Origin of the sequence: Bacillus sp. ZY-1-1 (genome assembly GCF_003047165.1) — a bacterium.
GTDB lineage: Bacteria > Bacillota > Bacilli > Bacillales > Bacillaceae > Bacillus > Bacillus velezensis.
In genome coordinates this window covers 1,487,207-1,602,549 of the sequence record NZ_CP027061.1, presented here as the reverse complement: position 1 = coordinate 1,602,549, position 115,343 = coordinate 1,487,207, and the positions used below count along the sequence as shown (strand labels likewise).

Annotated in this window: 72 protein-coding genes (2 of these 72 running past the window's edge); 16 read left to right on the top strand and 56 right to left on the bottom strand. The window is 48.8% G+C overall.

The genetic code is table 11. The features are described from left to right. The 11 genes in view from C5I45_RS08220 to fabD are tightly spaced (at most 51 nt apart) and all read right to left on the bottom strand, a layout consistent with a single transcriptional unit that may run on beyond the window. On the bottom strand, positions 1-2,429 hold the 5' portion of the coding sequence (locus tag C5I45_RS08220) for a type I polyketide synthase (RefSeq protein ID WP_107994328.1). It extends 3,727 nt beyond the left edge of the window; only the first 2,429 of its 6,156 coding nucleotides appear in the window; its start codon is at positions 2,427-2,429; its stop codon lies off the left edge, out of view. Positions 2,430-2,451: 22 nt separating this feature from the next. Next, entirely contained in the window at positions 2,452-10,170 is a 7,719-nt protein-coding gene (locus tag C5I45_RS08215; protein ID WP_107994327.1) for a type I polyketide synthase, read from the bottom strand. Between the two features lie 4 nt (positions 10,171-10,174). Continuing rightward, positions 10,175-25,786 carry an SDR family NAD(P)-dependent oxidoreductase gene (locus C5I45_RS08210; RefSeq protein WP_107994326.1) on the bottom strand — a complete coding sequence of 5,204 codons (15,612 nt, stop codon included), beginning with the start codon at positions 25,784-25,786 and terminating at the stop codon, positions 10,175-10,177. Between the two features lie 51 nt (positions 25,787-25,837). Then, positions 25,838-31,564, bottom strand: coding sequence for a type I polyketide synthase (locus tag C5I45_RS08205; RefSeq protein WP_107994325.1), 5,727 nt, complete (start codon positions 31,562-31,564; stop codon positions 25,838-25,840). Between the two features lie 39 nt (positions 31,565-31,603). Next, a complete protein-coding gene (locus tag C5I45_RS08200) occupies positions 31,604-37,900 on the bottom strand; it encodes a type I polyketide synthase (protein WP_107994324.1) in 6,297 nt (2,098 codons plus the stop codon). An 18-nt stretch (positions 37,901-37,918) separates the two neighbouring features. Then, positions 37,919-50,500 (bottom strand): type I polyketide synthase, encoded by a 12,582-nt coding sequence (locus tag C5I45_RS08195; RefSeq protein WP_107994323.1) that lies wholly within the window; start codon positions 50,498-50,500, stop codon positions 37,919-37,921. A gap of 39 nt (positions 50,501-50,539) precedes the next feature. Beyond that, positions 50,540-51,277 (bottom strand): SDR family oxidoreductase, encoded by a 738-nt coding sequence (locus C5I45_RS08190; RefSeq protein ID WP_003153268.1) that lies wholly within the window; start codon positions 51,275-51,277, stop codon positions 50,540-50,542. Between the two features lie 14 nt (positions 51,278-51,291). Continuing rightward, positions 51,292-52,656, bottom strand: coding sequence for a long-chain fatty acid--CoA ligase (locus C5I45_RS08185; protein ID WP_041481878.1), 1,365 nt, complete (start codon positions 52,654-52,656; stop codon positions 51,292-51,294). Next, complete coding sequence (locus C5I45_RS08180; protein ID WP_003153264.1) at positions 52,653-52,925, bottom strand: acyl carrier protein; 273 nt, start codon at positions 52,923-52,925, stop codon at positions 52,653-52,655. The genes C5I45_RS08185 and C5I45_RS08180 overlap by 4 nt, the downstream gene beginning before the upstream one ends. A 24-nt stretch (positions 52,926-52,949) precedes the next feature. Then, complete coding sequence (locus C5I45_RS08175) at positions 52,950-53,930, bottom strand: LnmK family bifunctional acyltransferase/decarboxylase (RefSeq protein WP_107994322.1); 981 nt, start codon at positions 53,928-53,930, stop codon at positions 52,950-52,952. 39 nt (positions 53,931-53,969) lie between these two features. Beyond that, a complete protein-coding gene (fabD, locus tag C5I45_RS08170) occupies positions 53,970-56,228 on the bottom strand; it encodes an ACP S-malonyltransferase (RefSeq protein WP_079004979.1) in 2,259 nt (752 codons plus the stop codon). Between the two features lie 729 nt (positions 56,229-56,957). Here fabD and loaP point away from each other — a divergent pair. After that, positions 56,958-57,488 (top strand): antiterminator LoaP, encoded by a 531-nt coding sequence (gene loaP, locus C5I45_RS08160; RefSeq protein ID WP_003153257.1) that lies wholly within the window; start codon positions 56,958-56,960, stop codon positions 57,486-57,488. A 337-nt stretch (positions 57,489-57,825) separates the two neighbouring features. Here the strand turns inward: loaP and C5I45_RS08150 are convergent, their stop codons facing one another. Beyond that, positions 57,826-58,704: a LysR family transcriptional regulator gene (locus C5I45_RS08150; protein WP_014305368.1), complete on the bottom strand. Its 879-nt coding sequence runs from the start codon at positions 58,702-58,704 to the stop codon at positions 57,826-57,828. A gap of 138 nt (positions 58,705-58,842) precedes the next feature. Between C5I45_RS08150 and C5I45_RS08145 the strand changes: the two genes are divergently transcribed. The 3 genes from C5I45_RS08145 to C5I45_RS08135 all read left to right on the top strand — a co-directional run bounded on the left by C5I45_RS08145 (position 58,843) and on the right by C5I45_RS08135 (position 61,209). Next, the gene (locus C5I45_RS08145) at positions 58,843-59,166 is read left to right on the top strand and encodes a GlpM family protein (protein WP_003153252.1); all 324 of its coding nucleotides are present in this window, start codon (positions 58,843-58,845) and stop codon (positions 59,164-59,166) included. Between the two features lie 139 nt (positions 59,167-59,305). Then, entirely contained in the window at positions 59,306-60,322 is a 1,017-nt protein-coding gene (namA, locus tag C5I45_RS08140) for an NADPH dehydrogenase NamA (protein WP_107994321.1), read from the top strand. A 113-nt stretch (positions 60,323-60,435) separates the two neighbouring features. Then, the gene (locus C5I45_RS08135; RefSeq protein ID WP_014305369.1) at positions 60,436-61,209 is read left to right on the top strand and encodes an alpha/beta fold hydrolase; all 774 of its coding nucleotides are present in this window, start codon (positions 60,436-60,438) and stop codon (positions 61,207-61,209) included. Between the two features lie 50 nt (positions 61,210-61,259). On the opposite strand, the gene rpmG is transcribed toward C5I45_RS08135, so the two are convergent. Together rpmG and rnz are read right to left on the bottom strand one after the other, a co-directional pair. Beyond that, complete coding sequence (gene rpmG / locus C5I45_RS08130; protein WP_003153246.1) at positions 61,260-61,409, bottom strand: 50S ribosomal protein L33; 150 nt, start codon at positions 61,407-61,409, stop codon at positions 61,260-61,262. A gap of 78 nt (positions 61,410-61,487) precedes the next feature. Next, positions 61,488-62,414: a ribonuclease Z gene (rnz, locus tag C5I45_RS08125; RefSeq protein ID WP_003153244.1), complete on the bottom strand. Its 927-nt coding sequence runs from the start codon at positions 62,412-62,414 to the stop codon at positions 61,488-61,490. A 208-nt stretch (positions 62,415-62,622) separates the two neighbouring features. On the opposite strand from rnz, the gene zwf reads away from it, so the two are divergent. After that, entirely contained in the window at positions 62,623-64,092 is a 1,470-nt protein-coding gene (gene zwf / locus C5I45_RS08120) for a glucose-6-phosphate dehydrogenase (RefSeq protein WP_003153243.1), read from the top strand. A 90-nt stretch (positions 64,093-64,182) separates the two neighbouring features. Here the strand turns inward: zwf and gndA are convergent, their stop codons facing one another. Both gndA and C5I45_RS08110 read right to left on the bottom strand, forming a co-directional pair. Then, on the bottom strand, positions 64,183-65,592 hold the full coding sequence (gene gndA, locus C5I45_RS08115; RefSeq protein ID WP_003153241.1) for an NADP-dependent phosphogluconate dehydrogenase: 1,410 nt from the start codon (positions 65,590-65,592) through the stop codon (positions 64,183-64,185). Positions 65,593-65,700: 108 nt separating this feature from the next. Then, positions 65,701-66,945: a DNA polymerase IV gene (locus tag C5I45_RS08110; protein WP_003153240.1), complete on the bottom strand. Its 1,245-nt coding sequence runs from the start codon at positions 66,943-66,945 to the stop codon at positions 65,701-65,703. 75 nt (positions 66,946-67,020) lie between these two features. On the opposite strand from C5I45_RS08110, the gene C5I45_RS08105 reads away from it, so the two are divergent. Both C5I45_RS08105 and C5I45_RS08100 read left to right on the top strand, forming a co-directional pair. After that, positions 67,021-67,302 (top strand): hypothetical protein, encoded by a 282-nt coding sequence (locus C5I45_RS08105; protein WP_107994320.1) that lies wholly within the window; start codon positions 67,021-67,023, stop codon positions 67,300-67,302. Positions 67,303-67,334: 32 nt separating this feature from the next. Beyond that, positions 67,335-68,171: a membrane protein insertase YidC gene (locus C5I45_RS08100; protein ID WP_003153238.1), complete on the top strand. Its 837-nt coding sequence runs from the start codon at positions 67,335-67,337 to the stop codon at positions 68,169-68,171. Between the two features lie 113 nt (positions 68,172-68,284). On the opposite strand, the gene C5I45_RS08095 is transcribed toward C5I45_RS08100, so the two are convergent. From C5I45_RS08095 to mce, 3 genes are read right to left on the bottom strand one after another with little or no spacing between them, the layout of a single operon-like run. After that, positions 68,285-69,400: a tripeptidase T gene (locus C5I45_RS08095; RefSeq protein WP_025852824.1), complete on the bottom strand. Its 1,116-nt coding sequence runs from the start codon at positions 69,398-69,400 to the stop codon at positions 68,285-68,287. 16 nt (positions 69,401-69,416) lie between these two features. Beyond that, on the bottom strand, positions 69,417-70,940 hold the full coding sequence (locus C5I45_RS08090) for an acyl-CoA carboxylase subunit beta (RefSeq protein ID WP_052586248.1): 1,524 nt from the start codon (positions 70,938-70,940) through the stop codon (positions 69,417-69,419). Beyond that, positions 70,927-71,355: a methylmalonyl-CoA epimerase gene (mce, locus tag C5I45_RS08085; protein WP_003153235.1), complete on the bottom strand. Its 429-nt coding sequence runs from the start codon at positions 71,353-71,355 to the stop codon at positions 70,927-70,929. The genes C5I45_RS08090 and mce overlap by 14 nt, the downstream gene beginning before the upstream one ends. 93 nt (positions 71,356-71,448) lie before the next feature. Here mce and prli42 point away from each other — a divergent pair, with 93 nt between their 5' ends. Continuing rightward, positions 71,449-71,544: a stressosome-associated protein Prli42 gene (prli42, locus tag C5I45_RS19645; protein ID WP_021734205.1), complete on the top strand. Its 96-nt coding sequence runs from the start codon at positions 71,449-71,451 to the stop codon at positions 71,542-71,544. Positions 71,545-71,557: 13 nt separating this feature from the next. Here the strand turns inward: prli42 and C5I45_RS08080 are convergent, their stop codons facing one another. The 6 genes from C5I45_RS08080 to brxB all read right to left on the bottom strand — a co-directional run bounded on the left by C5I45_RS08080 (position 71,558) and on the right by brxB (position 76,073). Next, positions 71,558-72,088, bottom strand: coding sequence for a L,D-transpeptidase (locus tag C5I45_RS08080; protein ID WP_014305372.1), 531 nt, complete (start codon positions 72,086-72,088; stop codon positions 71,558-71,560). Between the two features lie 69 nt (positions 72,089-72,157). Next, positions 72,158-73,111, bottom strand: a complete 954-nt coding sequence (locus C5I45_RS08075; protein WP_003153231.1) for an aromatic acid exporter family protein — start codon at positions 73,109-73,111, stop codon at positions 72,158-72,160. A 76-nt stretch (positions 73,112-73,187) separates the two neighbouring features. Further along, complete coding sequence (locus C5I45_RS08070) at positions 73,188-73,910, bottom strand: arginine ABC transporter ATP-binding protein ArtM (protein WP_014305373.1); 723 nt, start codon at positions 73,908-73,910, stop codon at positions 73,188-73,190. After that, the gene (locus C5I45_RS08065; RefSeq protein WP_003153227.1) at positions 73,903-74,562 is read right to left on the bottom strand and encodes an arginine ABC transporter permease ArtQ; all 660 of its coding nucleotides are present in this window, start codon (positions 74,560-74,562) and stop codon (positions 73,903-73,905) included. Before C5I45_RS08065 ends, C5I45_RS08070 begins: the two co-directional genes overlap by 8 nt. 61 nt (positions 74,563-74,623) lie before the next feature. Beyond that, positions 74,624-75,391 (bottom strand): arginine ABC transporter substrate-binding protein ArtP, encoded by a 768-nt coding sequence (locus tag C5I45_RS08060; RefSeq protein WP_003153224.1) that lies wholly within the window; start codon positions 75,389-75,391, stop codon positions 74,624-74,626. 244 nt (positions 75,392-75,635) lie between these two features. Continuing rightward, positions 75,636-76,073 (bottom strand): bacilliredoxin BrxB, encoded by a 438-nt coding sequence (brxB, locus tag C5I45_RS08055; RefSeq protein ID WP_003153223.1) that lies wholly within the window; start codon positions 76,071-76,073, stop codon positions 75,636-75,638. Between the two features lie 179 nt (positions 76,074-76,252). Here brxB and C5I45_RS08050 point away from each other — a divergent pair, with 179 nt between their 5' ends. Further along, complete coding sequence (locus tag C5I45_RS08050; protein ID WP_025852833.1) at positions 76,253-77,149, top strand: YegS/Rv2252/BmrU family lipid kinase; 897 nt, start codon at positions 76,253-76,255, stop codon at positions 77,147-77,149. 44 nt (positions 77,150-77,193) lie between these two features. Here the strand turns inward: C5I45_RS08050 and C5I45_RS08045 are convergent, their stop codons facing one another. From C5I45_RS08045 to C5I45_RS08010, 8 genes are all read right to left on the bottom strand, one after another. After that, entirely contained in the window at positions 77,194-78,432 is a 1,239-nt protein-coding gene (locus tag C5I45_RS08045; protein WP_107994319.1) for a dihydrolipoamide acetyltransferase family protein, read from the bottom strand. Between the two features lie 21 nt (positions 78,433-78,453). After that, positions 78,454-79,437 (bottom strand): 3-methyl-2-oxobutanoate dehydrogenase subunit beta, encoded by a 984-nt coding sequence (gene bfmBAB / locus C5I45_RS08040; protein ID WP_003153216.1) that lies wholly within the window; start codon positions 79,435-79,437, stop codon positions 78,454-78,456. Positions 79,438-79,449: 12 nt separating this feature from the next. Beyond that, entirely contained in the window at positions 79,450-80,442 is a 993-nt protein-coding gene (locus tag C5I45_RS08035; RefSeq protein ID WP_107994318.1) for a thiamine pyrophosphate-dependent dehydrogenase E1 component subunit alpha, read from the bottom strand. Positions 80,443-80,464: 22 nt separating this feature from the next. After that, entirely contained in the window at positions 80,465-81,886 is a 1,422-nt protein-coding gene (lpdA, locus tag C5I45_RS08030) for a dihydrolipoyl dehydrogenase (protein WP_003153212.1), read from the bottom strand. Continuing rightward, positions 81,876-82,991 (bottom strand): butyrate kinase, encoded by a 1,116-nt coding sequence (gene buk, locus C5I45_RS08025; RefSeq protein WP_107994317.1) that lies wholly within the window; start codon positions 82,989-82,991, stop codon positions 81,876-81,878. Before buk ends, lpdA begins: the two co-directional genes overlap by 11 nt. 17 nt (positions 82,992-83,008) lie before the next feature. Next, positions 83,009-84,103 carry a branched-chain amino acid dehydrogenase gene (gene bcd, locus C5I45_RS08020; RefSeq protein ID WP_003153209.1) on the bottom strand — a complete coding sequence of 365 codons (1,095 nt, stop codon included), beginning with the start codon at positions 84,101-84,103 and terminating at the stop codon, positions 83,009-83,011. Between the two features lie 13 nt (positions 84,104-84,116). Further along, the gene (gene yqiS / locus C5I45_RS08015; protein WP_003153207.1) at positions 84,117-85,010 is read right to left on the bottom strand and encodes a phosphate butyryltransferase; all 894 of its coding nucleotides are present in this window, start codon (positions 85,008-85,010) and stop codon (positions 84,117-84,119) included. A 122-nt stretch (positions 85,011-85,132) separates the two neighbouring features. Beyond that, positions 85,133-87,202 carry a sigma-54 interaction domain-containing protein gene (locus C5I45_RS08010; protein ID WP_025852843.1) on the bottom strand — a complete coding sequence of 690 codons (2,070 nt, stop codon included), beginning with the start codon at positions 87,200-87,202 and terminating at the stop codon, positions 85,133-85,135. Between the two features lie 153 nt (positions 87,203-87,355). Between C5I45_RS08010 and C5I45_RS08005 the strand changes: the two genes are divergently transcribed. Next, positions 87,356-87,598, top strand: coding sequence for a DUF2627 domain-containing protein (locus C5I45_RS08005; protein ID WP_007408378.1), 243 nt, complete (start codon positions 87,356-87,358; stop codon positions 87,596-87,598). 27 nt (positions 87,599-87,625) lie between these two features. Here the strand turns inward: C5I45_RS08005 and prpB are convergent, their stop codons facing one another. The 10 genes from prpB to ytaF form a co-directional block, all read right to left on the bottom strand. Next, positions 87,626-88,531 (bottom strand): methylisocitrate lyase, encoded by a 906-nt coding sequence (prpB, locus tag C5I45_RS08000; RefSeq protein WP_107994316.1) that lies wholly within the window; start codon positions 88,529-88,531, stop codon positions 87,626-87,628. Between the two features lie 18 nt (positions 88,532-88,549). Further along, positions 88,550-89,977, bottom strand: a complete 1,428-nt coding sequence (locus C5I45_RS07995; RefSeq protein WP_014305382.1) for a bifunctional 2-methylcitrate dehydratase/aconitate hydratase — start codon at positions 89,975-89,977, stop codon at positions 88,550-88,552. A gap of 25 nt (positions 89,978-90,002) precedes the next feature. Then, entirely contained in the window at positions 90,003-91,100 is a 1,098-nt protein-coding gene (gene mmgD / locus C5I45_RS07990; protein WP_032857289.1) for a citrate synthase, read from the bottom strand. Positions 91,101-91,123: 23 nt separating this feature from the next. Continuing rightward, entirely contained in the window at positions 91,124-92,257 is a 1,134-nt protein-coding gene (locus tag C5I45_RS07985) for an acyl-CoA dehydrogenase (protein WP_044053450.1), read from the bottom strand. A gap of 29 nt (positions 92,258-92,286) precedes the next feature. Then, positions 92,287-93,138, bottom strand: a complete 852-nt coding sequence (locus C5I45_RS07980) for a 3-hydroxybutyryl-CoA dehydrogenase (RefSeq protein ID WP_003153196.1) — start codon at positions 93,136-93,138, stop codon at positions 92,287-92,289. Positions 93,139-93,157: 19 nt separating this feature from the next. Next, positions 93,158-94,339 (bottom strand): acetyl-CoA C-acetyltransferase, encoded by a 1,182-nt coding sequence (locus C5I45_RS07975; RefSeq protein WP_025852849.1) that lies wholly within the window; start codon positions 94,337-94,339, stop codon positions 93,158-93,160. A 140-nt stretch (positions 94,340-94,479) separates the two neighbouring features. Beyond that, entirely contained in the window at positions 94,480-95,217 is a 738-nt protein-coding gene (locus C5I45_RS07970; protein WP_003153194.1) for a glycerophosphodiester phosphodiesterase, read from the bottom strand. Positions 95,218-95,304: 87 nt separating this feature from the next. Next, positions 95,305-95,931: an N-acetylmuramoyl-L-alanine amidase family protein gene (locus C5I45_RS07965; protein ID WP_015388023.1), complete on the bottom strand. Its 627-nt coding sequence runs from the start codon at positions 95,929-95,931 to the stop codon at positions 95,305-95,307. A 19-nt stretch (positions 95,932-95,950) separates the two neighbouring features. Next, positions 95,951-96,268: a hypothetical protein gene (locus tag C5I45_RS07960; RefSeq protein ID WP_041481880.1), complete on the bottom strand. Its 318-nt coding sequence runs from the start codon at positions 96,266-96,268 to the stop codon at positions 95,951-95,953. A 308-nt stretch (positions 96,269-96,576) separates the two neighbouring features. Next, positions 96,577-97,200 (bottom strand): sporulation membrane protein YtaF, encoded by a 624-nt coding sequence (gene ytaF, locus C5I45_RS07955; protein WP_014305388.1) that lies wholly within the window; start codon positions 97,198-97,200, stop codon positions 96,577-96,579. A 146-nt stretch (positions 97,201-97,346) separates the two neighbouring features. On the opposite strand from ytaF, the gene C5I45_RS07950 reads away from it, so the two are divergent. The 6 genes from C5I45_RS07950 to alr all read left to right on the top strand — a co-directional run bounded on the left by C5I45_RS07950 (position 97,347) and on the right by alr (position 101,652). Continuing rightward, a complete protein-coding gene (locus C5I45_RS07950; protein WP_003153189.1) occupies positions 97,347-97,979 on the top strand; it encodes a helix-turn-helix domain-containing protein in 633 nt (210 codons plus the stop codon). Positions 97,980-98,269: 290 nt separating this feature from the next. Next, a complete protein-coding gene (locus tag C5I45_RS19755; RefSeq protein WP_162918042.1) occupies positions 98,270-98,407 on the top strand; it encodes a hypothetical protein in 138 nt (45 codons plus the stop codon). A 93-nt stretch (positions 98,408-98,500) separates the two neighbouring features. Then, on the top strand, positions 98,501-99,619 hold the full coding sequence (locus C5I45_RS07945; protein ID WP_107994589.1) for an NADH-dependent flavin oxidoreductase: 1,119 nt from the start codon (positions 98,501-98,503) through the stop codon (positions 99,617-99,619). 125 nt (positions 99,620-99,744) lie between these two features. Further along, positions 99,745-99,957, top strand: coding sequence for a spore germination protein (locus tag C5I45_RS07940; protein WP_024085590.1), 213 nt, complete (start codon positions 99,745-99,747; stop codon positions 99,955-99,957). Between the two features lie 125 nt (positions 99,958-100,082). Continuing rightward, positions 100,083-100,295 carry a spore germination protein gene (locus C5I45_RS07935; protein WP_014305392.1) on the top strand — a complete coding sequence of 71 codons (213 nt, stop codon included), beginning with the start codon at positions 100,083-100,085 and terminating at the stop codon, positions 100,293-100,295. Between the two features lie 175 nt (positions 100,296-100,470). Beyond that, positions 100,471-101,652 carry an alanine racemase gene (gene alr, locus C5I45_RS07930; RefSeq protein WP_025852858.1) on the top strand — a complete coding sequence of 394 codons (1,182 nt, stop codon included), beginning with the start codon at positions 100,471-100,473 and terminating at the stop codon, positions 101,650-101,652. 147 nt (positions 101,653-101,799) lie between these two features. Here alr and spo0A read toward each other — a convergent pair whose 3' ends face one another. The 13 genes from spo0A to accC all read right to left on the bottom strand — a co-directional run. Continuing rightward, positions 101,800-102,600: a sporulation transcription factor Spo0A gene (spo0A, locus tag C5I45_RS07920; protein WP_107994314.1), complete on the bottom strand. Its 801-nt coding sequence runs from the start codon at positions 102,598-102,600 to the stop codon at positions 101,800-101,802. 280 nt (positions 102,601-102,880) lie between these two features. Further along, the gene (spoIVB, locus tag C5I45_RS07915; protein ID WP_007408360.1) at positions 102,881-104,161 is read right to left on the bottom strand and encodes a SpoIVB peptidase; all 1,281 of its coding nucleotides are present in this window, start codon (positions 104,159-104,161) and stop codon (positions 102,881-102,883) included. Positions 104,162-104,324: 163 nt separating this feature from the next. Then, the gene (gene recN / locus C5I45_RS07910) at positions 104,325-106,055 is read right to left on the bottom strand and encodes a DNA repair protein RecN (protein WP_025852862.1); all 1,731 of its coding nucleotides are present in this window, start codon (positions 106,053-106,055) and stop codon (positions 104,325-104,327) included. Positions 106,056-106,086: 31 nt separating this feature from the next. Further along, positions 106,087-106,536, bottom strand: a complete 450-nt coding sequence (ahrC, locus tag C5I45_RS07905) for a transcriptional regulator AhrC/ArgR (RefSeq protein WP_003153173.1) — start codon at positions 106,534-106,536, stop codon at positions 106,087-106,089. A gap of 96 nt (positions 106,537-106,632) precedes the next feature. Then, positions 106,633-107,478 carry a TlyA family RNA methyltransferase gene (locus C5I45_RS07900; RefSeq protein WP_003153172.1) on the bottom strand — a complete coding sequence of 282 codons (846 nt, stop codon included), beginning with the start codon at positions 107,476-107,478 and terminating at the stop codon, positions 106,633-106,635. Beyond that, positions 107,475-109,376, bottom strand: coding sequence for a 1-deoxy-D-xylulose-5-phosphate synthase (dxs, locus tag C5I45_RS07895; protein WP_024085592.1), 1,902 nt, complete (start codon positions 109,374-109,376; stop codon positions 107,475-107,477). Before dxs ends, C5I45_RS07900 begins: the two co-directional genes overlap by 4 nt. Before the next feature lie 143 nt (positions 109,377-109,519). Continuing rightward, a complete protein-coding gene (locus C5I45_RS07890) occupies positions 109,520-110,410 on the bottom strand; it encodes a polyprenyl synthetase family protein (protein WP_014305396.1) in 891 nt (296 codons plus the stop codon). Then, positions 110,400-110,654 carry an exodeoxyribonuclease VII small subunit gene (locus C5I45_RS07885; RefSeq protein ID WP_007408352.1) on the bottom strand — a complete coding sequence of 85 codons (255 nt, stop codon included), beginning with the start codon at positions 110,652-110,654 and terminating at the stop codon, positions 110,400-110,402. Before C5I45_RS07885 ends, C5I45_RS07890 begins: the two co-directional genes overlap by 11 nt. After that, complete coding sequence (gene xseA, locus C5I45_RS07880; protein WP_025852868.1) at positions 110,651-111,997, bottom strand: exodeoxyribonuclease VII large subunit; 1,347 nt, start codon at positions 111,995-111,997, stop codon at positions 110,651-110,653. Before xseA ends, C5I45_RS07885 begins: the two co-directional genes overlap by 4 nt. A gap of 123 nt (positions 111,998-112,120) precedes the next feature. Beyond that, on the bottom strand, positions 112,121-112,972 hold the full coding sequence (gene folD, locus C5I45_RS07875; RefSeq protein ID WP_003153164.1) for a bifunctional methylenetetrahydrofolate dehydrogenase/methenyltetrahydrofolate cyclohydrolase FolD: 852 nt from the start codon (positions 112,970-112,972) through the stop codon (positions 112,121-112,123). 11 nt (positions 112,973-112,983) lie between these two features. Then, entirely contained in the window at positions 112,984-113,376 is a 393-nt protein-coding gene (nusB, locus tag C5I45_RS07870) for a transcription antitermination factor NusB (protein ID WP_003153163.1), read from the bottom strand. Between the two features lie 264 nt (positions 113,377-113,640). Further along, complete coding sequence (locus C5I45_RS07865; protein WP_003153156.1) at positions 113,641-114,048, bottom strand: Asp23/Gls24 family envelope stress response protein; 408 nt, start codon at positions 114,046-114,048, stop codon at positions 113,641-113,643. Positions 114,049-114,069: 21 nt separating this feature from the next. Next, positions 114,070-115,343, bottom strand: the 3' portion of a protein-coding gene (gene accC / locus C5I45_RS07860) for an acetyl-CoA carboxylase biotin carboxylase subunit (protein WP_003153154.1). Its footprint extends 79 nt past the window's final position; 1,274 of the gene's 1,353 nt are visible here — the last part of the coding sequence; its start codon lies beyond the right edge, outside the window; its stop codon occupies positions 114,070-114,072.

Sequence of the window (115,343 nt, the reverse complement as noted above, 5' to 3'; positions counted from 1 at the left end):
TAGGAGACACGGTTAGCAATGGATGAAATCCCGCCGGGGAGCCCGATATGCCGTCCTTTCACTCCCGCTTCAGCCGCGAATAGCGGGTATTCCTGATACATGACACCGACATACACGCCTACCTGACGCCCCAGTTCAGGTGATGTCCTCGTATATCCCGCATCCTCCATGGCCATCCAAGCATGCATTAAAAACAGCCGCTCCTGGGGATCAAGGTGTTCCGCTTCCCGGGGGGAAATCTTAAAAAACTCAGGATCAAAATCGGCGATCCCGTCAATGAACCCGCCCCATTTGCTGTAGATCGCTCCCGGCGCCGTACGGTCCTCGGAAAAGTAATGTTCCCATTTCCAGCGGTCTTTCGGAATTTCGGTAATACAATCCTTGCCTTGTTTGAGATTATCCCAAAACGCATCGATATCATCGGCCTGCGGATACTTGCCGGAAATCCCGACAACGGCAATATCCAGCGGTTTTCCTTTCGTTTCCTGACGGCTTTGATTCCCGGACGGGGCAAAAGACGCATTTTCAAGCCGATTTGGCTGAAGCACTTCTTTCACAGACGCATTTTTCAATTCCGCCAGCTGTTCCCCGGTATGACTGAGGATTGCGGCATCAAATGAGAGAAACCCGTCTTTTTTATGTTTGATTGTATTCACCACATAGACGGCATCAGACATGACAGGTCCGTAAAGCGTCAGCCTCTCAATCATGAGCGGGACGTGAATCCGCTTTTTCAGCTGCAATTCTTCTTCACCGAGCGACATATAACATGAATTCAATATAAGCGGGTCAAATGCAAAGTGATGCAGATCGCCTTTTTCTTTTTTTCCTGATAAGTCCAGCTGCAATAAAAAGGAGCTCTCACTCATTTTGTATCCCGCCGTTACCGTTTTCAGCATCGGGCCTATCGTGAAGTCGGCAACCGAATCGTACAGACGGGAAATGACATCCGGCGCCACCTTTTGTGCATGCGACTTCATTTGTTCAACGTCATATGATTTTTTTATGGGTGCCTCTGTATATCTGTTTATTTCTCCTTCGGCACATGTCTTCCGGCTTTCTTTACCGGAGACAGTGCAGCTTGCGGTAAAGCGTTCGGCACTCTTTTCTGCCGCAAATGAAATGTCAATCTGCGCGGCCTCTCCAGGCTCCAGCGTGACAGGCCCGCCCGTAAAGCGGATATCTTTCAGCTCGGCGGGATGCGTGCCGGAATGAGACGCTCCGGAGGCTTCAAGCACCAGACACGGATACACTACGCCCATCAGTGCCGGTTTGCCGAAAACCAGATGATCCTGAAGGAATGCTTCATGTTCATAGAAAGTAAATGTCTGACTGCCTGATTGTGTTTCAGAGACCGGTGCTGCATCCGCGACAAGGCCGGAAGATTCATCTGTTCCTTTTGTTTTTATGTCTTCGAGCAGTTCGGACATGCTGCTGCACTCAAATAAAAGAGTCGGATTCAGACGCAGATCAAACGCCCCTTCGATGTCTTTAATAATGGCCAGAAGCTGTGACGATTCAAGACCTAATTCAAAAAACACGGTGTGCGCATCATTTCTTGTGACTGGACGGCCTACGTATGTCGAGAAAATGCGGTATAAGGTTTCCTCCATCTGCTGAACGCCTGGTGTGAGCTGCCGGTCTGTCCGCACCTTTTTGGCTGTCAGGCCGAGCAGTGAAGCAATATGCGCACCGCTGAGGTTGTAAAAGTCAATATCCATTTTCACCATTTCAGAAGGCGTGCCGGACTTTTTCGAAATCACCGCGTAACAGCGCTCCGTAACAGTCTCAGCGGCAATAAACGACTCATAATAAATCGGTAAAAACAACTCGGCACCTGCAGCTGTCTGCAATACGCCGGAGGCCATGGCGGCACCGTCCATCAGCGCGGGATGAAAGAGAGCGCCGGGGAGATTTTCCCGGCATGAATCAGACTGCCGAATATCAAGGAAACATGCCTCTTCATAAGCATAGATCTCTCCCTCCGGCTTCATCAGCCCGTCATGCGACAGTCCGCGGCTTCTCGCGGCTTCGTAAACCGTATGCAAAGAGACTGATGGAAGTGCGGCTTGTTGTTTTTTCTCCCCTGCGTCAAGACGCCTGTGTGATGAGAAGACTTCTTCATGCACCTCCGCTGATAAGAAAACCGTCCCGGAAGCCGCCCCGCAAATCGAGGCAGTCCAGAACTCCTTTTCTTTACTGAATATGACACTCACATTAAGCCGCTCTGACCGCTTCACTGATAAAGGATGATAAATGGTCACCCGTTTCAGACAGATGGAACGGAATGAAAGATCAAGGCTTTGCTTTGCCAGCTGATACAGCATATCAATATAGGCCAGACCGGGCATGACAGATTCTCCGTGAACAAGATGGTTTTTCATAATGGGATGTTCTGCCGTCAGGCGCAGATTCACTGTTTTTTTCATGGTTAGTCCCCTTTTAAAAACGTCACGTTGTCACCTGCCAAAACGAGTCTGCAGGTGCAGTGCTTGTCTCTGCTTTTTTCTCATATTTCTTTAAAAGATCCGCAATGTCTGTTTTTGCATTACTTGTTTTTTCCGGTTCACTTTCCGTGCTGTTCCAGCCGCCCAAAAGCGGGTAGTGTTTTTTTCTGAATTCCGGCGGCTGAGGCGACCGGTGATGTTCCCGCTGTCTTTCACCTCTGTATTCTTCAACAAGGATATGAGCATTTGTCCCGCCGTCAGGAAATGAACTCTGAGCTGCGACGCGGGGTTGCTTCTCTGAATGCCAATCAACGGGTTCACGATTAAAATGAATACGCGACGCTTCAAAGTCATAATGTTCAAATGGGTCTCGCGCTGATAAGAAAGGCGGAATCCGCTTATGATAGACGCTCAGCACACATCGGATGAAGCCCGCAAGACCTGAAGACAGAAGCAAATGCCCTACATTCGGTTTCACCGATCCGATCCGGCAGGGCAGAAGCGTTTTCCGGTTCAGCTGATAGACATCTGAGAGCGCCTTTATTTCCACCGAATCAACGATTGGGGAACCGCCTCCGTTCACTTCTATATATCCAATGTCTTCAGGCGACTTTTCCGCCATATTAAGCGCAGTTTGAATGACGTCTCTCTGCGCTCTTATATTCGGTGAACCGGGCCCGAGCGTCCGGCCGTCATTGTTTACCGAGACGGCTTTTATGACGCCGTAAATGCGGTCTCCGTCCCGCACCGCATCGCTCAATCGCTTGATAAAAACCGCCCCCGCTCCTTCTCCGAGCACTTCTCCCGCTGATTCACGGTCGAATATATGAAACACGCCGTTCTCATTTAAAATATGGCGCGCTCCGAATAACCGGTGCGCGGACGGAGATAAGAGCAGACTCACCGAACCGACTAAGGCCGCGTCAATCCTTCCGGCCAAAAGGGCGTCTTTTGCAAAGGACAGCCCGATCAGCCCTGAGGAACATGCTGTATCCACGACAAGGCTCGGCCCTGTGACATTCAAAAATCGTGAAATGTTGGCCGCCAAATAGTTTTGCCCCGCCCCCAAAATCGGGTTAGGCGCCTGCAGGATATGTTCCATACCGGCTGAAGGCTGCGCCCTGCCGCCGATGTACACGCCGACTTTCCGGCCCGACAAATCCTTTTGGCCGTACCCGGCATCATAAACGGAATGAACCGCTTCTTCTAATATGATCCGCGCCTGCGGGTCCATAATTGCCGCGTCTTTTTCAGAGATGCCGAAAAAGCCCGCATCAAACATGTCGATATCATCAATCCACCCCGCATAATCCTTTGCATTTGCTGTTGCATACCAGCGCGATGCGGGGACAGGCCGGATGGCAGTATTCCCTTTCATCAGCAGCTCCCAAAAAGCATCCGTTCCGCCCGCCCCCGGAAAACGGCAGGAGATGCCGACGACGGCAATATCGTCTTCGGTATCCGCTTTCGGCTTCATGGATGTTCTCTCTTCAGCGGCGGCGGTTACATCAGGCTGAACGTCCCCGTCTTGAACGAAACCATTTTCTTTTGTCACAAAATCGGCTTCATGATGCGCTGCGAAATAGTCAACCATTTCTGTAATCGTTTGATATTGAAGCATTAAGGACGGTGTTAACTTGATGCTGATCCGTTTTTGCAATGATTGAACCAATTCCGCAAAGAGTATTGAGTCAATCCCGTATTCATCAAACGGCATATCATCTTTTATCTGCTCATCCGTCATTTTCAGTTCTTCGCTGAAAACGGTGCGCACCCATTGACGAATCATATCCTTCACCTTTTGGTCACCGGCACTGCTTTTTTTCATGGGAGCTTCAGTTTTCTTCACCTTCAGAAGATCACCAAAATCAGCCTTACTGTCTTCGGGAACACAAGGAATTCCGCAGCTTTGTCCGTTTAATATGATGTAATCTAAAAACTTCAGTCCGTCTTCGGCAGACAGCCTGGAAAGTCCTGATTTTTGATAAGCAGGTGTTTCCGGCAGGCCTTCAGCCATGCCGGTTTCTTTCCAGACGGGCCATTGAACGGCTTTAACAAACACGTTTCCTTTGCCTGCCTGATGATTTGCAAAAGAGTCCATAAATGAATTAGCCATCGCGTAGTCACTTTGCCCCGCAGCAAGCGAAGGGATCAGACCCGAAACGGATGAGAACAAAATAAAAAACGACAGCGGCTCATTCCGAACGGCTTCATAGAGACCGCCAAGCCCTGTTACTTTCGGCGTGCAAACGCTTTCGATCTCAGTTTCGGTTTTGTTATAAAAAGCGGGGTGTTCTCCCATTGCACCCGCGCAATGAAAAACACCGGTAATCGGTCCCATTGTGCCGCGGATGCTGTCCGTCATGTTCCGGAGCCCCTTTTGATCCGTAAGAGAAACGCTGTAATAACGGATCTCCGCGCCCCGCTCGGCTAACCTCTGCATCCGCTCGGCTTTTTCCGGGAGAATGCCGTCCTTTTTCATGTCTTCCCACTCCGAGGAATCGGGAAGCGGCTCCCGCCCCATGATGACCAGTTTTCTGCACCCGCGTGAAACGGCATGCTCCGCCGCAATTGCGCCGATCCCGCGCGATCCGCCCGTTATTAACAGCACATCATCAGACGAATAGGAAAGCTCAGGCACCGCAGACACATTCGTACCCGGCTTCAGAAACGGCACATAACGGCGATTCAGCCTGTAGCAGCATTCACTGCCGCTTTTGGCCCGCGGCTGTAAAAATTCAGTTTCAATCTGTCTGCTTAATTCTTCTGTATGCTCAATCGCACAATCGCTATCTATCGTAAAAGAATGAATGTTGGCATACTCAGCGCCCAGCATCCGGTACAGCCCCGCCGTTTTCGCCCCCTGCATCAGAGGTTTACTTTCCTTGAAAGGCTGGAGGCGGTGTGTCACTTGGCTGAGCACAGCGCCGCTATGACGGAATGATTCCAGAACCTGCTGTAAAAAGGCAAGCTTTCCGTATTCTATATCTTCCCGCCGTTCATATTCCGCATCATATGCGGTTATGTCGACGACCCCGAGTATCTGTTTGTTTTGAAGAGACTCCCGCACTCTGCCGTAAAGGTTTCGCCCCGATGCGGCAGCGTAATAATCGGCGCCGTCTTTTGCCTGATGGATGAAACAGATCGTTTCAATATGGCCGTTTCCTTTAAATAGAGCATCGGCCAATCGGCTCGTCTTATCAGTTGCAAGTATCATTACTGTTCCTGATAATGCTTCAGACTCCGCCGGATCTTGCTGCTTCCAGTCTTTTTGAAGAATGATCTTTTGGTTTTCCGCCGGTTCGTCTGTCTGTTTCCGGATATCCGCAGGCACAGGCACCCAATACCGCTCCTTCGCGAACGGATATACAGGAAGGCTGACCCGTTTCGGCTTCTCTCCTTCGTATAACTGGATCCAGTCAACGGCGGCTCCTTTTGCCCACTCAGTGAGCAATCTGGAATATTGCTTGTTTTTCAAAAGTTCGGCCATTCCACTTGTTGAAATATCATCTTGAGCACGTCCGCGGAAACACCCTTCAATTTCCGTTTTCCGTTCAAGCACATCCTTCAGTTTCGCTTGCAGGCCGCAAACGGATGTAACGATCAATGCCAGCCGTTCAGGCATCGCTTCTCTGCCCGCTTGAAGCGTGTAGGCCAGGTCATTAAGATTGACTTCTTTTTCCCGTAAAAAGCGGTCATACCGTTTGACATATTCCAATAGCCGTTCTTCATTTTTTGCCGAAAGCAGAAACAGAACCGGCTCGTCTTCCCGTATACTCAGCGATTTCTTTTCAGCCTGCGGCGGCAGATATTCTTCTATGACAAAATGGGCATTGCTCCCGCTGGCGCCAAAAGAACTTAAACCCGCTCTTCTCGGCTGGTCAGGATGTGACGGCCGTTCCCATTCTTCCAGCCGGTCCGCCACATAAAACGGCGTATCCGGAAATGGAATATGGGGATTCAGCGTGTCCGCGTGCAATGACGGAAAGATTTCTCCATGCTTCAGCTGCAAAAGCACCTTTGTTAATCCGGCGATTCCGGCGGCTCCTTCTAAATGGCCGATATTTGATTTGGCAGAGCCGATGGCGCAAAACCGCTTCTTGTTTGTCCAATTACGGAAAGCGCGGCTCAGCCCTTCAATTTCAATCGGATCACCCAGAGACGTACCCGTTCCGTGAGCTTCAATATAGCTCAATGTCTCCGGATCAATGCCGGCACTCTGAAAGGAATCTGTAATGACTTCCGCCTGTGATGCCGGATCAGGCACGGTCAAACCGGATGTTTTTCCGACATGGTTTAAAGCGGAGCCTTTTATGACGCCATATATCGGACAGCCCATCTTTTCCGCTTCTTGAACGGTTGTCAGCAACACCGCGCCGACGCCTTCTCCCGGCACATAGCCGTCACCGCCGTCGGCGAAGCTTTTGCAGACGCCTTCTGAAGACAGAAATCCGGCATTCGCCAAAAACGCATATTTATGCGGATGTGTGACCGCATTAACACCGCCGGCAATGGCGAATTCGCACTCCCCCCTTTTAATGCTTTCACATGCCAAATGTATGGATGTGAGCGAAGAAGAGCACATCGTATCAACAGCCATTGACGGCCCTGTAAAGTTCAGGCAGTGAGACACGATATTCGGAACGGAGGCAGGCGTCACGCCCATAGACAGCGGTGTGCCCCGCTGTGTGATTTCAGCGCCGAACAGCTCATAATGGCTCCAAAACACACCTGCGAATACCCCGACGCGTTTTCTTTTTTGTGAAGATGGCCCGCGCGCCGTTCTGTCCTGATAAAAACCGGCATCTTCACAAGCTTCCCAAGCCGTCTCTAAAAACAGCCGCGCCTGCGGGTCCATCATTTCAGCTTGGCGCGGAGTCAGATTGAAAAACAGCGGATCAAAGCTGTCTATGCGATCTAAAAATCCTCCGTAACGGTAGAACTGATCTGCTTCATATGAGAAAGGATAACCTTTCCATCTGTCTTTCGGCATTGTTGTGATACAGTCTTTACCTGAGCGCAGATTTTGGTAAAATTCATCGATGCTTCCCGCCTGCGGATATCTTCCCGCCAATCCGATTACGGCAATATCGTGCTCTTCTGTATGTCTCTCTTGTTTTCGGCTCCTTCTCTTGACAGCTGCATGGGATAATGAAGAGCGGTTCTTGTCTGCCATCGGAACCAATCGGGCCATGCTTTCAGTTACAGCAGGCTCCTTCCCGTATAAAATAACGGATTGCAGCTTGCCGAGACGCAGCATATATTCTAGTGAAGCCATCCCTTCCCCGGCCGGAAGCGGGCTGGTGCCGGTTGCATCATTCATGATCTCTTTCATCAAACTGTCAACCTGCATGCCGCCATCTTCCCAAAGCGGCCAGTTGATCGTCATAGAAGCCCCGGTCCGTTCGCCTTTTTCCGCTTTGCAATCGCGATATTTCATATATTCATCCATAAAAGCGTTCGCTGCGGCATAATCTGTCTGGCCCGCATTTCCGGTCAACGCCGAGAATGAGGAAAATGCGGCGAAAAATTCAAGCGGTTCATGCCGTGAAGCTTCGTCCGCATGAATCAGGCCGCTGATTTTCGGCAGGAACACCCTCTTCAAGTCAGAACTGTCTTTTTGGATGATAAATTGATCTTTTAAAACACCGGCGCAATGAAAAATGCCCGTCAGACGGCCGAAAGTTTCTGTAATCTGAGCAAATGCCCGCTCTGTTTCGGCTTTGCTGCCGATGTCCGCTTGAACGTAAAGAACTTCCGCTCCCAATGCTTTCAGTCTGCTGATCTTCTCAGACTGTTCCGGCGAACGCCCGATGAGTGCGAGCTTCACCTTTTCTTTTTCTGCAAGGTGACGGGCAAGCAGAAATCCAAGACCGCCGAGACCTCCTGTAATGACATATACGCCGTTTTGTTTCCAAGGAGACTGTGTCTGTCCGTCCGGTTTCTCAATACGTTCGAACAATCTGATCTGCCGCATATCGTCTTTATACCGAATGTCTGTGCAGCCTGCATGAGAGCAGTCTGCTTCTGTTCTAATGATTGCGGCCGTCTCACTTGGCAATCTCTCATTCTTGTCACAGAAGGTGATCACCTGAGTGCGAAGAGCCGGATTTTCCAGATGTGCCGTTTTCAGCATAGCCCCGAGAGCGGAAGACAATGCCGCTCCATTCTCAACGGCGCATACAAGCTGAATCAATGTATGTTCTTTCGGATGGTCTGTCAGTTCCCGTTTGAGCATACGAAATACGCGCTCGGCATCTGCTCCAAACTGCTCATCTGCAACCTCATGCTCCCTTTTCAGTTCTATCACTTCCGCTTCCGGGCAATATGTGCCGAGTTCACCGGTGAGACGGGGTCCTGCATCGGCAGCGATAATAAGATGACGGGTGTGTTTTTGCCCGTTCTGCACCGCCGTTTCCAGCGGATGATCTTTCCAGGCGGGTTCAAAAAACAGAACCTCATCAGCAATGTCAGCGTCTGATGTATGCCGTTCTTCGGCCGAATCTTTCAGCACACAGCCCGCTTCATTGATAAGGTAATCCGCAAGGCGGCGGACAGATGAATATTCAAAAAGCAGTGTCGGATAAAACTGCTGCTGAAAAGTCTGCTCTAATATCTTTACAAGCTTCAGCAAATGAGCCGAGTCAAGCCCCATATCATAAAAGCCTTTCCGCACATCAATATCCTGTGCCGGACGATTGATCAGCCTGGCGATTTCCGACTTTATGTAAGTCACCATGTTTTGTTCCGGCGTTTGCTGTTCAGACATGTCTTCTGCGGCCACAGGACTTTCGGGCTCTCCACGGCCGCTTCTGTTCTGCTGAGGCGGCTTCTCTTTGTCTATCAGATGGGTAATCATATTCGCTTGTCTGACCCTTTTTACTGTCAGTTTCTCACATTCGGCCAATACGTTCCCTGCCCTGTCGTAAATCGTGAAGTCGGCCGAATAAAAATCAGGTTCGCTATCTGATGCGCCGCTTTCAGTGCGGCTGTTTTTCGCAGAATAAGTGTAAATCGTTTTCGGAAACGGCTGATATATGCAAAAACGATTAATCATAAAAGGAATATAAGGTGTGTCATTCTGCTTTTGGGCCGACAATGCAAAGGAAGAGCCGGCAAGGGTGGACGCATCTAAAAAAGCCGGATGCGCCTTAAATTTCTCCCGGAATCCTTCAGCCAAATCACTCAGAGTGAGCTCCATTAATTCTTCTTTATCCTGAAGCTGATAAACGGCCCCTTCATTTTTCATAAACTCGCCATGCTCAATATGGCTTCTTCTTGCAATTCCGTAAATGTCATGCATGTCCCATTTTCGGCTTGCGTTTTTCATGAATGTTTCAATATTCAGCTCTTTTGCCCGGGGCGTGTCTTTTTGCAAATAAAGCTGACATTCCATATTCTCATCCCGTTTTCCGCCAAGCGGTGTGCCGTTTTTTGCTTTTTCGCTTGTAATCTCAACTTTCCAGCTGTCACGCGCCGGCGTAAAGGTGACATACAGGTGTTTATCAAACTCTTCAGATGTTACAACAGGCTGCTTAAAAATAATCTGTCTTAATTCTATAGGCCTTTCACCGAGATACCCGGCGGCGAGCCGATACAGCATATCTATTAAAGTCACGCCCGGGAGGACGCGGATTTGGTGAACGCGATGATCCCGGACGATATAATTCGTATGGCTGATTTTCTGCAGGAACGTTTTGACTTGATCGGTGGCAACTGCCAATCTATCACACCTCGCTTATTTCAAACATTGCTTCTGTGCCCGCCTCATTTTCTTCCGCTTCGGACAACTGCGCTTTTTCAGGCCAATACCGCTGTTTTCGGTATACTGTCTGGCCGCCTTTCGGTTCCATGGTCGCTTTTCGTTCTTTCGGAATTCCTTCGTTGCTGACAATGATATGGGCGTTATTTCCGCCCAAACCGAACGCGCTGACCCCGGCCCTGAGTATCTCTTTTTTTCCGTCCCACCGCTTCAGCTCAAGCACAGGATAAAGCGGCGAATCATGAAATTGAAAGCGGGGGTTCGGTTTATGGCAATGCAAAGTCGGCGGCAGTTCTTCATTGGCAATCGCCAGCAAAACTTTGATGATTCCCGCCGCGCCCGCCGCACTCAGCAAGTGGCCGATATTGCTTTTGACGCTCCCTACACCGCAAAATTGTTTTTCATCGGAATAAGCAGACAAGACATTGGTTAATCCTTTTAATTCAATCGGGTCGCCGATCAATGTACCGGTTCCGTGCGTCTCTACGTATGTCATGGTGTCCGGCTCGATTTCCGCTGATTGAACCGCCTGCTCAATCAAGTCCTGCTGCGCCCGGGGATTCGGCGTCGTCACCCCCATTGTGCTGCCGTCATTATTTATGGCAGAGCCGTCAATAACGCCGTATATTTTATCTTCGTCTTCTATCGCTTTTTCGAGCGGCTTCAGCATCAGCACACCGCAGCCCTCTCCGATTCCTGTTCCGTCCGCATCGGCATCGAAAGATTTTGAACGGCCATTTGGCGATAAGATTCTCGCCGCGCTCATTGTGAGAAAAGGTTTTTCATCAAGCAAAATGTCAACCCCGCCCGCAAAGGCCGCCTCCGCTTCTCCATTTTGAATAGCCTGCACGGCCAAATGAATTGCCGTAAGCGAACTAGAGCAGGCCGTATCCACGACCAGATTGGGCCCTGTAAAGTTATAAATGTGCGCCATATGTGCGGTAATAAAATTTTGCCCCGCGCCAATAATCGCGTCTTTTTGCAAATATTGAAATTTCTGATGAAACGCACCTGCCCTTGCACCAGCAAAAACGCCGATACGGCGGCCCCAGAGATCCTCTTTTTGATAACCGGCATCGGCCAAAGCTTCCGCGCTCACTTCGAGCCACTGCCTTTGCAGCGGGTCTATCATCGGTGCCAGCGTTTCTGAAATATTAAAATACTCCGGGTCAAATTGATCAATATCGTGAATAAAACCGCCCCATTTACTGATGCTTTTTCCTTCTTGATATTCACCCGGCTGATAGTGTTCCCCGGCGTTCCATCTGTCCGGCGGAACTTCAGTGACGGCATCCGTTCCGCTGCGGAGATTCTTCCAAAATTCTTTTATATCCCCCGCTTCCGGAAAATGACAGGCCATGCCGATGATCGCAACCTTTCCCCGTTTCCCGGGCTTATCTGCCGTTTTTTTGCTCTGTTTCGGCGTTTTCTGCAAAGGGACCTTCTCCGCGGGAACCGCTGCATCTGCCGAAAAAGCTTCCGGACAATGTGCGGCTAAATAATCCGCGAGCTGTTCTATGGTAGGGTGTTCCAGAAGGACAGTCGGATCAATTGAAACGGACGGCAGTTTTTGATCGATCTTTGTCAGCACTTGCGCCAGAAAGATAGAATCCATTCCGTATTCCTGAAAAGGCACATCGATATCCATATGCGTTTCATCGATACTCAGCTCTTTTGCCAAAAGCGACTTCAGCCAAGATTGAATATCAGTCCGGCTATGGACCCGTTTTTTTGTTTCTGGAGGTTTGGAAGCTGTTTTCATTCCTTTATGGGCGGCTGGCTTAGCGTTTTCAAGCGCTTTGATGTCCCAATCATATTTCACTTGTGCCGGCAGCACGACAGTTCCGGGTCTTTCTCTTAAAATGTAATCAAGCATCTTGAGACCTTCCGCGTCAGAGTGGCGCAGCAATCCCGTTTGCTGATACATCCCGCTTTTTGTATCCCTGCTCATGCCCGTCTCATCCCATGCCGGCCATTGTATGCTCATGATGCCGCCCTCATTGTTTTCTGCAAAATAGTCCATATAAGAATTAGCCATCGCATAATCGCTCTGTCCCGCCGCAAGAATCGGGACGGCTGCCGAGACAGATGAAAACAGGACGAAAAATGCCGGCGCATCATCCTTTACACTCTCATACAGACTGTGAAGGCCGTCTGCTTTCGGGGCGAGCACCCGCGCGATACTGTTTTTGGATTTGCGGAGAAAAGCAGGGTTTTCACGGTCCGCAATTCCTGCGCAATGCAGAATGCCTCCGACAGGTCCGAGCGTTGTGGTTACCTCTTTTATAAGCCGTCCGACGGCCTGCTTATCCGTCAGATCAACTGCTGAGACGCACACTTTTACGCCCTGTGATTCCAGCTTTCGGATAAGCTGTATTTTTTCCAAAACGACAGGGTCTGTTTGCTCAAGATCCCACTCGGTTTTCGGCGGCAGCTCCTTTCTGCCTGTCAGAAGCAGTTTCTTCACACCGTATGCGGAAACGAAATGCTTGGCGCATAAAGCGCCGAGTCCGCGCGTTCCTCCGGTTATCATGAGGACGGCGTCTTTTGGAAACACAGTCCGGTCTGTTTGCACGGCTTCTGGTTCAATCTGATCAGTCTGCCGAAGAACATAGCTGAAGCGCATGCCGTCCCTGTAGCAAACAGCAGATTCCGTTAAGTCTGATTCAATTTCTTGTTTAATAAAAGCGGCTGTCTGCCCCAGCGGCTCTTCAGGATCAATATCGGCGTGACAGGTGAGAATATGGCTGTATTCATGCCGCAGCATGCGATAAAGCCCCGCTTTTTCAATACCATGCATAGCGGCCGCCTTATTTTTGAAGGATTCAAGGCCTTTTGTAAGATAAAGCATTTTCATGTTTTCTTGTCCGCGGCCGTATTCAATCAGCTGCTGCAGCGATGCCACCCAGCTGATGTCCTGCCGCTTTTGTCGGGAGCCGCAGCCGGTGAAGTCAATAAACCCGGAATAGATGGCCGCATTCGCATCCTGTAAGAAAGAGATGAGCCGATTTTCCTGCACAATGTCAGCATCATTCAGCTGTTTTTTCACCTCGGCGGCAAGGTCTTTTGTATCCTCGGAGACGATGAGCGCTATTTTGCTGAATGGCTCGGATGAAGACACTGCCTCGCAAGGCTCCCATGTTTTCTGCAATACTACTGTTTTTTGATTCGAAAGCGGCAGCTGCTCCCGTTTCGGCACCCAATAGCGGTCGGCTCTGAACGGATAGGAGGGCAGGCTGATGCGGCGCGGCTTACTGTCCGTATACAGCTGCTCCCAATCTGTGTCAAATCCGTTTACCCAGAGCCGCAGCACTTTCTTGTATTTCTTTTTCTCAATCCAGGCGCTGACGAGGTCAGCAGCGTCTTCATCGTCTGAGAACATGGAGATCGTGTTATTCTCGCGTTTTTTGCGCCCGCTGATGATATCTTCGCTGTTTTTTCCCATCAGAAACGCGTTCAGTTTTTCAGTCAGTTCCTCTGCGGAGCCTGCAATGATTCCCAGCCTCGTTTCCATTGCGTCCCGTCCGGTCTGCAGTGTGTATGCAACATCTGCAAGATCGATATGGCGGGATGATCCGTTTTGGATAAAATCCCGAAGGAGACGCGCTCTTTCTTTCAGCCGCTCTTCATTTTTAGCCGACAAAACAAAAAGAGATGACGCTTTCTCACGGGTTTCCGGCTGTTCCGTCTCACTTTTGCCCATGTATTCTTCAATAACGATATGCGCATTGACACCTCCGAAACCGAATGAGCTTACACCCGCCCGGCGGGGCAGGACCCGGCCGTTTTCATCACGCAGCGCTTCCCACTCCTTTGTTTCTGTCACAATGTAAAACGGGCTGTCCTTCAATTTGATATGGGGATTGATGTTCTCGCAATGCAGACTTTTGGCGAGCGTCCGATGTTTCAGCTGCATCAATACTTTGATAACGCCCGCAATACCTGCTGCGAGCTCCAAATGTCCGATATTTGTCTTCACTGAGCCTATCCCGCAATATCCGCCCGGAGCCCCGTCTGTTTGGAAAGCTTTTTTCAATGCATTGATTTCAATCGGATCTCCGAGCGCCGTACCTGTTCCGTGCGCTTCTATATAAGTGATCGTTGACGGCTGAATACCGGCTTTTTGATAAGCGCTTTTCAGCACATCCGTCTGAGCCTGCGGGTTCGGCGCGGTAAGTGACGCTGAGCGTCCGCCGTGATTTTCCGCTGTACCGCGGATGAGGCCGTAGATGTGATCCCTGTCATGCTCAGCCTCTGAAAGCTTTTTCAAGACAATCATGCCGGCACCCTCTCCTCTGACATAACCGTCAGCCTGATCAGAAAATGTTTTGCAGCGCCCGTCTTCACTGAGCATGCCTGCTTTTTGAAAACCGATATGCCCTTCTGGCGTGACGATCGTGTTGACGCCTCCTGCGACCGCCATATCACAATCTCCCGTTTCAATGGCTTTTACCGCGCGGTGAATGGCGACTAAAGAGCTTGAACAAGCGGTTTCTATCGGCTCGCTCGGCCCGTGGATATCAAGAAAATAACTCATTCGGTTCGGCCCGACGGACGGCACGATTCCGGTCATCGTATACCCCTCGACAGGAAGACCCGCCTTATTGATTAAGGTTTGATATCCGCTTCCCAATGTGCCGGTGAAAATGCCGGTTTTTGTTCCGGCAATCCGTTTTGCCGAGTACCCCGCGTCTTCAATGGCTTTCCACACATACATCATTAATAGGCGCTGCTGAGGATCCATCATTTCAGCTTCTTTCGGAGATATCCCGAAAAACAGCGGGTCAAACCCGGCGATTCCATCTATAAAACCGCCCCATTTAATTGACGTTTTATTTGCATCCGCTGCCGGATCGCCGTAATATTCGCGCCAATCCCAGCGATCCCGGGGAATTTCTGTGATGCAATGCTCTCCTTTTGATAAACGTGTCCAGAATTCATCTATGTCTTTCGCTTGCGGAAAAATACCGCTGATTCCGATAATGGCTATCGGTTCGGTTTTTTCTTCTGATTTTCCTTTTACGGATACGGGCGTTTCCCGTTTGACATGAACGGCCGCCGGAGCTTCAGCTTTTCTTATTCCGGCTTTTGGGGCGGTTTTAAAATTCTCTCTTTCTAAGCCGCTGAATGCTTCTTTCCATTCAGATATCAAATGGCCGCTCAGTTTGCGCAATGTCGGAAATTCAAAGAAGATAGTCGGGCTGAGCTCAAGCTGATAAGACCGATTTAATAGATTTGTAAATTCAGTGAAGATGATCGAATCAAATCCGTATTCCGTCAGTTCGCTGTCAGCCTCAATATCTTTCATGCTTACCTTTAAAAGATCTGATACATGACGCTTTAGTTTCTCTTGAACCCGATCTTTCAGATCTCCTGCATCTGTCTCTGCCGGAGCTTTTGCGGCGGCGCTTTGTTCTTCACGCAGATCGAAAATATGGCTGCGAATCCGTTTTTCATCTCCTTCTGCCACCATGATCTGGTGTTCTCCGGAGGCAAAAGCGGCGTAAAGCGCCTGGATGCCTGAAGCCGATCGCATGGCTTTCATTCCGGTCTGTTCATACATCAGCCGTTCGGTCTCTTTGTCCACGCGCATACCGCCCTCTTCCCAAAGCGGCCAGTTGACGGACAGGGTCTGCCCGCTCCGCTTGTTGTCCCGCACGAGACGATTTCGGCGGGCTGCATATACGTCCATAAATGCGTTGGCTGCCGCATAACCGGCCTGCCCCGGGTTTCCCATACCTCCCGCCAAGGAAGAAAACAGAATGAAAAAGTCCAGCCGCGCATCTTTCGCTGCTTCATCAAGATTGATAAGCCCTTTCACCTTCGGCGCCATGACGGTCTTCCGTTCGTTTTCTGTCTGGTTCAGAATGTAATTGTCGGCGATCACGCCGGCGCCGTGAATGATCCCGTCGAGTGTTCCGTGCTCCTCCTGTATGCCGCGGACGAGGGCGATGACCGCCGCCCTGTCTGTCACATCAACCGGTTGATACAGTACGCGCGCACCCGACGCTTCCAAGCGCCGTAAGCGGGCGGAGCGGTCTTTATCAAGCGCTTCCGCCCTTCCCGTTAATATGAGGACGGCGTTTTTGACGCGGGAGGCTATTTCTTCAGCGAAAATCAGCCCGATGCCGCCCGCTCCCCCGGTGAGGAGGTAAACCCCTTCGTCTTTCCACGGAACGGCGCCGCTTTGAAGCGCAGGCAGGTGACGCCAGTTTCTGACGAGACGTTTGCCGGCTTCATAACGGATTTCCGCTTGTTCAGGGTGCGTCCGGTTTTCTTTCAGCTTGGCAAGAAGCGATGATGCTGGCTCGTCCGGATCGGCTTGGATGACTTGGCCGTACAGCTTCGGATGTTCAAGGTGAGCCGTTTTCAGGAAAGCGGCCAGCCCCGCCAATACATTGTCTTCCCCCCTGTCGGGGACAAGAAGCTGGATCAGCGTTTTTCCCTTCTGTTTTTCTTTGATAAGACGGGTGACGATCGCTGACAGCTCCGCCGCACAGGCGTCATAACGGTCTTCAATCGGACCTTTCCCGTCAGCCGCACATACGGCGCCGTTTATGTCCTCAGCGTTCATTCCGCCATACAGCGTCACGTATCTGAAAGACTCTTCTTGTCCGCCGCCTTCACCCGGCGGTGATTCCTGCCACTTTGGCTGAAGCAAGAGCGGTTTTCCCTCCGTTTCCTCTTCCAGAAAACGGGCGGTGAGCCCCGTCAATCGGACACATACCTCGCCGTTTTCATCACACAGCTCAATATGATAGGCGCCGTCCGCTGAGGAAAGCACCGCCCACATCGTCTCCCGGCATGCAGAAAACACCTGCATATCTTGGAGGGCAAACGGCAGAAACGGCCGTCCGGACGCGGAACCGTCTGAGTGCACGAGACCGATAGAAGCCTGGAGGGCGGCGTCCAGCATGCTCGGATGCAGGATGAACGGCTCCTTTTCTTCGCGGGCGGACGGCGGAAGAGTGAGCTTCGCGAGCACTTCCCCGCTTCCGGCATAGACGGCGTCAAGCGCCTGATGAGACGGTCCGTAAATGATGCCGAGGCGGTCGAATGCTTCATAGCACTCAGCCTTTGACATGCGCCGGCCGCCGCAGCGCGCCTGAACCGCTTCCACATCGAGTACCGGAGCACGCTCCGTCTCTTCGAGCACGGCCTTTCCCTGGAAAAAGACAAGCGGCTCTTCTCCTTCGGCATACGCTTCAAAAGCGATGTCTCCGTTTTTTTCCGGCTGAAGTTTTACATGAAGCGTCACGCCTTCAGAAAGCGCCGTCACCGGACGGAGCCAAACGATCTGTTTGAGCCGGACACCCGCTTTCCCGCCCGGCAAGCCCTCAGCGGCAAGTGTAACGGCGGCCCGGGCCATTTCTAAAGCAGCCGCGCCCGGAAGCACCGGTTTTCCATTGACGATGTGATCGGCAAAAAACGGTTCACGCCCTGAAAAAACAGAAGTAAAGCGCTGGGCGGTAAAGGTCGATGTATTCGCATGGAGCAGCGGGTGAAGCTTTTCACGTTCAGCTGAATTCCGGCTTTCAAGCTCTCCCTGAAGACGATCGGACGCCCAATACGTCTGCCTGGCAAACGGGTAGCCCGGCAGATTGCCGATTCGCGGCAAAGGTCCGCCATAAAGCAAGTCCCCTTCGATTTCATAACCTTGACAATAAAAATCTGCCAGCACGCATAACAGTTCCTGATATTTTCTATGGTCAGAATATGAAGCGCTGCACTTGCCGAGCACTTCTATTATGTGCTCCTGAATATGCTGTCGGCCTGCAAAGTGCTGCGGTACTTTTCCCGAAAACACATAAGGATGATGTTCATTAAGCTTTGCCTGCTTCCATACATACACTGCGTCATCAGCATCTTGAACCACGATGGCGGCGCGATGGTTAAAGTGATGCCGTCCTTTTAGCAACGTATAGCTGAGCTGGGCTAGATCATTTTCTTTCAGTCCGCCATTTTCCGCCCAAGTGATCATATCTTCAATTTTTTCCTGAAGGGCCTCCTTTGTTTTTGCTGATAAAGTCAGTAAATAAGCAGGGGCATCCGGATGAGGTGAAGCGCTGCGCTTATAGCTTTCCATAACGACATGGGCGTTTGTTCCGCTCATCCCGAATGCGCTGACTGCCCCCATTCGGTTTTTACCCGGCAGAGAAGGCCACGCTTTAGCCGTTTTATTCACATAAAAAGGACTCTTCTCCCAGTTGATATAGCGGTTTTCCCCGCTGCAATGCAGACTGGCGGGAATCATTTCACGGGAGAATGCCTGTAAAAGACTGATCAAACTGACAATGCCTGACGCGGCAAACGTGTGGCCGATATTGGTTTTAATTGATGTGAGCGCGCAAAATGCTTCTTCGTTTGTATAGGCAGAAAATGCGTCATAAAGCGCGTTAATTTCCACCGGATCACCGAGTTTTGTACCCGTACCGTGTGTGACGATATATTCGATATCTTCAGGGTTGATACGGCCCCGGTCATAAACGGAAGTAAGCAGCCGGGTCTGCGCGACGCCGCTAGGAGCGGTAATTCCGTTTGTTTTCCCGTCATAATTGATGCCGCTCGCCCGAATCACCCCGTAAATCGGATCGCCATCTTCTTCCGCCTCTCTCAGCGGCTTAAGAACAACCGCCGCGGCCGCTTCCCCGGGAACCATGCCGTCAGCCCTTTTATCAAACGCGAAGCATTTCCCGTTTTCCGACAGCATTCCGGCTTTATCTATCGTTTCAAAAAAGTCCGGGGTATTCATGATATTCACCCCGGCCGCAACAGCTGTTGTGCACTCTTTATTCTGCAGGCTTAATACCGCCTGATGGACAGAAACGAGCCCCGAAGAACATGCTGTATTTATCGCCATCACAGGACCTGATAAATTCAAGTGATAAGCCAGCCGCGCCGCCAAAATACCGTTATGATGAGACGTGACATTGCCTTTGTCCCGTGTTAAAAGGTGATAATCTCCTTCTTCCGCCCCCACAAACATACCGATCGTCTGCTGCCTGATGTGACTGGCGCCGTAGCCGGCGTCCTCAAGGGCCCTCCACGCTTCCTGAAGTAGCAGCCGCTGCTTCGGATCCATCGTTTCAGCTTCCCTCGGCGATATTTCAAAAAATAAAGGGTCGAATTCGTCCGCCCCCGGTACAGCGCCGAGTTTCCATTTTGAACTTGTGAAGCCTTTTTTTGCGACCGGTGCGACAACGTCCTTTTCCTGAAACAGAATGTCCCACAGCTCGTCCGCCGTGCGCGCCTGAGGAAAGCGGCCGCTCATGCCGATAATGGCAATGGAATCAGCTGCCTGACTGCCCTCGGTTCCGGCGTTCAGCTTATTTCTTCCCCTCTGCTTCTTTCGCTTTTCCGTTCCTGCCTTTTCAAAGATAGATTGATCTGCGGATTCAGGTTTCTTTTCTTCATAGACATGCTCCATGACGGACTTGTGTTCCGTCAGAAAATAGCGGACGACCTTCTCCAGTGTGGAATGTCCGAAAAACAGGGCCGGGGTCACTTCAATTCCGTAGTGAGCGGACAAAGAAGAGGCGAATTCCGCCAAACTGATAGAATCAAAGCCGAAATCAGCCAGATTGTCAGCGTCCGTCAGTCTGTTCTTGTCTATTTTCAAAAGCCCCGCCGCCAGTTCCTTCACATCCCAGCTTACGCATTCTTCCAGTGTAAAGCCTTTCATTTCACTCCGCCTTCCTGAAAACGGGACGTTCCTGTTTACAGAACCCGAAATCGGCCGTTCGCCTTGATCTATCTGCAGGAAGCGTTTGGCCCTCGACGGAAAACCGGCCAGGACGAGATACTGGCTGGACGGCTGGACTAACAATGTTTCAAAAGCTTCGAGTCCTTCCTTTGTATATAAATAACGCTGTCCGCTTGATTTTAAATACATATCGGTGCTTTCCGCCGTGCCGACATGCATCCCCCCTTCTTTCCAAAGCGGCCAATTGATTGCAAGTGACTTGCCGCTTCTGAGTCCGAGGCTCACAAGTTTATCCCGATGACGGACAAAAGCCATTTGGAAGCGGTTCCCCATTGCGTAGTCACAAGAACCGAAGTCTCCTAAAATCGCTGAAGAAGAAGAGAAACAACAGAAGAAGTCAAGCGGCTCCCGTGACAGAACCTGATCTAACACCGCTGTGCCGTCCGCTTTTGGCGATAAGACTTGCTGAAAGGTTTGCAGATCTTTCTCCAGAATGCTTTCAGTGCCTTGAAGACCTGCAGCGTGAATGACACCGTGAATCGGCCCGCATCCTTTCTCTTTCGCTTCTTGCAAACCTTTCTCCATATGAACCTGATCTGCGGCATCCGCCTGCACGTAAAACACCTTGGCGCCTGATTCTTCCAATCTCTTTATCTTGTTCAGCACCGGGCCGCCTGCCGCTGATCTCCCCGTCAAAATGAGCGTAACCGGTCCTTTTTCAGCAAAATATCCGGCAAATAACAAGCCTAAACCTCCGCATCCGCCAGTAATCAAGTACGTTTTTCCGCTTTTTATCACACGCTTCTCAACAGGGGCAATATCCGTCTGCTTCATTTCCATGACGTGACGGATTTCCCCACTGTACATGACACTGCGGAACGACTCGCTGTGAAGCTCTTCACATACATTATGGATCAGCTTTTCAAATGGTCCTTTTTGTCCAAAATAAACCGCGGCCGTATCCGTCTCCGGCAGCATCAGTTTCAGCGACCGTTCCAGCCCGATCCATGACTCGGCGTAACTGATATCGGTATCGGTCCCGCACTGAGCGGAAAGAAGGATCCGCCTCGGTTTAGAACGCAAAGAAGCAGCTGCACGGATCACATGATACAGAATGGAATAGTCTTTCACGGCCTTTTCATCTTCAAGCGGCCATCCATACAAAACGGCATCCGCCTTGCCTGCAGCCGTTTCAATATGCCGAAACGTTTCTTGATATGCTTGTCCGTCAGTGATTTTAATTTGATAATGCGTGTTTGAAAGCTTTTGAGTTTCCTCACCCTGTGAAATAAAAAACACGCCGGCTCCCGGATAAAGGGATTGTAAAGACCGATAAGCATGTTTTCTGGCAGCTTCTCCCGTAAGAAAACAGATGACCGTTTTCAGCTCTTCATGAATGGATTTCTTCAGAGGCTGCTGCGTCCACCTTTCCTCAAATATCATCATCTCGGAGTGTTCCTCTTGCCCGTGATCCTGCTGAGACGGCTGTCTCATTCTCACCCCTTTGATTTCTGCGCATACAATGCCGGTTTCGTCACAAAATTGAATGTCACAGCCGGTTTGATTCTTTTTATTCATATACATCCACATGCCGGATGAACACGGACGCATGACGCGCAGTTCTTCAACCGCTTCAGGCACGATATGGACTGACGGCTCCGTTTTTGCCAAGACATGAAAAGCTGCGTCCAGAAATTCCGGCGGTAGATGATATCCCGGATTACGGCCGCTTTCATCTGTAAGAGCAAGCTTCGCCCAAATCGCATTTTCTCCCGCATAAAGCTTTTCAATGGTGCGGAACTCCTTACTGATCGTTACACCTGATGTGCCTGGTGTTTCATAATCGAATGACAGCGGGCGGCAGTCTTTTTGTAAGGAGGCAATATCAAGCATGCGGGATGGCTGTATGTTCCCTTGACCGATGATTCCATAATGATGCAGCTTCTCTTCGTCACTGTATATTTCATAATGGATGCCTTCCTCGTCTTCAGACAGAAGGGAGAGATTGACGCCCGCACCGTGATGTCCGCCGGTAATCGGGTCAGTCCATGCCGCCGTTCGGATCCATATCTCTTTTTCTTCAGAGCTGTCTGCCGCATGATGATAAGCCGCAAGCGCCATTTCTAAATAAACGGCTGCCGACAGAACCCGCTCCCCTCTCACATCCTGGAAAACGTGTTCCCGGCCTGTAAAAGATGTATGATAGCTTTGCTCCGCCAAGGTTGACGTATTTTCATGCAGGAAAGGATGCACATATTCAGTTGTTCCTGTTTTTGGTTCATTCCGCTTCATCCAGTAGCTTTCTTTTGCAAATGGATAAGACGGCAGACTGATACGATGCGGCAGCGCGCCTTTATATAAAGATGCCCAATCGACGGGCGCCCCGTGGACCCAGGCATTCAAAAGACTGCCAAATTGACGTTTTTCCATCCAATCACCGACTGTGCCTTCCGTCTCTGTGACAGCACTATCACTCCGGCCCGTAAACACCCCGCTTACGGAACCGGCATTATTCAGAAAAGCAGTCAGCTTCTGTTCCAATTCAGAAACAGAGTCCGCTGTCATCGCCAGCCGTTCTTCCATCTGAACCCTGCCGACTTGAAGGGTAAATGCCGCGTCAAGCAGATTTGCATCTGTAATTGTTCCGTTTCCGGCGGCATCCGACAGCAACAGAGCCCGCTCGCGCAAGCGGTCTTTATCTTTTGCCGATAAAACAAAAAGCGCCGGACGGCCGGAGTCCGCCGAAGTCATTTCAGCCGGTTCATACTCTTCTATCAGCAGGTGGGCATTTGCCCCGCCCGCTCCGAAAGAAGATGTACCCGCGATTCTCGGATATTCCCGTGTTACTCCTTCAGATTCTATGACCGGCCGTCTCCATTCCGCCGTTTCCTGCTGCACGATAAAAGGAGAAGTTTCAAAATCAATTTCCGGGTTCAGCTGCTTTGAATGCAGCGACGGCACCAGATATCCGTGTTTCATCTGAAGAAGAATTTTGGTGACGGCAGCAATGCCCGCCGCACTTTCCAGGTGTCCGATATTGGATTTAACAGAACCGATAGAACAAAATTGCTTTGCATCCGTATAGCGGCGGAAAGCCTTAGTTAACCCCGCGACTTCAATCGGATCTCCCAAGGAAGTGCCGGTGCCGTGGGCTTCCAGATAGCTGATCGCTCTCGGGTCAATTCCTGCCCGCTCCATCGCGTCTGCGATCACTTCCCCTTGTGCATTCGGATTCGGAACGGTGAACCCGTTCGTTTTGCCGCCGGCGTTCAGAGCGCTTCCTTTAATGACACCGTATATATGATCATGATCTTCAACAGCCTTCTTCAACGGCTTTAACACGATACAGCCGACGCCCTCTCCGTCAACAAACCCGTCAGCCTTATCACCGAACGCTTTGCACGCGTTTGACGGCGACAGCATTCTCATAGAAGACAGTCCGATATAATGAACCGGATCTGTAATCAGGTTTACGCCGCCGGCAATCGCGCATTCAGATGCACCTGTTCTGATGCTTTCTGCGGCGAGATGAATGGCGGTTAAGGATGAGGAGCATGCGGTATCGACCGCGATGCTCGGACCGTGAAAATCAAACACATAGGATACGCGGTTCGGGATAAAGTGGTAGTGGGCCCCTGTCGGATAGTTGCCGTTCATGACACCCGCAAAGACACCAACCTTTTTACCGGCGCATAGTGAATCAGGGGTATATCCGGCATCCTCAAGGGCCGCATAAGCGGTTTCCAGAAACAGTCTCTCCTGCGGGTCCATGCGCTCCGCTTCAGTCGGGGAGATTTTAAAAAACAGCGGATCAAATTTATCAATGTCTGTTAAAAAGCCGCCCCACTTTGTATACATCCGGCCTTCCTTACCTTTTGTCTCATCATAGTAGTCCCGCCAATCCCAGCGGTCTTTCGGAATTTCGGTGATTCCGTGTTCACCGGTTTTTAACCGTTCCCAGAACTCATTAACATTTTCAGCTCCGGGATACTTCCCGGCAAGACCGACAATTGCCACTTCATGGTGTTTTGACGGCGGTTCGGAAGCGGGCGGCGCTTTTTCAGAAAAAGATGCCGCTTGGCGCTTCGTCAATCCGGCGCTTTTTTTGCGGCTTTGCTTTTTCTGTAGAGTGTGCGGCACCTTTTCGGCTTCTTTATTTGTCTTGAAAATCCCAGCCATATCTTCCTGTCTTGAGCTGACGAGATATTCCGCTAATCCGCCGATTGTCGGATACTCGAAGAACAATGTGCTGCTGATATCAGGGACGTCTTCCCGCACGCGGTTGGTCAGCTGTACGATTAAGATGGAATCAATTCCGTATTCTTCAAGGGGCGTATGGGCTTGAACGTCCTCAATCGGCATCTTTAAGATGACGCTGACGATCTGTTTCAGATACTCTGTGCTTTTTTCAAGCAAAGAGCCTGATGATACCGCTTCAGTATGACGGACTTCTTCAGAAAATCGCGCAAGCAGTTCGCGCTCCTTCGTTTCAGCCAAGTATGCGGCAAGCTCTTCTATCGTTCGGTGTTCAAAAAACAGCGTGCTGCTGATATCAGGGACGAGATCCCGCAGCTCGTTCGTCAGCTGAACGATCAGAATAGAGTCAATGCCGTATTCATCCAGAGGAGCCAGCGGATTTATCTCTTCTGCCGGCATTTTTAATACTTTTGCCGCAGCCCTTATCAGAAAAGCAGCTGTCTTTTCCGAAAGCCCTTCTCCCGCTTGTTTGATGGGGAGCTGACGATCAGAGGATGTTCGCGGTACGTTTGATTGGCGCTTTTGCGCGGTGTAAGCTTCCCTGCTCTGCCTGATGACTCCGTTGCTTTTCGCCGTGATAATCTGCTGGGTGTGCAGACGTTCGTTTTCAGCCGGAAATTGAATGGAATGAAAGCCTTCAGCCATTAAAACCGATTTCCATGTTTCCGGATAAAGACCGGGGCACCCCGGAATCCGCAGCGCCTCGTCTTCGTACAGCCACCAGCCCTCTAATAAGCCGAATGTAACATGTGTAAACGGCGTATGTCCGCCCAGTTCATTAACGAGCAGCAAACCGTCTTTTTTCAATACGGCTTTTGCCGTCCGTAAGGTTTTCCGGATATTTTTGGTGGCATGCAGCACGTTTGCGGCGATAGCGATATCGTAGGTTCTCAGATGTAATCCCTGGCCCGCCGCAGGTTTCTCCACATTAAACAGCTGATACGTCAAATACGGATTGTCCGCGCCGTATTCCTTTTCGGCATGCATTAAAAAAGCTTTTGACAAGTCGGTATAACAGTATTCCTGAATATGGTTTTGATAGGGGCGGAGCTTTTTAAACAGTGTGCTGCTCGTTCCGCCGGTGCCCGCTCCGATCTCCAGCAGACGGATGTTTGCCTCAGGATTGTTTTTAATTACATTTTCCACATAAATACACGCTTCATTTGCCAGCACATCGTTGTAATAATCAGCGAGAATGTTATGCTTATAGATTCCTTCAACAAGCTCCATTGAAGAATCGGGAAACATCACGTCAGTGGCTTTTATTTTGCCTGTTAAAATGTCAGGCAAAGCTTGAATGACGGTATCCGCCAGCAGAGCCTGCGCTTTCATATCCGGATCTTTCAGCCATTCGTTTTTCTTCTTATGCCACTCTTCCCAAATCGCGGCCGTTTCACCGCTTTTAAGATCGCTGTCTAAAAGACGGATGCTTTCTTCCAGCCAGCGCTCATATAAAGGCAGACAGGAAGCCGCCGGCGCTTCGCCGGTCAGACCCATTGAACGCAGCGTCACCCGCAGCACTTGCAGCAAAAGCCGATTCAATTCTTTCATTTGATTGCTTATTTCTGTTCTTAAGGATAACTGTGTACGGTCTTTTTGTTTGTCTCCCTTACCCAAAACCTTATCCTCCTAAGAAAATTAAATTTGCTCCGTCATTTTGACAGGCAATCAGATAGTCACAAATTCATGAGGGTTCATTCCCTCGATCGGAATCGGCTTGGTCAGCTTCATCAGCCCCATGCGGGAGATCGGCTGCGTCAGCAGAGTTTCCAGCGCCTGCATCCCTTCCGCCCGGCTGATCAGTCCGAGACCGATTGCACTCAGTCTGTCAAACTCTTCAGAAATGTGATTGTCAGCCCGCTCCCAATACCCCCAGTTCATCACTTTGACCGGGCATGACAGCCGCCCGGAAAGCTCATGGGCAAATGCGTCTTTAAATGCGCACCCCGCCGCATAATGACTTTGATTCGGATTCTTAATATATGAAATAACCGAAGAGAAAAAGAGAATAAAGTCCAAAGACTCTTTCGCAAATACTTCGGCAGTGTTGACGGAAATATCCACTTTCGCCGCAAGGCCGGCGTGAAACTGTGATTCTTCCATATCTTTTACGCTTTCATTCGCAAATACCATCGCTGAATGAACGACGCCGCTGATGGTGCCGTATGTGTTTTTAATCTGTTCATAGGCGCGCTGAAGCGATGGAAGATCAGAAGCATCTGCTGCTATATATTCGGGAGCCGGGCCTGATGGCCGGTACCGGTCTATTTTTTGGCGTATTCGGCTGTCCAGCGGCCGCCTCCCGATCCAGACGACTCGGGCTTTATACGCCGTCACCATATAATCTGTCCAAACCTCGCCGATGCCTCCCGCACCGCCGATGATGACATATACGCCTCCATATCGGTAAGGAACACTTTCAGACGGCCCGCTTTGGACCGGAAGCAATTGAGGCCGGTGCCATTCCTGATGTCTGCGCACCCATGCTTTACCCGTACGGTCGCGGGGCAGGCTGAATATGTCTTCTGCAGGGAAATCCCCCCCGTCTTCAAGATCGACCAGACGGATGTGCCAGCTCGGATGTTCTTTTGCGAGAGACCCGACGAAACCGTGCACACTGGAATGAGCGGGACGCACCTCATCATATTGGGTGATAGGCTGTGCTTGGTGCGTAATCACCGTCATCCCAAGCTGCTCTTTTCCATACCCGAGACCGATAAGAGCTTTGGCCGCTCTGAAAATTTGCAGCACCCCGCTTTTTTGATCATGAATGTAAGAATCAGCCGGCTGAGGGGCAAACCAGATCATATGCTGAATCTCACCGAGACGGCGGAGCCGATCGGATATCACTTCAACGGAAGCACTTTGGCTGCTATCAAATCGCACAGCTTTAGGAAACAATCGTAAAACCGCGTCCGCCTGCCCGTCTGTACCGCCTATGATGACAGCTTTTGCTTCAGAAATGGGGAAGCCGGTTTGGTTGTCTATCGGTTCCGCGTCCCATACCTGCATCAGTTTGACGGCTCCGGTAAGGTTACCCGGCAGATCGTATTGCTTGTCATCCGTTTCAGCCGGCGCACTTTCGGCCATCCGGGCAGAAAATCCTTTTATTCTTACACACACATTGCCGCGTTCATCACATATATCAATGTCCATTCTTCGCACGGCCGGTGTTTCATGCGTCACAAACACGACCGCCCACATGTTTGGACTGCACGGATGAAAAACGGTCAGTTCATGCAATTCAAAAGGCATTAACGGCTGCTCCGGATAACCCGCTTTATCTTCATTCATAACGCCGATGGCCGCCTGAAAAGCGGAATCAATCAGACTCGGATGGAGCACAAACTGTTCGGCCTCATCACAAACGGAAGCAGGGAGCACCAATTTAGCCAAGGCTACTTTTTCCCCGCAATAAATGTGATCAATTCCTTGATGTGAAGGTCCGTAAACAATTTCCGCCTTTGCAAATGCCGCATAGCAGTCTTCTTTTGACAGCACTTTTTTGCGGCAGCGCGCTTTCAGCTGTTCAATATGCAAAACCGGCGCCTCAGACAGCGGCTCAATCACAGCATTGCCTTCACAATAAATGTCTGAATCGTTTTCATTGCTGTACACTTGAAATGAAACATTGCCGTTATCCTCTAAGGAAAGACCTGTCGTCATACGCAGCGGCTCTTTTTTATGAACGGCCTGGCGTATCCAGCTGATATAGCGCAGCGAAATGCCGGTTTTAGCCGTGTATTCAGCGGCTAACGGCGCGGCAGCCAGTTCAGCCGCGGCTCTCGCCATTTCAAGATAAGCCGCCCCGGGGAGAACACGCTTGTTTCGGACGATATGATCGGCTAAGAAGAATTCATCTCCGTTCAGTACCGTGCTGAATTTTTGTTCTAACAAATCTGATGTATTGCGGTGAAGCAGCGGGTGAAGCCTGCTTTCTGTATTTACGGAAGTGACGGGATGATCGGGCTCCGGTATCCAATAGCGTTCCTTCGCAAACGGATATGTCGGCAGACTCATCCTGCGCGGTTTCTCCTCCCGATACAGCCGCGTCCAGTCTATCTCAAATCCTTTTGACCACAGCTCCGCAAGTTTTTTGTAAGTGCCGCTGTCCGTCCATTTTCGGATCAGCTCCTCCGCATCCTGATCATCATTCAGGAAACCCCTGATTTCCGTTCCGTTATCAGACCGCCCTTGAAAGCAGCCGTCAATCTGCCGTTTTCGTTCTGTAAATTCGGTTAATTTCCTGATCAGGTCCGCTTGATCGTTCACTAAAAAAACAAGCCGTTCTTCCATTGCCAGCCGTCCCGTTTGCAGCGTATACGCCAGTGACCGCAGGGAAAAAGGTTCATCAGGCTGCTTCTCTAAGCCGGACTGACCGAAAAGACCGGAAAGAATATTCTTATGTTTCTCATCGTTTGTCAGACATTCTGCTAAAGTCCGGACGGAAGTATGCTGTATGAGATCAGTCATATCTATTGCCAGCCCGTATTGATCCGTCAGCCGCTCAGAAAACTGTGTCAGCTGCATGACATCCAAGCCGAATTCCTTCCAATCCTGTTCACCATCTACCGAGCCGGCCTCTACATGCAGAACTTCGGCCAGAGCACCGCGCAGCGCATTTTCCAGCTGATTTTGCATTGTATCTGTTTTGTCATAAAGCGGCCCGCTTCCTTCAAGCGCTTTATCTTTGAGAAACATCAGCAGGCGGTCAGCGTATTCCTTCAGCCGCTCCGGATTTTTCGCTGACAGAGGCACGATATACGGTCTCTCTTGATTCTCCGTAATGCCGGGGTTTTTGGGCCTGTACTCTTCTAAAATGAGATGAACGTTTGAACCCGTCGCCCCGAATGAACTGATGCCTGCGCGTCTCGGACAGGAATGTTCACTGCCGTTCTCTGTATACGCCGGCTTTTTCCATGACTCGGTTTTTTGCTGCACGTAAAATGGCGAGTCCTCTAAACGGAGATACGGATTAATCGTCTCTGAGTGCAAAGAAGGGACAAGCGTTTTGTGAAACAGCTGCAAAACCGTTTTATGAAGCCCGCTGATTCCGGCGGCTGATTCCGCATGTCCGATATTCGATTTAACGGAACCGATCGCACAAAATTGCCGATCCTCCGTAAACGTGCGGTAAGCTTTAACAAGACCTTGTATTTCAATCGGATCTCCTAAAGAAGTTCCGGTTCCATGCGCTTCCACATAAGAAATCGTCCTGGGATCGATCCCCGTCTTTTCAAGACATTCAGCTATCATATCCCCCTGCGCCACTGGGCTCGGCACGGTAATCCCGCTGACGGTTCCCACGTGATTGACGGCGCTGCCTTTTATCACCGCATAAATATGATCCTTATCTTCTTCGGCTTTGTGAAGCGGCTTCAGCAGCACGGCCCCGATGCCGTCAGCTGAGACATAGCCTGTGCCGCCTTCGCCGAACGTGCGGCACAGCCCGTCACTCGAATGCATATCCATCAAGCCGTATGTGATATATTTTGTCGGGTGCAATGATAAATTGACGCCTCCGGCAAGAGCTGCTTCACATTCACCGCGTCTCAGACTTTCCGCCGCCATATGGACGGCCGTCAGAGATGACGAACACACCGTGTCAACCGCCATGCTCGGCCCGTGAAAATTGCAGAAATATGAAACCCGGTTTGCGATCGGCGCATAGTTCAAGGGATAAGGAAAGACCAGCCCTTTGGCCGCAGCTTCAGCGCCGGCGAGAGAATAATCCATATGCATCACCCCGGCAAACACACCGACGTTCATTCTCTTATTCGGCCCTTTCGGCTGAACGATTGTTTCCGGGGTATAGCCTGCATCCTCAATCGTTTCCCAGCATGTTTCTAAAAACAATCGTTCTTGCGGATCTTTAGCTTCTGCCTCCCGCGGAGAAATCCGGAAAAATTTCGCATCAAAACAATCCGGATCGTCTATAAAACCGCCCCATTTGGAAATCGGCTTGCCGGACGGCGATCGCAAATGCTCATATTTCCTCGTATCCCAGCGGGAACGAGGCACTTCCGTTACGCTGTTTTCTCCATTTTTTAAATTTGCCCAGAATTCACGAAGATTTTTGGCGCCGGGGTACCGTCCCGCCATCCCGACGATCGCAATATCTCCATTCTGCGTTCCGGCTGACGCCGATTTTTTCACGCGGTTTTGGGTCGTCCTCTTTTTTTCCCGGCGCAAAGGTTCAGCATTTGGATGCCCGCTTTGAGCATGGCCGAAGCCGGCTCCGTAATGTTCGCACAAATATCCCGCCAATTCCGCGATTGTCGTGTATTCAAATAACAGCGTCGGCAGAAGCTGCGTTCCGATTTTTCGTTCAATTTCCTTTACCATGTCCAACAGCCCCGGAGAATCCAGCCCCATTTCATAGTAGCCGATATCCGGGTCAATCTCTTTCACAGGTTTGTTCAATCGGGCGGCAAGCAATTCTTTTAAATAAAGGATGCACTGTTCAGTAAGGCCGGCGGAAGCCTCCGCACGGCGGGGCTCGGAAGGCGCCGGTTCCGCTTGCGGAGCCGGGACGGCATTCCGCCCGTCAGGTTCTTTCTTTTGCCGTTTCTGATTGATCAGTTCCGGGTCCCTCACCCGTTTATTGGCGAAGTTTTTCAGTTCGCCGACTTTTCTGCCTTCCTCATTGAAAAACTCCATTGTCACGTAAACGAGATCTTTCTTACGGGTGACGGATTCTTTTTTTATCTTGGTGATACATGTCGTCTGCAGCAATTCGGCGCAATAAAACGATTCATAAAACAGCGGCAGAAATAATTGCCCCTCCTCCCTCGTCAAAGGAGCGAGATATACATTGGAGCCGATGCTGCTCGCATCTATCAATGCGGGATGAAACATCGCCTCTTCTGCATGTTCCAGCTGATCCTTTTGCACCGACAGATCAATATAAATCGCTTTTTCAGTCTGGTAGACGCTTCCGCAGCCTTTCATTATTCCTGAATGAACCAATTCTTGATCCCTGCATTCCGCGTAAATATCCTCAAGCGGTATTTCTGCCGCCGTTTGTTTTACGGCATCCATCCGGACGCTCTCTTGGAAGCCGGCGGGCTTGACGGAATGCATTTGCGCCGCGGCATATATCTTTGTCTCTGCTGCTTCGTCACCTTGTTTTTGCCCTTTCACCTCTACCTTCCACTGCCCTTCGCCGTTCTCTGTACAGTCAACGGAAAGCAGGATTGTTTCTCCCTGTTCAGGAGCTAAAGGGTGAAAAATCGATAAGTGCCTGAGTTCAAGGCCGGCATGAAAAAAACCGTTTTCTCTGAAAGTCTGATAGATCAGGTCAATATAAGCCAGACCCGGCAGCAGTTCCTTTCCATAGGCTTTATGATGTTTCAGAACGGGATGCTGATTGTTAATAAGAAGCTGCTCTTGCATATGAACTTCCTCCATATCGACGTTCAATTTTCAGCGCAATCAGTAAGTCTTCATTTGTTTCCAAAACGTATTCGGGCGGGACTGATGTGCGTTTTCATGCAGGTTTTCAGCTTTGTCCGGACGGATGGGCCGGCGTTTTAATTCCTGTCTCGGCAAAGGCTTTCTAACCGGGGTATACACCTCCTGCTCCCAGGCTTCCACTATGACATGGGCATTCGTCCCTCCGTCAGCGAAACTGCTGACGGCGGCAATCCGCGGTGAATCCGTCCATTCACGCAGAACGTGCGAAAAATAAAACGGCGAGGCGGACAGATCGTAATGCGTCATCGGCTCTTTGCCCGAAAGGAAAGGCACACGCATTCGGCGCGAGAGCATAAGCACTGTTTTAATGAATCCGGCAATCCCTTCAGCGCATAACGGGTGTCCGATATTCGGCTTCATCGACCCCAATTCGCAAGGCGCGCTGTTTTGCATACGGTACACCGCTTCAATCGCCCTCAGTTCCAAAAGGTCGGTTACTTCAGAGCCTGAACCGTTTGCTTCAATGTAGCTGATATCCTCCGCTTTTCTGCCGCTTTTGGCAAGCGCCTTGGCCATCACTTCTTTCTGCGCCTGTATATTCGGTGTGGCAGGCCCCGCGGTTCTGCCGTCATTGTTTACGGAAATGCCTTTAATGACCGCATGAATCCGGTCCCCGTCTTTTACAGCCTGGGCCGCTGTTTTTAAATACACCATTCCGACGCCTTCTCCCAATACGATGCCTCCGGTGCGGCGGTCAAAAATATGAAACGCAGGCTCTTCGCTTAACAGATTGCGAAGTTCGAACATCCGGTGGGTTTGACCGGATTCCAGCAGACTGACTCCCCCGACCACCGCTGAGTCGATTTCACCGCAAGAAAGCGCCTGTATCGCCATATTCATACCGACAAGCGCTGAAGAACAGGCCGTATCCAAAACGAGACTCGGCCCCTTCAAATCAAAGAACTGAGAAAGATTGGCCGCCAAGTAATTCGGGCCGGCGGCGACTATCGGATTTTTTGCATGCTTCAGACGGTTTTCGTCAGGCATACTGCCGCCGCGTCCTCCTAAATAGACACCGGCTGACCTGCCTTTCATTTCTTGTAAAGAGTAACCGCTGTCTCTGAACAGATGAAGCGCCTCTTCTAATATAAGAAAGGACTGGATATCCATTGCCTTGATGTCTTCTTCGGGAATAAGGAAAAACTCCGGGTCAAAATGCGTTACATTTTTTAAAAGGCCCGCATAATCCGCCTTCTCCGTTTTCCAGCGTTCTTTCGGCACCCTTTGAATAGCCGACGTCCCTTCAGACAGCAGCTTCCAATAAGCTTCAATTGATTCAGCTCCAGGAAAACGGCAGGACATTCCGACAACAGCGATGTCTTGCGCCGCTGCAGCGCCAGAAGACTGAATGACAGCGGCTGCTGTTTGTTTGGGAACGTCCGGGATTACAGGCTGAACCGGTTTTGAAACGGCAGCTTTGATTTCCGGATATGCCGTTTCAAGCCATCCCGCCAGCGCAGCAACCGTAGGGTATTCATACAGCACCGCCGGGTCAAGGTCAGCTTTGATCCTCTTTCCGATCGCTCTGGACACTTGGGCAAGCATGATGGAATCGGCTCCGTAATCTTGAAACGGTGTATCAGATTCAAATCTTGACGGCTCCAGTCTTAATTCCCGGCAGCAAATGCCCGTCAGCCACTCCTCTACGCTTTCTGTCTCACCCTGTACATGCTGCTTTGTTTCGGTAAGGCCGGTTGAAAGCATCAGACGGTCGGGCTCCCATTTTTCCGGGTGAATGACGGCCGGCATAATAACAGATCCGCAATCGCCTGCCATAACGGCATCAAACAGGCTCAGCCCTTCTCTGTCAGTGATGCTTTTTAAACCGCTTTTCAGATACGCCCGGCTTTTTGATTCGCCCATACCCGTTTCTTTCCAGCTCGGCCATTGGATGCTCAGCACCGGAAAACCTTTTGCGGCCGCAAAATAATCCATATAGGCGTTAGCCATGGCATAATCGCTTTGTCCCGCTCCTAATTCCGGCATCACGCCGGACACTGAAGAAAACAGCGCAAAAAATCGGAGAGGCTCCTTGTGCAGCGCTTGATACAAAAGTTCCAGTCCGTCTGTTTTAGGTTCAAGCACGGGCATCATCTGTTCTCTCGTTTTGCGGATAAAGGCGGGATGATCGAGATCTACGGCTCCCGCTGCGTGTATCACGCCTCCAATCGGCCCCATCTTCTCTTTCACCCGGCTGACGGCCTGCTCATATTCAGGGCCGGAAGATACAGACAGCACTTCCGTTCGGACACCTTTTTGTTCGAGCTCTCTGATTCTTCTCACTTTATCGGAAAACGGGGAATTCCGTTTGATATGATCATCCCACTCCGCTTTCGGAGGCATTGTTTCTTTTCCGGTAAGCACGAGTTTCGTGACTCCGTAACGTTCGGCAAAATGCCGGGCGAATAAATATCCGAGTCCCCGGGTCCCTCCGGTGATCCAGAGCGCATGGTCTTTCGGAAATGAAAATTCTTTTTCAGCTAAGCTGTTTGTTTCCTTTAACCGTGCGTGATAGCGCACACCGTTTCGGTAACACACTTCGATGTCTTCAGAATCGCGAAAAAACTCCTCTGCGATCTGGTTTGCGAGCTCGGAATCTTCAGCAGTCCGTTCTGCATCCATATGCCGCGAGCGGATATCCTTATACTCACTTTGGAGCATCCGGTACAATCCGGCCTTTTTTGCACCTGAGAGATTTATCGTTTCATTCGCAAAAGGTTCAAGCCCCTTTGTCACACAAAGCAGCTGAAGCTTTCGGCCGCGGTTTCTGTTGTCGATGAGAGACTGCAGACGATGAATCCAGCCGTCATCATGATTGATTTCCGTCCCGCATCCCGTCACATCAATCAGACCGCCAAATCGGGCCGCGTCCCCGGATATTTCCGGTGATGCAGCGTCAATGATTTCAGACTCGGGGAAATAACGGGACAGCTCAACGGCCAAATTTCCTGTCTGGTGATCAGCGGCTATTCCGATGACGCCCCGCACTTCCTTAGCCGGAACACGGCTGCTTTCTGCCCAGCTTTTCTGTAAAAAGCGGAATTCACGAAATGTTTCAGAATGTGTTTCAGCACCGCGAACATTGTCCGGCGCTGCATCGTCCGGCCAATAACGATCCTTTATAAATGGATAACCGGGAAGGCTGACGCGATGCGGCAGGCTGCCGTTATAAAGCTCTGACCAATCAATCTTCAGCCCTTTTACCCAAAGTTCCAGAAGCTTTGCGAATTTTTTTCTTTTCATCCATTTACGGACGGCTTCCTGCATATCTTCATCCTTAAAAACGGCTAGAATGTCTTTATACTGTTTGCTTTTCCCCCTGAAGCAGCCGTCTGTCCCGCCGTCAATAAAACGCTGCAGTTTTTCCGCTAACTGCTCTGTCGACGTCACGATAAACGCCGCACGTTCTTCCATCGCTTCTCTTCCGGTTTGAAGGGTGTAAGCCGCATCCCGGAGGCTGCGGTCTGTGACGTCATTTTTTCTGATCGCTTGAAGAAGCTGCTGCGCCCGCTGCTTCAGGCTGGCCTCCTGTTTGGCGGATAATAAAATGACTGCGGGATCTTCATCTGTGAATGGCTCAGAAATCTCCCTATCAGGTTCAATATATTCTTCTATCAATATGTGGGCATTTGCCCCGCCCGCGCCAAAAGAAGAGATTCCCGCGATTCTCGGAATCTCTTTCTGCGCTCCGTTTTCCTCAATGACCGGCCGTTTCCAGTCTGCCAATTCACGCTGCACCGCAAACGGCGTCCGGTCAAATGCAATATTCGGATTCAAATTTCGGCAATGTAATGAAGGGGCCAGCTTTCGTTTTTGAAACTGGAGCAGCAGTTTTGTTACACCGGCAATGCCTGCCGCGGCTTCCAAATGCCCGATATTGGATTTAACTGAGCTGATGGCGCAAAAGCCTTTATCTGACGTTTTCGCTTGAAATGCGCGGGTCAAACCGTCAATTTCGATCGGATCTCCGAGTTCAGTGCCCGTGCCGTGGGCTTCGATACAGCTGATCATCCGCGGATGTATTCCTGATTTTTCAAGCGCGCCGGAAATCACGTCAGCCTGGGCGCTCGGACTCGGCACTGTATACCCGTTTGTTCTGCCGCCGTGATTGATATGAGTGCCGCGAATCACCCCGTAAATATGGTCCTTATCAGCCATCGCTTTTGACAGCGGCTTTAACAGCACGGCCCCGACGCCTTCCCCGGGAACAAATCCGTCCCCGCCTTCACCGAAACTTTTGCACGTTCCGTCTTTTGAAAGCATTCGATAGGCGCTGAGCTCCGCATAAGCCGAAGGATGCGTATACACATTCACACCGCCGGCAATCGCCATGTCACATTCGCCGCGAAGGATGTTTTCACACGCTTCATGAATTGCAGTCAGCGAAGATGAGCACATCGTGTCGACCGGCATGCTCGGCCCTTTCAGATTAAGAAAATAGGAAACTCTGTTGGCCGCTGAACTGAACGACGTTTTCGGCTGCAGGGTGCCGCCGTTTTTCCAGTACATTCCGTACCCGTTTTTCGTAATGCCAGCAAAAACGCCGACCCGGCCGTTATACAGATTCTCAAGCTGTTTCTTCGTATAACCGGCATCCTCCAGCACCTGCCAGCACATTTCAATAAAGAGACGCTCCTGCGGGTCCATATTCAAAGCATCACGGGGTGAAATTTGAAAAAACAGCGGATCAAAGAAAGCGGCATCTTTCAGAAACCCGCCCCGCTTACTGTAACTTTTCCCTGCTTTCACGGCCGCTTCGGGATCAGGGTTGTAGTACCTGTCCTTTTCCCAGCGCTCTTCGGGAATTTCGGTCACACAGTCTTTTCCGGCCGCTAAGTTATCCCAGTACTCTTCAAGTGTTTCAGCTTGCGGATAACGTCCGCTGACTCCGATAATCGCAATCCCTTCTTTTGTCTGTTTCTCATTGGAAAAAGCAGGCCGTTTTCTTCGCTTGATAAACGACGGAAGCACCGGAAAATCTTCATTTGCCAAAACCTGTTCTGATATGCCTGAACGGTGCTCATCATCATTTGTCCATTTTCGGCATTCATTCGGATAATCCGTGACAAAGTGAGCTGCCAAAGAGCCCAGTGTCTTATATTCGTAAAAAACCGTTTTGGAAAGGTCACCGAAAAGCAGAGACAATTCGCGGTTCAATTTCGTCACAGTGACTGAGTCGATTCCGTAAGTTTCCAGCGGCTCTTCAGTATCTATGTTGGAAACAGCAATTTTTGCAGTCAGGCCAAAAAGCGTTTTGAGCTGAAGAAGCGTTTGTTCATACAAACGTTCACTGCGGTGTTCGGCATTGGTTTTTCCGGAAGCGCCCGTCTTGATGACAGGCTGCAGCTTCAACCCCGACAGGGAAGCCCATATTTTTCCTTCTCCGTCACATAAATCAATATAAAAGCTCCCCGCCTTCTCTTGTATCTCGGCCCATACCTTGTCAGGACAAGATTCATAAAACAAAAGCTCGTCCAATGAAACCGGGGCGAGCGTTTTATATTCTTTGCCGCCAAGCAGCGCGCATGCCTCTGTCACACTTTGCATCACACAGGGAGGGAGGCCGAATCGGGCGGATTCTTTTTGGTTTGTCAATGGAATTGATATGTCTGCCAGCATCCGTCCTGCTGAGGCGTAAATACGCTCAATTCCTTTCATGTGCTCACTGTATTGAACGGTATCGTTCTGAGTGATGGCTTCAATTTGCTGCTGATCCATCAGGGAACCGCTGTTTTCCATCAAGCGGCTGATATCCAGCATGCCGGGCGCAGCATCAACTGGCTGAATCGTCCCTTGGCTGTACACATCATAATGACTGGAATCAGCAGAAAATGGATTATAAATCTCAAACCTTTTGGCTTCACCCTCTGCGGGTATCAGCCTGATTTCGATATGGAACGGCTCAGCCTCAGTCAGAATGGGCTTTGACCACACGATATGCGTCAGCCGGACAGCCGCAGTCTCCTTTACTGTCAAAACAGCCGCAGCTCTCGCCATTTCCAAAAGAAGTTCTCCAGGCATAAGCTTTTTATGCTGTAAAGAAACATCAGCGAGAAAAAATTCCCGGCCGCTGAAAGCTGCCGAGAATCCCTGTCCCGTTTCATCGGAAATATGCTGCTGAGCAAGCGGATGAAGGGAAGCCGCTTGGCGAAGTCCCATCCGCATATCATAATCGCGCAAAATGCCGATCGCATCCTGTTTTGTCATTTTTTTATTTTTGACGTCAGAAAAAACCCGGTGCAGAAACTCTTTCATATGGTTTCCTCCATTACGCTAATCCCTGTAAAAACCGATCGTTCTTTTTACAGCGGCTTCTATGCTTATTTCGTTTTTCTCCAATTCATCAAGCAGGCGCTCATAAGTCTCAAGCGGGGACGTATCAGTCCCGTAAGTCTCCCGGTGCCTTATATGCTGCGCACTGTGCGGTATCCAGCAATGTGTTTTCGCAAAAGGATAGACGGGCAGGCTGACTTTTTTCGGTCTTTCGTCCTGATACAATTTACTCCAATCAACATGCAAGCCTTGCACCCATAATTTTGCAAGCATTGCATACTTTCCTGCTTCAATCCATTGATCTACGGCCCCGCTCATTTCTGCATTATCCGTCATCTCTGTAAACAGCTGTTTCATCGCTTTGTTCCGGCCTGTAAAGAAATTCTGCCCCGTCTCCTTGCCGCTGAGGAAATCATTCAGCGCGTTCGTAAGCTCTTCTTTTGTTTCAGCAATGACGGCAAGGCGCTCTTCCATTTCATCCCGGCCAAGCTGAAGCGTATAAGCGATATCCGCAAGAGCTCCGTCAGCTGAATGTGACTTTTCCAAATATCTGCGCAGCTGTTCCGCACGTTCCTTCAGCTGTTCCGCCGTCTTTGCCGAGAGAATGAATAAGGACGGCTGAAGTTCACCGGCCGTCCATTGTTTCTCTTCAACAGGAGAAACATATTCTTCGAGCACGACATGAGCATTGACACCGCCAAATCCGAACGAGCTGACACCCGCTCTCCGCGGCAGTTCATTTCCGCTATCATCAGTCGCCGCTTTCCACGGCTGAGTTTCGCGGACGAAATAAAACGGGCTGCCGTCGAGGCTGATATACGGATTAACGGTTTCACAATGCAGACTTTTAACGAGCGTTTTGTGCTGCATCTGCAAAATAATTTTTAAAAGTCCGGCCATGCCGGCGGCAAGCTCTGTGTGGCCGATATTCGTTTTGACGGAACCGAGGCCGCAATGAGGCTGATCGGGTGCCGTTACTCCGGCTTTCTGATAAAGCGCTGCAAAAGCCGCTTTGAGTCCGTTGATTTCTATCGGATCTCCGAGCGCCGTTCCCGTGCCGTGGGCTTCAATATAACTCACTGTACGGGGGTCGATGTTCGCTTGCTGATACGCTTTTATCATGACTTCTGTCTGCGCTTTCGGATTCGGCGATGTAAGGGAAGCCGCCCTTCCGCCATGATTTTCCGCCGTTCCGCGGATAACGGCATAAATACGGTCGCCGTCACGTTCCGCATCAGATAATGTTTTCAAAACAATCATGCCGGCACCTTCAGCTCTGACATACCCGTCCGCTTGATCGGAAAATGTTTTGCAGCGCCCGTCTTCACTGAGCATTCCTGCTTTATTAAAGCTGATATGCATATCCGGCGACACAATAGCATTGACGCCTCCTGCAATCGCGATGCCGCAGTCTCCGGTCTGAATTGCCCTGACCGCACGGTGAACAGCGACCAATGAGCTTGAACAGGCGGTTTCAATCGGTTCGCTCGGCCCATGTATATTCAGAAAATAGCTCATGCGGTTCGGACCGATTGACGGAACCGTTCCGGCAGCGGAAGAACCCTCAATCTCTATATGGAACTTTGAAGCTTCCTGAGCGTAACCGCTGTTTGTCGTGCCTGCAAAAATGCCTGTATTTGTACCTGACAGGCTTTTTGCAGAGCAGCCGGCATCTTCAATCGCTTTCCATACATGCATCATTAAAAGTCTTTGCTGAGGATCCATCATTTCGGCTTCATGCGGAGAAATACCGAAAAATAATGGATCAAATTGAGCGGTTTCATCAATGAAGCCGCCCCACTTTACATTGCTCGCATTTTTATCTTTCTGCGGGTCTCCGTAATACTGTCTCCAGTCCCAGCGCTCCGGCGGTATTTCAGAAATGCAGTCCTTTTCTCCGGCTAAATTCTCCCAAAACATTTCCGGATTTTCAGCCATTGGAAATGCACAGCTGATTCCGATTATCGCCACGGGCTCTTCAGGTGCAGCTGCGGTTTTTGTTTTAGGAAGGCGGGACGGAATCGAGAATGGCTCCGTCTTCATTTTTTTACGCTCAACCGGTTTCTCCGTTTCTGTTTCTTCCTGTGGGCCGAATGTATCCGGATGTTCCGTCAGCAAGTATTGGGCAAAACTAAAGACTGTCGGATATTCAAAAAACACGGCTGGCGTCAGTTCAAGCCCATACATTTTATTTAGTTCATTTGCAAACTGCGTGAATGAAACCGAATCAAATCCATAATCTCTCATCTCTGATTCAGCATCTATTTCTTCTTCTTTCACCTTCAGAATGCCTGATATCATATGTTTGAGTTCCGCTTGTACTTTATTTGGCAGATGGACGTGGGTCTTCCTTGACACATGAATGCTGCGTGACGGTTCCGGCGCTTCAGGCATCAGGTTTTTTCGAATCCGTTTCTCGTCGCCTTCTGCCACCATGACCTGGTGTGCTCCGGAGGCAAAAGCGGCGTACAGCGCCTGGATGCCTGAAGCCGATCGCATGGCTTTCATTCCGGTCTGTTCATACATCAGCCGTTCGGTCTCTTTGTCCACGCGCATACCGCCTTCTTCCCAAAGCGGCCAGTTGACGGACAGGGTCTGCCCGCTCCGCTTGTTGTCCCGCACGAGACGATTTCGGCGGGCTGCATAAACATCCATAAATGCGTTGGCTGCCGCATAACCGGCCTGCCCCGGATTTCCCATGCCTCCCGCCAAGGAAGAAAACAGAATGAAAAAGTCCAGCCGCACATCTTTCGCTGCTTCATCAAGATTGATAAGCCCTTTCACTTTCGGCGCCATGACGGTCTTCCGTTCGTTTTCTGTCTGGTTCAGAATGTAGTTGTCGGCGATCACGCCTGCGCCGTGAATAATCCCGTCGAGTGTTCCGTGCTCCTCCTGTATGCCGCGGACGAGGGCGATGACCGCCGTCCTGTCTGTCACATCAACCGGTTGATACAGTACGCGCGCACCCGTCGCTTCCAAGCGCCGTAAGCGGGCGGAGCGCTCTTCATCAAGCGCTTCCGCCCTCCCCGTTAATACGAGGACGGCGTTTTTGACGCGGGAAGCTATTTCTTCAGCGAAAATCAGTCCGATGCCGCCCGCTCCCCCGGTGAGGAGGTAGACCCCTTCGTCTTTCCACGGAATGGTGCCGCTTTGAGGCGCAGGCAGGTGACGCCAGTTTCTGACGAGACGTTTGCCGGCTTCATAACGGATTTCCGCTTGTTCAGGGTGCGTCCGGTTTTCTTTCAGCTTGGCAAGAAGCGATGATGCTGGCTCGTCCGGATCGGCTTGGATGACTTGGCCGTACAGCTTCGGATGTTCAAGGTGAGCCGTTTTCAGGAAAGCGGCCAGCCCCGCCAATACATTGTCTTCCCCCCTGTCGGGGACAAGAAGCTGGATCAGCGTTTTTCCCTTCTGTTTTTCTTTGATAAGACGCTTGACGATCGCTGACAGCTCCGCCGCGCAGGCGTCATAACGGTCTTCAATCGGACCTTCCCCGTCAGCCGCACATACGGCGCCGTTTATGTCCTCAGCGTACATTCCGCCATACAGCGTCACGTATCTGAAAGACTCTGCTTGTCCGCCGCCTTCACCCGGCGGTGATTCCTGCCACTTTGGCTGAAGCAAGAGCGGTTTTCCCTCCGTTTCCTCTTCCAGAAAACGGGCGGTGAGCCCCGTCAATCGGACACATACCTCGCCGTTTTCATCACACAGCTCAATATGATAGGCGCCGTCCGCTGAGGAAAGCACCGCCCACATCGTCTCCCGGCATGCAGAAAACACCTGCATATCTTGGAGGGCAAACGGCAGAAACGGCCGTCCGGACGCGGAACCGTCTGAGAGCACGAGACCGATAGAAGCCTGAAGGGCGGCGTCCAGCATGCTCGGATGCAGGATGAACGGCTCCTTTTCTTCGCGGGCGGACGGCGGAAGAGTGAGCTTCGCGAGCACTTCCCCGCTTCCGGCATAGACGGCGTCAAGCGCCTGATGAGACGGTCCGTAGGTGATGCCGAGGCTGTCGAATGCTTCATAACACTCAGCCTTTGACATGCGCCGGCCGCCGCAGCGCGCCTGAACCGCCTCCACATCGAGTACAGGAGCACGCTCCGTCTCTTCGAGCACGGCCTTTCCCTGGAAAAAGACAAGCGGCTCTTCTCCTTCGGCATACGCTTCAAAAGCGATGTCTCCGTTTTCTTCCGGCTGAAGCTTTACATGAAGCGTCACGCCTTCAGAAAGCGCCGTCACCGGACGGAGCCAAACGATCTGTTTGAGCCGGACACCCGCTTTCCCGCCCGGCAAGCCCTCAGCAGCAAGTGTAACGGCGGCCCGGGCCATTTCTAAAGCAGCCGCGCCCGGAAGCACCGGTTTTCCATTGACGATGTGATCAGCAAAAAACGGTTCACGCCCTGAAAAAACAGAAGTAAAGCGCTGGGCGGTAAAGGTCGATGTATTCGCGTGGAGCAGCGGGTGAAGTCTGGCTGCTTTCTCACTTTCCGCTGATCCTGTTTTGTCAAGTGACACATCAGCTTTTGTGACCCAATATCGGTCTTTGGCAAAAGGATAAGCCGGGAGACTGATGCGGCCCGGGTTGCGCTGATAAAGAGCTGACCAATCGACGTCAAGTCCTTTAACCCAAAGGTCAAGCAGCTTTCCGTATTTCCCTTTTTTCAGCCAGGCATTTATGGTAAGCGCCATATCTTCATCAGAAGTGAGCGAAGCCGCCAATGAATGATGTTTGGCTGTCCTGCCCCGCCAGATATGAGCATGTTCGATATGATCGTTTGAGAAACTCATAAGCTTCATTTTCAGTTCTTCTATCGACTCGGCCGTAAATGCAAGCCGCTCAGCCATCGGTTCTCTTCCCGCCTGAAGCGTGTAAGCGATTTTGGCCAAATCCCCGTCAGAACGTTTTTTTCTTATGACATCATCCAGAAGCTGGCGGGCGCGCTCTGTCAATTGCTGCTCATTTCGCGCTGATAAAATAATAACAGCCGGTTTTTGCGGAGAAACAGACGCGTTTTCCCTTGGTTTCAGGCTGTCAGACGGCACATATTCCTGAATGATGATATACGCGTTTGCCCCTCCTGCTCCAAAAGAGGAAATACCGGCAATTCTCGGATATTCCTTCATTTCACCCGTGATATTCAAGACAGGTCGTTTCCATTCCGTTTCTTTTTGCTGTACGAAAAACGGAGTGTGCTCAAACTCAATATTCGGATTCAATTCCGCCGCATGCAATGAAGGGGCAATCCTCTTATGTTTCAATTGGAGAAGCAGTTTGGTGATTCCCGCAATCCCGGCAGCGCTTTCTAAATGTCCGATATTTGATTTAATTGAACCGATGGAACAAAACTGCCGGTCTTCTGTTGTCAGGCGAAAAGCTTTCGTTAACCCGTCGATTTCAATCGGATCACCGAGCGCAGTGCCCGTTCCGTGGGCTTCCAAGTAACTGACCGTTCTCGGGTGAATGTCTGTCCGTTTCAACGTCTCTGCGATCAGATCAAACTGCGCTTTCGGATTCGGCACCATATAAGCGTTTGTCCTGCCTGCTGCGTTCAGCATGCTTCCTTTGATAACGCCGTAAATATGATCGCCGTCTTTCTCCGCTTGAGCAAGCGGCTTTAACACAATCGCCCCTACTCCTTCACCGTCAACAAAACCGTCCGCCCTGTCTCCGAAAGATTTGCATTTATCACCGGGAGACAGCATTGAAAAAGCGGACAGCCGCTCATAGTGAGCCGGATCAACGATAAGATTGACTCCGCCGGCAATCGCTGTTTCACTCATTCCGCTCCGCAGGCTTTCTGCAGCGAGATGGACAGCTGTTAAAGAAGAAGAGCAGGCTGTATCCACAGCCATACTCGGCCCTTGAAAATTGAACAAAAACGATACTCTGTTTGCGATAGACCAGTCGCTGGGAACTGTCGGGTAATTGCTGTTCATCACACCGACAAAGACTCCGATTTTCCGGCTGTCACAAAGCGTGGCCGGGGTGTACCCCGCATCTTCAATGCTTGAATAAGCAGTCTGCAGAAACAACCTTTCCTGCGGATCCATCCTTTCAGCTTCCGCGGGAGATATACGGAAAAACAGCGGATCAAATTTATCAATGTCATCGAGGAAACCGCCCCATTTTGAATAAATGGACCCCCATTTTCCGCGTTCCTCGTTATAAAACGTTTTCCAGTCCCAGCGATCTTTCGGCACTTCTGTAATAGAATGCCTGCCGGCTTTTACATTTTCCCACAGCTCATCAACGTGATCGGCGCCCGGATACCGGCCTGACAGACCGATGACAGCGATATCCTGGATATAGGGATCTCCGTTTGTCCTGCTTTCTTCCTCGTTTTGAGGAATTACATTCAGGTTATCTGTGTGATCAGACAGCTGCTCCTCACGCACACCCATCGCTTTCATAAATGCTCCCCGCTGAGAAAGAAGCAGGTAATCCGCGATTTCTTCTATCGTCTGATATTCAAAAAAGAGGGTGCTGGTCATTTTGTCAAACACGTTACGAAAAGCATTTGTGAGCCTGACGACCAGAATAGAATCCAAACCGTATGCGGTTAAGGAAACCGACGGATCCATTCTCCCGCTCGGAATCTTCAGCGTTTTTCCTATTAATTCCGTCAGATATGTGATGCCCCGTTCCCTTACGTTTGGAATCGGCGCGGCGTTTTCTGCGGGAGCCTGCACCCGTTCAGCGTTTTCGGGATGAGCCCGTCCATTCCCGAATTGCCGCTCGATTGCTTCTTTACGGGAAGACAGAAAGTAATCAGCAAGCTCATCAATGGTTTGATATTCAAAAAACAAAGTGCTGCTGACAGAACCGAAGACGTCTTTTAACGCGTTAGTCAGTCTGACGACCAGTATGGAATCCAATCCGTATGCGGTTAAAGGTTCATGGGATAAAAGACGATGCGCCGGCACTTTAAGCGCTTCACCGATTACCTTCTTCATCAGTTCAATGCTTTTTTCTCTCAAGCTGAAATGCAATGTATCATCCGAAAGACCATCTGCGTCATAGGGACGGCGCTCCGGTTTTTCTTCTGACGCCTGCGGGAGGGCAAGCCTGACCGTTCCGTCACTTTCAGCCGCTATAATCTGCTGGCCTAAGTCGTGTGCGGCTTCAGCCGGAAACAGAGGATGGACGAACCCTTCAAGCGAAAGCGCTTCCGACCAGCCGGCCGGCTCAACCCCCGGACAGCCCGGAATCCGTAAATCATGATCCTCATACAGCCACCAGCCTTCAAGAAGGCCGAACGTCACATGGTTGAATACGGTGCGGCTGTTGATCTCATTTATAAACAGCTGGCCGTTTTTTTGCAGCATTGCTTTCGCATGGCGCAGCGTAGAGCGGATATTTTTTGTCGCATGAAGCACATTGGTCGCGATCACCGCGTCATACGTGCCGATGTCCGGCGCTTCTGTTGATACCGGCTGCTCAGCGTTGAATATTTTATAAGTGACATAAGGATATTCCGGACCGAATATGTCTTCTGCATGTAAAAGAAATGCTTTAGAAATATCCGTGAAACAATATTCGGCAATATGCGCTTCATACGGTTTCAATTTTCTCATGACCGCGGCGCTCGTCCCGCCCGTTCCGGCTCCGATTTCTAAAATGCGGATTTTCGCCTGCGGGTCTTTTTCCAGACGCTCCCGCAAAACTGCAATCAATGTGTCAGCAAGCTTGTCATTGAAAAAATCAGAAATGATATTATTGCGGTAAATGCCTTCCACAAGACGGAAGGAGGAGTCAGGGAACATCACTTCCGTTGCCGGAAGCTTACCGGTTAAAATGTCTGGAAGCACACGCAATGTCTCTTCTGCCAATCTGACATGCGCCCTCATGTCTTTCCGGCGCAGCCAAGTCTCTTTTTTCCGCTCCCATTCCTCCCACACCTCCCCTAGATCCGTTTTTTCCGGAGCAAGCGCTAATTCAGTCAGGAAGACAAAGCTCTCTTTCAGCCATCTGCTGTATTGTTCCGTTATGCCGGCAGCCGATTGAAATAACGGCAAAGTCTCATCAAGCCTTGCGCCCATCTCATAAAGGGTTGATACAAGTATTTTTTCAATGAGGGATTCCATCTCTCTCATGCAGCTCATGACATTTGATGCTTTTACCCGCTCAGCTTCGTCATTCTGCGTGATGTTAACCGCTAATTGTCCGAGTGCGGAAGGAATCTTTTCCGGATAAACCGTTACTTGTTCTTTCAGATCATCTTTCATAAAAACCGGATCTGTCGTTTTGATCAGCGCCAGCTGGTCATAAGGTCCCGAAAGCAGGGTTTCCAGCGTTTTCATCGCTTCGGGCGCCTCAATAGAAGCGATTCCGTCCCGCTCCATCCGTTTCCGGTATTGTTCTGAAGCGACAACGCCGACACTTCCCCAAAAGCCCCAATTGACAACCTTTACGGCATACGGCGCTTTTTGTGAGATCCGCTTAGCAAAAGCGTCTTTAAACGTGCACCCGGCGGCATAATTGCTCTGTCCCGGCGCTTTTTGAAACGACATCATCGAAGAGAAAAACAGCAAGAAATCCAGCGGTTCCCCTTCAGCTACCCGGGCAATCTGCAAGCTGACATCAGTTTTTGCAGAAAGTGAAGCGCGGAACTGGTCCTCTTCCATATTGGCAAAACTCCGGTCTGATAACACGATGGCGGAATGAATGATTCCGCGCACCTTTCCATGTTCCTTCACAATGGTGTCATACGCCCGCTTGAGAGAATCATAATCCGCAGCATCCGCGCTGAAATATTGCGGTGCGGGACCTAAAGCCGCAAGTCTTTTCAGCTTTCTTTCAATCTGTGTATCTTTTTTCCGTCTCCCGATCCAAGCAATTTTCGCCTGATAGGTCTGAATCATATATTCAGTCCATACTTCTCCTATTCCGCCTGCTCCGCCGACAATCACATAAACCCCGCCGTGCCGGTATAATGAAGGCTCACCTGCATGAGGCTGGCAGACGGCCAATTGCTGGCGGTGCCACTGACCTGCACGAAAGACCCACGGATTTCCCTCGGGGTCCGCCGGTAAAGAGAAGATATCGGGAAGATGCCGGTCTCCCCTTTGAGATTCCAAATCAAGAAGCCGGATGCTCCAATTGCTGTATTCTTTTGCGAGCGATCCCGCTAATCCGTGTATGCTTGCATGACTCGGATTGACCTCATCATGTTCATGAATCGGCTGTGCTTGAAACGAGCAGATTGTCAATGATAGTTGTTCCGTGTCAAAATTCAGAAGCAGAAGCGATTTTACCAGCCGGAAAAGCTGCATGACCCCGTGCTCCTGTCCGTCGGCCGTATCCGCATCATAAACGGATGGAATCGGATGATCCGGCGCCGCCCATATCATGTGTTGAAAAGAGCCTTGCGCTTTCAGTGTTTCAGCCATTTGTTCCGCGCTGTCCAAAGAAGTGATGTCCGGAAAACGGACATCGGAATACATCTCTTTCAAAGCCTGCTGAAAATCCGGCCCGCCCCCGATGACGATTATTTTTTCTTCACGCATGAAAGACATGCCGGTTTCCGGAATGGTGACGGTGTTCCAAACCGGTGTCATAAGTAATTCCGTTTCACGGCTTTTCTTCGGCATGACGCCGGCTTTTTGGTTAAACCCGGCGCTTTCCTGCACCTCTTTTATGATAAAATCTTTCACTGCCGCCAGCAGCACGCCGCGCTCATCACAAATATGCAGATCAAATTGGTGAACGGAGGCCGCTTTTACCTCCGCATGCACAAATACGGTTTTCGCTAACGGTTTAAGCAGCTGTATTTCTCCGAAGGAAAACGGTACGATAAGCGCAGGCTCTTTTTGAAATTGCAGCACATGCGCCATTGCAGTTTGAACAGCGCCATCCAGTAAGGACGGATGCAGGATGTACTGTTTAAAATCCGCTTCCAAGTGTGACGGGAGCGTTAATTTGGCCAGTGCTTTCCTTTCTGTATAAGAGAATTCGCGGATGACCTGAAAACTGTCCTTTTGCACGATTCCCGCCTCAGAGAACGAGTGATAGATGTCTTTCGGCTCCGTTCTCTGCGTAAATGGCGCCGGAAGCTGAAAGACCGGGGCCTCAAACGACGCTCCATTTTCTTTACAAATCACTTCTCCTTGCGAAAAGAGAGTGCCGTCCGCTCCTTTTTCCTTAATGACATAGCTTATACGCTCTTTTTCCGCTTCAAACTCTATCATGACGGATCTTGGGTCTGTCCCTGTCACAATCGGCTCCATATACCACACATTTTGAAGAGAGACGACCGGGCGTTCTCCCCACAATGCCGCGCCGTATGCCGCCATTTCAAGATGACAGACTCCGGGGAGCACATATTTTTCGTTCACTAAATGATCTTTAAAGAAATATTCATCCTTGGAAAATATCTTTTGAAACGTCCCTTTCCGGGCGGATGAAACATTCTCATCAAGCAGCGGATGCAGCGCTTCACGCCTTTTGATAGATTGGGGCTTTTTCGTATACCGCTTTTTTTGGTCGGTCAGCCAGGACGTTTCCTTTAAAAACGGATACGTAGGAAGCGGAACTTTCTGATACGGCGTCTCCGGCTTTTTGAAACCTTGAAGGCCTTTGACCCACAGCGCGGCAAATTTTTCAGGATCTGAAACGGATTGGCCTGAAACGTCCGGCCGTCCGGGTGACGCTTTTCCGAAGTAAATATGCCTGCCGCCGCTGTGACCGCTCACAAAGCCGTCCAATCGCTGTTTCAGCTCGGGAAGGGATGACGCAATGACAGCAAGCCGGAAGGAGAAAGGCTCTCTGCCTGACAATAGGGTGGCAGCGATATTTTCCAGGCTGTATCCGCCGGCAGAAGGCGAGTTTTCCAATCGGGCAAGAAAGGAGCTCAATTTTCCGGCATATTCTTTCAGCTGCTGTTCGGAATGTGCGCTTAGTACGACGGCATGCGGTTTTTGCTCAGTATTCCCGTCCGCTTGCCGTTTTGGCTGATAAGCACCTACGATCAGATGGGCATTAGAGCCTCCTGCGCCGAATGAACTGATTGCGGCGATTCTCGGTTTATCTCCTTCAGCCGGCCACGGCCGATTGTTTCGGACGACATAAAATGGCGAATCAGAAAAAGAAATCTTGCGGTTCAGTTCCTCGGCGTGCAGACTGGCGGGAAGCGTTTCATGTTTCATGCTTAAAAGCACCTTGATTAAACCGGCGATCCCTGCAGCCGCTTCCAAATGTCCGATATTGGATTTCACCGAGCCGATTCCGCAGTCATTTTTCTCATCGGTCTGTTTCTCAAATGCCATAGACAGACCGCGTATCTCAATCGGATCGCCGAGTGCCGTGCCGGTACCGTGAGCTTCAATGTAGCTGATATCCGCCGGACTTACCGCGGCTCTGTTTATAGCGGATAAAACCAGGTCCCGGTGCGCTTCCGGATTCGGCACCGTATACCCGGTCGTTTTGCCGCCGTGATTAGTGGCGGACCCCTTAATGACACCGTAGATGTGGTCGTTGTCCGCAATCGCTTTTTTCAATGGTTTTAACAAAACGGCTCCCGCGCCTTCACCGGGCACGTAACCGTCTCCGCCTTCACCGAAGCTGCGGCATTTTCCTTCAGAAGACAGAAAATGCGATTGGCTTAAAAACATGTATTTTTGCGGATGTAAGCTGAGGTTGACGCCTCCGGCAAGCGCCATTTCACAGTCGCCCGACATAATGGCCTGACAAGCCTGATGGACGGCGACAAGCGATGAAGAACACGCCGTATCAACAGCGATGCTCGGCCCATGGAGATCAAGAAAATAAGAAACCCGGTTCGGAATGCCCCAATATAAGGAGCCGGGGCCTTTATACTGATCTTTGAGGAAACCTTCTTCGTGTGCAATTAATGAATATTCATTCCAGGTCACTCCGGCGAATACACCGATTTGATCCGTCGGCCTCGCCGCCGGGTTCCCGTAACCGGCATCCTCCATCGCTTCCCAGCAGCACGTAACATACAATTTTTGCTGAGGGTCCATTAAATCAGCTTCCCACGGGGAAACAGAAAAAAACAGCGGGTCAAATCGATCCGGACGATCAATAAAACCTCCCCATTTACTGTATGACGCGTATTCTGCCGTTTTCTCTTCCGAGTAATAAGAGCTGTCCCATCTGTCCTCAGGGATTTCGGAGACACAATCTTTATTTTCCATTAAATTGTCCCAAAAATCATGCTGGTTTTCCGCTTTCGGAAACATCCCGCTCATTCCGATAACCGCAATATCAGAACTCCTGTCCGTTCCCGGTTCAGGCACCTTTTCAGCCGCCTGTACAGGAAGCACTTCTTCTTCCTGCCGGCTTCCCGTATCAGGCTCCGTTTCTTTGAATTCAAGAACGCTTTCGGGATTTCGTTTCTGCGCACTTAAAAACTCACTCAATTTCTCAATGTTCGGATATTCAAACAGCAGCGTTTCAGAAAGGCCGGTAAATTCTTTATGCAATATGGTCATGATTTCTTCACTGATGAGAGACGTCACGCCAAGAGTAAAAAAAGCGGTTTTATCTTCTGCTTCGGTCACCTCGGCACCCAGCTTTTCCGCTATTACCGTTCTTAAAAATTCGTTAATACATTTCATGAGGATACCATCCCTTGTACAAAAGAATTTTTCTGTGCTTTAACAAGTTAATCCGCCGTCTATTGCCATTGTCTGTCCGGTCATAAAGGACGATTCAGGAGAAAGCAGAAAACGAACGAGTCCGGTCATATCGTCTGTTTCGCCTAAACGCCCCATCGGCGTCCTTCTGATAATCTGCGATTTTTGTTTTTCCGGCATATTTTTCGTCATATCGGTGTCCACAAAACCGGGCGCAAGTGAATTGACACGGATTCCTTTGGACCCGAGCTCCCTGGCCAGGCTTCGCGTCAAGCCGTCAAGAGCCGCTTTGGATGCGCTGTAGACTGAAGTGCCTTTAAATCCTCTTGAACCGATAATGGAGCTTATGTTAACGATTGATCCGGAATTTTGTTTCAGCATGACCCGGGAAACGTTTCGGGTCAGCTTGATGACTGAACCGATATTCAGATTGAGGATGCGATCAATGTCTTCATCATTGGTCAGGGGCAGCAGCTGATCAAGGTTCAAACCGGCGTTATTGACCAAGCCGTCTATTCTGGAAAACTTGCGGTACACTTGAAGAACAAACTGTTTCATGGCGGCATCATCCGCCGCATCCGCCGCTTCCCAATAAAAGCGGTCACGGTACTTTTCACTCTCTCTCAATGTGTTAATAAAATCAGATTCACTGCGGCTGAAAGCGGCTACTTTGTAATTCTCATCCAAAAGCGCCTGTACAATCGCTTTTCCGAGCCCCCGGCTACCTCCGCTGACGACCGCTACTTTTCCGTTATTCATATTTGCCTCCTGTTTTACACGTTTCTTATTTTTTTAAATCGGTCATTAGACAGTTTCCGATCTGTAACAGAGATGATCTGCGGTATCTGATATGGCTGCAGCTTCTGTCTGCAATGAGCTACGGCCCGCTTTCTGAAAGATTTGATATCTTCCTCTTTTTCAAGTACGGCCTCTGCCGCGACAATCTCGCCTGTAATCGGATTTTTTCGGCCCGTTATGAGAACATCCCGGACATTAGGTATCTCCAGAAAGACGCTTTCCACCTCTGCCGGAAACACTTTCTCTCCGCCCACATTAATGATTTCACTCTTTCTTCCGAGAATTCTTATATATTCGCCGTCTGTTTCCACCTGGTCACCGGTGTCGTACCAGCCGTCCTCATCGAAGGGTGACGGTGCGTTTAAATAGCCGAGCATCGCCGACTCAGAACGGACCCAAAGCGTGCCTCCGGTAATTTTGGTCTCTGTTCCGGCACCGCCTACTTTCATCCAAGTGGATTGGCTGTCTTTTGATTTCGTTGAGAATATACCCAGTTCAGTTAATCCGTATGTTTGTTTCAGCCGTACATCCGGAAACAGCCGGTGAATGCCGCGCAGCGTTGATTGGGGCATCGGTTCTGTGCCGTAAGTGATCAGCTGGAGTGAAGACAGGTTATAGCCGGCATCCGCCTTGGACATCAGCAGCATGTTTAAAAATGTCGGGGTGGCGGGGAGCACTTGGACAGCATGTTTGTCGACCGCCTGATAAACGGACTCCGGCGTTCTGCTGTCTGATGTGACGATCGTTCCCCCGTTAAACAGAATCGCAAACAGCGTATTAATGCCGCCTATATGATCCAATTTCAGAAAAATGAGCGTACGCAGCGGTTTTCTCTTCGCCGTTTTGTATTTTTCAAGCAGCCGGCCGGCGCTTAACACGGATGCTTTGCTTTTGCCGGAGGTTCCCGATGTGAAAATAATAATGCCTGACTCTCCTTTCTCGCGCAGGTCATCAAGCAGAGGGTGAGATGCGCTTTCAGAACCTTCACGAAGCGTCCAGCTGTCATTTTCATTTATTTCAATGATTTGATTCACTTTCGCGTCTTCAAACATATCGAGATGCTTTTCCCTTGATTCATTGCTGAGAGGGACAACGATATTTCGGTTTAACAAAAGCGCCATCAGCAAAAAAATGGCGTTCGGGGAATAATCCCCGATAAGCGCCACACATTCTCCTTCACGTATTCCGTTTTGTTCAAGTTCTTTCTGAAAAAAGCTGATTCGTGTCAGCAAATCATCATACGTAAAAGTCTGCCCTTTAAAAATGAGAAACTCACTGTCCTGCGTTTCCCTAAGCTTATCAGTCACCCAGCTGATATCTCCCCTGCTTTCTGTTTTCATGATTGAGCACTGTCCATGTATTTTTGATAAATATCACAAATGCTGCCGACGGTTGTAATGCTGGAAATCGTTTCTCCTTGGGAAAAAGGATCCACTCCGGTTTCCATCTCCATCTGTGCGACTAATTGAGCGATATCCAGTGATGAGAAGCCCAGATCCTCTATGACTCTCACATCATCTCCCGCTTCGACGGCCCGATATGACTGCTGTTCTTGAATATCCTGAATAATTTGAGCGATGATCTGCTTCATTTCCTTGGTTTGTTCCATTTGCTTTCAGCTCCATTCTTCATTTTATAAACTTCTGATGACCCGTTTATAATCCGGAATATGATCTTGTGAAGAGGTCGGCACCGCCAGCAGCTTATCCACCTTGGAAATGGCCAGCAATGTATGATTCCTTTTCATATAGACTTCAATCTGATAGCTGATTTTCGCCACTGAGATCATACCGAGGGACTCACCGTGAAAGTCGGGATCGCATTCTTCAATGTGTCCCGTCATATAAATATCAAGCTCTTCATCTGCAAAACAATTTCCGTAATAATACGTCTCTCTTTCAAGCAAAAATAAATGCCGCGCGATTGAAACCGGAAAACCCGGCTTCGACCGGCGCGTCATCCATTCAAATTCCGCCGCATCCATTATCTTGCTGAATTTCGCAAACACCATGGCATGCCCCGGCGCAGCATCCTGATCAACAGGAACCCGATATGAAACGGGGTCCGCTGTTTTGAGGTTTCCCGGCTTCATACCGAAAGCGTCCGTTCTGACTTTCTTTGACCGCATCAGCGCGTAAGGCGGCTTGGCTAGCTTAGAAAGTTCCGCAATACATTCAGCCTTCGGCGCTGAGACTTTGCGCGTCGAACCTTCTGTTTGTGTGACGTCAACGACAATTAAACTATTGGCTTTCATAGAAGGAAACCGTCCCCGGTCCCACTCGCTTTTATCAGAGCTGACCGCTCCTTTCGGCCCGAACAAATAATCAGATTCTAATATGGTTTCTCCAAACCGGGAGATATCGACTCCGACGGAAACCTCGTCCCATAATCGGTACTGATCAAGAGGCTTATCTGAAGGAACTTTGAGATGTGTCATAAAATAAGCCGGATACAAAATCAGCCCTTGGTGATCGGCCATCTGATCAGGCCGGAATCCCGTTCCGTCCGTTAAATGGTGACTGTGTGCATTGCCCAATAACAGCAGCAGCGCGTACTCATTCAAATTCCCTAATCCGACATGGCTCATCGTTAATTCATGATTTTCAATCAGCATGGTAGTCCTCCGCAGAAAAAATGTAATGTCTGGTCATACTCAGCCTGTAATCGATACCAGCCTTTGCGCAAGAAGGCCGGCTGTTTCTTCCATGAGCTGTTTGCCGATCAAGTCGACATGCCTGTTTCTCCAATTTTCAAGAGGGGTTCCTTTCACCCATTGATTAAACGCGCCGAGCGCAGGGCCGCAATGAATTTGGTAATCTATTTTACTTTCGCTTTTTCCTTCCAGAGCGAGCCTCGTCGTATGGGAAAAATACCATTTAAATACCATCGCCATTTTGTGTTTCGGATTCTGTTCGGCTTTGGCGATCTGTTCAGGAGATTTATCACGTTTCAACTGCTCATACACTTCCTCAAAACTGCGCTGGAAATACTTATCTTCAATTAATGTTTTCGTTTTTTCATCTATTTCATCTAAAGAATTGTATTGTCTGTACAAGTCAAAGAGTTTATTGGCTCTTGCCGGGAAAAACAGGCCTTTTTTCAGCACCTGCACCCTTGCTCCCGCTTCAAACATATCTCCCGCGGGAGCGTATGACGTATCCTGCACGTTCGCTTCCTGAAGCAGATCTTTCACTGAATCACTTGTCCCGGCTTCGACCGTGCATTGATTAATAGAACCGGTTCCGATAAATTCGGCGCCGAGCAGAAACGCGGCAGCAGCCGCTTCCGGAGTGCCGATGCCGCCCGCTGCGCCGATTCTTACTTTTTTCGCATAACCGTGCTTCTCCATCATGCGGTCTCTGAGTCTGATCATGGCAGGCATTAATGTATACGGAATCCCTTGGTCGGTATGCCCTCCTGAATCCGCTTCAACGCAAATGTCATCAGCCATCGGAATTTCTTTTGCAAGCGCCGCTTCCCCGGCTGTCAGCCGATTGTCAGACACAAGTCTTTCCAGCACATGAGCCGGAGCCGGATTCAGAAAGGCCTCAGCGACTTCAGGCCGGGATACTTTCGCGATGATTCTGTTTTGGACTGACACCGATCCGTCATGATTCCTGCTTAATCCCTTTGCCCTGTATATCACGAGAGCCGGGGTTATGCCCATAAATGCCGATGCTTCAATAAGGTGAATGCCGTTTTTTAAATATAAATCTATCATTCTGACTTCCTTGTCAGGTGACATCATATGATGAAGAAGATTCATTCCGAATGTTTCCCCTTGCCGCAGTGCAGACCGGATGGTTCCGATGGCCTGTCCGATCCGTTCGATACTCAATCCGCCCGTTCCGAAAAAGCCCAGCATTCCCGCTTTTGCCGCTTTAATGACCATCTGTTCCGAAGCAATTCCCCTGTACATGGAGCCCGTCATGTAAGCATATTGGATGTTATAATCTTTTTTAAAATCTTCGTTCCCTAATCTCATTCCCGCCGTTTTTTGGGAATCAGCTGCCGATGCTTTAACATCAGCAGTATCAGACTCTTCTTTCGGCATAGGTAATGGGACGGCATCTTTTTTAATCTGCCTCGTCAGTTTTGTCAGCACTTCCCCGGGCCCGACTTCTGCAATTTCATTATTTTCAAGTCCTATCAGACGGCGTATCGTGTCCGTCCACTTTACCTGATTGGTCATTTGCAAAGTCAGATTTGTTTTGATTTCATCATTCTTATAAGGTGCGGCATGAAGATTTGAGATCACCGGAAAACGAAGAGGCAAAAACGCCGTTTCTTCTAAATAATCCGCGAACTCTTTTTCAGCATCTTTCATATAGCGGGAATGGAAGGCGCCGCTCACATTTAAAGGAAGATACATTCTCACGCCGGCTTTTTCAAAGGCGGGGCCCGCTTTTTGAATGTCTTGTTTCGTTCCGGCGATCACAATTTGCGAAGGTGAATTGTGGTTAGCGATATCAATGCCGGTCAGATGATAATCGGATAGAACCTCTTTTACTTGTTCAGCCGTAAACCCCAAAACCGCCGCCATGCCTCCGGGAGCTGCCTTGCTCATGAGCTCCCCTCTTTTTTTCACAAGCTGCAAACCGGTCTTAAAATCAAAGCAGCCGGCCGCAAATAACGCATTATATTCTCCTAAACTGTGCCCTGCGGCGTAATCGGGCTCTCTGCCGGACTCTTTAATCTTCTTTAAATAACTGAGTGCACTTACCGTATATAACGCCGGCTGGGTAAATTGCGTTTTCCCCAGCTGATGATTCGGATCCTCCAGGCACAATTCTTCTATAGAGTAGCCTAATATGTCATCAGCCTGACGTGTCAGATCTTGAAATTCATCAAACAGCCCGGCTCCCATTCCTTTAAATTGAGAACCCTGCCCCGGGAACACAAACGTAAGCATCTTATCCTCATCCTTTCCCCATCGCCAATTTTGTACATCACATGTGGTTCTCCATACAAAAACGTCTCTTATATTTATTGACTGGTGTAAACACCGCCATAAAAATAAAAACACAAACGCGTTTGCGATTCAGCACAGGTTTAAAAATCGCAAACGCATTGTGTTTTCCTTTTCTAACATAATTTATATTAAAACATCTTGCTTGTTTACTGAATGTTTCGCATGACAAGCTGCAGTGCCAATATGCCCGAAAACAGCCATGACGGCACACTTCTCCCTTATCATGTATATGTAGATATATACACTGCAACGTTTTTATAATCCCTATTTCCTCTTCAACGTGCCGAAACAGCGATTGAAATTTAATAGGTGCTTTACTTTAATTTAATAAATTTAACAAATAGTTGCTATTTAAAGAGAATAATATCAATTTATAGATAATAATGTCAAGGCTTTATTTCGTTATTTTCTGACATTTATTCCACAGTTTTATATTCGGTGGACAGTCGGCATAATTGTTTCGGGATAAATGTCAGATAATTCCCTGAACCCTTTTCATGTCAAAGAAAATTCATCGCCTCTCTGTCAATTGGGTCTATACTTATTTTTCATTTTCATATATTATGTAAAAAAAAGACGAATTAGAAAAATTTTTAATCACTTTAAATACTATCCATTAAATACTTTCTTTGTATAATAATTTCTTATTATTCTAAGGAGGATCCAGTCATGAAATGGTACGCACTTTTTGTAGAGTCGGGAAAAGAAGAAGCAGTTCAAAAATTTCTGCGTCTGCAGTTTGATGAGCAGGCTCTCTACTCAATCATACCCAAGAAAAAAGTCACAGAACGAAAAGCCGGAATTAAATACGAGGCACTCAAAAAGATGTTTCCGGGATATGTTCTGTTTAAAACAAAGATGACAGAGCGGACATTTCATAAAATCAAAGAACTCCCCATTTCATGCAGAATCGTGAATAACGGAGCATATTATTCCAAAGAGCGCAAAACCTATTTCACGACAATTAAGGATGAAGAAATCCTCCCTATTATCAGGCTGATCGGAGAAGGAGACACTGTAGATTATTCAAAAGTCTATATTGAAAATTCAAAAGTAACCGTTGCCTCAGGGCCTCTTAAAGGAATGGAAGGCATTATTAAAAAAATCGATAAAAGAAAAAGACGCGCCAAAATCTGCCTGTCTTTTATGGGGCTGGACAAAATGGTCAACGTCGGAATTGAAGTGCTCTCCAAACCCTAGCATTTCAAAAAAAGCATCAACAGCATGTGCCGTTGATGCCCTTTTTATATAAACAGACGAAAGCCCGACATCAAAATAACCCCGCTCACCACCGTCACGGCCAAATTTTTGTTTTCAAGGCATAGTTGACCTGAAGCCGGGCTGCGCCTAGGAGACAAAATCACATTTAGGGGAATACATTTTAATCAAGAGCGGTGAATTGACGGTTGAGCTTCATGACGAAAAGCATGTGCTGACTTCGGGCGATGCCGCACAGTTATTTTCATTCCTCGGAACCGATGACATATTTATTGCTGGTCTATTATCCTGAACCGGCTTAAACGCATATCAGGCTTCTTCAGGCAGAAGCCTGATGGACCGCAACCCATTCTTGTATGCATTGAATCAGTTTCTGGACAGAAGGTGTCTGCGTCTCCTTTGCATGAGCTGTCAAAATGCCGAGCTGCCTGGAGACATACCGGTCGAACCGTTTGATGAGCACATCACAATCATTCACCAAAAGCTGCGGCAAGATGCTGATCCCCAGATTGTTCCGCACCATTGCAATAATCGCTTCATCCCCTCTGATTTGATAAGCGACCCGCGGAGTGATCTTTTCTTCCTTTAACACTTTCAGCACATCAAAATGTGTCTCCGGATAAGGCACGATACATTTGACGGACTCCATGACATGTAACGGAACCGTTTCATATTGCGCCAATTCATGCTGCGGGCTCATCACCGCTACAATCGGGTCCTCGGCCAACGGGTAAAAATGCCACTTCTCGCTGTGGGATGTCCCAATCGCCGCATCAATCCGGTCATCTTTCAGCCATTGTTCCAGCTCAGTAGAATTTCCATCAAATAAATGCACCTTAATAGAAGGATACAGCTCATTAAATTCCCTCAAAATTTTCGGCAGCCATTTTACCGCCACGCTCGTAACAGTGCCGAGCCGGACTTCCCCTCTTTCTAACCCATTAATATTATCAACGGTTTGAGACAGTTTTTCATAGTTTTTTTGAATTTCCTTCATAATATGTAACACTTTCAAGCCATTTGCGGTGGGCCTCACTCCATGCCGCTGTCTGATCAAAAGCGGAAAACCGTACTCTTCCTCTAATTTACTGATCATTTGGCTGATGTTCGGCTGTGTGTAATTCAATATGGCAGCGGCTTGGGTCAGGCTGCCGCTTTCTACCGTTTTAATAAAGGCTAAATGCTTCTTTAAATCCAATCGGCTTCATCTCCCAGATATCATTCTTTATTATCCAATGCATTAGTTATATTTAGTTTACTTATACATCAATCAAAAATAAAATGGCAATGTCTCCATCATTATACTTGATAACAAACAGAAGGTGAGCGTTTCAGCATGAGTTTTCTCATTCAATTTTTTATCGGCGGCACCGTTATGGTGGCCGCCGCGTATTTAAGCAAGTCGAAATACTTATTTTTATCAGGCGTTATCACATTGCTGCCGATCATGACGTTACTGAATATTCACTTGCAGCTGAAAAATATGAGCCCCGACGATTTCAGAGCCGCTCAAAAAAACGGAATATTCGGTGCCTTCGGCGCAGTGATCTTCATCAGCAGTATTTTCATCCTGACAAACTGGATCAAAGGAGGCCACGCAGTCATCGGTGCGTTTCTCATCTATATTTGCTATATGATCGGCTGTAAATGCCTGTTATGAAGATACGGCCACGCTGCGTATAAAAAAATGCCCGTCCAGAACAATAAGAACGATCTGTTCAGTTGTGAGCAGTTTATATGACTGAATGATCATGAGTTGTTATAATCAATGTCTAAAAACATTCCGGGAGGCGAAATAAATGGCCAGAAAATTATTCACACCATGGACCGTTAAAGATGTAACGATCAAAAACCGTATTGTTATGGCACCGATGTGTATGTATTCCTCACATGAGAAGGACGGAAAACTGCAGCCTTTTCATATGGCGCACTACATATCGCGTGCAATCGGACAGGTCGGCCTGATTATCGTGGAAGCGACAGCCGTTAATCCTCAGGGGCGCATTTCCGATCAGGATTTGGGCATCTGGAGCGATGATCATATCGAAGGTTTTGCCAAACTGACGGAACAAGTGAAAGCGCAAGGATCTAAAATCGGCATTCAGCTTGCGCACGCCGGACGTAAAGCTGAGCTTGAGGGAGACATTTACGCTCCGTCAGCCATTCCGTTCGATGAGCAGTCCAAAACACCGGCTGAAATGACGACAGAACAAATTAAAGAAACCATTCAGGAATTCAAACAGGCAGCGGCGCGCGCGAAAGAAGCCGGCTTTGACATTATTGAACTTCATGCCGCACACGGCTACTTAATACACGAATTTTTGTCCCCTCTGTCCAATCACCGTACAGACGAATACGGAGGCTCACATGAAAATCGCTACCGCTTCTTAGGCGAGACCATTGAAGCCGTCAAGGAAGTCTGGGACGGCCCGTTATTTGTCCGTATTTCTGCATCGGATTATACAGACAAAGGGCTGGACATTGCAGATCATATCGGTTTTGCGAAGTGGATGAAAGAACAGGGAGTCGACCTCATTGATTGCAGCTCAGGCGCACTCGTTCAAGCTGATATTAACGTCTTCCCCGGCTACCAAGTGAGCTTCGCGGAGAAAATCCGTGAACAGGCCGAAATCGCAACAGGCGCCGTCGGTTTGATAACGACGGGAACAATGGCCGAAGAAATTCTGCAAAACAACCGCGCTGACCTTATTTTTGTCGCGAGAGAACTTCTCCGCGATCCGCACTTTGCAAGGAGTGCAGCGAAGCAGCTGAATACTGAAATACCGTCACCGGTCCAATACGACAGAGCATGGTGATGAAGTGACAGCCGGAGTTTTTCGATCCGGCTGTCTCTTTTTTTATTTTTCGAGAAACGATTGCCGAAGCTTCTCCGTCTTCCCTATAGAACCAATTAGAGGAGATGACTCCAATGAAAGCAGCATGGATGGAAAGGACATATCTGATTGACGGGTGTCCGTTTTATACGAAACACCGTAAAGGCGCCGGCGAAGTGACGATCGTCTTTGAAGCCGGCTACGGCACTTCTTCTGAAACATGGACATCATTACTCGCTGACATAGATGAAGAATTTGGGGTTTTCACATATGACAGAGCCGGAATCGGCAAAAGCGGACGAAGCCGAAACAAGAGAACGGCGGACCATATGGTACAGGAATTAAGCGCTCTTCTTCTGAAGGCCGGCGTCAAGCCTCCTTACCTTGTCGTCTCGCATTCATACGGCACGATTATCAGCAGACTCTGGGCGAGCCGGAACCGCCGGGATATTCTCGGGATGGTGCTGCTTGATCCGGTTTCTGAGGATCAGGAGACGAAAGTGCTTCCGCTTCTTCCCGAAGAAATGAAGGCCGCCTATTTGAAACAGTTCAAATTGGAAGGATCACACGCGGAATTTTTAACGAGCCTTAGGCAGATCAAGCATCAGCAGATTCATTTCGGCGATATGCCGCTGTTGATTTTATCATCGGGAGAGCGGGATGAGCGCTTAAAGCACGCTCATGAACAATGGGTGAAACTGCACAGAAGCATGCTTGATGTCTCTTATCAAAGCGGATGGATTCAGGCCAAAAACAGTTCTCATGCCATTCATCACGATGAACCGCACATCGTCCACCTTGCCATTTATGATGTTTGGTGCGCGGTGCGCCAGCAAATGAATGCTCCTGCCTATCAGGCGGTAAACTGATGAAAACAAAAGCCATTGTGCAACGGCACAATGGCTTTTGTTATCGTGATCTATTTGGTCTCACGATGCAAAGTATACTTTTTCAACCGGGGTGAATACTTTTTCATTTCTAACCGGTCCGGATTCGTCCGTTTGTTCTTCGTCGTGATATAATTTCTGTCCCCTGTCTCTGTACAGGCCAATGTAACATTCACACGCATCATTTTCACCCCTTTTTTAAATCGTAATTATTACGTTTTATTATATATCATCAGAAAAAAATGTCAAGCGTCTATTTTTTAAGACCGCTCCACAGTGACCTCCATGAAGTCAAATGCGATCTTACTGTTTTCAAATACCGCTTTCGCCTCATGTTCGAGACGCTCTATCGGCGATTCACCCTGATACCTTGCGCTGATATGAGTTAAGATCAGCTGTTTGGCGCCTGCTTTTTTTGCCGTTTGCGCAGCCTGTTCTGTCGTCGCGTGATAATAATTATGTGCGAGCTTTGCATCTTCCTTGGCAAACGTCGCTTCATGAACAAGCACATCCGCATTGCGCGCAAGCTCCGTTACCCGCTCTGATGCCCTCGTATCCCCGGAAAAAGCGACGATTCTCCCTTTTTTCGGGGATTCCAGAAAATCCCGCCCGTTAATGATTCTGCCATCGTCAAGTGTGACCGTTTCGCCTTTTTTGAGTTTCTGATAGACGGGTCCGGGCGGGATATTCATTTCTTTCAATCTGCCGGCCTGCAATGCGCCGGGAATATCCTTTTCCTGAACCCGGTAGCCGAACGCTTCCACACCGTGAATGACGGATGCTGCGGTAACAATGAAGTGCTCATCTTCAAAAACCGTCCCCTCTTCGATTTCATGTACGGTAAGAGGATACGTCAGATGAGTCGCCGTCACGTTCAGGCTTGTTTCGATAAAGGCTTTAATGCCTTTTGGCCCGTAAATCGTCAGCTCTTCTTCACCGCCCTGAAATGAACGGCTCCCCAACAGACCCGGAAGACCGTAAACATGGTCGCCGTGAAGGTGGGTGATGAAAATCTTTTCTATTTTCCTCGGTTTGATTGTTGTATGTAATATCTGATGCTGAGTGGCTTCTCCGCAATCAAACAGCCATACGGAACGCCTTTCTTCAAGAAGCTTCAGCGCGACGGACGTTACGTTTCTCGTCTTTGCCGGCATGCCGGCCCCCGTCCCTAAAAATAATAATTCCACAATGCTTCCTCCTAGATCTTTGTACTACTAAGGATACAGGATCAGACTGAAAATGTGAATTCACCCGGGCCTTCTCCGGCCTGATTAATTTTTTTCCGCAAACCGCAAAAAACAGGCTGAAATGTTTGCTTTCAATGAATTTTAGATTTAAAATGAAGGAAATATGCGGGGTTTTAAACCATGCTTCAGATAAAGTGAGGTACTCTAAGTGAAAACAAACGACAAACCAAAAGCAGTAATTGTAATATTTGGTGCCACAGGGGATTTGGCAAAACGAAAACTTTACCCATCCATTCACCGTTTATATAAAAATGGTCAAATTGGTGAAGAGTTTGCAGTTGTAGGTGTTGGAAGAAGACCTTGGTCAAACGAGGACCTCCGGGAAACGGTTAAAACGTCTGTTTCTTCTGCCGGGCAAAAAGACATAGACGATTTCACATCTCATTTTTATTACCATCCGTTTGATGTAACGAATCCGGGTTCCTATCAGGAGCTGAATGTCCTGCTTGATCAGCTTGAACATACATATGAAATCCCGAACAACAGAATGTTTTACTTGGCGATGGCTCCTGAGTTTTTCGGCACGATCGCAAAATCACTTAAAAACGAAGGTGTCACAGCGACAAATGGCTGGTCCCGTCTCGTCATTGAAAAACCGTTCGGCCATGACCTGCCGAGTGCGAAAGAGCTTAACAAAGAAATACGCGAAGCTTTCACGGAAGATCAAATTTACCGGATCGACCATTATTTAGGCAAACAAATGGTTCAAAATATCGAAGTCATCCGGTTTGCGAATGCGCTGTTTGAGCCGCTGTGGAATAACCGCTACATCTCAAACATCCAGATTACGTCAAGCGAGGATCTCGGCGTTGAAGACCGCGCGAGATATTATGAAAAATCAGGCGCACTCCGTGATATGGTCCAAAACCATATTTTGCAAATGGTCGCTCTCTTGGCGATGGAACCGCCGATTAAACTGAACACGGAAGAAATCCGCAGCGAAAAAGTGAAGGTGCTGAGAGCTCTCCGCCCTGTCGCTCCAAACGAAGTGAGTGACTACTTCGTCCGCGGACAATACCAAGCGGGAACGATTGACGGAAACTCTGTACCAAGCTATACAGATGAGCATAATGTAGCACCGGATTCCAATACGGAAACATTCGTGTCCGGAAAGCTGTTAATCGATAACTTCCGCTGGGCCGGCGTTCCGTTTTATATCCGCACAGGGAAACGGATGAAAGAAAAATCAACGAAAATCGTCGTTCAATTTAAAGACATTCCGATGAACCTTTATTACGGCAATGAAACGAATGTAAATCCGAACCTGCTTGTCATCCATATTCAGCCGGATGAAGGCATCACACTATATCTGAACGCTAAAAAATTAGGCGGAGCCGCTCATGCTCAGCCGATTAAGCTGGACTACTGCAGCAACTGCAGTGATGAAATGAACACACCGGAAGCCTATGAAAAATTAATCCATGACTGTCTGCTCGGTGATGCGACAAACTTTGCCCATTGGGACGAAGTGGCGCTTTCCTGGAATTTCGTCGATGCGATTTCCGAAACGTGGGCAGCCGACAAAACCCTTTCTCCGAATTATGAAGCAGGGTCAATGGGACCGAAAGCTTCGGACGATCTTCTTGAAAAAGACGGTCTCCACTGGTGGAATATATAAGAAAAAATTTAAAAACCGCGGCGCCGTTCATGACGGCCCGCGGTTTTTAATATCAGAAAAGCCCCCGCAATCAATGCGGGGGCTTCTTCATTACTTCATCCATTCAGTATGGAAAATGCCTTCTTTATCTGTGCGTTCATACGTATGCGCGCCGAAGTAATCACGCTGCGCTTGAATCAAGTTTGCAGGAAGCACTGCCGTACGGTAGCTGTCGTAATACGCAAGTGCGCTTGAGAACGAAGGTACCGGCACGCCTTGGGCTACGGCAAGTGAAATCACTTGGCGAAGAGCGCCTTGGTAGCTTTCTGCAATGTTTTTGAAGTAGCTGTCTAACAGCAGGTTGTCAAGCTCCGGTTCACGGTCATATGCGTCTTTGATCTTTTGCAGGAACGCCGCGCGGATGATACAGCCGCCGCGGAAGATCATCGCGATTTCACCGTATTTCAGATCCCAGTTATATTCTTCAGACGCGGCTTTCATTTGGGCGAAGCCTTGTGCGTAAGAACAGATTTTACTCATGAAGAGCGCTTTTCTGACCGCTTCAATCAGCTCTTCTTTATTTTCAGTGACCGGCTTAACGTCTGGTCCGGACAGAAGGCCGCTTGCTTTCACACGCTCTTCTTTCATTGCGGAAATGAAACGCGCAAAAACAGATTCAGTGATAATCGGAAGCGGCACGCCTAAGTCAAGAGCGCTTTGGCTTGTCCATTTACCCGTTCCTTTTTGGCCTGCTTTATCAAGGATGACGTCAACAAGCGGTTTGCCCGTTTCTTCATCTTTTTTAGTGAAAATATCAGCCGTGATTTCGATCAGATAGCTGTCAAGCTCTCCTTTGTTCCACTCAGCGAATACTTCGTGAAGCTCTTCGGCAGACAATCCGAGCACCTGTTTCAGAATGAAATATGACTCAGAGATCAGCTGCATGTCACCGTATTCGATACCGTTGTGCACCATTTTTACATAGTGCCCCGCTCCGTCCGGGCCGATGTATGTCGTACAAGCTTCTCCGTCCACTTTAGCAGAAATGGCTTCTAAAATCGGTTTTACGAGTTCGTGCGCTTCCTTTTGGCCGCCCGGCATAATAGAAGGCCCTTTCAGCGCTCCCTCTTCACCGCCTGATACACCCGTTCCGATAAAGTGAATGCCGCTTTCGGCAAGCTCTTTGTTCCGGCGCTGTGTATCTTTATAGTATGTATTTCCGCCGTCAATCAAAATATCGTCTTTTTCCAGATGAGGAAGAAGAGATTGAATCGTCGCATCCGTTGCAGTTCCCGCTTTAACCATTAATAAAATTTTACGGGGTGTTTCAAGAGACTGGACAAACTCCTCAATGCTGTATGTACCGACAACATTTTTACCTTTTGCCTCTTCTAAAAACTCTTCCGTTTTGCTGCTTGATCTGTTGTATACAGACACAGAAAATCCCCGGCTTTCGATGTTAAGAGCCAGATTTTTACCCATTACCGCAAGACCGATAACTCCGATTTGTTGTTTTGACATATTCTAACGTCCCTTCTTCAAACGTTTAACCATTTTAAAATTTAAATTAAAATAAAATGATATTTATACTAAAGAAATTATCATACATAACCCCTTTTTTCAAGTTATTCACCTTTTCTTTTCATCCTGAAAAAAGTCTCTGTTAAAGCTCGTCCCCCTTGTTTTGCTTTCTTCTTTTTTTATAACGGCGCCTTTTCTGATCAGGTTTTGGCCGTACTTTTCATTCAGCTCGTTCATCATCTGAAAAATCGGCTCATCCTTTGCGTCCTCCTTGAATGAAAACAGATCAAGCTGTTTATACGCCTGCTGTTTTTCAACCAGTTCCGTCCCGGTGATGCCGAGAAGCCTTACCGGGTTTTGGTTCCAGTGCTTGTCAAACAGTTCCATCGCCGCTTCCATGATGTCTTTTTTCTGATCAGCCGGATTGCTGAGGGTCATGCTTCTTGTGACTGTTTTCCAATCCGCATACCGAATCATGATGAACAGCCGGCAGGCCATGACCTCCTTACGCTGGAGCCGTTCGCTCACAGACAGCGCAAGCCGGTCAAACACGCCTGTTAATTCATCCCAGTCAGCCGAATCATGCGACAGGGTGGATGAGTTGCCGACGCTTTTAAATTCATAAATCCGCTCGGGATTGACTTCTGCAGGATGGATGCCGTTCGCTTTATCCTTCAGCCTCGGGCCGTTTATGCCGAGAAGCGTTTTCAGCGCATGTTCATCTCCTTTTGCCAAATCACCGATCGTTTTGATGCCGAGCGTTTTTATTTTTTCCGCAGTTTTCGTTCCTATACCGTGCATCTCTTCTATCGGAAGAGGCCATAAGACGTCCGGCAGCTCTCTTTTTCTTAAAATGGTGATGCCGAGCGGTTTTTTCATGTCAGACGCCATTTTAGCGAGAAATTTATTCGGGGCGATGCCGATGCTTGACGGGAGCAAAAGCTCTTTTTGCAGTCTCGCCTGAATGTCTGCGGCTGTCTCATACGCCCTGTGTCTGTGCGGTGTGTCCGTAATATCCATGTATCCTTCATCAATAGAAACAGGCTCGACTAAATCCGTATACTCCCTCAGAATGCTGAACATTTCTTTTGACGAACTCCGGTAGCGGTCAAAATTCGGAGGCACGACGATGAGTTCCGGACAGAGGCGTTTTGCCCGCCACACCGGCATGGTGGTCTTTACGCCCCGCGCTCTCGCTTCGTAGCTGCAGGTGACGATGATTCCTTTCCGTTCCTTCACGTTTCCGGCAACGGCGATAGGTTTTCCTCTTAAAGACGGATCATACGCCATTTCTACGGAGGCATAAAAACTGTTCATATCGATATGAAATATAATTCTCCCTTTTCCGGCCACTCCCGGCGCCTCCTTTCCTTTCATAGACAACCTTATATATATGTAGTAAAATAAGAGCTGAATGGATGTGATAAAATGATTCTTGAGTCAATGAATGACTTTTTATTTTTAGTCGATTTTTTCACAATTATTCTTCCCGCTCTGACCGCGATCGGCGTCGCTTTTCTTTTGCGTGAGCGCCGCGCAGGCGAGCATTGGAGAACGAAACGAATAGATGAACATCAAGCAGTCGTTCAGCTGAACCGAACAGACTTTCTTATTATTATATATCATCGCATTACAACTTGGATACGTAAAGTCATCCGCATGAATTCACCGGCGAATGATGATGAAGATGTCAGCTTCCTCCTTTTATAACGGCAAGTGAAGATATAAAGGAGGAAACATAATTGTCTAAAACATATCAAAAATGGATCGCATTGGGATTGTTTTTTATCGTACTGTGCACAGGCCGATCGGCTTTTGCGGCGACATCTCAGACTCAGACGGGAGGCCTCGGGAATATCGGTTTTTTCCACGATTACCTGATCGAGCCGTTTTCGGCACTTTTAAAAGGGGTGGCGGGCCTGTTCCACGGTGAGTACGGACTGTCGATTATTCTGGTGACGATTATCGTCCGGATCGTTGTATTGCCTTTGTTTGTGAACCAATTTAAGAAACAGCGGGTGTTCCAGGAAAAAATGGCTGTGATCAAACCGCAGGTCGACAGCATTCAGGCTAAAATGAAACAAACGAAAGATGCGGAAAAACAAAAAGAACTGCAAATGGAAATGATGAAGCTTTACCGTGAGCACAATCTGAATCCGATGGCAATGGGATGTCTTCCGATGCTGGTGCAATTCCCGATTTTGATCGGTTTTTATTACGCCATCCGCTCAACGCCGGAAATTGCTTCACACTCATTTCTGTGGTTCAGCTTAGGGCATTCTGATATTCTTGTATCACTGTGCGCGGGGGCCATGTATTTCTTACAGGCTTATATTTCCCAAAAATTAAACGAGAAATATTCACCGGCTGCTCAAAATCCGGCCGCGATGCAGTCAGCAAAAATTATGGTCTTTATTTTCCCTGTCATGATGACCGTTTTTTCACTTAACGTACCGGCTGCGCTGCCGCTTTACTGGTTTACAAGCGGACTGTTTTTGACAGTGCAGAATGTACTTTTACAGCAGACGCATCATAAAAAGAAACAGGCTGCGGCTCAGGCGGAGCCCGCCAAATCATAATACTGAAACCCTGCCGGAACCTATCCGGCAGGGTTTTTTCTTGTATCTGCAAAGCTTTAAGCCTAATATCATGAAGAATGAAAAAAGCACCCAATCAACTGGGTGCTTCGTTTTTAGTTGGCCGCTGTTTCGATAATGGCAACGACCATTTCCGCCGTTTTGACGAGCTCTTCAATCGGCATTTTTTCATTTTTCGTATGGATTTGTTCATAGCCTACTGACAGGTTGACTGTCGGAATGCCGTGGCCGGCAATGACGTTTGCGTCACTTCCGCCGCCGCTTGTCTGAAGTTCGCTCGGACGGCCGATTTTTGCCGCCGCTTTTTTCGCGACTTCCACAACCTGATCGCCGTCCTGATATTTGAAACCCGGATACATGACCGCGATGTCCACTTCCGCGCGGCCTCCCATCTCAGCTGCAGCAGATTCGAAAGCTTCTTTCATTTTCTGCACTTGCGCTTCCATTTTTTCAGGCACTAATGAACGCGCTTCAGCCAGAATATCAACCTGGTCGCAGACGATATTGGTTTGCGTGCCGCCTTCGAAACGGCCGATATTAGCCGTTGTTTCTTTATCAATACGGCCGAGCGGCATTTTAGAGATTGCTTTTGATGCGATTGTAATCGCGGAGATGCCTTTTTCCGGTTCTACTCCCGCATGCGCCGTTTTCCCGAAAATGGTTGCTCTCACTTTCGCTTGTGTCGGCGCGGCTACAATAATGTTGCCGACTTTTCCGTCTGAATCAAGCGCAAAACCGTATTTCGCGGTAATGTCTGAACGATCCATTGCTTTTGCCCCGACTAATCCCGATTCTTCTCCGGCCGTGATAATGAATTCAATGGTGCCGTGCTCGATGTTTTGTTCTTTCAGCACTTTAATGGCTTCAAACATTGCGGCAAGACCCGTCTTATCATCAGCGCCGAGAATCGTCGTGCCGTCGGATTTTACATAGCCGTCTTCCACAATCGGCTTAACGCCTTTGCCCGGAACAACCGTGTCCATGTGGGATGTGAAATAAATCGTATCCGTATCTTTTGTACCCTTTAACGTACAGATTAAGTTGCCGGCTCCATGCCCCGTCACTTCTTTTGTATCATCTTCTTTTACGCTCAATCCTAAATCAGTGAATTTTTGTTTGAGCACCTTGCTGATTTCCGCTTCATGTTTTGTCTCTGAATCAATTTGAACGAGTTCAAGAAATTCTTCAAGCAGACGTTTTTCGTTTACCATTTTCAGTTCCCTCCGTTTAAAGCGGTATATTACCGTGCTTTTTTTTCGGTCTTTCCTCTTCCTTATGCGCAAGCATGTCAAATGCCTGAATCAATTTTTTCCTCGAGTCTTCCGGCCGGATGATATCATCCACCATTCCGCAGGCCGCCGCTTTATACGGACCGGCGTTTTCCTTTTCGTATATGGCTTTTTTTTCGCGCTTCGTTTTCTCCGGGTCGCCAGAAGCCTGTATGTCTCTGCTGTATAAAATCGACGCCGCGCCTTCCGCTCCCATCACGGCGATTTCCGCATTGGGCCAGGCGAATACAAGATCTGCTCCGAGCCCTTTCGAATTCATGGCGACATAGGCGCCCCCGTAAGCTTTTCTGATGATGAGCGTCACTTTCGGCACCGCCGCTTCGGCAAAAGCATACAGCAATTTTGCTCCGTGACGGATGATTCCCGCATGTTCCTGCTGAAGGCCCGGAAGAAATCCCGGAACATCAGCGATCGTCAATAGCGGAATATGAAACGCGTCGCAAAAACGGATGAATCTCGACGCTTTGTCAGCGGCATCAATCGTGAGGCTCCCCGCCAAGTGTTTCGGCTGGTTTGCGACAACACCGACTGTACGCCGTCCGAGTTTCAGAAAACCGACAGCAATGTTTTTGGCAAAATACGGCTGAATGTCAAAAAACGTTCCGTCATCCGCCAGCTCTTTTATTACCTGTAACACATCGTAAGGTTTCGAACTGTCCGCGGGAACGAGGGTGTTTAATAACGGTCTGGCGTCTTCCTTTTTAACGGGTAGCGCCGTCTGTCCGCCGTGCGGGAGATAAGAAAGCAGGGTTTTCACAGCCGAAAGTGCCTCTTTTTCCGTTCTTGCGGAATAGTGGGCATTTCCGCTTATCACATTATGTATTCCCGCACCGCCTAAACTTTCCGCGTCAATCTGTTCACCCGTCACCTGTTCAATGACTTTCGGGCCTGTAATAAACATGTGCGACGTATGTTCCGTCATAATCACAAAATCCGTCAAAGCGGGTGAATAAACAGCACCGCCGGCACACGGCCCAAGAATGACAGAAATTTGCGGAATCACTCCCGAGTAAAGGACGTTGCGCCTAAAGATATGACCGTATCCATTTAATGATACCACACCCTCTTGAATTCTCGCACCACCTGAGTCGTTCAGCCCGATGATCGGGTTTTTGTTTTTCGCCGCCAGATCCATTACCGCCGCGATTTTTTCCGCATGCGTCTCGCCGAGCGTCCCGCCGAGTACCGTAAAGTCATGGGCAAACAAATACACGGGCCGTCCGTCAATTGTGCCGTATCCGGTAACAACGCCGTCTCCCGGAGCATTCTGGCACCCGGGCGTGCGGCTTTTGGCAAACGGCTGCAGCTCTGAAAAACTGTCTTCGTCCAATAGATAGTCAATTCTTTCTCTTGCCGTCAGCTTGCCTTTTTTGTGCTGTTTTTTATTTTTTTCCGCTCCGCCGCCGTTTGTTAAAAAGGAACGTCTTTCGTTTAAGTGTCTGATATGATCACTCATGTTCATCTTGAGTTTCTCCTTTTTCAATTGTTTCACAAAGCTCAATCAGGACGCCGTTCGCCTCTTTTGGAGAGAGAAATGCGATCTTCTTCCCGCCCGCTCCGTTTTGCGGTTCATGATGAAGCAAGGTCATGCGGCATGATTCAAGCTCCTTGATCGTTTCCTTCATATCGGCGCAGCGGAATGCCAAATGATGCAGCCCTTCGCCTCTTTTCTGTAAAAAAGAGCTGACGGGAGACGCGTCCGACAGCGGCTCAATCAGCTCAAGCTTTGTGCCTCCCGCTTCTAAAAAAGCAACTCTCACATTTTGGCCGTTTACCAGCTCGTCTCCCATATACGTAAGCCCGAGCATCCGTTCGTAAAATCCTCTCGCGGCTTCAATAGAGCTGACGGCAATGCCGACATGATCAAGTTTTTTCATAGCGCGGCCACCTGCTTTCCCCCATAGGATATGGCTTGTTCATACAAGCAAAACACGTTAAAATGGTAGACAGTAATCTTAAGGAGTGAAACAATGTCTCAAAAATTTATGAAAAGCGCCGTCATCGTCATTTTGGGCGTATTTATACTTTCAACCCTCCTCTCAGGCATTATGATGTATTTGCAGTAAAAAAGCAGGCGCCTCATTGCAAGGGGGTTTCCTGCTTTTTTATGAGGGCTTTCCGCTCTATTGCAATGTCCTCGAATGAGCGGTTTTCTTTTGTAATCAATACTTTCGTTCCGGGAGGGATAATCCGGAAAATACGGATGACATCCCGGTTTTTCATACGGATGCAGCCGTTTGATACAAACCCCCCGATCAGCTCTTCTCTGTTTGTTCCGTGAATGCCGTATATCCTGCCGTCGGTGCCCTTCGCATCAAAACCGATCCAGCGGACGCCGAGCGGGTTTTCCGGCGCGCCTCCCTCTACATTTTTCTTCCGGTAATACGGATTGACGGCTTTGACCGTTACCGTAAATTCTCCTTCAGGCGTCAAATCATCCGTTTTTCCCGTCGCCACCTGATATATGCCTTCTATTCGGTTATCCTTTACAACAGCAAGCGCATTTGTGGCTTTATTGACGATAATATAAGGGTCACCCGGCAAAGGGTTCGCGCCAAGCGGCCAAAGCGGAGACAGCAGCAGGACGGCTGACAATAAAAAAAATCGCATGGGCTCCCCTCCTTTTTTCATTAGAATGACCAATGAAAGGAGGACTCATGCGATTGATCCATATGTTTTTTACAGCTTGATGCCTTTGAAATAACTTTTAATCACGAGATATTGTTCCATCTCACCGAGGAGGTGGAACAAAGCCGCCCGCGCTTCAAACTCCTCACGCGTTGCCGGGAGCGGCATTTCTTCAAATTCCGTTCTCATTTCTGCAAGTCTTTTTAAAAATTTATGAGCGGTATTGCCGGGATGAATGGCTTCCCTTAATTCATGGATGAAATGGGCGATTATTTTTCCCTGCTCCACCGTTATTGAAATAGAGGTAATCTTCGGCAGCAGCCGTTCAATGATTTCAAATTGTTTCTGCCTCATCTTAAAATAATGATAGTAGAGATTTTCATGGCGCAAAATATGATTCTGCACGTCCCGATAGGCGAGGTTTTTCGCCTCTTGAATCATCTGATGCGTCTCCGGTATTTCCTTCCCCGTCCAATCTTGCTCACCAGTTAACAAATACCGTTCGATTTCGGCGAAGATGACGGAAAAGTTGTCCTCGATTTTTTTCCTGTACGCTGCGAGTTTTCTGTCGAGGCTCGGCATATACAGATTCATTAACAGCGCGACGCCGATACCTACGGTGATCAGCTGGAACTCATTCCAGATAAACGCCATCGTAATGCCGCCGGACATATATAAATGAAGAATGATTACTGAGCTGGTGACGATCCCTTCATTTATTTTTAAAACGACTGTAGTCGGAATGAACAGCACCAGCAATATTCCGATCGCAAACGGATAATAGCCGATCAGTCCGAAAAAGACATATGAAAAGACGATCGCCAATAAACATGCGGCAAATCGGGCCCACGAGGCCTGAAGCGACCGCTTTTGTGTAATCTGGATGCACAATATGGTGATGATTCCTGCGGATGCGAAGTTTTGCAGATGCAACAGCTGGGCTAAATAAATGGCCAGCGCCGTTCCAAGTGCGGTCTTTAGTGTCCGGTAACCGATTTTAAACATTGCTTGCTCCATTCTGTTTGTTTCTTTCTCAAAAAAAAGAAGAAGAGCATTCTTCTTCTTTTCTCACAGTTATATTTTATAATATTTTTTCTAAAAAGTCCTGTGCTCTTTTTGACTTCGGAGAAAGAAAAAATTCTTCCGGCTGACCGTCTTCCACGATCGTCCCTTCATCCATAAATAATACGCGGTCTGCGACTTCTTTGGCAAATCCCATTTCGTGCGTTACGATCACCATTGTCATGCCCGTCTGCGCGAGCTCTTTCATCACCTCAAGAACTTCTTTGACCATTTCCGGGTCAAGAGCCGAGGTCGGTTCATCAAACAGCATGATGTCAGGATTCATGGCAAGCGCCCGCGCGATGGCGACCCGCTGCTTCTGTCCGCCTGACAAACGGTTCGGATAGTCGTTCCGTTTGTCAAGCAGCCCGACTTTTTCAAGGAGAGCGCACGCCTTTTCCTCCGCATCCTTTTTAGACTCTTTCTTCACGCTGACCGGCGCGTATGTGATATTTTCAAGCACCGTTTTATGAGGAAACAGATGAAAATGCTGAAATACCATGCCGATATTTTCCCGCACTTTCAGTTTATTCGTTTTAGCTGCGGTGATTTCGTTTTCTTTAATGGCAATCGTTCCGCCGCTCGGGGTTTCCAGCAGATTTAAGCAGCGCAGAAACGTTGATTTGCCGGAACCGGAAGGGCCGATGACGGCGACGACTTCCCCTTCTTCGATCTGTGTTGAAATGTTTTTCAGTACTTCATGTTTCCCGAATGATTTTGACAGGTTGTCGACCTTAATCATTGGCTTTCAGCTTCCTTTCTACGCCTTTTCCGATGAATGCTAAGATCAAAACGAGCACGTAATAGATTAAGCCCGCCACAATAAGAGGTTCTAAATAGTTGTATGTTGCGGCGCCGGACTGGTAGGCCCGTCTCATAATATCGCCGAGACCGATTACCGTGACGATTGCCGATTCTTTCGTCAAGGTGATTAATTCGTTAATAATAGCCGGAGAAATGTTTTTAAACGCCTGCGGCAGCAGCAGATCTTTCATCATTTTTCCGTACGGCACGCCGAGAGCGACGGCAGCCTCTTTTTGTCCTTTGTCAATTGCGTTGATTCCCGCTCTGATAATTTCAGAGACGTAAGCGGCTGAATTGAGCGATAATGCGGTGACCGCCGCCCAAAATTGATCGATCTGAAAGCCGAGAAGCTGCGGCATACCGAAATAGATGATCATCAGCTGCAGCACGAGCGGCGTGCCGCGGAATATCGAAGTATAAAAATCCGCAATCCATTTCAGCGGACTGATCGTGCTGATTTTAAATAAGCTTAGCACGATTCCTAATACAAGACCGATGACCGCTGAAACGAGCACAATTTTTAATGTGACCGCAAGGCCTTCCAATATAAAAGGAATTTGGGGGATTGTCGCTGAGAAATCCAAATTCATACGTGTGATCTCCTTTGTCTTTATTCAAGATAAAAAGCTCAACGAAAAGTTGAGCTTTCTTTTATTTCTCGTTGGTGAACCATTTTTTCTTCAGTTTTTCGATTTCTCCGTTTTTCTCCATTTCTTTCAGCGCTTTGTTAAACTTCGCTGTCAGATCACTATCTTTGCGGAACGCAATCGCGGAGCCCGATTCGTCTGATTTCGCATCTGCTGACGCAAAGCCCTGCAGATCGTTATTTGAACTGAAATAGCCTTGTGCTACGATGTCTTCGATAATCGCGGCATCAAAACGCCCGGATTTAATCTCTTCCGTTAAGTCTGAGATCCGGTTGCGGTCTTCGAGCTGAAAACCGTATTTCGAAGCGAGCTTCTTGCCTTTTTCCTCTTGAATGGAGCCGAGCTGAACACCGACGGTTTTTCCTTTCAGATCATTCAGGGATTTAATGCTGCTTCCCTTTTTCGTAACGATCATATTGTTAGCAGTATAATAAATATCAGAAAAATCAACTTGCTTTTTCCGTTCCGGCGTAGGTGTCATTCCAGATAAAATCATATCTACCTGCTTGGACTTCAAGGCTGTAATCAGGCTGTTGAAGTCCATGTCCTGCACCTCAACGTCATAGCCGGTCTTTTTGCCCAGAGCTTTTGCCAGATCAACGTCAAACCCGGTGATCTGATCGCCGTCTTTATATTCAAATGGTTTATAGTCAGCCGATGTACCCATAATCAGCTTATTCTTTCCGCCCTCTGAGCCTGAATTGCCTGATCCGCAGGCGGACAGCGCAAAGGTGATACATGCAGCAGCTAATACCAACAGCCATTTCTTCATGATTCATTTCCCCCATATCTACTGATCTCTTAAAATTGAATATTTATTCGTTAACTTGTATTTTAAACACTTTTTAATTGTGATGCAATACTATTTTTGAAAAATATATTTTCCTTTCTCTGTTTATTATAGTCATTGTTTTTCCGATTAGTGACAGCTGAACGCCGGTGTATAAATATTTATATTTATACAGATTCCATATAAAAAACCCCGGAAGCGCTCGGCTCCGGGGTTTTTCTTTCACTTATACTTCTTCACAATATTCTTCAAATGCTTCCTGCAGTTTTGTGACGACGGCCATCGGCTCATGGCCTTCAATTTCATGGCGTTCCACCATTTTCATGATTTTCCCGTCTTTTAAAATGGCAAATGACGGAGAGGACGGCGGATAGCCTTCAAAGTATTCTCTCGCTTTGGCTGTCGCTTCTTTATCCTGTCCGGCAAATACCGTCACAAGCTGATCCGGGCGTTTATCGTAATGTACGGAATGGTATGCGGCAGGCCGTGCAATACCGCCTGCGCATCCGCACACAGAGTTGACCATGACGAGTGTGGTTCCTTTTTTCGAAAGCGCTTCGTCCACTTCCTCAGCGGTTTTCAGCTCTGTATACCCGGCGGCCGTGATTTCCTGGCGGGCTTGACGCACGACATCATTCATAAATAAATTAAAATCCATATTCAACTGGGACCTCTCCTTTTTGATCATCTCTTCTTATGATAGCAAGGAACCTCACTATCGGCAAATGACACCGCTCATATCCAAATTGTTTTTTGTTCCTTTTATGTACCCGCTGTAAGTTTATGACCTTTTAAAAACGGGAAACTTGTTAAAGAGATTGTCTGAAATAAAGGAGCAGTCGTATGAGCCAACGGAAAGCAGTATTAATTTATAACGGAAACGCCGGTCAAAAACAGATTGATAAAACGCTCGGCACGGTCGTCCCCATTTTGGCCCAGTCAGCTGACGAACTTTTGATTAAACCGACCAAACATCAGGATGATGCCCGTCAGTATTGTGAAAACCTCGACAGTTCAGTTGACCATTTATATATTTTAGGCGGAGACGGCACTGTGCATCAATGCATCAACAGCATCAGCAAGCTTGATCACAGGCCCGCTGTCGGCATTTTGCCGGGAGGAACGTGCAACGATTTCTCACGGGCGCTCGGCATCCCGCAAAACCTTCAAAAGGCCGCTGAAGCGCTCGCGGCCGGACATAAACGGATGATTGACGTCTGTAAAACGGATGACGGCTATTTTCTGAACTTCTGGGGCATCGGATTGATCACTGAAGCATCGAGCCATATCAATGAAACTGAAAAAGCATGGCTTGGTAAAATCAGCTACTTCACGAGCGCCTTGCGGACGATGACAAGCGCGAACCCGTTTCCTGTCAAATTGACAATTGACGGCGAGGTGAAAGAAGACGAAGCCGTAATGGTGCTTGTCATGAACGGGCATTATATCGGGACAAACAGAGTTCCCCTGCCTGATGCGAGCCTCCGGGACGGCTTAGCCGATGTGTTAATCTGCCGCAACACAAGCCTTGCCGCGTTGCGGGAGCTGATGACGATGGAGCAGGGTTCGTTTGATGATTTCAAAGGGGAGCTGTCCTATATTCAGGCCTCCAGGATTGAAATCGAAACCGGACGTGAAATGGACGCGGATACAGATGGCGAGGTATACGGAACAACGCCTTGTACGATCGAAGTGAAAACACATCATCTCACTATGCTTGTTCCCGAGGATTCACAATGAAAATAAAAAAGCTCCTTTTGCCGCCCGGGCAAAAGGAGTTTTTTTTAATAGACTGAAGTATTTTCGTCAATGTTTTCTAAGATTTCTTTGACGCGTCCGAGGAAACGGCCGCATACGAGCCCGTCGAGCACTCTGTGATCTAAAGACAGGCAAAGATTAACCATATCACGCACTGCGATCATCCCGTTATTCATGACAACCGGACGTTTGACGATAGATTCTACCTGAAGAATCGCCGCCTGCGGATGGTTGATAATGCCCATAGATTGAACTGACCCGAAAGATCCCGTGTTATTGACGGTAAATGTGCCGCCCTGCATATCTTCCGCGGTAAGTTTTCCGTTTCTCACTTTTTTCGCAAGGTCCGTTATTTCTCTGGCTATGCCTTTAATCGTTTTTTCATCAGCATGCTTAATAACCGGAACAAACAGCGAATCTTCCGTGGCAACGGCAATGGAGATGTTGATGTCTTTCTTTTGGACGATTTTGTCTCCCGCCCACATGCTGTTCATCTGCGGGAACTCTTTGAGAGCCTGCGCCGCCGCTTTTACAAAGAAAGCGAAAAACGTTAAATTGAAGCCTTCTTTTTGTTTAAATGAGTCTTTAATGCTGTTTCTGTACGCCGTCATGTTCGTGACGTCGACTTCCATCATCGTCCAGGCGTGCGGAATTTCTGTTTTGCTTTTATGCATATTGGCGGCGATGGCTTTTCTGACGCCTGTAACCGGAATTTCAATATCACCGGCTGACAGAGCTGGCGCCGGCGCTTGTTGCGTTGTTTGAACGGCAGCCGGCGCCGGTGCTTCCGACTTCTGCTGCATTCCCGAATCAATGATCTTTTGAATGTCTTTTCGCGTAATTCTTCCGCCTGCACCCGTTCCTTCAACTTCTTCAAGCTGAATGCCGTGTTCTCCCGCTAATCTGAGCACGGCCGGTGAATAACGCGCTTTATTTGACTGATTTTTACCTTGACGGTTTGCATCGGTGTCTGAAGGGGTATTCTGCTCTTCTTCCCGCTTCGGCGCCTCTTCGGTTTCCGTTTCTTCCGTTTCAATTTTGCAGATGATCTCGCCGACTGTAAGAGTCTGGCCTTCTTCTCCTACAAGTTCTGTAATCGTACCGGTAAAAGAAGACGGCACCTCCGCATTCACTTTATCCGTCATGACCTCCGCAATGGGGTCATATTTATTCACTTGATCACCGGGGGATACCAGCCACTTACTGATCGTCCCTTCCGTCACGCTCTCTCCGAGCTGAGGCATAGCCATTTGTTCAATCGCCATGTCAAAAACCTCCTTACGTCTTTAAAACTCCGCTAATTCTCTCATCGCGGCTTCCGCTTTGTCAGGATTCATCATGAAGTATTTTTCCATTGTCGGCGCATAAGGCATTGCCGGAACATCAGGACCTGCAAGCCGCTTGATCGGCGCGTCTAAATCAAATAAGCAGTTTTCAGAAATAATGGCGGCGACCTCACTCATAATACCGCCTTCTTTCGTATCTTCTGTGATCAGCAATACTTTTCCCGTTTTAGACGCAGCTTCAATGATGGCTTCTTTATCTAACGGATAAACCGTACGCAAATCTAATACGTGCGCGGAAATTCCGTCTTTTTCAAGACGCTCGGCAGCCTGCAGAGCGAAATGGACGCATAATCCGTACGTAATGACAGTAATGTCGCTGCCTTCGCGTTTTACATCCGCCTTTCCGATCGGAAGGACGTAATCATCCGCAGGGACTTCGCCTTTAATCAGACGGTACGCCCTCTTATGTTCGAAAAACAGCACCGGATCTTCGTCACGGACTGCGGCTTTCAACAGCCCTTTTGCGTCATAAGGAGTTGAAGGCATGACAATTTTAAGACCCGGCTGGTTGGCAAAAATGGCCTCCACAGACTGGGAATGATACAACGCGCCGTGCACGCCGCCTCCGTAAGGCGCTCTGATGACCATCGGACAGCTCCAATCATTGTTTGAACGGTAGCGTATTTTGGCCGCTTCTGAAATGATTTGGTTGACCGCAGGCAGAATGAAATCGGCAAACTGCATCTCGGCAATCGGGCGCATGCCGTACATCGCGGCGCCGATCCCGACTCCGGCAATCGCTGATTCCGCAAGCGGCGTATCCATCACCCGCTCTTCTCCGAACTGTTCATAGAGACCCGCCGTGGCTTTAAACACGCCGCCTTTTCTCCCGACATCTTCCCCGAGGACAAATACGCGCGGATCTCTTTCCATTTCTTCTTTCATAGCTGCATTAATACTGTCAATATAAGACATTACAGACATAAGTATTCCTCCCTACTTCGCATAAACGTGATCAAGCGTTGATTCAGGAGATGCGTATGGCGCTTTCTCCGCTTCGTCTGTCGCTTCGTTTACGATAGCCATGATGTCATCCAGCATGGTCTTTTCTTCTTCTTCACCTAGAAGCCCGGCTTCTTGCAAGTATGCTTTGTATAAAAGAAGCGGATCCTGTTTCTTTGCTTCTTCTACTTCTTCGCGTTCTCTGTAGCTGCTGTCGTCGTCATCACTGGAATGCGGCGTCAACCGGTAGGAAACCGTTTCTATTAATGTAGGTCCTTCGCCTTTAGATGCCCGTTCGCGCGCTTCTTTCACGGCCCGGTAAACTTCCAGCAGGTCGTTTCCGTCAACTGTGACTCCCGGCATGCCGTAGCCTGCCGCCCGGTCGGAAATATTTTCGCACGCCACCTGTTTGTCATACGGAACAGAAATGGCATACTTATTATTTTCACACATGAAAATGACCGGCAATTTATACACGGCGGCAAAGTTTGCCCCTTCGTGAAAATCTCCCTGGTTGGAAGAACCTTCTCCAAAGGTAACGAAAGAGACGATATCCTTTTTATCCATGCGTCCCGCAAGCGCGATTCCGACCGCGTGGGGAACCTGCGTCGTCACAGGGGATGAGCCCGTTACGATTCTATTTTCCTTTTGCCCGAAGTGGCCCGGCATCTGCCTTCCGCCTGAGTTCGGATCAGCCGCTTTCGCAAAACCCGACATCATCAAATCCTTAGCAGTCATACCGAATGCAAGCACAACCCCCATATCTCTGTAGTACGGAAGCACATAGTCGGTATCGCGTTTTAGGGCATAGGCCGCGCCTACTTGAGCCGCTTCCTGCCCTTGACATGAAATAACGAACGGAATTTTGCCCGAGCGGTTTAAGAGCCACATTCTTTCGTCGATTTTTCTGGCTAACAGCATGGTTCTATACATTTCAACGGCTTCTTCGTCAGAAAGCCCTAATGCTTGATGGCGGTTTGTAGTCATTCAAACCCCTCCTTCTTTCCTTTTAAAAATGAATCGCGTTTCCGTCTGCGGCTAACGCAGCTTCCCCAATCGCTTCTGAAAGCGACGGATGCGGATGTATGGACTGGCCGATTTCCCAAGGCGTCGCGTCGAGCACCTTGGCAAGCCCCGCTTCAGAGATCATATCGGTGACGTGCGGGCCGATCATATGAACACCGAGAATATCATCTGTATTCCGATCGGCGACGATTTTGACAAAGCCGTCGCTTTCTCCGTATACAAGAGCCTTTCCGATCGCCATGAACGGAAACTTTCCGATCTTAAGTTCATGTCCTTTTCGGGCAGCTTCTTCTTCTGTCAGCCCGACACTCGCCGCTTCCGGATTTGAATAAATGCATTTCGGCACAAGAGCGGCATCAAGCGGAGCCGGATTAAGACCCGCCATATGCTCAACGGCAATGATGCCTTCACGGGAGGCCACATGCGCAAGCTGCAGACCGCCGACGACATCACCGATCGCATATATATGCGATTCCTTCGTCTGTCCGGCTTCATTTACTATGATAGAACCGTTTTCCGCTGCAATGTCCGTATTTTCAAGGCCGATCCCTTCAATGTTCGGCTGGCGGCCGATGGAAACAAGCATTTGTTCGGCGTGATACGTTTCTTTTTTTCCATTCTTTTCAGCGGCAATTGAAACGCCATCCGCTTTTTCCAATGTATCCGGAAGCACTTTCGCACCCGTTACAATCTTAATTCCTTTTTTCGTTAACAGTTTTTCCATCTCGCTTGAAATATCACGGTCTTCAGTCGGCAAAATGCGGTCCGCATATTCAATCACAGTGATATTGACGCCGAAATCGTTCAGCATGGATGCCCATTCAATTCCGATGACACCGCCGCCGACGATCAACATGGATTGGGGCAGACGCTCAAGCTCAAGCGCTTCATCTGATGTCAGAATATATGTACCGTCCGCTTCTAAACCCGGCAGCATTTTCGGTCTTGAACCGGTTGCGATAATCAATTGTTTCGGTATCAGCATGTCGTTTTCTTCACCATTTGCGTATTCGACGGAAACCGTACCGGGAAGAGGTGAGAAGATGGAAGGGCCGAGCATACGTCCGTACCCGTTGAATACATCAATCTTCCCCTTTTTCATCAAGTGGGCGACACCGCCGGCCAGCCGGTCAACGATTCCCTGCTTTCGTTTTTGCACGCTGTCAAAGCGGAGGGAGACACCTTCCGTTTCAATGCCGAATGCTGCCGCTTCCTTTGCGGTTCGGTACACTTCCGCGCTTCTTAACAGCGCTTTACTCGGGATACATCCTTTATGCAGGCATGTTCCGCCGAGCTTTTCTTTTTCTACAACGGCCGTTTTTAAGCCGAGCTGGGCCGCTCTGATGGCGGCTACATAACCGCCCGTGCCGCCGCCCAGAATGACCACATCATATTCAGTCGCCATTTGTTTTCACTCCTTCGCCGATCTGATATTGCTTTAACTGCTCCTCACCGGCTAAAACCCGAAGCGCGCCTTGCGCGAGAGATTGCAGTTCATTTTCTCCCGGGTACACCAGTACATCCGAAATCCAATCTATGTACGATCTGATGGCGGATACGAAACTTTTCCCGTACGCCAATCCGCCCGTCAGGACGATAATGTCTACTTTTCCTTTTAATACGGCGCTTGCCGCCCCGATTTCTTTTGCTACTTGATAAGCCATGGCGTCATAAATGAGTCTCGCATGCTCATCTTCGGCCTGAATGCGTTTTTCCACCTTCACCGCGTCCGTTGTCCCCAGGTAGCCGGAGAGTCCGCCCGTGCCGACAAGTTTTTTCATCATATCGGCTTTTGAATACTTGCCGGAAAAACACATCTCCACCAAATCACCCGCAGGAACGGTTCCCGCACGCTCCGGGCTGAAGGGCCCTTCTCCGTGAAGCCCGTTGTTGACATCCGTCACCCGTCCGCAATCATGGACCCCGACTGTGATGCCGCCGCCCATATGAGTGACGATCATCTTCATCTGTTCATACCGTTTGCCGAGGGACGCCGCCGCATGACGGGCAACAGCTTTTTGGTTCAAAGCATGAAAAATGCTTTTCCTCTTGATTTCAGGCATTCCTGATACTTTAGCGAGCGGAGTCATCTCATCCACCACGACCGGATCGACGATATACGCGGGGATATTTAATCCGTCTGCTATTTCCCTGGCAATAATTCCGCCCAGATTAGAAGCATGCTGGCCGTTGTAGCCGTTTTTCAAATCAGTGATCATGGCGTCATTCACTTCATATGTGCCGCCCTCAATCGGTCTGAGCAGGCCGCCTCTGGCACAAACGGCATCAAACTTTGAAATGTTGATGCCCTGTTCGTGCAAAGACTCAAGAATGCTTATTTTTCGAAATTCGTATTGGTCGATAATGCCGTTAAATGTTTTCAGCTCTTCTTCGGGATGCCGCAGCGTCTTTTCAAAGATACAGCGTTCATTGTGAAAGACACCGATTTTCGTTGATGTTGAGCCTGGATTCAGAATGAGAATGCGTTTTTCCTGTTCGAACATTTTCATACCTCCAGATCAAATTCCTATCGTCTGCTTAATATACTTTGGCCGTTTTGCAGAAACTGGCTTCTTGAACGGCGCATGCGCTCAATTCGTTCCTCAGCCAGACGGTCGGCCGCTAAGTATGTCGGAATGCCGTCACGCGCGGAAATATCGAGCACCCGCTCAATGTTTGCATAGATGCCCTCAACCTTTTTCAAAGCACGCTCAGCGTTGTAGCCGTAAAGCTCATCGGCCACATTGATGACGCCGCCTGCATTGATGACATAATCCGGAGCGTACACGATTCCCATTTCATGAATGGTATCGCCGTGACGTGTTTCTTTCAGCTGGTTATTGGCCGCCCCCGCAATGACTTTCGCCTTCAGCTGTTTAATCGTGTCATCGTTAATGACGGCGCCGAGAGCACACGGGGCATAAATATCGCACGCCTGTGAGTAAATGTCGCCGGGATCAACTGCGCGGGCGCCGAAGTCCTCAACGGCACGTTTAACAGATTCTTTATTGATATCGGTTACGATTAAAGAAGCGCCTTCTTCGTGAAGGTGGCGGCATAGATTGTAAGCCACATTTCCCACGCCTTGCACGGCAATTGTTTTACCTTCCAGTGAATCAGTGCCAAACGCCGCTTTCGCTGCGGCTTTCATCCCTTTGTAGACGCCGTACGCCGTAACCGGAGACGGATTTCCTGATGAACCGAATGCCGGAGAAATTCCGGTTACATAGTCTGTTTCATCATGAATGATGTCCATATCTTCAACGGTGGTGCCGACGTCTTCCGCCGTAATATACCTTCCGTTTAAGCCTTGGATGTAGCGGCCGAACGCGCGGAACATTTCTTCATTTTTATCTTTGCGCGGGTCTCCGATAATAACGGTTTTCCCGCCGCCTAAGTTTAAACCGGCAGCCGCATTTTTATAAGTCATGCCTTTTGCGAGTCTCAGTGCATCTTCAATCGCCGCTTCTTCACTGTCATATGTCCACATTCTTGTTCCGCCGAGTGCAGGGCCGAGCGTCGTATCATGAATCGCGATGATCGCTTTTAATCCGGATTGTTCATCTTGGCAGAATACCAATTGTTCGTAATCATAAGTCTCCATATATTTAAAAATTTCCATAGGTTCGTTCCTCCTACTGTTCTTGTGATGCGCAAATCGCAAGCGCAATTGAATACAGTTTATTTTCTGCGGTATCCGCTCTGCTCGTTAATGCAATCGGCGCTTTTGCACCGGCGATGACGGCAGCAACATTTGCTTTCGCAAAATAAATCATTGACTTATAAAGCATATTTCCGGCCTCGATTGAAGGAACCAAGAGAATATCCGCCTGGCCCGCTACGCTTCCGGAAATCCCTTTTTGCAGCGCAGCCGCTTGGGATACGGCATTATCCAAAGCAAGCGGTCCGTCCGCAATGCAGCCGGTAATCTGTCCTCTATTGCACATCTGGACGATCGCAGCCGCGTTCAGCGTCGCCTCCATTTTCGGATTAACCGTTTCAATAGCCGCAAGGACTGCGGCTTTCGGCATAGGGTTCCCTACTGAATGTGCGACATGAACCGCATTTTGCAGAATATGCCCGAGTTCTTCAAGAGACGGGGCAATGTTCAGCGCTGAATCAGTCACATACATCAGCCGGTCATAGTCCGGCACTTCAAAAACGGCTACATGTGATAACACCCTTTTTGAACGAAGCCCTTCCTGGCGGTTTAAAACCGATTTCAGAAGAGTTGAGCTCGGGAGATTCCCTTTCATTAAAACGTCCGCCTCTTGTTCACGCACTGCGCGCACTGCTTTTGCCGCAGATTCTTCTGGTGAATCGGCGTGGATGATGTCAGCATTGAACTTCGGCTCATTTGCCAGAAGCTCTTTCAGCTTTCCGCTGTCACCCGTCAGTAAAAATCGTGCCGACAAGTGTTCTGCCGCCATTTTGACGGCGTGGATCACTTCTTTATCTGCTGCGTGGGCCACTGCAATGGTTTTTGCGTTTTTTGCCGCGGCTTTTTCAACTAGGTCTCTCAGCTTCATTTTGTACCACCTTTCTTGTGCGAATCCGCTTTTAACAATGCAAGTTCTGTGCCAAATATGCGAAAGGGTTTATTCCGGCTTTTTTCAAGAAAACATGCAGCTGTTTGCGCTTTCTCTGCAATTTATTGCATGCCGTCATTTGCAAGGCCGTACTTGTCCATTTTGTAGTACAGATTCCGAATGCTGACACCAAGCGCTTTCGCCGTTTTGGTTCGGTTGAATTTATGCTTTTCAAGCGTTTTTTGAATGATGTGCGCTTCAAATTTTTCAACAGCCTGAGACAGCTTTTCCCCTTCTACATCCGGAAAATCACTTTGGGTGCCGTTTTTGTCATTCAGCTCTGATTCGAAAACAGGCAGATGCTGCTGTTCGATCCGTTCCATATGCGGCTCTAAAAATATCATTGCCCGTCCGAGAACATTTTCAAGCTCCCGTACGTTTCCCGGCCAGCTGTAGGCTGATAAAGCTCGCAGCGCGTTCGGCGTGAGCCCCTTTACATTGCGGCCGTAATCCTGATTGATTTTTTCAATGAGCCGAATGCTCAGCGCTTCAATATCTTCTTTGCGCTGCCGAAGCGGCGGGATTGAGATCGGATAGCGGTTAATCCGGTAATACAGGTCTTCTCGGAACGCGCCTTCCGCCATGGCCTTTTCGATGTTGACGTTTGTCGCTGCGATAATTCTGACATTGACAGAAATCGCTTTTGCGCCGCCGACTCTAATAATTTCTTTTTCCTGCAGAACTCTGAGCAGCTTTGCCTGGGTGCTTTGGGTCAGCTCTCCGATTTCATCTAAGAAAATGCTGCCGTTATTCGCTTCCTCAAAAAGTCCTTTTTTGCCCCCGCGCCTCGCGCCCGTAAACGCGCCTTCCTCATAGCCGAAAAGCTCGGATTCAAGCAGGGATTCAGACAGGGCCGCACAATTGACCCGAATGAATTTATTGTATTTTCGGTCGCTTTCATTATGGATGGCGTGGGCGAAAAGTTCTTTCCCTGTGCCGGATTCTCCCCGCAGCAGAATCGTCGCCGGCGTTTTCGCCCCGAGCTTCGCCTGTTCAAGGGCGACCAGCATTTGTTCACTCGTGCCGATAATGTCATCAAACGTGTATTTCGCTTCAAGCGTGCGGATGATCTGGCGCGCCCGATTCAGCTCAGCAGTCAGCGTTTTAATTTCTGACACGTCGTGGATGACGCCGACGCTGCCTTTTAAAATACCGTCCACAATAACGGGGGCAACATTTACGATGACATCCTTTTTATTGGGGCCGACCTTCATCCTCACACCCCGCACGGGCCGCCTTGTCCCCAATACTTTCAGGTGCATGCTTTCCCCTTCCGAGATATCGGTGGAAGCGGGTTTTCCGATGACTTCGCTTTCTGACAGCCCGGTCATTTTTGTATATGCTTTGTTGATTAACATTCCGATGCCGTTTTCATCAACGACGGAAATGGCCTCGTCTGACGATTGAATAATCGCTTCAAGCATGGTGCGGATTTGTTTTAAGTTCGTGACCTCTTCCGCCAGTTCAACTGCGTCGGTGATGTCTTTAAACACGCATAACGCGCCGAGAAGTTTTCCGCCTTCATCAATGATCGGCAGTCTTGTCGTGACAATCTGCAGATGCTTGCCGAGAAGCTGCTTCTGGTTATATTCCGGCTCTCTCGTTTCCAGAATCCGCGGCAGCTTTGTGTTCGGCACTACATCTTTAATTTGGCGGCCGATGACATCCTCCCGTTTTCGGCCGACCATTTTTTCTGCCATCTGATTAAATAAAATGATCGTTTCGTTGACGTCTATAAAAATCATGCCGTCGTGCGTTGAATTAAAAATCCGGTCATGCTTATACGTCTGCGACTTCAGCATTTGGATAAGCTGCTGTTTTTCCTCCATCAGCTGAAACACCATGTACGCCAATTTTCCCGGCATGACGATGGTTTGTTCTTTTTTCTCATGGAGCAGCTCATCCATGACCGCTTTATCGCCTGTTGTATGGATGATAATATCTATATCTTCAGTTATGTAGGGTTTCCAATCTGATGAGGTTGCAATTCCATATCTCCGGGCTTCTTGCAGCCCTTGCGCCTCCGGATCTTGATCAACCACCGCAATAATCCGGATCAGTTTTGTTTTCATCAAAATCTGTAGGAGCGCCGTGCCTCCTTTACCAGCACCTATAATCAGCACCTTCTGCATCCCGATACCCCTTTATATGAAAAAATTTGCACACCTGTATTTCCCGTTGCAATAATTTGCACAACCCCTATGTTACCACGTTTTGATCTCTTGACAAAATATTTTTTCGATTGGACAATAAAGTAAATCATATCGTAAAGGGGTTTTCTGAATATGAGCCGGCTTGTTGCGCTTTTGATTCTGGTCCTCCCCGGCGCTGTCGCGGCGCTCGGCATTAAGCTGATGAGAGATGCATTATTCGGGCATGCGTTTTCCCCGTTTCCGTCCCTTTTTCTTCAGGGGGCGGCCGGATTGGCGTTTTTTTTGTTCGGCCTTTATGTTCTGGCCGGGTTTATTTTGTACAGAGATCGGAAACGCAATCAAGTCAGCCCGCGGTTCAGGAAAAAAAAGCTGTAAAAAAAGCCCTTGCAAAAAAGGGCTTTTTCAGTCGTCCGGCAGTATCGTTTTGGCAATGGATTGATCCAGTTCTTCATAGTCATCGTAAGCGATCGTTTCATATAATTCTTTTCTCGTCTGCATATCCGAAAGCCCCTCTTTTTGAGAGCCTTCTTCTTTCAGAAGGCGGAAAATACGCTCAAAAGCCTTGGCAGCCATTCTGAGTGACGTGACCGGGTAAATGACCATCTGACAGCCCATATCGGAAAATTCATCAGCACTGTAATACGGCGTTTGTCCGAATTCAGTCATATTTGCGAGAATCGGCACACTGATTTGTTTGGAAAACGCTCTGAATTCACTTTCGGATTGGAGCGCTTCCGGAAAAACAGCGTCAGCACCCGCTTTTATATAAGCAGAAGCCCTTTTTAATGCCCCCTCCAGCCCTTCCTGCTGTCTGGCGTCTGTTCTCGCAATAACAAGAAGAGTCGGCGCGGCCCGCTTGACCGCTTGGATTTTTTGCGCCATTTCTTCAATCGGCACGAGCTGCTTCCCATTCAGATGTCCGCATTTTTTCGGCAGGCGCTGATCCTCCATTTGGACGGCGGCCGCGCGCGCTTCATACATTTCTTTCGCCGTCCGGGCGGCATTCAGCACGCCTCCGAAACCCGTGTCAATATCGACGAGGACGGGCAGATCAGACGAGCGGACCAGATCTTTAACCCGTTCAGCCATTTCCGCCGACGTGATGATGCCTAAATCGGGCAGCCCTCTGCTCGCCGTGTAAGCCGCGCCTGATAAATAAAGAGCCGAAAAACCCGTTTTCTTGGCAATAAGAGCGGCCATCGCATCGTGAGCGCCGGGAATCTGCAATAGATCCGGCGCTGCCATCAGCGCACGGAACCGCTCTGCAAGCTCCTCTTGAGACGACTGCTTGCTGACGATCCACGTCATGTTTGTCACCCTCCTATTTTATATGAGAAATAAGTCCATAAATTCACTAACGCTGAGCTTCTGCATTCGGCCGCTATCTTTACAGGCCTCTTCGATTTTCCGCTGCTGCTTCAATGAAAAATGAGTGCTGATGTTTGCTGAAAACTTGGCAAGAATCTTCGGAACGGCTTCTTTTCTGCGGAACCGGTGCCCGAGCGGATATTCACATTCAATCCGTCCCGTAGCCGTGCCGTCTGTAAAATGCACCTGTACGGCATTTGAGATGGATCGCTTATTCGGGTCTAAGTAATCTTTTGAGTACGCTTTATGTTCCGTCACCTCCATTTTGCTCCGCAATGTATCAATTCGCGGGTCAGACGCCGTTTCCTCTTCATAATGATCCGCCGTGATATCTCCGAAAAGCAGCCCGATTGCCGTAATATACTGGAGGCAGTGATCCCGGTCAGCCGGATTGTGAAGCGGCCCTTTTTTATCGATAATCCGGATTGCCGACTCATGGGTCATAATCGTGATCCTGTCAATGTCTTCGATGCGGTCTTTCACCTCCGGATGAAGCCGGACCGCGCACTCCGCCGCTGTCTGGGCGTGGAATTCAGCCGGGTAGGATACTTTAAACAAAACATTCTCCATCACATAGGACCCAAGCGGGCGGGCAAGCTTCATTTCCTGCCGGTTAAATAATACGTCTTGAAATCCCCACCCGGATGCGGTCAGAGCCGTCGGGTACCCCATCTCACCTTTTTGCGCCATAAGGGCCAAATATACGCCTCTGCTCGTCGCGTCGCCGGCCGCCCATGATTTGCGTGACCCGGTGTTCGGCGCATGACGATACGTTCTGAGGCTTGAATTATCAATCCAAGCGTGAGATACGGCGTTATTGATTTCCTCTCTTGAGCCGCCCAGCATTTGTGCGCAAACAGCCGCAGTCGCCACCTTCACAAACAGCACATGGTCAAGCCCGACTCTGTTTAAACTGTTTTCCAAAGCGAGAATTCCTTGAATTTCGTGCGCTTTGATCATTGCGCAAAGCACATCACGCACGGTAAGCGGTTCTTTCCCTTCTGAAATCCGCACTCTGGATATATAATCCGCACAAGCCAATATGCCTCCGAGATTGTCAGACGGATGCCCCCATTCGGCCGCAAGCCACGTATCATTATAATCGAGCCACCTGTTGATACAGCCGATATTAAAGGCAGCCGTGACCGGGTCTAAAACAAAAGGCGTGCCCGGGACTCTGCTGCCGTTGGGCACGGAGGTTCCCGGGACAATCGGGCCGAGCAGCTTTGTACATTCGGGATAGCTGAGCGCCAAAATTCCGCAGCCTATCGTATCAAGAAGCACATGTCCTGCCGTAGTGAAAGCTTCCGAACTGTCAATCTCCTGATGGAGCACGTAGTCAGAAATCTCTTCGATTACGGCGTCCATTCGGCGGGGTTCTGTCATGTTTTCATCTTCCTTTCTCATCTGTTTACAGACGCGCTCCGGTATAGCGGACACGCGGGCGGAAAAGCCGGTTTCGGCTGTGCTGTTCAATGACGTGGGCGCACAGCCCGACCGTCCGTGCGCTGAAGAATATAGGCGTATACAGCGGGATCGGGATGCCGAGCATGTAATAGACCGGCGCTGCGTAGTAATCTAAGTTCGGATAAAGGCCTTTTTTCTCTCTCATGACGGTTTCTCCTGCTTCACACATATGATAAAGACGGAAATCACCTGAAAGATCAGACAGTTTTTTCAATGCTTCTTTCATCATGAGCGCCCTCGGGTCCATTTTTTTCATGTAGACACGGTGGCCGAAGCCCATGATTTTTTCTTTGTTTGCGAGTTTTTGAGTTAATAAGTGTGTAAACCCGTCTGTATCCTTCGCTTCCTCAAGCATGTACATAACTGCTTCGTTCGCTCCGCCGTGAAGGTTTCCCTTAAGCGAGGCGACGGCTCCGGTCAGAGCGCCGTAAATATCCGATTGCGTCGAAGCAATGACACGGGCCGTAAACGTTGAGTTCGGCAATTCATGCTCACTGTATAAAAGAAGCGACCGGTCGAATATTTCTTCTTCCAAGGAGGACGGCGTTTTTCCGGTAATCATATATAAAAAGTTTGCGCTGTACGATAAGGTTCCGACAGGCGCTAAAGGCTCCAGTCCGTTGATGACTCGATAGCTGTTGACGGTCAGATTGGGCATTTTGCCTATCAGCCCGCGGACACGGTGCCGATTTACAGAAGAGGTGCGGTTATCAATATCCTTATCAAAGCCTCCAAGCGCGGACAAACCTGTCCTCAGTCCGTCCATCGGGTGAGTACGTTCGGGCAGCAGACGGCATATACGCAAGATTTCCTCGGGAAGGTGTCCGCCGCGCCGAACGTCTTCTTCAAGCGCCTTCTTCTCTTTCGCATCAGGAAGTCTGTCTTCCAATAAGAGATGAACAATGTCCATATAGCCGGCCGTTTTAGAAAGCTCAATCAGATCGTGGCCTTTGATTAAAATACTGCCCTGCTGTGTATCCAGGAAAGAAATCCCCGTTTCCACCGCAATGACGCCATCTAAACCGGGAGAATAAGATTCCATGGTTTCGCTCCTTTGCGCACTTTTTATTGAAGAAGATACTTAGAAATAATCAGCCTTTGAATCTCATTGGTTCCTTCATAGATTTGCGTGACTTTCGCATCCCGAAATAAACGCTCCGCGGGATACTCTTTCATATAGCCGTAGCCGCCGTGAATCTGCACAGCCTCCACCGCCGCTTTCATCGCCGCATCGGACGCGAATTGCTTCGCCATAGATGCTTCTTTTCCGCACGGAAGCCCTCGCTGATACAGATCTGCCGCATGATAGACCAATAATTTGGCAGCTTCCGCATTCGTTGCCATGTCAGATAATTTAAATGAAACGGCCTGATTCGAAGCGATGGGTCTGCCGAACTGGCTGCGGGTTTTGGCGTACTCCGCCGAGCAGCCGAGCGCCGCTTCGATAATCCCGAGCGCCTGAGCCGCTATGCCGATCCGTCCGACGTCAAGGTTTTTCATGGCGATTGAAAAACCCTCGCCCTCTTCGCCGAGCCGGTTTTCAATCGGAATTTCCGCTTGATCAAACTGCAATTCGGCAGTATTGGAACCTAACAATCCGAGCTTTTTTTCTTTTTTTCCGACAGAAAAACCGGGTGTGTTTTTTTCAACAATAAACGCTGAAATTCCCTTTCTCCCTTTACCCGGATCGGTTATGGCAAATGTCAGATACAGATCTGCCGCTCCGCCGTTTGTAATAAAGATTTTTGAACCGTTCAGAATATATGAACCGCCTTTTCGCACGGCTGTTGTTCTCAGGCTTCCCGCATCAGATCCGGAGTGAGGCTCAGTAAGCGCAAAAGCCCCAATATATTCGCCCGCTGCCAGCTTCGGAATATACGTTTGTTTTTGGGCTTCTGTCCCGAAATGCAAAATCGGGATTGTCCCTACCGATGTGTGGACGGACAAAATGACGCCGACGGCCGCGCTGACTTTTGATATTTCATGAATCGCTAAAATGTAAGATGTTGTATCAGCACCCGCCCCGCCGTAAGCTTCCGGGACGGGAATGCCCATCAATCCCGCTTCGCCCATTTTTTTAATCAGCCGCTCCGGAAATTCATCTGTTGATTCCATGAGCTCAACCATCGGCGCGATTTCCTTGCGGGCAAAATCACGCACCATTTTCCTCATCATGATGTGCTCTTCAGTAAAATGCATGGCTGCCGTCTCCCCTCATGATCTTTACGTCATCTGCCGTACTCATAAAAACCGCGCCCGCTTTTTTTGCCGAGCCAGCCGGCGCTGACATATTTTCTGAGCAGAGGGCATGGGCGGTATTTCGGATCTCCGAGCCCCGCGTAGAGAACCTCCATAATGGAAAGGCACGTATCCAGCCCGATGAAGTCAGCTAATGTTAAAGGACCCATCGGATGACGCATGCCGAGCTTCATCACCTCATCAATCGCTTCCTTTGAAGCTGCTCCTTCGTAAAGGCAATAAACGGCTTCGTTAATCATCGGCATTAATATGCGATTAGATATAAAGCCCGGGAAATCATTGACTTCGACCGGGGTTTTATTCATCCGGACGGCAAGCTTCTTTACTGTTTCCGCCGTTTCTTCCGATGTGGCGAGTCCTCTGATGACTTCGACAAGCTCCATGACCGGAACCGGATTCATAAAATGCATGCCGATTACTTTTTCAGGCCTTTTTGTGGCCGCGGCAAGCTCCGTAATGGGAAGAGAAGACGTATTGCTTGCCAATACGGCATGAGGGGGACAGATTTTATCAAGTGTGTCAAACAATTCCGCTTTTGCTTTTTTGTTTTCGGCAATGGCTTCAATGATAAAATCAGCATCTCCCGCTTCTGTGAGCTCCGCCGGGGAAATACGGCTGAATACGGCATCTGTCTCCTTCTGTGACTTCCGTCCTTTTGCCTGCTCTTTCTCCAGGTTTGTCTTTATGCGATGAAGACCTTTTGTTACCGTTTCCGGCTCCCAATCGTATAACTTGACGGTAAACCCGGCTTCTGCGGCCGTCTGAGCGATGCCTGCTCCCATCTGACCGGCACCTGCGACCATGATTGTTTTCATCTTCATCCGGCGCTCCCTCCTTTGATCAGTACACCTCCAGCAGGACAGCATCTCCTTGAGCCGCTCCGCTACATATAGCCGCTATGCCTAACCCCCCTCCGCGACGCTTTAATTCGTATATTAAACTCATGATGATTCTCGCTCCGCTTGCGCCGATCGGGTGGCCGAACGCGATTGCCCCTCCGTTTACATTCACTTTCTCCCGGCTGAACCCGGCTATTTTTTCACTCACGAGCACGACGGACGCAAATGCTTCATTTACTTCAAACAAATCAATATCGTCAACGGACAGTCCGGTTTTTTTCAAGAGCCGGCTGATGGCCTCTCCCGGCGCGCTTGCCAGCTCGGACGCTTCCAGTCCGACGGACGCAAAGCCAAGTATCGCTGCGAGCGGCCTGACATGCTGCTTTGCTGCTTTTTCCTCTGACATCAGCACAAATGCTCCGGCCCCGTCATTTACACCGGGAGCGTTTCCGGCTGTAACCGTTCCGTCGGCTGTGAAAATCGGCTTGAGCGCTGCGAGCTGCTCAAGGCTTGTATCAGGACGCAGCCCCTCATCCGCTTCAACGATATGCTGTTTGCCCTTTTTGCCGGTCCAGGTGACGGGGACAATTTCTTCACGCAATTTGCCCGTCTCAGCCGCCTCAGCCGCGCGTTTCTGACTCAAAAGAGCGTAATGATCCTGTTCATCCCGGGAAATGCCGTACTTTTTGGCTGCAGTGCTTCCGTGGACAGCCATATGCACCTGGTCGAACGCACAGGTCAGCCCGTCATGAACCATTAAATCCTGAAAAACCCCGTCCCCCATCCTCACACCCCAGCGGCCGGCCGGAATGGCGTACGGGATGTTGCTCATGCTTTCCATTCCGCCTGCAATCAGCACGTCCGCGTCTTTCGCCCGGATCATTTGATCACAGATGGTAACGGCTCTGAGCCCTGATGCACAGACTTTATTAATGGTTTCAGCCGGAACAGACCACGGAAGCCCGGCATATCTTGCAGCCTGCCGTGCCGGAATCTGCCCGGCACCCGCCTGGACGACCATCCCCATCACCGCTCCTTCCGCTTCGCTTTCACTGATAGCGGCGCGCTTGATTGCTTCTTTTATGGCAATGCCGCCAAGCTCGGATGCCTTTACCTCTTTTAATGCGCCGCCGAATTTTCCGAACGGCGTTCTTGCCGCACTGACGATAACCGTTTTTCCCACACTTTTGCCTCACTTTCAATAAGATAAAAGATAACGCTTACACAAAACGCCCTGTTACAATATATGAACCGGCTGACCGAGTTATGAGTGCACCGCCTTTTTCCCGCCCATAAAAAAAGAAGACTGTCTGACCAGTCTTCTCAGCTGCGGCATTCTTCTTTTATAGAAACAGCCAGCTTTGGATAATCGGTAAAAATTGCGTCTATCCCCGCTTTCATCAGCCGCTTCATATCCTCAGGACGATTGACGGTGAACGGACGGAGCGCCGCTTGGTGTTTTGCAAGATGTGTGATCACTTCAGCACTGACCGCCGGCGTGCCGAGCTTCGGATGATAACCCGAAGCGGGAATGGCGGCAAGATAACGTTCAGGCCGGTACAGCACATCCATTGTCAGCACCGCCCGTTCAATTTCAGGCGCCAGGGCGTGGCACACCGCGAGACTCTCATGATTAAATGAAGAAAAAATAACGCGCTTTTCCAGTCCGTAATATCTGACTTTTTTGATCACTTCTTCTTCCATTCCTTCGTAACGGAATACACTGTTTTTCAGCTCAATGTTTATCAGAAAATCAGCACGTTCAGCAAAACGCAGCACATCGGACAAAAGCGGAATTCTGACACCTTTAAAAGAATCTTTCCATTTTCCGGCGGCATCGGCGGTTCTGATTTTGTCATACGCCGTATCTTTCACAAATCCTTTCAAAGATGTCGTGCGGTCGAGGGTTTCATCGTGAATGACCACGATCCGGCCGTCTTTTGTCATCTGTACATCAAGTTCAATTCCGTCAGCCCCGTCCTCAATCGCTTTTTTGAATGCGGGCATCGTATTTTCAGGGCAGTCGCCCGACGCCCCCCGGTGGGCAAAAATATTCGTCATATGTGTCACCTCAGATGTTTGTCATCGGTTTTCTCTATTATAATCGTTATGCACATCAGGAGGGCGCTATTTACACATATTTTATCATTACCGTCCGCTGTAATAGGTTTCGATTCCGTTTACAACGGCGTCCGCGGCGTGCTCTTGTCCGTTATCGCTTTTCAGCTTGTCCGCATCTTGAGGATTTGTGATAAAACCTAATTCAGCCAGCACACTCGGCATCTTTGAATATGTAATAACATAAAAAGGAGCTTCTTTTACGCCTCTGTCCCTCATCCCTAAAGACGTGACAAGCTGCTGCTGAATGTCGGAAGCAAGCCTTTCGCTGTCCGCTCCTTCATATGTCGAATTAAAATACGTTTCCGCGCCCGATGCCGTTGATACGGCTGAATTGGTATGGAGGCTGACGAATAAATCGGATTGGCTGGCGCTCGCTTTCGCCACCCGCTCGTCCAAACGTAAAAAAGTATCATCAGTCCTTGAAGCTACAGGTTTTGCGCCTTCTGTCTCCAATTTGGCGATCACCTTGTTTGACACCGCTAAATTGATGTTTTTCTCAAGCAGTCCATTTCCGCCGGCCCCGCTGTCTTCTCCGCCATGTCCGGCATCGATATAGATGGTTTTCCCTTGCAAAGGTTCGGCTGCATAAGCGGACGGCGCAAGCAGAAGCAGAGCGGCACCGAAGGCAGCAGCGCTTTTTGTCAGTAAACCCACGTTTTTTTCCTCCCCGTTTTCACATATCTGTTTCTTTTTTCAGTTTCTCAAGCCGTAATTGTCCGTTGCTCTCTTTTTTATAGGTGATTTGCACCGCCGTATGTTCAGGCAGCGACTGACATTCAAACCGCTTAGCGAAAGGCACCTTCACCTCTTGCCTTTCTCCGTCAATTTCGACCGCGATCGTATCGTTTCCGGCCGCTTTTATAAATGTTCCTTCCTGTGTAAATGACGGCGCCGCATCAGCCTCCGCGGTATACTCGCAGCCTGATAACAGCCATGCGGTGAAGATCAGAAGTATGGCAGACTTCACACAGATCACCTCACGTTTTCTCATTCGGCTTTATCTTTGAACAGAATGGCCGATTTGTAAAGGGAGCCTCCATTCCTCCAGCGTTTTTTCCATCTTTGGAATGAAGGCTATCTGACCTGCTGTTTACCTGAACTTAGAAAGAAAACAAGCTGATCAGTCTATGAAAAAGGTTCTGTCTGAAGGCCGAATATGCAGAATTTAACGGAAACGGACGACTTTCTGTTCATTTTGAAAAAATATCAGATCGGCAAAAAAGAGAGCCGCGTCATGCACTCTCCCGAATAGAAACATTCATATTTATTTTGAGCTTTTCATAAAATGAACGGGACAACTTAAAAGAGCAGCGTATTGGCGGCAATGATGAGAATAATCACTCCGCTCAGCACCGTGCTGAACTGTCCGACGTGAAAAGAACCGATGCGCAATGAAGCGGCTTTTTTTCCAAGCGAGCAGCCGATCCATATGGTCAGAAAGCTTCCGACCGCCGCAGTAATGGAAATGGCAGCGGGAGAAAGCCCGATCAACCCCGCGCTTAATCCGTTGGTCAGCGCATTTGCGGATACGGCCACCCCGAGAACCAAGGATTCCAATATACCGATTTCTCCCGAACCGTCGGCATCCGCTGCCTCCGGATTTTGCAGCAGACCGGCAAAACGGCCTTTTTTTCCTGACGCGCCAACACGCGCTGTTTTTCTCGGCACAGCCAGCAGAATGATGCGGATACCGATGACAGATAAAATAAACGCCGCCAGCAATACAGGAAGAAAGCCCGGTAAAACGGCTGAAATCCATTTGCCGAAATAAATTCCGATATAACTGAATACAAAACAGATAAAAGCGATCATCATATTTGACGCATGCGATATTTTGATTTTTCTGATGCCGTATGACATCCCCACTCCTAAATTATCAATGCTTGAGGACACTGCCAAACCTAAAATCAATAACCAAGCCATGTTCGTTTCTCTCCATTCTTTGATGTCTTTTCAACATGTTGTGCCGTTGAATCTACACTATCCTATTCAGCAGCACAGAAAAGGTACCTTTTCTGCAAAAATTATTGATTGACGATCATCATTCCGGCGGAAACGAGGTGACACCCTTGACAGAAAATAAAAATAAGACACTGGGACCCCTTTTAAAATCACTGCTTGATAAGCACTCGCTCTCCATGAGAAAACTCGGCGCCTTAACAAACATTGATACGGCCACTATCTCCCGGATTATCAACGGCAAACAGAAGGCCAATTTAAAGCATCTTCAGGAATTTTCAAAACACCTCCGCACCCCGCTGGAGGAATTGCTTGAGGCGTCAGGCATAGACATCGGCCATGAAAAAGTAGCTGCGCCGCAAGACCCGATGCACGCGATTCAGGATATGCTGAATATGGCCGAGATGTTTGATCAGCCTTTTTCCCGGGAGCAAATTGAGCGCGAACTGACCAGATATGAACAATATGCCAAAACCCAGCAGGGCCATCGCCTGATTTGCGATGAGTTTCAAAAGAAAATGGACAATGAAGAAAGCGTCGGCCCTTTTATTGACCATTTGAAAAACATGCATCATCAGTATATGGATGAATCAACACCGGCTGAAGACCGCGCGATTCTCGGGAGCGCGCTGCTGTATTATATTTTAGCGACCGACGTTATCCCGGATTACATGTTTCCGATCGGCTACCTGGATGACGCCATCGCCGTTCAAATCGCTTTGAACCGGCTGAAAAAAAAGTAAAGGCGCTTAAAAAAGCGCCCTTTTTGTGTTGAAAAATATGAAACACCGCATTACGGTTTTGTCAAAACAGAGACAGCTGTCATATGATACATCAACCTAACAAAAAGGAGGGTGTCTTCTATGGACAGCAACACAGTTGTGGCAGTGTGCGCTCTGTTAAGTGTTGTGATTCAGATCGGAACGATATTCGCCGCAGGAAAGTGGAAAAAAGAATAAACAAATTGACGGTTTTTTCGCACAAGCGTATGCTTATAAATAACCTTGTAAAAGATAAGAAAGAAGATATGCATATGAAAAAAATCATTCTCCTCTTCACCGCCGCTGTCATATTCAGCTCGATCGGCCATCAAATTTCAGGAGGATATAAAGATCCTGAAAAGGAACGGAGAAAACCGTTTCATTCGTTTAAATGGTTCAGCCGGTCATAACCTCAGGAAGAAGAACAAGCAAAATAATTGCACACAATGAAAACATAAGCTAGAATACGGACGAGTTAAACTCCTAAGGAAGAAGGCGAAATGATGAAGCAAACTTTTAAACCGCTGTTTGAACCTTTTACGTTCGAAAGCGGTGTCACTATACCAAACCGTATTTCAGTCGCACCGATGACACACTATTCATCAAATGATGACGGAACGATTTCCGACCGTGAATTAAGCTACATTACTCCCCGTTCAAAAGAAATGGGCATGGTCATTACGGCATGTGCAAACGTAACGCCGGACGGCAAAGCGTTTCCAGGCCAGCCCGGCATCTATGATGATTCTCACATTCCCGGCTTGAAAAAACTCGCTCAGGCGATCCAGTCTCAAGGAGCGAAAGCCGTTGTGCAGATTCACCACGGAGGCTTGGAATGCCCTCCTGAACTCGTGCCAAACAACGACGTCGTCAGTCCGAGCGACTCAGAAGAAGACGGCAGACAAACGTCCCGTGCTCTCACAGAACAAGAAATTGAGCACATCGTGAAAGCATTCGGCGAAGCGACACGCAGAGCGATTGAAGCCGGCTTTGACGGTGTTGAAATTCACGGGGCAAACGGGTACCTGATTCACCAATTTTATTCACCGAAAACAAACCGGCGCACAGACCGCTGGGGCGGAAGCGATGAAAAGCGCCTTGCGTTCCCGCTTGCAGTCGTTGACGCTGTCAAACAGGCGATTGATACACACGCTGAAAATCCATTCGTTCTCGGCTACCGCCTGTCACCGGAAGAGCCGGAAACACCGGGGCTTACAATGAAAGAAACATTCATGCTCGCCGACGCGCTTGCAGAAGAGAACTTGGATTATCTGCATATTTCACTGATGGATGTCAATTCCAAAGCCCGCCGCGGCGCGGATACTTCACGGACCCGGATGGATTTATTAAACGAACGCGTCGGCCATAAAGTGCCGCTGATGGCCGTCGGTTCCATCTATACCGCGGACGAAGCGCTTGCCGTATTAGAAAGCGGAATTCCGCTGGTGGCTCTGGGACGTGTCATTTTGATTAACCCCGAATGGGCGGTGCTGGTCAAAGAAGGCCGCGAACAGGAAATCGAAAAAGCCATTCAGGCATCTGAAATCGAGAAATACCGACTTCCTGAACCGTTATGGGAAATGATTCAGAATACAGGCGGCTGGGTGCCGTTTGAAAAGTAGACTAAAAAACTGCCGGATGTCCGGCAGTTTTTTTGATTCACAAGTTTTTACCGCTTTGTTTACTCCTATTTCTAACACACAGCGTACATATAGTAAATAGATTAATAGAAAGGAGACCGTATATGATGGCTGGTTTCCCTATTACGATTAACAGTCTTTCCGGAAACGGGGTTGTCAATATCGGCGGTGCGTTTTCGATAAGTCCTTTAACCGTATCAAAAACCGTCTACGGCTCAGGAGGGGGAAATACAGGTATGGTCCTGCAAATGAATCAATCCAGCACATCTCAATCTTCAAACTCTCAATACTCTGATCAAAATGTAACGAAAACATTATGATATCCGTATTTCCCTCCCTTTCCGGCTGGCAGCAGCCGGATTCTTTTTGCCGTTTTGTTTAATCTTATTCCATATCACAGCGTACATATAGTTAGTAGACTGTGAGAGAAAGGAGAAAAAATAGAATGAGCGGTTGCCCGATTACGATAAACAACGTATCAGGAAACGGAGTTGTCAATGTTGGCGGCGCCATATCCATCAGTCCGCTGACTGCATCAAAAACCGTTTTCGGTGCCGGAGGGGGAAATATCGGCATTGTCATTCAAAACAATGCTGTAAGCCAGTCCAAAATGTTTGAACATCAATTTTCAGATCAGAATATTGTAAAGTCATTGTAAGGGCCGCCATGCTGCCCTTACTGCATAAATAAAGCAGGCACACTGATTCCCCGAAAACTTGATATTAAACATCAACGATCACCTTTCCATGTTTTGAATGATTTCAGTTAAAGATGAATAGAATGCAGATTGAAAGCATGAGTACTGAATCTCATTAAGGAAAGAAGGAATCGTGATGAAAAAACTTTGCCGGGAAGTTTGGATTGAAGTTGACCTTGATGCGATAAAAAAGAACGTACGGGCGATCCGCCGCCATATTCCGAATACGTCTAAAATTATGGCCGTCGTAAAAGCGAACGCTTATGGCCACGGCTCTGTGGAAGTAGCGCGGCAGGCACTGGAAAGCGGGGCGAGCGAGCTTGCTGTCGCCAGCGTCGAAGAGGGAATTGTGTTACGGAGAGCGGGAATTAAGGCGCCTATTCTTGTGCTCGGCTTCACAGCTCTCAGCTGTGTGAAAAAATCTGCCGTTTGGAACATCACATTATCAGCGTTTCAGGTCAGCTGGATCAAAAAAGCGAATCGGATATTGGAAAAAGAAGCAGAGTCGAAACGGCTGTCCATTCATATCAATGTGGATACCGGAATGGGCCGGCTGGGTGTGCGCACAGAAGAAGATCTTTTAGCAGTGGTGAAAGCGCTCAAGTCGAGTACATACCTGTCATGGGATGGCATCTTTACACATTTTTCAACAGCGGATGAACCGGACACTGAGCTGACGATGCTGCAGCACGAAAAGTTTATCAGCTTTCTCCGCTTTTTAAAAAATCAAGACATTACGCTGCCTACCGTGCATATGTGCAATACAGCCGCCGCTATCGCATTCCCGGAATTCAGCGCCGACATGATCCGTTTAGGTATTGGGTTATATGGTTTATATCCGTCCGCCTCGATAAAGGAACTGAACCTCGTGGATCTCACACCCGCACTAAGTTTAAAGGCGCGTATCGCTTATGTGAAAGCTATGGTGACAGATCCCCGGACCGTCAGTTATGGCGCTACATATATCGCCGAACCGGGTGAAATCATCGCGACGATTCCGATCGGCTATGCTGACGGTTACTCCCGCGCCCTGTCCAACCGCGGGTTTATTCTGCACCGCGGCAGACGAGTGCAGGTAGCGGGGAGAGTGACAATGGATATGATAATGGTCAGTTTAGGTGAGAATGAGGGCAAACAAGGAGAAGAAGTCGTCATCTACGGCAAACAAAAAGAAGCCGAGATTTCCGTTGATGAAATTGCCGAAATGCTCGGTACGATCAGCTACGAAGTCCTGTCTGTGTTAAGCCGCCGCATCCCCCGCTTTTATTTCAGAGACGGCAAAATCATTAAAATATCAGCTCCGGTATTATACGTATAGACGGCATAGTTCCCGTATTTATGTATAGAACAAGTACCGGGTGAGTGGTTTCCATTGTTTTCGTCAGCAAAATCTCAAAACGCCTTCTCTTCCGCGTTTATGCACGGAATAGAAGGCGCGAAAAAGACATTTAGCCAAAGGCTTGCGTTACGAAGCTTTATGCTCCAATCTCAGCTTGTCAGCAACCATCGCGATGAACTCTGAGTTGGTTGGTTTTGCTTTTGTCATGCTTACCGTATATCCGAACAGTGAAGAAATGGAATCAATATTTCCCCTGCTCCATGCGACTTCAATGGCGTGGCGGATGGCCCGTTCTACACGGCTTGCGGTCGTGTTGAATTTTTTGGCGATGTCGGGATAAAGGACTTTTGTGATGCTGCCGAGGAGTTCAATATCGTTATACACCATGGAAATGGCTTCACGCAAATAAAGATAGCCTTTGATATGGGCAGGCACACCGATCTCATGGATAATGCTTGTAATGCTGGCATCGAGATTTTTCCGCTTCGGCTCCGGCTGGCTGCGGATAATGCTGCTTTGCGCAGACGGGGCACGGTGTGTGACACTGCTGACATTTCCGCTTACCTGGCGGATATGGCCGACAAGGTTTTCCATATCAAACGGCTTCAGGATGAAATAGGATGCGCCTAAATCGACGGCTTTTTTCGTAACGTCTTCCTGACCGAATGCCGTCAGCATGATGACGTTCGGCTGCTTCTTGAGCTCTGATTCACGCAGACGCTCCAAAACCGCAAGTCCGTCCAGATGCGGCATGATAATGTCTAACACGAGCACATCGGGATTCTTATCTTTAAACAAAGAAAGACATTCCTGTCCGTTATAAGCAACGCCGATCACTTCCATATCATCCTGTCCCTCTATATATTCACTCAACAGGCTTACAAGCTCTCGATTATCATCAGCAACACAAACTTTAATTTTCTCCACGTTTCTTCCTCCCCCAATGTATTAACAGGACGCAACCCATTTGACTGCTATATGTTACATTCGACAAAACCACTACTTCCCCTTTTAAAAAATCCATATTTACCAATAATAGTGGTATATCTTTGTTTTTCTAGCATTTTCTAGGTTTTTCGACTAAAAATTAAGTTTGACAAATCAGGAAACGTGAATTTGTCGAAAAATCTTCATGTCTTATTTTACATGAATCCCGGAAAGAAGTGAAGAACGCATCACATAAAAAAACTGCCGGATCATCCGGCAGTCAGCTTGCTTTGTCTTTCCCGTAAACATCAACACCCGCTTCAGACAGCATCCATTCGATATGAACGCCATAGCCGCTTGTCGGATCATTGACAAATACGTGGGTTACGGCTCCGACGACCTTTCCGTTCTGGATGATCGGGCTTCCGCTCATCCCCTGAACGATTCCGCCGGTTCTTTTCAGCAGTTTCGGATCTGTCACTTTCAATACCATTCCCTTTGTCGCCGGGAATTTTTGCGGCGTGGTGCTGACGATTTCAATATCAAATTTCTCTACTTTATCGTTTTCGATAACCGTCAGCATTTGCGCAGGTCCTTTTTTTACTTCATTTGACAAAGCAATCGGAAGCGCTTTGTCGGAAATGTTGTTTTTAATCGGCTGATGCAGTGTCCCAAAAATGCCGAACGGGCTGTTGCGGTTAATATCGCCGATCGTTTTCCGTTCTGACGAAAACCTTGCCAGTTTTTCGCCTGGATTGCCGCCTTTTCCTTTTTCAATCGATGTTACAGTAGAACGGACGATTTCTCCGTCTTCTACAACAATCGGTTTTTTTGTATCCATATCAGAGATGACGTGGCCCAATGCGCCGTATTTTTTTGTTTTCGGTTCAAAAAATGTCATGGTGCCGATGCCGGCTGCCGAATCACGGATATAAAGGCCGATTCGATATTTCCCCTCGGCTTCGTCCTTTGTCGGAATCAGCTTTGTTTTGATTTTTTGCTTATCGCGTTTCACCAATAAATCCAGAGATTCACCGGTTTTGCCCGCTTTTTGAATAAACGGGGCGATGTCGCTCATTTTTTCAATTTTATGTCCGTTCATTTTAATAATGATGTCGCCAGATTCAATACCCGCTTGTTCTCCCGGAGACTTTTTCCCATCCTTTGTCATCACCTGGTGAAAACCGACGACCAAAACACCGACTGAATGCAGTTTTACACCGATGGACTGTCCGCCCGGAATGACCTTCAATTCAGGAAGGACACGCACTTTCGTTTTTTTAATGGGAAATCCGGCAAGATCATATACTACTTCTGACCTGCCTTGTGTTTGCCCTGTTATGTTTGCATGACCGTGCTCTTCTTTCAGCGTAAAGGCTTCTGATAATTCGCCCTTTTCAGCGCTTATTGATGCATTGACCGGAACGGCCTGTGTCTGGTTTTCAAAGACGCTCATTTCTGACGGTATCAGTAAATATTCTTTAAACGGCTTAAAAAAGCCTACACTTAGTAAAGAAACAAGGAGAATTACACCTATTGCTTTCCTCATGTTATCGTGCATTCATTCCTTCACTCTCCTCGCTCCTATCCCACACCACTTTCTTTTTCTGCTACATCTATACTTTTGCCTTCCTGCGCTTGATTTATAACCGGCATACGAAGAAAAACATTGGATACACTGTTAGAGAAATGGAACAAAAAAATAAGCTGCCTGTATCAGCAGCTTATCCTGTCGTTTTTACCTGTCCGGCCTGTTTTAAAAGCTCTTGTGCATGCCGTTTTGTCAGATCGGTCACTTCAACACCCGCAATCATGCGGCCGATTTCCGCTACCTTATCTTGCTTGGAAAGCGGCGTGACATGCGTTGTCGTCCGTCCGTCTTTGAATTCTTTTGCGATCAGAAGGTGCGTATCCGCCATAGCGGCAACCTGCGGCAGGTGTGTAATGCAGAGCACCTGTGAACCGGTCGATACTTTATGGATTTTTTCCGCGATGGCTTGGGCAACCCGCCCGCTTACACCGGTGTCCACTTCGTCAAAGATGATGGAGGTGACATCCTGCTGGGAAGAAAAAATACTCTTCATCGCCAGCATCACCCTTGAAAGCTCGCCTCCGGAAGCGACCTTTGACAGCGGTTTTAAAGGCTCACCGGTGTTTGTTGAAATTAAAAACTTCACAAGGTCAATCCCCTTTTGGGTAAGCTGCACGGGCTGCCCGTTAACAACCGGAGCTTCACTGGCAGACGGATCGATTTTCACGAGAAATTCCGTATCAAACGTTGATTTGCCCATATACAGACTTTGTAATTCCTGATGAATCGCTTCCGCCAGTTTCTTGGCCCATGCTTTTCTGATTTTTGATAAATTGGCGGCTTCTACGGCCACATCTTTGCCGACCGACTCCAATTCCTTCTTCAGGGCTTCAAGGTGGCTGTCGCGGTTCTCGATTTGATCGATTTCCTCTTCTATTTTAGAGCCGTATTCCAAAATGTCTTCTACCGTCGCTCCGTATTTGCGCTTCAGCTGTTTGATCTCATTTAAACGGGTTTCAATAAAATTCAGCCGTTCCGGGTCATATTCCAGATCATCTAACAGATTGCGCATTTGAAAGGTTGCATCCTCCAGCAGATAATAGGAACTTGACACACTTTCAGACAGCTTTTGCAGCGGTTCATTGATATCCGAAATATCTTCAAGCTGGGCAGAGGCCATTCCGACCCAGTCAAGCCCCCCCTGCTCGCTGCGGAGCGCATTATAGGCGTTTTGCAATGATTCATAAATTTTTTCAAAGTTGGATATCTGCTTCCGCTCTTCCTGAAGAAGTTCGTCTTCATTCAATTCAAGCTTCGCCGACTCGATTTCTTCAAGCTGAAATTGAATCAGGTCTAACCGATGCGCCATTTCCTGCTCGCTTTCTGACAGCTTCTTCACTTTTTTGAGCAGCTTCATATAACGCTCATAGCCTTCATGGTAAGCCTGAAGCGCGGATTCGGCCTCAGCGCCCGCAAATTTATCCAAAAGCTCCAAGTGTTTGTCGTCCTCCATTAACAGCTGGTTATCATGCTGTCCGTGAATATCTAATAAAAGTCTGCCGATTTCCCTTAAAGCCGCAATCGTCACTAATTTTCCGTTGACACGGCAGACGCTTTTTCCTCCGGCATTGATGTCCCTTCTCATGACAATCATGTCGTCAGATGCGTCTATTCCCTGCTCACGGCATACTTCAAAAACGGGATGACCGCTGTCCAATAGAAACAGTCCTTCAAGCTCGGCCTTTGTTTCACCGTAACGGACAAATTCAGACGAGCCGCGTCCGCCGACTAATAGGGAAACGGCGTCTATAATAATTGACTTGCCGGCCCCTGTTTCTCCCGTCAGGACGGTGAGCCCCCGTTCAAACGAAATCGTCAGTTCCTCTATAATGGCAAAGTTTTTTATTGATAGTTCAGCTAACAAACAGCATTCCACCTTTTATCTGATAATTACGCTACAGCAGCTCCAAAAGACGGCTTTGTACGCCTTCCGTATCTTCAGGCGTCCTGCAGATGATTAAGATCGTGTCATCTCCGCAGATCGTGCCCATGATTTCTTCCCATTCGAGATTATCCATCAGAGCGCCGATTGCCTGAGCATTCCCCGGCATCGTTTTTAATACGATCATATGGCTTGCTGAGTCAATTTTTACGAACGCATCCATTAATGAACGCTTCAGTTTTGACAGCGGATTGAACCGCTGATCCGCCGGCAGGCTGTATTTGTAGGAGCCGTTGTTCGTCGGCACCTTTACGAGATGCAGCTCTTTAATGTCTCTGGAGACAGTCGCCTGGGTTACCTTATATCCTTCTTCTCTCAGCATGTCAACTAAGTCATCCTGCGTTTCAATCTCATGGCTTGTAATAAGCTCTCTGATTTTTATATGCCTTTGGCCTTTTGTCATGTAAGCACCTCTGTTTTCAAGCTGTTCTTGTCATTATGTTAACCGCTTCTTGATAAAAAGTACATGATGGCAGAAAAAAGGAATAATAGCCCCCTATTATTCCGGTACATCTGTCTTTTTGGCTTTTAATGTCTCATGTGCTTCGCGGACGGTACGGAGAATATCTTCTTCCGGCAGTTCAGCGCCGTTTCCGTCTTCTCCGCCCCATTCCAGATGAAGCAGAAACTCAATATTGCCGTCTCCCCCTGTAATCGGTGAGAAGGACAGTCCTTTCACTGTATATCCTTCAGAAGCTGCAAATTGATTCATGCGGCGGAGAACGTCAGCATGAACGCCGGGATCTCTGACAATGCCTTTTTTTCCGACGGATTCCCGTCCGGCTTCAAATTGCGGCTTCACCAGTGCGATACAATCGCTCCCCGGTACAAGCAGCGTTTTTAAAACCGGCAGAATGAGGCGGAGTGAGATGAAAGAAACATCGATTGTCGCAAATTCCGGCAAACCCTCTGTGAAATCGGAAGGCTCGGAATAGCGGAAATTCGTCCGTTCCATGACGACGACCCTCTCGTCCTGTCTGAGCTTCCAAGCAAGCTGATTATAGCCGACATCCACTGCGTAGGACCGCTCAGCTCCGTTTTGGAGGGCGCAATCCGTGAATCCCCCTGTAGACGAGCCGATGTCAATCATCGTTTTGCCTTTTACCGAGACAGGAAACACTTCCAAGGCTTTTTCAAGTTTTAATCCGCCTCTGCTGACGTATTTAAGAGGGTTTCCTTTTACCGTTAACGGAAGATCCCGGGCGATTTTTTCACCCGGTTTGTCCAATCGGTTTTCATTTGAGTATACGATGCCCGCCATAATGGCGCGTTTCGCTTTTTCCCGCGTTTCCGCAAGGCCTTTTTCTACAAGAAGTACATCTAATCGTTCTTTTTTTGCTGTCATGATCCAATTCCTTTATGTGTCTTCGGCGGCATCAGCAGTTTTATCCGATTCATAACCTCAGCCTTCGTGAGACCGATTTCTTCAAGCAGGGCGGTTACGCTGCCGTGTTCAATAAACCGGTCTGGGATGCCCATTCTGTCAATCGGTGTATGATACATGCCGAGGTCATGAGCGTATTCAAGAATCGTGCTGCCGAATCCGCCTTCAAGCACGGCTTCTTCTATCGTTAAAATCGGCAGACCTTCATTAAGAATGGCCTTCATCATTTGTTTATCAATCGGCTTTATGAACCTCGCATTCACGACACGCACGGACAGGCCTTCTTTTTGCAGTTCTTCAGCCGCTTCCAGCGCCATTTCAATGGTCGTACCGAATGTTAAAATGACCGCGTCTTTTCCGGGACGGAGCACTTCCCATGTTCCGATCGGGATGGTTTTCAGCTCTTTATCCATCTTAACGCCGAGCCCGTTTCCGCGCGGGAAGCGCATCGCAATCGGACCTTCCTCGTATGAAAGGGCTGTATTGACCATATGGCGGCCTTCATTTTCATCCTTCGGCATCATTAAAACGAGGTTCGGTATATGCCGCAAAAAGGCGATGTCAAAGACGCCTTGATGCGTCTCCCCGTCAGCGCCGACCAAACCGGCGCGGTCAATGCCGATAAATACATTCGCGTTTTGACGGCAGATATCATGGACGACCTGATCGTACGCCCGCTGTAAAAAGGTCGAATAAATCGCAAGAAACGGCTTCATACCCTGAAGCGCCATTCCCGCGGCCATTGTCGCCGCATGCTGTTCTGCGATTCCGACGTCAAACATGCGCTCAGGAAATTCTTTCGCAAATCCTTCAAGCTTAGAGCCGACCGGCATAGCCGGTGTAATCGCGACAATTCTGTCATCCTCGCGCGCCAGCTCCTGCACGGTGCCGCTGACAAGTCCGCTCCATGAAGGCGCCGCGGCTTTCGGCTTGACGAAATCACCCGTATTGATTTTATAAGGCCCCGTTCCGTGCCATGTGCCGATTGTGTCGGTCTCAGCCGGTTTATAGCCTTTGCCCTTTTTCGTAATGACATGCAAAAGGACAGGACCTTTCGTTTTTTTGGCGTATTGCAGGTTTTCAAACAGTTCGTGGTAGGAATGACCGTCAACAGGGCCTAAATACGTAAAGCCCAGCTCTTCAAAAAACATGCCTGACACAAGCATATATTTTAAGCTGTCTTTTATCCGTTCCGCTGTGGCGGCCAATTTTCCGCCGACGGCCGGGATGCGCTTAAATAAATATTCAAGCTCGTCTTTTACCCATTGATATTTGCCGGCCGTGCGAAGCCGTCCCAGCATAGAATGAATTGCCCCGACATTCGGCGCAATGCTCATCTCATTATCATTCAGGATGACGATCATATCTTTTTTCTCATCACCGATATGGTTCAGCGCTTCGAGCGCCATTCCTCCGGTTAAAGCGCCGTCTCCGATAATCGGGATGATATATTCTTTCGATCCTTTAATATCACGGGCGGCTGCCATTCCCATCGCGCCTGAGAGCGATGTTGAGCTGTGGCCTGTTTCCCATACGTCATGTTCGCTTTCGCTGCGCTTCGGGAAACCGCAAAGCCCTTTATATTGGCGCAAGGTTTCAAACTCCTTGCCGCGCCCGGTTAACAGTTTATGAACATAGGACTGATGTCCGACATCCCATAAAAATTTATCTTTCGGACTGTCAAATTCTTTGTGAAGCGCAATTGTCAGCTCGACAACCCCGAGGTTCGGCCCGATATGGCCGCCAGAGGCAGACAGCGATGTGATGAGGAAATTGCGGATTTCCTCACTCAGCTCTTCCAGCTGTTCAATTGACATCTTTTTAAGAAATGACGGGTCCTGTATTGATAAAAGATCCAAAGCGGATCAACTCACTTTCAGCATGAATTTCTGCAAATTAAACAGTGTCTTTTTGAAAAAAGAAAAAGACTCCCTTTGTATTTTCATCGAAACTGCTTACATTTTACCATAGGAGCGGCAGCCCCTTCAAATCAGGACCGTTTTTAATGATCTCTCGCCGCGATTAAATCACAGAGGTCATGCAGCAGTTCTTTCTGAAGAGAAAGGCCGCTGATGATCCGTTTCGCCTCGCTGATATGATACGCCAGCTTCTCTTTCGCGCCTTCAAGCGTTAAAAGCGACGGATACGTTGACTTTTCATTCGACGTGTCTGAGCCGACCGGTTTGCCGATCTTCTCCTCATGCCCTTCAATATCAAGGATGTCATCTCTGATTTGAAATCCGATGCCGATATGGCTGCTGAACAGACGCAGCTTTTCGACTTCATCCTCCGGCGCATCTGCCAAAATGGCGCCCGCCGTCACAGAAAAACCGAGGAGCTTGGCCGTTTTCCGCTCGTGGATGGATTCCAGCTCCTCAAGCGTTATCCGCTTTTGTTCCGCTTCCATGTCGGCAGCCTGCCCGCCGACCATTCCTTCCGTTCCTGCCGCGCTGATCAGCTCATCGACGAGACGGAGCCGTTTTTCTGCTGAAACCGCCTCAGACACGTGGGATGTGATCAATTTAAAGCTTTCTGTCAGAAGCCCGTCTCCGGCCAATACGGCTGCCGCTTCTCCGAAGACTTTATGGTTTGTGGGCTTTCCCCGGCGCAGATCATCATCGTCCATGCAAGGAAGATCATCATGGATTAAGGAATACGTATGAATCATTTCGACAGCGCATCCGACCGGAATCCCGTCTTTTTCATCTTTTCCGTAAGCATTCAGAACGGCTAAGACGACGAGGGGGCGCAGCCTCTTTCCGCCCGCTTCCAAAGAATACAGCATAGATTTTTTGAGGATTTCAGGCATCGCAAGCCGTTCCGTATACAAAGAAAGCTGCTGTTCAATCAGTTTTTTGCGCGATGCTAAAAATGCGTCCAGTTTATTTGTCACCTTCGTCTTCCTCCTGAACGCTGAAAGGTGCAAGTTCGCCGTTATCTTTTAAAATAAAGTCCATTTGCTTTTCGACATGCTGAAGCTTTTCATGGCACATTTTTGAAAGGGCCATCCCTTCCTGAAAATAATTAATCGCCTGCTCAAGCGGCACGTCTCCTTCTTCAAGCTTTGCCACAATGCCTTCAAGGCCTTTCATCGCCTCTTCAAATGTCAGCTCTTCACTTTTTTTGGTTTCTGTCATTTTCGTTCGCCTCTCTTTTGCAATACTTCACACGTCAGAACGCCGTCTGTCATCTTTACTTCAAGCGTATCATTTTGTTCGACTTGATCAACGCTTTTGATCAGCTCTTTATCTTTATAGGCCAGACTGTATCCTCTCTCCATCACCTGAAGGGGACTTAATGCATTCAGTTTACCAAGAACCGTCTGAAACTGCGAATGAAGCTGCTTCAGCTGGACATTCATGCTTCGGGCGAGCTGATTTGAGCGCTCCTCGTACCGTTTTTTCGCCTGTTTCAGCTGGGTTTCAGGGTGGAGCGCCGTTAATCTGTACGTATTCCGCTCCAGCTGCCTTTGTTTCCTGTCCGTAAGCCCTGTGAGCTGTGATTGGAACTGCTGATACAAAAGATCAAACTGCTGTTCCTTTTGGGTATACAATCGTTTCGGAAAACGGAACGCGTAGGATGACTGGAGCGATAGAACCCGTTCTTTTTTCTTGCTGATATGCTGCTGCATCGCTCTTGTCAGCCGGACTTCCGCCGTTTTTGTCCGTTCCATTAAGTCCGTCGTATGGGGGACGGCAATTTCTGCCGCTCCTGTCGGCGTTGCCGCCCGGATATCCGCGACGAAATCACTGATTGTAAAATCCGTTTCATGTCCGACGGCTGATATAATCGGAATGGCGGAAGCAAAAATCGCCCGGGCTACGATTTCTTCGTTAAATGCCCACAATTCTTCGATCGAGCCCCCTCCCCTTCCGACGATCAGGACGTCACACATTTTTTGTGCATTGGCTTCTTCAATGCGCTTCACAATCGATCTGCTGGCATTTTCACCTTGAACCAGCGCGGGAAGCACAATGACTTTCACAAGGGGGTATCTTCTTTTGAGTGTGGTAATGACGTCTCTGACGGCTGCTCCCGTCGGTGACGTGACGACCCCGATCGTAGCCGGAAAAGCGGGGATGGCCTGCTTATGCCGGTCATCAAACAACCCTTCGCCGGCAAGTTTTTTCTTTAATTCTTCATATGCTAAGTAGAGCGCCCCCACACCGTCCGGCTGCATTTCTTTCGCGTACAGCTGATAGCTTCCGCTCGGTTCATAGACGGAAATGCCGCCTCTTACGATGACCTTCATTCCGTCCTCGGGCTTAAACGCAAGCCTCGAACTTTGTCTTTGAAACATGACGGCCTGCATGCGGGCATGCTCATCTTTTAATGTAAAATAGATGTGGCCTCTCGTATGAATTTTAACATTGGAGAGCTCACCCTTAATCCAAATGTCTTCAAGATGAGGGTCCACATCGAATTTTCGTTTAATGTATTTGGTCAGCGCGGAAACCGTGACATATGCCGCTTCACTCACATCCTGCACTCCTTTCATAAAGGCTTTTTGCCCTAAACTAAGAAAACCCGCTCTGGCTGAAAGGAGCCTTAAGAAGCGGGTATCGTGCTCATTGTCACACTTTTTGTGACTGTCTCCGGTTATCTATGATAACGTACGTCTGGCAGATTTAACAGTATTATGCGCAAGCATTGTGATGGTCATCGGACCTACTCCGCCCGGCACCGGCGTAATGAAAGATGCTTTTTCTTTCGCTTCATCAAACTGAACGTCTCCGCAGAGTTTTCCGCTTTCGAGACGGTTGACGCCGACATCAATGACAATGGCGCCCTCTTTGATTTGATCGGCTTTGATGAAATTCGCTTTACCGACCGCTACCACAAGAATATCTGCTTTTTTCGTATGCTCAGACATATTTTTCGTGCGGGAATGGCAATATGTGACGGTCGCGTTTTCGTTCAGCAGCAGCTGGCCGACCGGTTTACCGACAATATTGCTTCGTCCGACTACAACAACTTCTTTGCCGGAAAGATTTACGTTCGTCTTTTTCAATAACTCGACAATTCCGTGCGGCGTGCATGGAAGAAATGTATCTTCGCCAAGCAGCATTTTCCCGACGTTGAGAGGGTGGAAACCGTCAACATCCTTATCGGGAGAGATCCGCTCGATTACGGCTTTTTCAGAAATATGATCCGGGAGCGGCAGCTGGACGAGAATGCCGTGGAATTCCGGATTTTGATTATACTGATCAATCACTGTTAAAAGCTCCGCCTCGGTTAAGCTTGAGTCAAAGCGGTCAAGCTTAAATTTCATTCCCATTGTTTCAGCGGCTTTTTTCTTGCCTGTCACATATGAAACAGAAGCGGGATCGTCTCCGATTAAAATGACCGCCAAACCGGGCACTACGCCTTGTGCTTTCAGCTCTTCTACTTCTTTTGCCAATTGTTCGCGTTTTTCTTTAGCCGTTTCTTTTCCGTCGATGATTGTTGCAGTCATTTTCTTTCCTCCTATGATTCGATATCAGTTTTAATGTTAGAAAGAACCCCGTTTACGAATTTTGCAGCTTTATCGTCGCCGAACCGTTTTGCCAGCTCGATTGCTTCGTTTAATGACACGTTAGCAGGAATGTCGTCAGTATAAACCATTTCATACACCGCCAGACGCAGGATCGCGCGGTCTACGTTTGCAATCCGGTCAAGCTTCCAATTGACGAGATGGCCGGAAATCATTTCATCAAGCTGAACCTGATGTTCGATCACTCCGTACACCAGCTGTTCAAAGAAGGCATCTGTTTTTTCACCATCAAGCGCGTGCTCAATGGCCTCGTTCGGTGCAATATCGCTGACATCAATCTGAAAAAGTGCCTGCAAAGCTTTTTCTCTAGCTGTTCTTCTTTTCATTTTCTTTCTCCTTCAGATCCGCTTTATCCGCTTGTCGTTAAGCTTAAAGAGATCATAACATATTTTTTTCTCAATCGCATGTCGAAATTTAGGTTTTTTCACCCTAATGCCGAATATTTTCACAAACCGTATTAATTTCATTCGGATTTCACAGCATGAAGAAACTCGGCTGCCGTTTGTAAGCCGGCTTTCTTCATGCCTGAAATGACGGGAAACGTATAAAAAACCAAAGGGCTGCCCATCCCCTTGGTTTTTATACGCTCATTACATTTCTTCGTCGATTTCGACTTCTTGGGCTTTCGTGTCAAATTGAATGCCGACGATATGAATATTGATTTCATTAATGGTCAGAGACGTCATGTTTAATAAGGTTTGGCGGATATTCTCCTGAACGCTTGCCGCCACTTTCGGGATCGAGATCCCGAATTGAACGACGCAATAGACGTCGATGGTAATCCCGTCATCGGCTAAATCGACCTTTACGCCTTTACCGTGATTGATTTTGCCGAAGCGTTCTACGACGCCGGTGGCGAAATTGCCGCGCATTTCAGCAACTCCTTCAACTTCGGAAGCGGCGATGCCGGCAATGACTTCAATGACCTCAGGAGCAATTTCAACCTTGCCTAAATGAGCCTCGTCATGATCCATTTTAAGCACACTGTTGTCTTCCATTCAATTCACCTCCCGCAAAAATTATGAGCCCATTACATCATATGTTTCTAAAAACTTTGTATTAAACTCTCCGCTGACAAATGTTTCGTGTTCAAGCAGTTTCAGATGGAACGGAATCGTCGTTTCAATACCTTCAATCACGAATTCGCTCAGCGCGCGTTTCATCCGTGCGACTGCCTCATCACGCGTTGTTCCGTATGTGATGACTTTAGCAATCATACTGTCATAGTACGGCGGGATCGAATAGCCGGGATATGCGGCTGAATCCACGCGTACGCCGAGTCCGCCCGGCGGCAGGTACATGTTAATTTTACCGGGTGAAGGCATGAAGTTTTTCGCAGGATTTTCAGCATTGATGCGGCATTCAATCGCCCAGCCGTTAAATTCAACGTCTTCCTGTCTGAGCGAAAGCTCCTGTCCGGATGCCACTTTGATCTGTTCTTTGATCAGATCCGTTCCCGTCACCATTTCTGTGACAGGGTGCTCTACTTGAATACGCGTGTTCATTTCCATGAAGTAGTAGCGCTGTTCTCTGTAGTCATAAATGAATTCTACTGTGCCGGCTCCCGTGTAACCGACGGCCTTCGCTGCTTTTACCGCAGCTTCGCCCATCTGCTCCCTGATTTCAGAATCAAGCGCAGGTGACGGTGACTCTTCAAGAAGTTTTTGCAGACGTCTTTGGATAGAACAGTCACGCTCTCCGAGATGGATCGTGTTTCCGTAATTATCCGCAAGCACCTGAATTTCAACATGGCGGAAATCTTCTATGTACTTCTCGATGTACACACCCGGATTTCCAAATGCCGTAGCGGCTTCCTGCTGGGTAATCTCAATGCCTTTGATCAGTTCTTCTTCTGTGCGTGCGACCCGGATGCCTTTTCCGCCTCCGCCCGCAGTGGCTTTTATAATCACAGGATACCCAATTTCACCTGCAAGCGAAACCGCTTCTTCGGTATTTTTTATGATTCCTTTTGAACCGGGCACAATCGGCACGCCCGCCAGCTGCATCGTGTCGCGCGCGATATCTTTTGTTCCCATTTTTGAAATGGCGTCAGCCGTAGGGCCGACAAACGTTATGTTCAATTCCTCGCACAGCTCGGCAAAGTCGGCGTTTTCAGCTAAAAACCCGTATCCCGGATGAATCGCATCCGTGCCGGTCAGCTTTGCGACGCTGACGATGTTCGTTACATTTAAATAGCTTTCTTTCGATGTTTTCGGCCCGATACAAAAAGCCTCATCGGCCATTTGGACATGCAGGGCGTCTTTATCTGCCTCAGAATAAACGGCTACAGTTT

Bases quoted from the DNA above. Each gene is read 5' to 3' on its own strand.
- prpB (WP_107994316.1), bottom strand. From the start codon at position 88,531: ATGACGTGGATCGTCAGCAAGCAGTCGTCTCAAGAGGAGCTTGCAGAG.
- loaP (WP_003153257.1), top strand. From the start codon at position 56,958: ATGAAATGGTACGCACTTTTTGTAGAGTCGGGAAAAGAAGAAGCAGTT.
- C5I45_RS08005 (WP_007408378.1), top strand. From the start codon at position 87,356: ATGAGCCGGCTTGTTGCGCTTTTGATTCTGGTCCTCCCCGGCGCTGTC.
- C5I45_RS08045 (WP_107994319.1), bottom strand. From the start codon at position 78,432: ATGGCGATTGAACAAATGGCTATGCCTCAGCTCGGAGAGAGCGTGACG.
- prli42 (WP_021734205.1), top strand. From the start codon at position 71,449: ATGTCTCAAAAATTTATGAAAAGCGCCGTCATCGTCATTTTGGGCGTA.
- C5I45_RS07865 (WP_003153156.1), bottom strand. From the start codon at position 114,048: ATGGAAGACAACAGTGTGCTTAAAATGGATCATGACGAGGCTCATTTA.
- C5I45_RS08105 (WP_107994320.1), top strand. From the start codon at position 67,021: ATGATTCTTGAGTCAATGAATGACTTTTTATTTTTAGTCGATTTTTTC.
- C5I45_RS08070 (WP_014305373.1), bottom strand. From the start codon at position 73,910: ATGATTAAGGTCGACAACCTGTCAAAATCATTCGGGAAACATGAAGTA.
- ahrC (WP_003153173.1), bottom strand. From the start codon at position 106,536: ATGACAAAAGGCCAAAGGCATATAAAAATCAGAGAGCTTATTACAAGC.
- C5I45_RS07940 (WP_024085590.1), top strand. From the start codon at position 99,745: ATGGCTGGTTTCCCTATTACGATTAACAGTCTTTCCGGAAACGGGGTT.
- buk (WP_107994317.1), bottom strand. From the start codon at position 82,991: ATGAAAATGTTCGAACAGGAAAAACGCATTCTCATTCTGAATCCAGGC.
- yqiS (WP_003153207.1), bottom strand. From the start codon at position 85,010: ATGAAGCTGAGAGACCTAGTTGAAAAAGCCGCGGCAAAAAACGCAAAA.
- gndA (WP_003153241.1), bottom strand. From the start codon at position 65,592: ATGTCAAAACAACAAATCGGAGTTATCGGTCTTGCGGTAATGGGTAAA.
- C5I45_RS08050 (WP_025852833.1), top strand. From the start codon at position 76,253: ATGAGCCAACGGAAAGCAGTATTAATTTATAACGGAAACGCCGGTCAA.
- C5I45_RS08075 (WP_003153231.1), bottom strand. From the start codon at position 73,111: ATGTTTAAAATCGGTTACCGGACACTAAAGACCGCACTTGGAACGGCG.
- C5I45_RS08185 (WP_041481878.1), bottom strand. From the start codon at position 52,656: ATGAAAACAGAAAGCAGGGGAGATATCAGCTGGGTGACTGATAAGCTT.
- C5I45_RS07900 (WP_003153172.1), bottom strand. From the start codon at position 107,478: ATGACAGCAAAAAAAGAACGATTAGATGTACTTCTTGTAGAAAAAGGC.
- C5I45_RS08145 (WP_003153252.1), top strand. From the start codon at position 58,843: ATGAGTTTTCTCATTCAATTTTTTATCGGCGGCACCGTTATGGTGGCC.
- C5I45_RS08090 (WP_052586248.1), bottom strand. From the start codon at position 70,940: ATGAACATGAGTGATCATATCAGACACTTAAACGAAAGACGTTCCTTT.
- C5I45_RS08065 (WP_003153227.1), bottom strand. From the start codon at position 74,562: ATGAATTTGGATTTCTCAGCGACAATCCCCCAAATTCCTTTTATATTG.
- C5I45_RS19755 (WP_162918042.1), top strand. From the start codon at position 98,270: ATGAAAAAAATCATTCTCCTCTTCACCGCCGCTGTCATATTCAGCTCG.
- nusB (WP_003153163.1), bottom strand. From the start codon at position 113,376: ATGAAAAGAAGAACAGCTAGAGAAAAAGCTTTGCAGGCACTTTTTCAG.
- C5I45_RS08200 (WP_107994324.1), bottom strand. From the start codon at position 37,900: ATGAAAGAGTTTCTGCACCGGGTTTTTTCTGACGTCAAAAATAAAAAA.
- rpmG (WP_003153246.1), bottom strand. From the start codon at position 61,409: ATGCGTGTGAATGTTACATTGGCCTGTACAGAGACAGGGGACAGAAAT.
- C5I45_RS08060 (WP_003153224.1), bottom strand. From the start codon at position 75,391: ATGAAGAAATGGCTGTTGGTATTAGCTGCTGCATGTATCACCTTTGCG.
- bfmBAB (WP_003153216.1), bottom strand. From the start codon at position 79,437: ATGTCTGTAATGTCTTATATTGACAGTATTAATGCAGCTATGAAAGAA.
- C5I45_RS07995 (WP_014305382.1), bottom strand. From the start codon at position 89,977: ATGACAGAACCCCGCCGAATGGACGCCGTAATCGAAGAGATTTCTGAC.
- C5I45_RS07985 (WP_044053450.1), bottom strand. From the start codon at position 92,257: ATGCATTTTACTGAAGAGCACATCATGATGAGGAAAATGGTGCGTGAT.
- C5I45_RS08095 (WP_025852824.1), bottom strand. From the start codon at position 69,400: ATGGTAAACGAAAAACGTCTGCTTGAAGAATTTCTTGAACTCGTTCAA.
- C5I45_RS07945 (WP_107994589.1), top strand. From the start codon at position 98,501: ATGAAGCAAACTTTTAAACCGCTGTTTGAACCTTTTACGTTCGAAAGC.
- C5I45_RS07970 (WP_003153194.1), bottom strand. From the start codon at position 95,217: ATGACGAATATTTTTGCCCACCGGGGGGCGTCGGGCGACTGCCCTGAA.
- C5I45_RS08010 (WP_025852843.1), bottom strand. From the start codon at position 87,202: ATGCAGAAGGTGCTGATTATAGGTGCTGGTAAAGGAGGCACGGCGCTC.
- lpdA (WP_003153212.1), bottom strand. From the start codon at position 81,886: ATGGCGACTGAATATGATGTGGTCATTCTGGGCGGCGGCACGGGCGGT.
- C5I45_RS08035 (WP_107994318.1), bottom strand. From the start codon at position 80,442: ATGACTACAAACCGCCATCAAGCATTAGGGCTTTCTGACGAAGAAGCC.
- C5I45_RS08190 (WP_003153268.1), bottom strand. From the start codon at position 51,277: ATGAATAACGGAAAAGTAGCGGTCGTCAGCGGAGGTAGCCGGGGGCTC.
- fabD (WP_079004979.1), bottom strand. From the start codon at position 56,228: ATGCTTACGTTTGTGTTCCCGGGGCAGGGTTCTCAATTTAAAGGAATG.
- spoIVB (WP_007408360.1), bottom strand. From the start codon at position 104,161: ATGCACGATAACATGAGGAAAGCAATAGGTGTAATTCTCCTTGTTTCT.
- C5I45_RS08175 (WP_107994322.1), bottom strand. From the start codon at position 53,930: ATGCTGATTGAAAATCATGAATTAACGATGAGCCATGTCGGATTAGGG.
- C5I45_RS08080 (WP_014305372.1), bottom strand. From the start codon at position 72,088: ATGCGATTTTTTTTATTGTCAGCCGTCCTGCTGCTGTCTCCGCTTTGG.
- C5I45_RS08205 (WP_107994325.1), bottom strand. From the start codon at position 31,564: ATGCAAGAGCAGCTTCTTATTAACAATCAGCATCCCGTTCTGAAACAT.
- C5I45_RS07960 (WP_041481880.1), bottom strand. From the start codon at position 96,268: ATGAGAAAACGTGAGGTGATCTGTGTGAAGTCTGCCATACTTCTGATC.
- namA (WP_107994321.1), top strand. From the start codon at position 59,306: ATGGCCAGAAAATTATTCACACCATGGACCGTTAAAGATGTAACGATC.
- C5I45_RS07885 (WP_007408352.1), bottom strand. From the start codon at position 110,654: ATGACAGAAACCAAAAAAAGTGAAGAGCTGACATTTGAAGAGGCGATG.
- C5I45_RS08180 (WP_003153264.1), bottom strand. From the start codon at position 52,925: ATGGAACAAACCAAGGAAATGAAGCAGATCATCGCTCAAATTATTCAG.
- bcd (WP_003153209.1), bottom strand. From the start codon at position 84,103: ATGGAAATTTTTAAATATATGGAGACTTATGATTACGAACAATTGGTA.
- mmgD (WP_032857289.1), bottom strand. From the start codon at position 91,100: ATGGAATCTTATTCTCCCGGTTTAGATGGCGTCATTGCGGTGGAAACG.
- ytaF (WP_014305388.1), bottom strand. From the start codon at position 97,200: ATGGCTTGGTTATTGATTTTAGGTTTGGCAGTGTCCTCAAGCATTGAT.
- C5I45_RS08135 (WP_014305369.1), top strand. From the start codon at position 60,436: ATGAAAGCAGCATGGATGGAAAGGACATATCTGATTGACGGGTGTCCG.
- C5I45_RS08195 (WP_107994323.1), bottom strand. From the start codon at position 50,500: ATGAAATGTATTAACGAATTTTTAAGAACGGTAATAGCGGAAAAGCTG.
- alr (WP_025852858.1), top strand. From the start codon at position 100,471: ATGAAAAAACTTTGCCGGGAAGTTTGGATTGAAGTTGACCTTGATGCG.
- folD (WP_003153164.1), bottom strand. From the start codon at position 112,972: ATGACTGCAACAATCATCGACGGAAAAGAAACGGCTAAAGAAAAACGC.
- mce (WP_003153235.1), bottom strand. From the start codon at position 71,355: ATGAAAAAACTTGATCATGTCGGCATTGCCGTCAGCTCTATTGAAGCC.
- C5I45_RS07980 (WP_003153196.1), bottom strand. From the start codon at position 93,138: ATGAAGATGAAAACAATCATGGTCGCAGGTGCCGGTCAGATGGGAGCA.
- C5I45_RS07935 (WP_014305392.1), top strand. From the start codon at position 100,083: ATGAGCGGTTGCCCGATTACGATAAACAACGTATCAGGAAACGGAGTT.